Source organism: Geothrix terrae (assembly GCF_022808775.1).
Taxonomy (GTDB): domain Bacteria; phylum Acidobacteriota; class Holophagae; order Holophagales; family Holophagaceae; genus Geothrix; species Geothrix terrae.
In genome coordinates, this window is sequence record NZ_JAKZLA010000004.1 from 110,415 (window position 1) to 221,720 (window position 111,306).

A 111,306-nucleotide genomic window follows, 5' to 3' on the forward strand; every position below is an offset into this window, starting at 1 on the left:
CAGATTACGCCGAAGCAGACCTGAAGGTGGAGCATGAATGCGGCCGGCTCCGGATCCACCCGATGACCCAGCCTCCTCCGTCATGGCACAGTTCGGAGGGGGGCATCCCATGAAGACCGTCATCCAGCGCGTGAAGCGGGCCTCGGTCCGGTGCGGAGCGCTGGAGGCCACCATCGGCCCCGGCCTCCTCGTCCTCACGGGTCTCGAGGCCGGGGACACGGAGGAGACCTGCGCCTGGGCCGCGGCCAAGATCGCCTCCCTGCGCGTCTTCGGCGACGCCGACGGGAAGATGAACCTCGGCCTCCAGGAGGTGGGCGGCGAGATCCTGGCCATCAGCCAGTTCACGCTGGCGGGGAGCATCGCGCGGGGCCGGCGCCCCTCCTTCGATCAGGCCATGGCGCCGGAGGCGGCGCGGGTGCTCTTCCGCAGGTTCCTCGACCTGCTCAAGGCCCAGCATCCCCGCGTGAAGTCCGGCTTCTTCCAGGAGCACATGGAGGTGGAGCTGGTGAACGACGGGCCCGTGACCTTCATCCTTGAGCGGTGAAGGGACGCAGCTGGATTCGCCACAGTCAATGCAAGAGGAAGTGGCCTTCCAGCACCTTCACGGCCCGGCCTCCGATCCGGACGCGATCCCCGGCAAGTTCGCAGGCCAGTTCTCCACCGCGGAGCGACGCCTGGAAGGCGCGCAGACGTGTCTTCCCCAGGCGCTCGGCCCAGTAGGGAATCAACGTGCAGTGGGCGCTGCCGGTGACGGGGTCCTCCGGCACCCCATCCCCGGGAAAGAAACATCGGGAGACAAAATCGTAGGCCTGGCCGGGAGCTGTGATGAGCGTGCCCATGGCGGGAAGCGCCCTGAGGGCCTCGTAGTCAGGGCGCACCTCACGAACCGCGGCTTCGTCATCCAGGACCACCATCGCATCCCGGGCGAGGCGCACCTCGCGGGGACGGACACCCAGGGCCTTCGCAAACGCATCCGCCAACTCAGGTGCGGGCCGGCCGGGACGGGACGGAAAGTCCAGGACCAGTTCCTCTCCCTCGCAGTTCACCGTCAAGGAACCGCTGCGGCTATGGAACGACACGCTTCTCGCCTCGGGTTCGAGTTCGTGGAGGATGAGCCAGGCGCTCGCCAGGGTGGCATGACCGCAGAGATCCACCTCAGAGACAGTGGTGAACCAACGGATACGCCATCCTGTGGCTTCCTTCACCAGGAAGGCCGTCTCAGAAAGGTTGTTCTCCGCCGCGATGGACTGCATGAGGGCATCTGGCAACCAGCTATCCAGCGGCATCACGGCCGCAGGGTTCCCCTCGAAGGGACGGGAGGCGAAGGCGTCGATCTGGTGCAGGGGCAGGCGCATGGGGGCTCCTGCCCACATGTTGGGCAGTCAGACTCCGGATCGGAAGGGCCCCGCAGGCGGACCACAGACCGGGCGCTGAGGTTCATTCCGAATCGGTGAAAAGGCCGGTGGCGGCTCCCATCCAGCGCGACAGCGGAGCGGCCAAGGCCAGGGTGATTCCCGCCAGCAGGAGGCCCGCGGCCACATCCACCACGTAGTGGACGCCGATGTAGACCGTGGCGAAGACCACGGCCAGAGCCCAGACCCAAAGCAGCGGCGCCAACCTGGGGAAGGGACGCGTCGTCAGCAGGGCCGGCAGCACCGAAAGGGCCGTGTGGCCGCTGGGGAAGGCGTCCAGGGTGGTGGATTCGGCCCCGTGGAGGAAGGCCCGGACCGCTTGGGAGACGGCGCCGCCGCCCAGCTTCGCCGCCGCGAGCGCTTCAGGCACCCGCGGCCCCTCCGCAGGCCACAGGAAGTACCCCAGGAAGGACAGGTAGAAGCCCAGGAGGATCCGGAAGGCGGTCCGCTCGAAGGCCTCGGGCCCGAGGCGGAGCCGTGCGAGAACCGCCGCGGTGATGGGCAGGAAGTAGAAGCTGGCGTAGGCGAGGTAGATCAGGTCCGTGAAGGCCGCGGGCCGGCCGAAGGCGCCGTGCCAGGCCGCGGCGAGCTGGCCGAACCAGCGGGCGTCGGCGGCGGCGAGCGCCGTATCCCAGCGGTGGGTGTTGACCGCCACCACCAGCGGCTGGAGGAGCAGGAACACCAGGAGCACCACCAGGATCGGCAGGAAGTCGCGCAGCACTGCGCCCGCCCTCCCCTTCGCCCGGCCCACCAGCAGGACGGCCAGGAGCAGCCCCGCGAACGTGGCGCCACGGGAGATGCCCCCTTCGGGCCGCGCCAACACGATGAGCAGCAGCAGGCCCGCCAGGACCAGGGCCGTCAGCCGCTCGGAGGGCCGTAGGCTCGCGACAGTCGCGGCGATCATGGCTTGTGCGCGTCCGCTTCCAGGCCCTTCCACTGGGGCGTCCCCTCCGGCGGGCCCAGCCACCGCGCGGGGTCCTCGAGGATCTGCGACACCAGCGCCAGGGAGCGGGCGCAGGAGAAGGCGTCGTCGATGCGCTCGTCGAAGGTCCAGCGCACGGACAGCGCCTCTTCCGACGTCACCCCGTCCCGGGCGGCGAAGACCGCGCGCCGGGGCGCGGAGACGGCCCCGAAGATGGAGACGGTGCCGTACTCGTAGAGGTGGTGGAACACGTCGGAGACGCCCACGGAACCCAGATTGGCCAGGAAGATCGTCGCGTACATGGGGTCGTCGCGGATCATGAAGCCCGGGAAGAGGTTCCAGCGGTCCAGCCCCCGCGCGAGGGCCACCAGCCCGCGCACCAGCGGGCCGGGCAGCCGCATGATCAGCGCCACTTCCTTGTCCACGGCGCAGTCCTTGTCCCGGGCCTCGTCCACCCGGATCGAGATGCGCCGGGAGAAGTCCGGAAAGCTCTCGCCCTTGGGGCACGCCAGCTTCACCGTGACATCGGCCCCGTCGTCCGTGAACTCCCGCTTGGCCACGAAGGAGATGGACACGCCCCGGCGCTGGTAGGTCCGTCCGCCCGAGACGAACCGGTTCAGGCGCGGGCGGGTCTCGAGCGCCACCGCGGTGGCGTAGGCCACCAGGTGGAAGAGCGTGGCGCGGGGATGGTGGGTGCGGTTGTAGGCCTTGAGCCAGACGCGCGCGGCCGCGATGCGGTAGACGGATTCCTGGTAGACGCAGCTCTCGTTCCGGCCCCGCATGAGGTAGGGCATGATGCGCCGCACAGGATCCTCGCCGCGGATCAGATCACCATCGGGACGGGAGAAGAGGGGCATGGACCAGGGTTGTCGTCCATGCCCCTCCTGTCAAGACGACCAGCAAATCCTCTTTTCGCATTGACACCCGGGGGAGTCGGGATTATCCATGGGGCAACCTCTCCGGGGATCCCATGCCGACGCCTTCCGCACGGTTAAACCTGCCTGTTTCCGGTCTGCTTGCCGCAGCCCTCCTCCTGGCCTGGGCCCCGGGCAGGGCCCAGGAGGCCCGGCCCTGGACCATGACCGCCTACCTCCAGCAGAGCTGGCCCAAGCAGACGGAGACCAACCGCCAGATCAAGGACATCAACGCCGCCATGGGCACCTCGTTCAAGACCTGGGACGACGTGGCCAACCTCAACCTGGGCCTGCAGGCCTTCCGGGACCTGGACCCCCGCTGGAAGGTGGGCCTCGAGCTGGATTACTCCCGGGGGAAGATCGATGGCTCGGCCACCGTGGACACGCCCGCCGGCCCCGCCACCCTGGCCTTCGAGCAGAAGTACACGGTCTACGCGGACCTCCTGGCCCTGGTCCAGTTCCGGCCCCTGGGCACCGACCGGCGCTGGATCCCCTTCCTCCAGGGCGGGCTGGGCGTGGCCTACGAGAAGGACCGCACCCTCCTGACGCTGCGCAATCCCTACCTCGACGAGACCCTGCTCCACGTGGACAACGACGGCTGGTTCCCCATGTTCACGGTAGGTGTGGGCGTGGATGTGTACTTCTCGGAGAAGCGCACCTGGTACGCCGAGGCCGGCGTCAGCTACTCCTGGGCCCGCCTCAAGCACGATGTCGCCGCCAGCGGCTCCCTGGCCCCGCCCACGGTCACCGCCGACACCGATTCCACCGGCCCCAATGTGTGGCTGGGCATCGGGCGGAGGTTCTAGGGCCTGCTTCCCGAACGCAGCGGCGCCCCAGAAAACGATTCCCGGGGCGCCGGATGTCCTGCGGGTGGTTCAGAGCGTCATGCGCTGCAGGCTGGCCTTCAGACTCTCGTCGACGATGGCGAGGCAGTCGGCGAAGTGGGCCTTGGTCTCCTTGCTGAAGCCGGGCTTCAAGGGCGCGGACTTGAGGGCGGGCTGCAGGGTGCGCAGGGCCTCCCGGGCCAGGGCCCGGGCGTCCGCAGGCGTGAGGGGATTGGCCTTCAGCACCTGGGCGCTGAGCTGGCGCAGGTGCTCCCGCTGCAGGTTGCGCCGCATCACCGAGACCTCGCGACCACTCTTGAGCTCGGTCCAGATGGCGCCCTGGAGGGCATCGTAGAGCTCGGACAGGCGGAAGGCCCCCTTGGGATCCGCCAGCTTGTCCGGCGCGTCCAGGATGCGCTGGGCCACGGCGGGCTGGAAGAGCTGGGCCAGCACTTGGGTCTGGGTCCGCAGCACCCACTGGGCGGGCGAGGGATCGGCGTTCACGGGACCTCCGAAGCGGTCCGTGGTGAGCCGCGAGAGGAACTCGGGCTTGAAGCGGAAGGCGTCGACGGAGAAGATCCCCGTCTCCAGCAGCTTCAGGGCCTGGCGCTGGCGGGCGGCGGGGACGGGCGTGATGGGCGCCCGGCCGGTGCCAGCGTGGTCGCGCAGGTGCACCACGCCGCCGATGTACTTGGCGCTGAGGTTGGCCGAGAGGCCCACCTGCCCCAGGGCCCGGAGCAGGCCCCGGCGCAGGGGCTGGTATTCCTCGCCGTCCTGGAAGGTCTTGGCCTGCAGGCGGTCCCAGAGCTCCTTGGAGAGGCTCAGGCGCTTCTGGTAGAAGGCCAGCGGATCCGAACCCAGGTCCCGGCGGTTCACCTCCGGGTCCATGCCCTCGAGGCCCATGAAGCCCAGCGCCTCCTCATCCGTGCCGTAGGCCAGCTGGGGCTCGGAGCTGCGCGCGGCGATCTTGGCGAGGGCCGCCTTCTCCTCCGCGGGGGCCAGCGGCTTGTAGCCGTACTCGATGACCCAGTGGTCGTAGGGGCCCAGGGTGCTCATCACGTACTCGCCCTGGCGCTGGCCCTTGAGCGCCAGGTTCAGGGCGTTGTAGTCCATGACGGACCCGGTCAGGCCGTGGGACTTGGTGAACTCCGGATCCGAGACCTGGTCCAGGGAGTAGATGGTCGAGGCCCGGAAGTTGTGGCGCAGGCCCAGGGTGTGGCCCACCTCGTGCGTGATCACATCCTTGAGCACCGCGGCCACATAGGCGTCCTCCTCGGGGCTCCCCGGGGCGATCTCGCCGCGGGTCTCCAGGAGGTCCAGGGCGAAGCCCATTTCCTGCTGGGCCTCGGCCGCGTAGGTGCAGAGGTCCTGGTCGCGCCGGAAGAGGAAGGGCTCCTGGGCCCGGGGCGGCAGGGTCTCCCGGGCATCCGTGCGGGTGCCACGGGCCCAGACCTCGCCGATGCCGATGTCCGCGTCCAGGATCTCGCCGCTGCGGGGATCCACCTGGCTGGGCCCGATGGCGAAGCCGATGTCCGTGCCCGTAAGCCAGCGCAGGGAGGCGTGCCGGGCGTCGTGGGTGTCCCAGTCCGCGTCGGCGGGCTGCACCTTGACCTGGATGGCGTCCTTGAAGCCCTGCTCCTCGAAGGCCTTGTTCCAGGCCAGCACCCCCGCCGTGACGGCCGGGCGGTACTTCTCGGGGATGTTCCGGTCCAGCCAGAACACGATGGGCTGCTTCGGTTCGGAGAGCGGGGCGGCGGGGTCCTTCTTCTCGAGGCGCCAGCGGTGGATGTAGTGCACCTTGGGATCCACCCTGGTGTCGTCGCCGAAGTCCCAGCGGGTGGTGGCGAAGTAGCCCAGCCGGTCATCCGCCAGGCGCGGGGTCATGGGCTGGTCCGGCAGCTTGGCGAAGGAGACATGCCAGCCCAGGAACAGGCTGCGGATGTCCTCCAGGGTGGCCGGGGGCGGCGTGAAGGGCATGGGCGGGGCGCCCGGCATCTGCGGCGGCGGCAGGATCACGCGCGCCAGGGAGTAGTGGGCCTGGATCCGGAAGGCGGCCTGGTCTTCGGTGCCGCGGACCTTCTCGAAGAAGCTGTTGGCGGCATCGAAGCCGTAGGGCTGCCGGAAGGCCGCCTCCAGCCGGGTGGCGCCCATGGGGATGTCCTTCAGCAGGAGGGCGTTGGCCTCCACCAGGAAGGACTTCCGCTCGGGATGGGGCTGGCTGAGCACCGGCGCGCTGGAGAGCAGGCTGTCGGTGAAGCCCTCCGCCACGGCCCGCGCCGCCGCCGAGCCCTCGGGCGCGGTGAAGGTCGTGTTCTTCGCCAGCAGCTGGAGGGAATTCCCCACGCGGCGGAAGCTGGCGAGGTAGCTGGCATCCATCATGCCGCCGTAGAGGCCGCGCTCCCCCAGGCCGCGGGTGCTGCTGATCGCGAGGAAAAAGGGCGCGTCCAGCTGCTCGGGCTTCACCTCGATCCAGACCTTCTCGTCCTTGGTCCAGAGCGTGAAGAAACCCTTCTGCTCCTTGGCGTCCTTGATGACCTCGGCGAAGGGCTTCAGGGCCCCGGGCGCCGGGGCCGCCGCAGACGTGGCAGGCGTGGCGGCCGCCCCCACCGGAGCCTTGGCACCGTTCGAAGGGGCCTGAGCGGCGAGGCTCAGGCAGACCAGGGGCAGGAGCGCGGCGAGGCGCGGATGATGGCACATACGGACCCTCCTCCAAGGAGACATGTGCCATACCATACGCGGACATCCTCATCCCCGTTTAGGGATTTTCCGATGCCGGGGGGCCCTTCAAGCGGCTCCGGCCAGCCCGCCGATCCAGGCGAGGACATCGGCCCGCATCTCGGGGCTCAGGGTGTGGCCGGCGCGATACATCCGCGTGATGTGGGGGATGCCGAGGTCGGCCAGCCACTGGTCTGACCGCTGGGCCCAGGCCACGGGCAGCGTGGGGTCCTGCTCGCCGTGGCTGATGAAGGCGCGCAGGTGCGCCAGCCACTCCCGCTTGGCGATGCGGGGCTCGAGCTCCGGGAGGATGCGGCCCGAGAGGATGGCGAAGCCCCCCACGCGCTCGGGCGCGCTGAGGGCCACGCTGGCGCTCAGGATGCCGCCCTGGCTGAAGCCGGCGAGGACGGTCCGGCGAGCCTCCACGCCGTGGTCGGCCTGCAGGCGGTCGACGAGCCGGATGAGCGCGTGGCGGCTGTCCTCGGCTTCGCCCGCGGCGATCTTCGGGCCCTCCGCGGTGAACGCCACGCGGAACCAGCCGAACTGGTCGGGTCCAAGCTGGAGGCGGCTGCGGACCAGCACCACCAGGGTGTCCGGGCCCACGCCGGCCGCGAGGTCGGCGAGGTCCGTCTCCCGGCCCCCCACACCGTGCAGGAGCACCACGAGGGCCCGGGGATGGGCGGGCTGCGGCAACCTCACGCGGAAGGCCAGACCCGACGAGGCGTCCTGCCGCAACTCACTGAAGGATCGTATGGATGGAGCCATGGGTGCCTCCAGAAATGGGCCACTCCAGAATGTGGAAGCCTCCGGTCGCCCAGGGAACGGCCGGAGGCAGGTGCGAACCACAGGTCCGGCGGGATTACTTCTTGGCGGCCGGAGCGACCTTGCCGGCTTCGGCGTTCAGGCTGACGGCGACGGTCTCGCCGATGACGCCAGGGAAGGTCTTGATGCCGTACTCGTTCCGGTTGAGGCTGAGGGCGCCGTCGATGAAGCCTGCCACCACGCTGCCGGGCGTCATGCCGGGCTGGGTCCCCGCGTTGGTGATGGGGAAGGTGATCCGCTTGGTCACGCCGTGCAGGGTGAAGTCGCCGGTGATCTCCAGCTTGCCCTTGGCCACTTCCTTCACCGCCGTGCTCTTGAAGGTGATGGTGGGGTACTTCGCCACGTCGAAGAAGTCGGGGGACTTGAGGTGCTTGTCCCGGGCCTCGTTGTCCGTGGTCAGGCTGGCGGCGTCGATGGTGACATCCACGCTGGACTTGCTGATGTCGGCGGTGTCCACCTGGATGGTGCCTTCGAACTTCGTGAAGCGGCCGCTGACCTTGGCGAGCAGGTGGCTGACCTTGAAGCTCACCTCGCTGTGGACGGGGTCGATCTTGTAGGTGTCCTGACCGGCCAGGGCGGGCACGGCCGCCAGGGCGAAGGTGGCGAGCAGGGTGCGGAAGGGGTGTCGCATGGAACCTCCAGAGATTAGGTGTTTCACCATGCAATTCAGTCTAGGCGCTTCCAATGAAGTTGCAACACCTTTTTTAACGTTCTCCTCTTTTTGTTGCGTAAACTTATTTATTTACAACATATATAGTAATAGCACCCGACCCCCGCGGCCCCGGCTAGCGGGGTGACACGGGGGTTGGGCGCTCTGAGCCTTGCCGGGCCGGGAGCTCGAGTCCGGCCTCAGGCCGGTTCCTCCTGGATGGACTCGGGCAGGACGGTCCTGGGTCGCTCCGGCCGGGCGGCCCAGGAGCCTCCCGGGTCCTGCCCTTCGACGCGGAAGAAGGCGATGGTGGACTGGAGCTGCTCCGCCTGCGCGGAAAGTTCTTCGGCGGTGGAGGACATCTCCTCCGCCGCCCCGGCGTTCTGCTGGATCACCTGGCTGAGCTGCTGGATGGCGCCGTTGATCTGCCCCGCCCCGGTGGCCTGTTCGCGGGAGGCGGCGCTGATCTCCTGGACCAGTTCCGCCGTCTTCTGGATGTCGGGCACCAGCCGGGTCAGCATGCGGCCTGCCCGTTCCGCCACCTCGACGCTGGTGCCCGACAGCTCCCCGATCTCGCCCGCCGCGGTCTGGCTCCGCTCAGCCAGCTTCCGGACCTCGGAAGCCACCACGGCGAAGCCCTTCCCGTGCTCTCCCGCCCGCGCCGCCTCGATGGCCGCGTTGAGCGCCAGGAGGTTCGTCTGCCAGGCGATGTCGTCGATGATCTCGATCCGGGCGGCGATGTCCTTCATGGCGGCCACGGCCTCCGCCACGGCGCCGCCGCTCTTCCGGGCGTCCTCCGCGGACTTGATCGCCATGCGCTCCGTCTGGGTGGCGTTGTCCGCGTTCTGCCGGATGGTGGCGTTCATCTCCTCCACGGAGGAGGCGGCCTCCTCCGCCGAGGCGGCCTGCTGGGAGGTGCCGCTGGACAGGTGCTCCGAGCCGGTCGAGATCTGCTGGCTGCCCGCCGCGACGTTGTTCGCGGCGCCCTTGATCTGGACCACCACCCGGTTCATGTTCTCCACCATCTTCTTCATGGCGGCGAGCAGCTGGCCGGCCTCGTCGGTGCTCGTCGCCCCGATCTTCAGCCGCAGGTCGCCCTGGGCGAGCTGGTTGGCCACGGCCAGGCCCTCCCGCAGCGGCTTCGTGATGCTGTGGGCGATGACCATGGCGAGGAGGATGAACGCGAGGCCCGCCAGGCCCAGCGTGGCCACCAGGAAGCCCCGGTCCCTCGCCATTCCGGCGAGGCCCGCCTCCTTCTTCGCGGCGAAGGTCTTCTGGTGCTCCGCGATGAGGAGGAGCAGGAGCCCCTTGGCCTCCCGCCACTTCGGCTTCTCCTTCTGGACCAGCAGCGCGGTGGCGGCCTCCTTCCGGCCCTCCGTGGCCGCGGCCTGGACTTCGACCTGGAGGGCATGATCTTCGGCCCAGAGGGTCGTGACGGCCTTCAGCCGCCCCCGCAGCTCCTCCGGCGCCTCGCGCCCGGCGCGATCCAGGGCCTCCACCGAATTCCGGAAGGCCTCGTCGTAGTTCTGCTTCGCCTTGAGATCCGAGGGATCGATCAGGACGTTGCGCGTCGCCTGCCCCATCTGGAGCCCCTCGGCGTGGATCCGGTCGAGATCGATGAGCAGCGCCAGGTCCTTGTCGACCATGACCGTGATCATGTCCGCCAGCTTCCGGCTGTGGAGGAGCGACATGACCCCGACCACGCCGAGGCTGAGGATGATCAGCCCGATGAGCAGGTTCAGCTTCCATCTGATCGTCATGTTCTTGAACACCGGGGGCCCCTCCGGGATCGTCGCGGAATGATGTTGGAAAGCGCGTACCGGTACTACCTAGCAACAGGAGGGCCAATTAACTGCAGATGGATCAAATGATCGAAACACGAGGCATGGGTCATCTTAACTTTTGCGTGGAGGTGGCCGGCGCAAGATCAATATCTATCCACCCGGTCAGTCCTTGACCGGATACTCGCCCAGACCGGGGTCGCCTACAGTGGGGCCATGGATTCGGATGCTCTGGCACTCCGGCATGCCCTCCGGCCCCCTGGAATGGCAGCCGAGGAGGTGCTGCTTCGCGCCGAGTACTTCCAGGGCCAGATCGACTACCGCGCCTTCTGCGCCCGCTACCCCCACTACCGGGTGCTGTCCACCAACCCCCTGGTGCTGGAGCCGGAGACGGGAACCTGGGTCTACCTCGCGCGCTTCGGCGCCGCCGTGCTCTGGAACGCCTCTCCCGCGGTGGTGGCGTCCCTGCTCCACGACCTGACGGAGCTGCCGGGCACCGGGGCCCGGGTCGAGGCAGCCCGGGACGACCTGCGCGTCCGGCTGGGCGCCGAGGCCGACCGGGTGGACTTCGCCGAGGTCTGGCTGCGCGAGCTGACCCTGGACAAGCTCAAGATCATCTCCCTGGCCCTGGCCCAGAGCGTCGCCCTCGATTCGGTCGAGGCCGAGGTGAGCCAGGCCATGGCCCGGTTCGGCCCCGTGGTGACGGCCCTGCGCGAGGAAGGACGCCTGGTGCCCGGCCAGAAGGAGCTGCTGCGGACCGTCGGCTTCGCCATGGCGGTGCGCGCGGCGGTGCTGGACACCCTCACCCTCTTCGACGATCCGCCGGAGACCTGGGAGAGCGAGGCGCTGGCGCACCTGGACGGAGCCCTCTTCGACCAGTTCGACCTGGAGGAGCGTCTGTCCGCCGTGAACCAGAAGGTGGCCTACCTCCAGGACGCCGGCGCCACCGTGCTGGACGTGCTGGCCCACCGCAAGGACCAGCGGCTGGAGTGGATCATCATCGTGCTCATCCTGGTGGAGGTGGTCCTCTTCGTCTGGAAGGAGTTCCCCCTGAAGTGAAGGCCTACACCTTCGGCGCCGACATCCCGAACTGGGCCCAGCCATCCTTCGTCGGTCCGTAGATGCTGGGCACGTGGAGACCGGCCTGGCGCATGAGGACCGTCATCTGGCCCCGGTGGTGGGCCTGGTGGCTCACGAGCACGTAGAGCGCGAAGGCGCCGGTCCAGGTCTCCCCGTAGAGCGTGAAATTCCGCCCCAGCTCCGTGTTGCTCCAGCTGCCCATGTGATCGAGCAGGGAGTCGCTCACGGCGCGGTAGGTGTCGATGATCTCGGCCATGGTGGGCGGCGGCGGCGTGGCGATGAAGCCGTCGGGCCCCAGCCCCACGGGACCCTTCACCTTCAGGCCCAGGTTCTGGGGCAGCTCCAGGATGGTCTCCACCAGGTGCCAGGCCATGCGCCGCAGGTCCCGGTGCTGCTCATCCACGGCCTGGTGGGCCGCGGCATCCGGGATGGCCTCGAAGACCGCCAGGGTCTTCTCCGCCTCCTGCTGCCAGATGGTCTTGAAATCGTCCACGCGACGGAACATGCGGGCCTCCGGAAAGATCCCCGGAAGCATAGCGCAAACCGGCGCGAAAAGAGGGTCAGACGGGCGTCACGCCGCGACGCTTGGCGGGCCAGACCTCGCGCCTGCGGGCGCGGGCCAGGCGGGTGATGAGCTCGTGGCGCAGTTCGGCCGGGTCCACGATGGCGTCCACGTGGAGATCGGCGCCCAGCTTCTTCAGATTGATGTCCTCGTTGTACTCGTCGCGGAGCTGCTGGACATAGGCGGCGCGCTCTTCCTCCGGCTTCTCGGCGATCTTGTTGGCGAAGACGGCGTTCACCGCGGCCTCGGCACCCATGACGGCGATGCTGGCCGTGGGCAGGGCGAGGGTGGCGTCGGGATCGAAGCCCGGCCCGCTCATGGCGTAGAGGCCTGCTCCATAGGCCTTGCGCACCACCACGCAGATGCGCGGCGTGCTGCAGGAGGCCATGGCGCTGATCATCTTGGCGCCGTGGCGGATGATGCCCTGCTTCTCCACGGCGCTGCCGATCATGAAGCCCGGCACGTCGCTGAGGAACACGAGGGGGATGCCGAAGGCGTCGCACAGCGTCATGAACCGCGTGGCCTTGTCGGCGCTGTCCACGAAGAGCACCCCGCCCTTCACCCGGGGCTGGTTCGCCAGGATGCCCACGGGCTTGCCGTCGAGGCGGGCCAGGCCGGTGATGATCTCGCCCGCGAAGAGCTTCTTCACCTCCAGGAAACTGCCCTCGTCCACCAGGCCCTCGATGAAGTCCTTCATCTGGAAGGGCGAGTTGATGTCCTTGGGCACCAGCGTCTGCAGGTCCTTGGCCTTCACGGAGACACCCTTGGGCGTGGCCTGGGGCAGCGCGTCCTCGCAGTGCTGGGGGAAGTACGAGAGGTACTGGCGGCAGAGCGCGATGGCCTCCTGCTCCGTCTTGCAGAGGAAGTCGCCGCAGCCGCTCACGGCGCAGTGCATGCGGGCGCCGCCCAGGTCCTCCAGGCTGATCTTCTCGCCGATGACCATCTCCGCCATGCGGGGCGAGCCCAGGTACATGCTGGCGTTCCCTTCCACCATCATCACCACGTCGCAGAAGGCGGGGATGTAGGCGCCACCGGCGGCCGAGGGCCCGAAGAGCAGGCAGACCTGGGGCACCAGGCCCGAGAGCGCCACCTCCATGTGGAAGATGGTGCCGGCATGGCGGCGGCCAGGGAACATGTCGAGCTGGTCCGTGATGCGGGCCCCGGCGCTGTCCACCAGGTAGAGCATGGGGATCTTCATGCGCATCGCCACTTCCTGGATGCGGATGATCTTCTCCACCGTGCGGGCGCCCCATGATCCGGCCTTGATGGTGCTGTCGTTGGCCATGAGCGCCACCGGACGGCCGTCCACCGTGGCCGTGCCCGTGATCACGCCGTCGGCCGGCAGATCCTTGTGCAGCGCGTTGGCGAAGAGGCCGTCCTCCACGAAGCTGCCTTCGTCCACCAGCAGGCGGATGCGCTCGCGGGCGAAGAGCTTCCCGGCCTCGGTGTTCTTCTCATGGGCCTTGGGCGCACCGCCCTTCTTGATGCGGTCGACTTCCGTATGGAACTGATCCAGCTGCATGGGGGCCTCGGAATGGATCCTTCAGCATAGCGGGGCGGCATGCGATCCTGGAGGGATGCAAGACGCAGACGAGTCGCGGCAAACCGGGTTCCTGACGGTGCCTTTTTTCGTGGTCTGCACGTTCTACTTCCTGGTGTTCGCCGCCGGCTACCAGCTGTTTCCCGTGGTGCCCCTGCGCCTCCGGGAGTTCGGCGCCAGCCTGGCGGAGAGCGGACGATTCCAGACGGCCTTCATGCTGGGTTCGGGCTTCGGCGCGCTGGTGACGGGCCCCCTGGGCGACCGGCTGGGGCCGCGCCGCGTGCTGCGGGTGGCCACGCTGGCGGTGGTGGGCATCCTCCTCATCTACGCCCTGCTGCGGGTCCGCTGGGTGTTCTACCTGCTGGCGCCGCTGCACGGCCTGCTCTGGTCGGCCCTGCGCACCGCCTCCGTGGCGAAGGTCGGCGGCATCCTGCCCCTGGCGCACCGGGCCCAGGGCCTGTCGATCTTCGGCCTGACGGGCCCTGGCGGCGTGGCGGTGGGCCCACTGGTGGGGCTCTGGCTGATGCCCCACCTGGGCTTCTCCTGGATGCTGGTCCTGCTGGCGGGCGTCTTCGTGGCGCTGCACCTGCTGATCGGCTTCCTGCCCCGCGAGGAGTCCCGCGAGATCGAGTCCGTGGGCCTGTTCCAGTGGCCGGACCGCAGCGTGTGGGGGGCGGTGGCGGTCATGGGGCTGGTGGGCCTGAGCTTCGGCCCCATGCCGCCCTACAGCGCCCAGGAGGCGAAGGCCCTGGGAATGGCCTGGCCATCCGCCTTCCTGACCTGCTTCGCCCTCGGGATGATGGCCATGCGCGGCCTGCTGGCGCTGACGGGCATGGGCCGGCGGCCGGTGGCGCTGCTGCCCTGGATGGCCGCGCTCACCGCCCTGGGCTACGGGCTGCTCGCGCTGCTGCCAGGGGGCCTGGTCCGGCACCTGTCCTCGGGTCTTGTCTACGGCGCCGGGTACGGCATGGTGCACACCCTCATGCTCACCCACGTGATGGAGACCACGCCGCCCCACCGCCGGGGCGCGGCGACCGGTGCCTTCTTCTTCGCGTTCGACGCCACCACCGCCCTCGGCGCCCTGGGCCTGGGCTGGGTGATGCAGCGCGCCGGCTTCCGCTGGGGCTGGGCCATCGGCGCCGGGTTGATCGCCCTGTGCATCCCCGTGGCGCACCGCGTGGTCCGCAGACCGGCCGTGACATCCCTGTCCGCGCCCTCTGTCATCGTGGATGGATGACGGATCTTTCGAGCCCTCGGCCGCGTCTGATGACGCGGCAGTTCGCCCTCGTCTGGGCCATCACGTTCGTGACCTTCTTTGCGGCCTTCCAGCTCTTCCCCACGGTGCCGCTGCGCCTGCGCGCCCTCGGGGCCAGCCTGGCGGAAAGCGGCCGGTTCATGAGCCTCTTCACTGCGGGAAGCGCCCTGGGCGCGCTCTTCACGGGCCCCCTGGGCGACCGTGTGGGCCATCGCCGCCTGATCGTCCTCTCCGCCTCCCTCTACGCGCTCTTCCTGGGCGCCTACGCCGTGATGCCGGTGCGCGGCGGCTTCTACCTGCTGGCCTTCCCCCACGGCGTCGTGTGGTCGGGCCTGCTGACGGCCACCATGGCCTCGCTCTCCCACGTCCTGCCGGAAGACCGGCGGGCGGATGGCCTCAGCCTCTACGGCCTCGCCAGCCCGGGCGGGGTCATCGTGGGACCGCTGCTGGGCCTGTGGATCCACCAGCACTGGGGTTTCGCGCCCATCGGCTGGTACCTGGCCGTGATGTTCCTGGCCCTGGCCGCCCTGGGCACCACCCTGCCGAAGGATCAGCCCCACCGCCGGCCCGAGGGGTTCCAGTGGCCGGACGCATCGGCGCTCGGCCCCAGCCTCGTGCTCTTCTGCGTGGCCCTGGGCTACGGCGCGCTGGGGAGCTACACGGCCCAGGAGGCACTGGCCCTGGGCATGTCCCTGCCCTCCGCCTTCCTCTCCTTCATGGCCGTGGGCATGGTGCTCATGCGCATCGCCATGCTGCGGCGCGGCTTCGGGAGGCGCCCCATCCGCAAGCTGCCGGCCATGCTGGCGGGCGCCCTGGCCGGCATGATCCTGCTGGCCGCGCTGCCCGGCGGCACGGCCCGCCACATCGCCTCGGCCGTGCTGTACGGGGCGGGCTACAGCATGGTGCACACCCTCCTCAATGCAAAGCTGCTGGAGACGGCCGATCCCAAGCGCCGGGGCGCGGCCTTCGGCGCCCTGCTCTTCGCCTTCGACTCGGGCATCGGCCTCGGCAGCTTCAGCCTGGGCTGGATCATCGGCGGCTACGGCTACCGCATGGGCTGGGCCCTGGGCGCCGTCGCCGTGCTGGCCTCCCTGCCCATGGCGATGCGACTCAGCCGGCACTGAGCCCGCTCCATCGAAAGGGGCTCCACGAAGGGCACGAACGGAGATCCGTGGCTCTTCGGATCCGGATCAGGCGTGGCGATGCACCTTGTGGGCGGCGGCCTGGTCCACGCACTTGACGATCATCTGGTCGATGTTCACGTGGTCGGGCAGCATGAGGGTCCAGCGCACGCACTCGGCCACGTCCTGGGCCGAAAGGGGCTTGACCCCCTGGTAGACGGCCGCGGCCTTGTCATCGTCCTTGAGGCGCACGTTGGAGAACTCGGTCTCGGCCATGCCGGGATCCACGGAGGTCACGCGGATCTGCTCGCCGTTCACTTCCAGGCGGAGGCTCTGGGCCATGGCCTTCACGCCGAACTTGGTGGCGCAGTAGACGCTGCCGCCTTCATAAGCCTGGTGGCCCGCCACGGAACCGATGAAGAAGACGTGGCCCCAGCCGGCCTTCCGAACGTGCGGCAGGGCGGCGCGGACGGTCTTCACCACGCCCTCGATGTTGGTGCGGACCATGGCCTCCAGGTCCTCGTCCGGCGTCTCCCACATCTTGAAGGTCCCGCTGGCTAAGCCCGCGTTGGCCACGATCACATGGAGCGCTCCCAGGTCCTTCACGGCTTCCGTCACGAAGGTGTCCACGCTGGCGGTGTGCCGCGTATCCACCGCCCCGGCGAAGACCTTCACGCCGTGGGCCTTCCTGAGTTCATCCGCCAGGGCCTGGACACGCTCCACGCGGCGGGCGCCCAGGGCCAGGTGGCAGCCTTCCGCGGCCAGGGTCCGCGCCATGGCTTCCCCGAAGCCGCTGGACGCACCGGTGATGAGGACGATGGGGTGCTCGGGGCGCATGGGGTCTCCTGTGGAAGTCAGCGGTAGTTCCGGTGGAACTCGCCCAGGGCCTCGACGACCTTCTGGAGCTTGTCCGTGGGCGGGAGGATGGTGGTCCGGAAGTGGGCGGTGCCCTCGGCCTGTCCGAAGCCCGAACCGGGCACGACGCAGATGCCCGTCTGCTCGAGCAGGGCCATGGCGTAGTCGAAGTCCGTGCGGCCGGGCGGCAGCGTGATGCTGGGGAAGGCGTACATGGCGCCCGCGATCACGTTGCAGGTGATGCCCTCGACGCGGTTCAGCCCCTCGGCCAGCAGGACGGCCCGCTGCTTCAGCGCGCCGAGGATGGCGGCCTTCTCCTCCGCGTACCGGGCGTACGAAGGCATGCCCGGTTTCGGGGGGCGCACCATCGCGCAGGTGGCGGCCTGGCCCGCCAGGTTGGCGCAGAGGCTCACGCTCTGGAGCTTGAGGATCTGGGTGGCCACGTCCTCGGGCACGTTCCGGTACTCGAAGTAGCCGCCGCGCACGCCGCACTCGCCCAGGAAGCCCTTGGAGCAGGAGTGGAAGCTGAAGAGGGAGACTTCCTTCGCCTCCATCTGGTGGAGCACCTTGGCGAAGGACACGAACTCGTCGCCTGGCAGGTAGATGTTCTCCTGGTAGACCTCGTCGGCCAGGATCGAGAGCCCGTGGTCCCTCGCGAACCCGATGACCATCTCGATGTTGGCCTCGTCCAGCACCGCGCCCGTGGGATTGCCCGGGTTGATGACGCAGATGGCCTTCACATGGGTGCCTTCGGCCTTCGCCTGGGCCAGGGAGGCCTCCAACATGGCGCGGCTCAGCTTCCAGCCGTTGGCCTCGTCCAGGTAGTAGGGCACCATGCGTCCCTCGTACAGCGTGATGGTGGCCGAGTAGAGCGGGTACTGGGGGATGGGGATCATGATGCCGTCCTGCGGGCCGGCGAGGAGCAGCCGCAGGATGGTCTGCACGCCCTTGCTGGCGCCGTCCGTGAGGAAGATGGCATCGGGATCCACGCCGATGTGGTCGCGCTCCAGGATGAATTCGGCCACAGCCTCGCGGATGAACCGCACGCCGCGGCTCTCGCTGTAGGCGCCAAGGCCGTGCTTCGTGCCGGCGAGGATGGCCTTGGCGGTTTCGATCACGTCGGGCGGGAAGATTCCGGGGGCCAGGTCCATCAGCGCCGGATATTCGCAGAGGGCGAGGATCTGGCGGTTCCAGGTGAGGGCCTTCTGGCCCAGGGACTGGGGGTTCCCGATGTTGCAGTAGATGATCTCGCGGCCCTGCTTCTCCAGGTCCGCCGCCCGGGCCACAATGGGCCCCCGCACCGCGTATTCGGTCTCAAGGACGGCCTTCCCGAGGTCGGTCAGATGAATGGTCATGGGCACTCCAACCCTTGAGTTTAACCCGAGGCCGCACTGTGACCGCCGTCATCCTACTCCGTGACAAGGCCTCCGGCCTTGGGCGGCACGGGGTGGGCCGCTAGACTGGACCCTCCGGACCAATCCGCGCGCCATTCCACCTCCCCATCTGAAGAGGCATCCATGCTCGGTTTCTCGCTCACCCCCGAACAGCTGGCCGAAAAAGAACGGGCCCATACCTTCGCCGAGAAGATCATGCGCCCCGTGGCCCGCAAGTACGACGAGACCGGCGAGTGGGCCGTGGACGTCTACAAGGCCGCCTTCGACTACGGCTACCTGCAGGCCCTGGTGCCCGAGGACTGCGGCGGCCCCGGCGCCTCCCAGATGGATGAGGCCATCGTCTGCGAGGAGCTGTCCTGGGGCTGCGGCGGCCTCTACACCTCCATCATGGCCAACGGCCTGGCCATGACGCCCCTGCTCATCGCCGCCAGCCCCGAGCAGAAGAAGAAGTGGCTGGGCATGATCGCCGAGGAGCCGAAGTTCGCGGCCTTCTCGCTCTCCGAGCCCAATGCCGGCTCCGACGCTGGCGGCATGAGCTGCCGCGCCGAGAAGAAGGGCGACAAGTACATCATCAACGGCACCAAGTGCTATTGCACCAACGGTGGCTACGCCGACTGGTACGCCCTCTTCTGCAGCACCGATCCCAGCAAGGGGGCCCGCGGCACCAGCTGCATCGTGGTGCCCCGCGATACGCCGGGCCTGGTGGTGGGCAAGGCCCTGGACAAGATGGGCCAGCGCGCCTCCAACCAGGTGGAGCTCTACTTCAACGACGCCGAAGTGCCCGCCGAGAACCTCCTCGGCAAGGAGGGCATGGGCTTCGTCATCGCCATGAAGACCCTGGACCAGACCCGCGCCGCCGTGGCCGCCGGGGGCGTGGGCGTGGCCCGTGCCGCCTACGAGATCGCCCTGCAGTACGCCAAGACCCGCATCCAGTTCGGCCAGCCCATCTTCGCCAACCAGGCCATCAGCTTCATGCTGGCGGACATGGCCAAGAAGATCGAGGCCGCCCGCCTGCTCACCTGGCAGGCCGCCTGGATGACCGACAACGGCATCAAGAACTCCAAGCAGAGCGCCATCGCCAAGACCTTCGCCACGGACACCGCCATGGAAGTCACCACCGACGCCGTGCAGATCCTCGGTGGCAACGGCTACAGCCGCGACTACCTGGTGGAGAAGTGCATGCGCGACGCCAAGCTGCTCCAGATCTATGAAGGAACGAACCAGATCCAGCGGCTGGTGATCGCGAAAGAGATCCAGCAAGGTAACTGACCGAAAGAGCTCGGACCATCCGCGGGTCACGAGCGAACGCGCCTGAATGGCGCGTTCCGAGTGGGGCACCCGCTGGTTCGTTCAAACCACCAGGTTGGCCTCCCACCCTTTTCAAGAGATCCAGCAGGGCAACTAACGGTCAAAGAACGGACGACCACGCAGAAGGCGGCCAGGGGCCGCCTTCTGCGTTTTGGGTCTTGAAGACCGCAACCCCCGACCCTAGAATCCCTGTCAACCATCCATCTTTACCAGCTCAACAGCCGTGAAAAGTGGGGGAGGGACTCCCGCCGGGGATCCCGGTTTCACTCGGGCGCAAGCCTCCGCGATCCGCATGCCTGGTGCGTATCGCGCGACCAACCTCCAGGCTTATGGGGCTCCGTCCCCGGGAAGAAAGTCATGTCCGAAGGTACCGTCAAGTGGTTCAACGCCGAGAAGGGGTTCGGGTTCATCACCCCCGATGAGGGTGGAGCCGACATCTTCGTTCACTACTCGGCCGTCCAGGCCAAAGGGTTCCGCACCCTCGAGGAGAAGCAGCGGGTCAGCTTCGACGTGGTGCAGGGCCCCAAGGGGCCCCAGGCCGCGAACGTCAACAAGATCTGATTCCCCTTTTTCCCCCGGGCCCCGGTTCCGGCCGGGGCCCGTCGCGTACCCTGGAGCCATGAAGAAGGCCTCCGTCCGCCCGGTCCTGGGCATCCTGCTGATCGCCTTGATCGTCCTTCTGTCGCTGGAGGGATTCCGCCGCGACCCCCGGTTCGGGTGGATCCTCCCGCTCACGGTCCTGGCCGGGGCCTGGCTGGGCTGGGCGATCCGGCAGGCCTGGCTGTACCCCCCGCGGCTGACCCGCGCCGAAGCCATGTGGGCCGCCGGCGAGCCCGCCTCGGCCGTGGCGGAGTGTCTCTCCCGGGCGCCCCTGGCCACCGGCGAGCTGGGGTATCGGATCCGCCTCCTGCGGAGCGCGGCGCACCAGGCCCTCGGCTACCGGGACCGGGCCTGGCTGGATGCCCTGGAGGCCCAGCTCGCCCGCCTCCCCCTCTGGAAGCGGCTGGTGGTGTCCCTCGCCTTCCGGCGGGTTCCCGACACACCCTCCTCCCGCCGGATCGCCTGGGGGGACCGGTTCATCCGCCTGGCCCCGCGGATGGCCCGGCTCCGCCACCTGCAGGGCATCCTCCTCCTGCGCTCCGGCCGCGAGGATGCGCTGCATCGGGCCTGGACCCAATTCGAGGATGCCCTCCCCCTGGCCTGGGATGATCCGCTGGTGCTCGAGGACCTGATGCTGGCCGGTTTCCAGCATGGACGGGAGGACGTGGCCGAGCGCGCCCTGGCGACGCTGATCTCCCGCCACGGCGACCCGCGGCTCCCCTGGGACCGCGGGGCTGCGGGCATGTACCTGCTGCGGAACGGCAGGCCTGCCGAAGCCCTGGGCCTGGTCGGGGGCCTTCCCCGGGATCGCCGTGACCAGCCACTGCCCTGGCTCGTGGAATGCCTGTCCCGCCGGCGCATGGGAGACATCGACGGAGCCTGGAGGACGGTGGAGGACGCGGTCGGACAGTTGCCGGACGCCTTCCGCCTCTGGATGGAGCGGTACCAGATCGCACTCGACCTGGAACGCGACGCGGAGGCGCTCGGGAGCCTGGCGCGGGCCTGGCGGACCCTCCCGGAGGGAACGGAGGGGGATCTCCTCCGCGAAGAGTGGCAGCTCCGCCGAGCCGAGTTCGCCTTCTGGTGGGAGGGCGATCCAGCCTTCGCGAAACAGCTCCTCGAGAAGCTTCCGCCGGATCGCCAAGGCGACCATCGCCCCCCGCTCCTCCTGCAGGTCCGGGTGGCCCTGGGAGAATACGAAGCAGCCTACGGAGAGGTCGCGACCCTGCTCCAGCGGACCCCCGACGACACGAGCCTCCTGCTGCTCCAGGCCGACTGCCTCGCCGGCCTGGAAGCCTGGGAGGCCCTGCTCCCCTATCTGAACGGCCTGGGGGAGTCCTGCCGGGAGCGCGCCGATTTCTGGCACCTGCGGGGACTCGCCCGGGCCAACCTGGCGGATCACGTCCCCGCCCGCCTGGATCTGGAACATGCGGTGCGGATGGACCCCCGGAACCTGGGGTTCCTGATGGACGCAGGACATGCCTGCGCGGAGCTTGGCGATTGGGACCGGGCGGAGAGCCACTGGCGGCAGGCCCTCCAGGTGGACAGCCAGTCCGAGGAGGCCCTGATCCAGCTGGCAGAGGCGAGACGGGAGCTGGAAGACCTCGACGGGGCGCGCCGCTACCTGCGCGAGTGCCTGCTTCACCACCCCGACAGCGCCGATGCCCAAGCCCGCCTGGCGGAACTGGAGGCCAACTGAGCTCCCAGGATCAATCAGGCTTGATGTTCCGGAGCAGCGAGAGCTTGCTGTCGTAGCGGGCCTGCGCCTCGGGCTGGGCCCACTTGCGGGCCTTCTCCAGCGACTTGATGGCGTCCTTCGTCCGGCCCTGGGCCAGGGCCACCCGGGCCTGGATCCAGTAGAACTCCGGTTCGTAGTGAAGCAGCTTGATGGCCTGCTTGATGCGCCGCCCCGCCTCGTCCCACTGCTGTTCCCCGAGAGCCTCTTCGGCCAGGAAGGCGTTGAAGAAGGGATCCCGCTTCCGGATCTCCAGGCCGCGCTCCCGGTAGGCGGTCGCTTCCTCAATGCGGCCCTGGGCCCTCAGGAGGTTCTCCAGGTTCCCGCAGGGGGCGCCGTCCTTTGGATCTTCCGAGAGGGCCTTCCGGAACGAAGCCTCGGCGTCGGCGTCGTGCCCCTGGGCCCGCTGGACCACCCCCAGGATGTTCCAGCCCACTCCCAGGGCCGGATCCACCTCGATGGAGTGGCGGGCGACATGGAGGGCTTCCTCCGGCTTCTCCTCCGCCAGCAGCTCCACCGCCCGGTTGCTGAAGTAGAGTGCCTGCACCCGCTTCGGCTCGAGCGGCGCGATGAGCAGGCTGTCCCGGCGCACCTCGGGCAGGAAGTCGGCCACCAGCTCCTGTCCCAGCGTCCCGGACTGCACCACGGCCACCACGTGCCGCTCGAACCGCACCGTCGAGCCCACCCGGCGCCAGCGGCTGATCCGCAGGGGCTCACCGTACCGGACCTCGAGGCCGATGGACTTGCACGCGCCCACGAAAAGCGCGGTGAGGCCAAGGCAGTTGGCTTTGCGATCCCTCCAGACCTCCTTGGGGGTCCGGGTGTAGGCATTGTCATACACGATCCCCAGCCCACCCTCCTCGACCGGGGAGAAAAAGGCGCGGAGCAGGGTGGAGACCTTGGAGGGGACGCTCGGCCGGCCATTGGTCTGCTGACGCGCAAAAGCCTGAACCTCCGGCGGCGGCTCGAAGGGATCCTCGCCAGCCGTCAGCAGCACGGCACCAAGCAGCAACGGCAGGATACGCAGGCGCATGGAAGCTCCCGGCACAACATAGGGCTACGGACAGGAAGGTCAACGGGTTATGAGATGCTGGATGTGGAGGGATTATGACGCGCCCGACTGCTGTTGTGTGTGCCTATTCCAGCGTGGGGACCTCGGCCCTGCAGGGGCTGCTGGAGGCCGGGGTGGAGGTGAAGGCCCTGTACACCTACGCCCAGGGCGCCGACGAGCAATGGTTCACGCCTCCGGCGGCGGTGGCCGAGGCCCATGGGATCCCGGTCCGCATGGCCCCAGCCTTCAACGCGGATGGGGTATTCGAGGCCATCCGGGCGCACCGGCCCGACTTCCTCTTCAGCTTCTACTTCCGGGAGATGATCCAGGCGCGCTTCCTGGAGTTGCCGAGACTCGGGGCCTATAACCTGCACGGCAGCCTGCTACCGAAGTACCGGGGCCGGGCACCCATCAACTGGGTGCTGGTGAAGGGCGAGACCGAAACCGGCATCACCCTGCACGTCATGACGCCCAAGCCCGACGATGGCCACATCCTGGCCCAGGCCCGCCTCCCCATCGACTGGGACGAGACCGCCCTCAGCCTCACGCTGAAGGCGGCAGACGCCGGTCGGGGCCTTGTACGCGAGGCCATCCCGGGCCTGGTGGACGGGAGCCTTCCCCGCATCGACCAGAAGACCCTCGGACCCTCCACCTACTTTGGAGGCCGGAAGCCCGTCGACTCCCGCCTCGATTTCGCGATGACGGCTCAGGAGGCCTTCAACCAGATCCGGGCCGTGGCCGACCCCTGGCCCAACGCCTTCCTCGAGACCGCTTCGGGCACTGCCAAGGTGGGCTGGGCGCTGCCCACGGACCTGCCCTGCCCTCAGGGGCGCTTCCTCGCCCTGAGGGATGGTGTGCTGCTCGGCTTCGCGGACGGGGCCCTGCGCCTCCACACCCTCAAGGTGGAGGGGGCCCGGCTGGAGCGTCCCAGCGAGCAGACCCACGCCCTCAGGGCGCTCGGGATCAACGAAGGCTGAGCCAGTCTTCCCGGCCCTCGGGCCGCATTTGGCTCTGGCCTGGAATCCGGATATGCTGTCGCGCCCTCACGAGAAAAGGAAGTCCATGCGAAGCGTGATCACTGGAACCGGCGTCGGCCTGCCTCCGCACATCGTCACGAACGCGGCCCTGGCGGGGATCATGGACACCTCGGACGAGTGGATCCGAACCCGCAGCGGCATCCAGGAGCGGCGGTATGCGGAGCCGGGCCAGGGATCCACCGACCTGGGCGTGCTGGCCTCCCGGGCTGCCCTGGCCGATGCTGGGCTGGCGCCCGGCGACCTGGATGCCGTGGTCTTCGCCACCATGACGCCCGATCACGTCCTCCCCGGCGACGGCCCTCTGCTGCAGGCGGCACTGGGCCTCCGCACGGACCTCCCCACCTTCGACATCCGGCAGCAGTGCAGCGGCTTCCTCTACGGGCTGGAGCTGGCAGACCTGCTCATCCAGAGCGGCCGGTACCCGAAGGTCCTGCTGGTGGGAGCCGAGGTGCACACCGGATTCATGCCCTGGCACCTGGGATGGGATACGGTGATCGGCCGCTCGACGCGCGAGGTCACCGAAGCGGAAAAGGCCGAGAACACCGCCAGCCGGGACCGCACCGTCCTGTTCGGCGACGGGGCCGGCGCCGTGGTGATCGAGGCGCGGGACGGGGACCGCGGCCTCCTGAAGACGAAGCTCTTCACCGACGGCACCGGGGCCGGCGTGTTGACCATGCTGGGCGCCAGCTTCAAGCGCCGGCCCTTCGTGGATCGCGAGCAGATCGAAGCCGGCGAGACCCTCCCGGTGATGTCCGGCAAGGAGGTCTTCCGGTCCGCCGTGACCCTCATGCCCCAGGCGGTGCGGGAGGTCTGCGATGAAGGGGGCGTGACGGTGGCGGACCTGGACCTGGTGCTGGTCCACCAGGCGAACCTCCGCATCATCGAAGGTGTCCAGAAAGCCCTCGGCCTCCCGCCGGAGAAGGTGCCCCACAACATCGAGCGCTACGGCAACACCACCGCGGCCACCCTGCCCATCCTCTTCCACGAGTGCCGGCAGCAGGGCCTGGTTCGCCCCGGCGGCCTGGTGGCCTTCACGGCCCTGGGATCCGGCCTGCACTGGGGGGCGGCACTTTACCGGGCCTGATTGTCCGCCGCCCCGGCCGGGGCTAGAATCCTGGCAAACCCCGGAGTCCCCATGCGTGCCCTGACCTTCGGCGCCGCCCTGGCGCTGGTCCCCGCTCTCGTCCTGTCCGCAGGCACCCCCAGATCCCGCAAGCACTCGGGTGGCCCCGTGAAGACTGCCGGCGAGGCCAAGTCCATCGCCGAGCGCGAGACCGGCGGCCGGGCCGTCAGCGCCCGGCGCATCGCCCTGAATGGCGCCTCCGGGGGCTGGGAGGTGGACCTCCGCATGCCCGGCGAGGAGCGCGGCTGGCGCTGCATCATCGACAGCGACACCCACATGGTCCACAGCAAGGCCCGCATCGACCAGCCGGGCGCCAAGGGCAAGGCCGATGGCGCCGTCCGCATGGTCAAGGGAAGCCGCTGACGGGGGCTCCCCGACCTGCGGCGACCGTTCGCCGGTTTTTCCCATCGCGCGGTCTGTCCGGCTTGACAGCCCGGCCTAGAATCGTACGTGCGGCCGATGCCGCAAGGAGAACGACACATGGGTCTGATGGACTGGGGCAAAGCCCAATTCCTCGACATCCTCGAATGGCTGGATGATTCCAACGACACGCTGGCCTGGCGCTTCCCCATGCGCGGGCAGGAGATCCAGAACGGCGGCAAGCTGGTGGTGCGGGAAAGCCAGGAGGCCGTCTTCGTCAATGAGGGCCAACTGGCGGACGTGTTCAAGCCCGGCACGCACAACCTCACCACCCAGAACCTGCCCATCCTCGCCACGCTGAAGGGCTGGAAGTACGGCTTCGAGAGCCCCTTCAAGAGCGACGTCTACTTCATCTCCACCAAGCTCTATAACGACCTGAAGTGGGGCACATCGAACCCCATCATGATGCGCGATGCCGACTTCGGCATGCTGCGCATCCGGGCCTTCGGCATCTACTCCATCAAGGTGGTGGACAGCGGCACCTTCCTCAAGCAGCTGGTGGGCACCAACGGCGTCTACACCGTGCCCGACATCAGCGAGCAGCTCCGCAAGACCATCATGAGCCGCTTCACCGACACTTTGGGCGAAGCCAAGATCCCTGCCCTGGACCTGGCCGCCAAGTACGACGAGATCTCCGACCTGGTGAAGCAGAAGCTCCAGGACGAGTTCAAGACCATGGGCCTGGAGCTGTCGAAGTTCTTCGTGGAGAACATCAGCCTCCCCGAGGAAGTGGAAGCCATGATGGACAAGCGCACCGGCGTGGGCATGATGGCCCCCGTCATGGGCGCCTACACTCAGATGCAGGTGGCCGACAGCATTCCGCTGGCCGCCCAGAACCCCGGCGGCGTGGCCGGCATGGGCATGGGCGTGGGCCTGGGCTTCGGCATGGGCAACATGATGGGCCAGCAGATGACCGGGGCCGCCCAGCAGATGGGCCAGCAGGGCTTCCCCGCCGGCAGCGCCCCCGCCGCGCCTGCGGCTCCCGCCAAGTCGCTCAAGGACGAGCTGACCGAGCTCAAGGAGCTCTTCGACGGCCAACTCATCACCCAGGCGGAGTACGACACCCAGCGCGCCGCCATCATGAAGAAGCATGGAATGGGCAACTGAGTTCCGTTCTTCCCATCGGCAAAATCAAGGGCGGCCGGGGCCGCCCTTGATTTTGCAGCGGCTGAAAAGCGGCCTAATGGTGATGATCCGCCTCCACCTCATGCTGGTGGATGAACCGGTGGTGGTGGTGATCCGCCATCTCCCGGGTCTCAAAGTGGACGGTGAGGTGCCGGACGCCGTGGCGATCCCACAGCAGGCGCTCGATGCGCTCGAGGTGGGCCTCGGTATCCCCCAGCCGGTCCGCTTCCACGATGATGTGGGCCGTGGCGATGGTGAGGTGGCTGCACATCTTCCAGCTGCGGAAATCCTCCACGCCGAGGATGCCCGGCAGCGCCATCAGCTCCGCCTTCACGGACTCGTGCTCGAAGGCGGCACGGTGCATGAGGATGCCCACGGCGTCGCGGAGCAGCAGCACGGCCCCCCGGAGGATGACCACCAGGATCACCAGGGCGATGGCCGGGTCCACCCAGCGCCAGCCCGTGAGACGGATGAGGATCATGCTCCCCACCAGAGACACGCTGGTGAGGCTGTCGGCGAAGGCGTGCAGGTAGGCGGCGCGCAGGTTGGCGTCCCGCTCCAGCAGGCTGCGGTCCCGGGGCACCAGCACCACCGTGGCCGCGATGTTCAGCAGGAGGCCGATGCCCGAGAACACCAGCACCCAGCCGGTCTGGATGGGCACGGGATGACGGAATCGGGCCAGCGCCTCCCAGCCCACGGCTCCGGCGAGGAACAAGAGGAAACCCACGCCCACGAGGCTGTTGAACACCTCCAGGCGGTGCCAGCCGAAGGTCCAACGGTCGTCGGGATCCCGCCGGTTGGCCAGCCACAGGCTCAGGATGCCCAGGCTGTTCACCAGCACATCGTTCAGGTTCTCCAGGCTGTCGCTCACCAGACCGATGGACCCGGTCCACCACCCGCCGAGCCCCTGGAGAACGAAGCTGGCGAAGAAGATGCCGGCGCTCCAGGCCAGGCGCCCCGTGGTGCTGGGCCCGTGATGGTGGTGGTGATCCGACATCATTCGCCCCGGTACTGGGGTCTCCGCTTCTCCCGGAAGGCGGCCAGCCCTTCGAGCCGATCCTGGGTGGGGATGACCTGGGCGTAGCAGGCCTGCTCGAAGGCCAGGCCCGAGTCCCGGTCCATCTCGAGACCCCGGTTCACCGCCAGCTTGGCCATCCGAAGTGCCACGGGCCCGTTGGGGAGGATCTCCCGCGCCAAGGCCAGGGCCGCATCCAGGGCGCCGCCCGCGGGAACCACCCGGTCCACGATCCCCAGGCGCCCGGCCTCCTCCGCTCCGAGGCGGCGGGCCGTGAAGATCAGCTCCTTGGCGCGGGAAGCGCCGATGAGCCTCGGCAGGCGCTGGGTGCCTCCGGCGCCCGGGATGATCGCGAGGGAAGTCTCCACCAGGCCCAGCTTCGCCTCGGCCCCCGCCACGCGGAGGTCCGCCGCCAAGGCCAGCTCCAGCCCGCCGCCGAAGGCCACGCCCTCCAGCGCGGCGATGACTGGCATCGGCAGGTCCTCCAGCTCCGTGAAGGCGCTTCGCAGCCCCTGCACGAAGGCCGTGGCCTCGGCCTGGGACATGCCGGCCCGCTCCTTCAGGTCCGCCCCGGCGCAGAAGACGCCGGGCACCAGGCTGTGCACCACCACCACCCGGACCTCCGGGTCGAAGAGCAGATCCGCGAGAGCCTGGCGGAACTCCGCCATGAGCTGGCGGCCCAGCGCGTTCTTCGCCGCGGGGCGGTCCAGGCCCAGCAGGACCAGGCCCACATCGGCCCCCGCGAGGCGTTCGAGGCGGATCTCCATCAGCCCAGCTCGACGATGGAATCCCCCTCGTTCAGGAACTGGTCCGGGGTCACGAAGACCTTCTTGACCGTCCCCTCCTCGGGGCTCCCCACGGGAATCTGCATCTTCATCGACTCGATGATCACCAGATCCTGGTCCTCGCCCACGGAATCCCCTTCCGCGACGCAGACTTCCAGGACCTTCCCTGCCATCTCGGCCCGCACCAGCGCCATCCAACACCTCTCGAAAAGGACGATGGCCCCAGTGTAGCGGTCTGCCGTGTCATTCGTCCTTGTCGGAGTCGCCGATCACCACCAGGTCGTCATCCTCGTAGGCGAAGTCACCCTCCTCCATGAGGACCTCGCGGACCTTCCCGCACTCCGGAGCGTTGATGTAGAAGGCGGTGCGAGAGGCGTCCGTGCCCTCGAGGATCATCAGGGGCTCGTCCTCCTCCACCTCCTGGCCGGGGCGGACAAGGACGTCCACCACATAGCCCGGCCATTCCGCCCGCACGATCATGCTGCCTCCCCTTCGCCCATCCGCGACCTTGGCGGGGAGGTTATGGCGGACGGGCTTCCCGCGCAAGGGCCAGAAGCCGTTCTTTTCGTCACATGTCGGGTAGGCGATACTGGAGGGCTTGGAGGATGGAATGGCTGTCGCCTGTGGCATCGTGGGTCTCCCCAATGTGGGAAAGTCCACCCTTTTCAACGCCCTCACCCGTGCGGGCGCGGCTTCGGCCAACTACCCCTTCTGCACCATCGAGCCCAACACGGGCGTGGTGGATGTGCCGGATCCGCGCCTGGCGGCCCTGGCGGAGATCGTGAAGCCCCAGCGCATCCTGCCGGCGGCCCAGGAGTTCGTGGACATCGCGGGCCTGGTCCGCGGCGCCAGCAAGGGGGAGGGCCTGGGCAACGCCTTCCTGGGCCACATCCGTGAGACAGACGCCATCGTGCAGGTCGTCCGCTGCTTCGAGGACGGCAACGTCACTCACGTGGAGGGCGGTGTGAACCCCGAGCGGGACCTGAGCATCATCGAGACCGAGCTGGTGATCAAGGACCTGGACGCGGTCGAGAAGGGCCTGGAGCGCCACCGGAAGGTGGCCAAGACCGGCAACAAGGAATCCCAGGCCCTGGTGGCCGTGCTGGAGCGGGTCTTCGCTGCCCTGGACGGCGGCAAGTGGGCCCGGACGGCGGGCCTGTCCCCGGAGGACAAGGCCCTGATCAAGTCCTACGGCCTGCTCACCCTCAAGCCCACCCTCTTTGTGGGCAACATCGGGGAGGAGGACATCCGGAACCCCGAGGGCAACGCCCACTACCGGAAGCTGCAGGAGCTGGCCACCGAGCGCCAGGCGCCCTGCATTCCCATCTGCTCCAAGCTCGAGGCCGAGATCCAGGACCTGCCCGAGGAGGACCGCCCCCTGTTCCTGGAGGAGGCGGGTCTCTCCGAGCCGGGCCTGAACGTGCTCATCCACGCCAGCTACAACCTGCTGGGCCTTCAGACCTACTTCACCGCCGGGGTGAAGGAAGTTCGCGCCTGGACCATCCACAAGGGCGACACGGCCCCCCAGGCCGCCGGCGTCATCCACACGGACTTCGAGAAGGGCTTCATCCGCGCCCAGGTCATCGCCTACGAGGACTTCATCCAGTACCGCGGCGAGCAGGGCGCCAAGGATGCCGGCAAGATGCGCACGGAAGGCAAGGACTACGTCGTGAAGGACGGCGACCTGATGAACTTCCTCTTCAACGTCTGACCCGATCCCCGCCTCACTGAGCGGTGAGCGTTCCCACCGCCAGGACGAGTGGCCGTTTGACTCCCTGCCCATCCAGGTACTGGGAGGTTTTCTGGTCCGTGGGCACGAGGGATATCCGGCTTCCCGACAGGCAGCCTGTCTTCAGGTCCAGGGCCACGCTCAGGATCGGAGTGCTGCCGAGGGTGGCCGGCGGGGCGCCGGTCTGGAAGAGCCCTACCTGGAGGTCGTCCGTCCCCTGGGGTTGCCGGGAGGTGAACAGCGGTACGACGCCGAGGGTGAGGGCCGTCCCAGCCTTGGCGTGGGGATCCGTCCCCCCCGGAGCTCCCCAGGACGCCCGGGTGCCATCGCAGGTGAGGAACACGGCGACCCCCTGGGCCGGGGTACCCGCGGGCCCCATGAGGTTCAGCACCAGGTGGGACGTGTCGTTGGTGGTGGGATCCGCCTCCAGCCGGAAACCCGAGGAAACGGGGTTCGCATAGTGGAGCCGCGTCGCGGGGCCCGCAGGCTGGGGGGCCGAGCCGCCTCCTCCGCCGCCGCAGGAAACCACGGCCAGGGCGAGGAATGGAAACAGGAGTCCGAGAAGTCGGGAGCGGGTCCGGAGGCTCATGGCTGGATCCTCGGAAAGACGTCCATGAAGAGGGAGACGTCGGTGTCGTCGATGACCCCGTCACCGTTCAGATCCACTTTCGGATCGAAGGTGGCATCGCCAGTCCTGCTCCCGTAGGCCTTCGCCAGTTCCAGCATGTCCAGGACATCCACCGTGCCCGTGCCCAGGAAATCCAGAGTCTTCACGGGAATGGCCAGGGTGTCCGAGACCGTGCCTGAGTTACCCCAGTCCACCCGGAGGCTCAGGTCCCCGACCATGGCTGGCTCGATGGTGAAGGTGAGTGGGTTGCCGGAGAGCGACCACCGACCGCCACCATTCGAGACGAGCCAACCGACCCGCTGGTCGACGTCCCCCGTCACGGTCGCCGTGAAGGTCACGGTGGATCCCGCTACCACGGCCAGGGGCCTGGGGCTGATGGCCACGGATACCGCGCCATCAGGCTCGATGATCAGGAAGTAGTACGACGCGCTCCCGAAGGGCGTGGTCACCTGGATGCTTCCGGAGATGGCCATCGGGGGCACGGTAGCCGTGATCTGGGTGTCGCTGTCCACGGTGAAGGGGGCCGGCACCGCGGCGAAGCCCGCCATGCCCTGGAAGGCCACAGAAGTGCAGCCGGTGAGGCCGGAGCCAGTGAGCACCACGGAGGTGCCCCGCTTGCAGGACCTGGGACTGATGGACATGAGCAAAGGACGGAGCACCTGGAAGGAGGTCGAGCTGAGCCCTGATCCCCCGGGGGTGTTCACCAGGATCGGCCCGGTGGTCACCTGGTCGGATCCGAGCACGCTGGCCTTTGGGACCGTGGTGGCGATCTGGGTGTCGCTCTGAACGGAGAAGGGGGCATCGAGACCATTGAAGGCCACGTGAGTGGCCCCGGTGAACCCGGAGCCGGTGAGGATGACCGGATCTCCTGGATTTCCACTCGCGGGAGTGAAGGAGCTGATGACAGGCAGAGGCACGGGATCGGAGGGGTCCAGCACCACGGCGAAGTCGTCCAGACGCCAGAAAGAGGAGTTCACCATCCAATCGCAGTGGATCTTCACCTGCCGGCCCTTGAGGTCTCCAAGGCCGAAGCGGTCCTGCTTCCACAGCAAGTGCTTCGCCGAGAAACTGCTGGAGCCATAGGTCATCACGGGCCTCAGCAGCTGGCCGGTGGCGGCGTCGAGGATGGAGACGGACAGAGAGAAGAAGCCCGTCCCCCAGAGGCCGAGCCCGCTTCTGCCGTTAAGCCAGTAGCTCAGCAGCACGGAGCCCGGGCCCGAGGGGATGGTGAGGGTCTGATCGAGGGCCCCATTGAAGTCCCACTGCCCCGGACCACCCAGGAAGGCGTCCCACTGCCCCGTGCGGGCAGAGCTCTCCTGACGCCAGGGCGTGAAGTCGATGGGGGTACCCAGCTGAGTGGTGGCCGTCGTCCAGGCCGCCTGTCCGAGACCTCCCTCGAACCCCGGGTTGCCGAGCAGTTGTTGCTGGCCCGCCATGGACGGCACCACGACCGCGGGGCCGGAGGTCTGGACGGGGAGTCCTCCCACGGTGTTGGAGACCACCACGCGGTAGGCCCGACCCGACTCGACCCCGGTGAGATAGGGGAGCGTGTAGGCGGCCGAGCGCGCATCGGGGATGTCCTGCCCGTCCACCTGCCACTGGTAGGTGAATGGGGGGTAGCCCGTCGGAGTCGCCGAGAAGGTCAGAGGCTGCCCCAGCTTCGCCTGGGAGGATGACGCCATCGCCACGTCCGGCACGGTGGCCGCGGGATGGTCGGCGCTGAGATCCAGGACTTCGAACCCGTAGTTGGTGTAGGCCTTCCCGGCGTAGGTGAAGGTGGCGCCGTAGTTCATGGCCATGGGCATCCGGAACAGGCCGCCTGGGCGGCCTGGGGTGAGCCCCCAGCTGTTCAGCACGATCCAGAAGTGGTTGGCCGGGGTGGGATCGCTCTCGTCGTACCCGACGATGACCACCATGTGGGCCCCCCAGCGCTCATCCGGTGGCCCGGTCGGGCCCGTGACCGGCTCGGGCCACAGCACATCCTCGGCCTGGGTCTCCCACCACTCCTCGAACCCGCCGGCGCCCGAGAACTGCGTGATGAAGGAAAAGCCGACCACCTTGTGCTGGTCGAGCATGTTCTTGATGTTGGCGATGGCCGTGGCCTGGGATACTCCGGATGTCTGGACCGTCTTGCCCGAGACCGCCACGTGGGTGTAGGCCGGGGAGAGCTGGATGGCGGAGGTGGGGACGAGGCTCTGGGTGCACCGGGGATCGACGATCCCATCCACGTAGGCGGCATTGGCATTGCTCTCGGGGACCAGGAGTCCGGGCCCGTTCACGAGCTTGCAGTAGGTCGCGAGGTCACCGCCGTTCTGGAAGGTATAGGCGTCGGCCAGCGAATCGACGTACTGCACGGAGAGCCGGTCCGCGTACCCGTAGGCGACCTTGAGCGCCGTCTCCGACATGGCGGACGCGGCCCAGTTCCAGCAGTTTCCGTTGGCTCCCTGGTCCCGGGACGGCCCCCGGGTGGACACATCCTCCAGCCAGTCCACCCTGGTCGCGCTGCCTCCCGGCCCAGCCAGGGGAAGCGGGTGGATGTTCGCGAGGGGCTGTTCCCGGCGAGCCCGGTCCCAGGCTTCCACCTGGGCCGGATCCAGGGGCATGTAGCCGTGTCGCCGCGCCAGAGGGGGGAGGTCTTGCCGGGCCTGGGCCTCTGCTCCTGGGACTACACCCAGAAGCAGGCCCAGCAACAGCCTTCGGATGAGCCAATCCGCCCTGAGCCTGCCCATGATTCGACCCCACGATAAGGAGACATTCCCGACCTGGAAGGAGACAACAGGCTTTCAGCCTATCCGGTCGGACCCTTTTTTGCGCAGCGGGAGGCGAATTTTTTGCCCACTCCCTCACAAAGGGGAGTTCAGCGGGCCTCGATGGGCATGCGCCGCAGACGCTCCACCCGCACCTCCATGGGGGGATGGGTGGAGAAGAGGCTCATGAGGCCACCCCCGCTCAGGGGGTTCACGATCATCATGTGGGCCGTGGCGGGTTCGGCGGAGGCCATGGGCAGCTGCTGGTTGTAGGCCTGCAGGCGCTCCAGGGCCGAGGCCAGCATGTCCGGGCGGCCCGTGAGGTGGGCGCTGTAGTCGTCCGCCAGGTACTCCCGGGAGCGGCTCACGGCCATCTGGAGCAGGATGGCCGCCAGGGGCCCCAGGATCATGATGGCGATGCCCGCCAGGGGGTTGGAGCGGCCCTCCTCGTCGCGGGGCGAGATCCAGAAGGCCATGCGGGAGAGGAACATGATGGCCTGGGCCAGCACGGCCGCCAGGCTGCCGATGAGGATGTCCCGGTGCTTCACGTGGCCCAGCTCATGGCCGATGACCGCCTCCAGCTCCGGCCGGCTGAGGACGCGCATGATGCCCTCGGTCACGGCCACCACGGCGTGCTCGGGGTTCCGGCCGGTGGCGAAGGCGTTGGGGGTGTCCTCGGGGATGATGGCGATGCGGGGCGTGGGCAGGCCCGCCCGCTGGGCCAGGTTGGCCACGATGGCGTAGAGCTCCGGGGCCTCGGCCTGGTCCACCACCTTGGCGCCGTAGCTGGCCAGCACGATCTTGTCGGAGAAGAAGTAGCTCACCCCGTTCATCACGAGGCCGATGGCCAGGGCCAGCACCATGCCGGACTGTCCGCCGAAGTAATCGCCGATCCACACCAGCAGGCCCGTCATGGCCACGATGATGAGAAGGGTTTTCGCCTGGTTCATGAAGTTGCCTCCAGGTACCAGGATACGAAAGGGATCAAGAGCGCAGACGTGATGCCTGGGCCCTGCCCAGGCATCACGTGGGGGTCAAAGGGGGGACGTAGAGCGAGCCTTGGCGCGCGGACGGTCCCTCCTTTCATGACATGCGCTTCACGACCACCAGGGTCACGTCGTCCCGGAACCGGCCCTCCTCCAGGTGCTGGAAGGCCTCCACCAGCAGGGCCTCGAACAGCTCCTCCGCCCCCGCATGCGGGCGCCGCAGGACGACCTCGGCCAGGCGCCCGTCGCCCAGCTCCTCACCGGCGGCGTTTTCCGCCTCCACCAGGCCATCCGTGAAGATCACCAGCGCATCGCCCGGTTCCATGGAAGCCCGGCCCTCGGCGAAGGCGGCCCCGGGGAGCAGGCCCACCATGGGTCCTGTGGGGGCCAGCCGGACCACCTCGCCGCTGGCCCGCACCACCAGGGGCGGATTGTGCCCCCCGTTCACGAACCGGAGATCGCCGGTCAGGGGATTGAGGCTCGCGGCGAACAGGGTGGTGTAGCGGTTGCCGTCGCGCACGTCGTTCATGCGCCGGTTCAGGCGCTCCGCCAGCTTGCCCCAGTCCTGCACGCGCCGGCCCCCGAGGGCCCGGAGGAAGGCGGAGAGCTGGGTCATCATCAGGGAGGCGGGGAGGCCCTTGCCGGAGATGTCGCCCACGGCGATGTGGAGCCGCTCGCCCAGTTCCTCGTCGCGGGCCATCCACAGGTCGTAGAGGTCGCCGCCCACCGCCTGGTAGGGCAGGTTCGCGGCGGCGCACTGCCAGCCGCTGGGCTCGGGAAGCGCCTTGGGGAGGAGGCGGCGCTGGATGTCCCGGGCCAGGTCCAGGTCCTTCTCCAGGCGCTCGGCCTGGCGGCGGGCCTCCCGGAACTCCAGGTTCGACAGCTGGGAGGAGGTGAGGTTCAGCAGGGTGTGCAGGAAGACCTCATCGTCGTCCGACAGCTTCCCCACCGCTGGATCCGCCGCATAGGCGAAGCCGTGGCTGTGGTCCTGGTCCTGCAGCTCGACGGCGTGGACCAGACCCTTCGCCTCCACCAGCTCGTGGAGGGAATCGCCTTCCAGCACCCCCGGGACCGTGCCGAGCCCCTTCGCATGCAGCACGGTGCCCTGGGCGTCCACCACCAAGAGGCGCATGATCCGGAACTCGCCCATGAGCGTGTTGGCCATGAGCCGGACCAGATCCTGCCGGGTTTCCACCTGGCCCAGGTTGCGGGTGAGCTCGAACACCGTGTTCAGGCGGGAGAGCTGCAGGGCCAGGGCTTGGTTCTGGGAGCTGCGCACGGCCTCGGCCCGGCGCCAGGCCAGCAGGGGGGCGCTGATGGACAGCAGCAGCGGCACGGCTCCCGGCGGCTCCTCGGCGCGCAGGACCAGGTGGCCGTAGACCTCCTCGCCGTAGGCCCAGGGCAGGACCTGCCAACCCTCGCCCGGGTGGGTGGGGAAGGCCGGCGCCGCCCCCCGCAGGAACAGCCACTTGCCGCCGTCCCACAGGCCGCCCTGCCCCGCCTTGGCAATGCCCATCGCGGTGATGCCCACCAGGTGGACGAGGTCCTCCTCGGTGCCCTGGTCCGGAAAGGTCTCCAGGAAGTCGATGAGCGGGAGCAGCTCCTGGGCCCCTTCCGGGATCTTCAGCGCCAGCTGGCGGAGACGGTCGAAGGGGTTGGTCGGCATGGGGGCGGACCCGGCGTCAGTCCAGCTTCTTGATCAGGCAGCACTCGTTCCGGCCGGAGGCCTCGTCTGCCTTGAACCGCACCTCGTCCATGAACCGGCTCATGAGCAGCAGGCCGAGGCCGCCCTTCCGGGGGTGCTTGATGTACTCCTTGGGATCCGGCAAGACGATCTGGTCACCGCGGAGCCCCTGGCCTGAGTGGAGGATGTGGATCTCCAGAGCCTCCTCCGTGAACCGCAGTTCCAGCTCGACGCTGTGCTCCCCCTCCCCGTGGTAGGCGTGGAGGATCACGTTGGTCACGGCCTCGTCCACGGCGATGCTCACCTTGGCGGAGGTGGCGTCGTCGAGACCGGCCACCAGCGACGCCCGCTTGGCCAGGCCCGTCACCAGGTTCAGGTAGCGGGTCTGGCTCGGGATCACGAGTCGGAACTCGGCTGGCTCCATGCTGACCGCCACGCTCACCCCTTCCGCTCGGGCGCGACCGCGGCGAGTGCCTGGTCCTCATCGCCGAACACGCGGTAGAGCTGGGTGAAGCCGAGGGTGTCGAAGATGGTGAATACGTTCGGCTGGAGATCGGACAGGAGGATGTCCCCCTGGTGGTCCCGGACCGTCTCGATGAGGCCCATGATGGCCCCCAGGCCGGCCGAGCTGATGTAATGGAGATCCCTGCAGTTGAGGAGGATGGTGTACTGTCCGTCGCGGACCAGCCCCTCCAGGGCCGCCTCGAACTCGCGCACCGTGTGGGCGTTGATGAAACCGGCCGGAAGCAGGATCGCAACATCGCCGGCCTGTCTCATCGCAATGGAAAGATCCGCCATCCGCCATCTCCAAGGAACCTGGGCCATCCTATCGGTTCCCCAGGGCAAATACCAGCAGACGAGGTTCCCACCCGAACTTGGGATACCCTGGATCCGAACCTTTCACCCGAGTCCCCCATGAGCGCAGCCCGTCCTGAGGACCAGCCCATCCACGCCGCCCTCCGTGGTCTGGTGGAAAACTGGGTGAACCAGAAAAACCAGAGCCTGCTCGAGGAGGTCATCGCCACCTGGCAGCTGGCCATGGACCGGTTCCATCCCGACGATGCGCTGATCGAGAAGCTCCGCCAGGCCATCCCGGCCCAGGCCCCGACCGAAACGGAAGGGGGCGGGGCCCTGGGAGCCATGGCCGCCTTCTCCTCCGCCCTCGATCTGGTCGAGGGTGCCCCCTCCCAGAGTGACCTTCTGAAGCGCCTTCTGGACGGCCTGGAGCCCCTGGTGGAGCGCAGCGCCCTCTTCATCGTCAAGCAGGGGCTGGCCTCCCTGTACGCCCATCGCGGCTTCGAGGCGGGTGCCCCCCTGCAACCGGGCGCTGTGGTGCCGCCTCCGGACCTGGAGTCCGTGATCCAGGGCCTGGGCCGATCCCTGAGGAAGAAGGGCGCCGGCTATTCGGCTCTCCTCTCGGTGCTCAGCTCCTACGAAGCCTCGGACTTCGTGGTCCTGCCCCTGCGCCACAAGCGGAAGACCGTGGCCCTGCTGCTCGTGGATAGCGGCCTGCGCCAGAAGATCGACCACCCCGAGCTGGTCCGGGCCCTCGTGCTGGCGGCCTCGGCCGCCCTGGGAGGCCTGGCGGCCGGGAAGGATGAGCCCGCCCACGCCCTGCCTCCCCCTCCGCCATCGGCCCAGCCTCCCTCGGCCCTGCCGCCATCAGCCCTACCCCCGGCTTCGCCCCAACCGCTGCCGCCCCTCCCCAGCAGCCACTCGAGCGCCCCCACGCAGATGGTGCCCGAGCCCATCGAAGCCCCCGCATTGATGGACCTGGACCCCAAGACCCGGGCCGCCGCCGAGCGACTGGCGCGGGTCCTGGTGGGTGACGTGGAGCTCTATTTCCCGACGAAGGTCGCCCAGGCCCAGACCCACGGCAACCTGTACGGGTTGCTCCGGGAGGAGCTCGAGCGGAGCCGCGCCACCTTCGTGGAGCGCTTCGGAGAAGATGTCGAGGCCCATCACCGGATTTTCACCAGCACGGTCGTGAGCCAGTTATGCGAAGGCGATGCGTCCAAGCTGGGGCCGGCCCCCTGGGCCTGAGGTCGCCCGCCATAAGAAGTGACAACGGGATCAGAGTCTGGTAGAACCTTGTTCCTTTGGGCATGGGCGAGGAACAAGTCAATGGCGGATCTCGGCAAGAAGTTCACGTGTTTCCAGTGCGCGACGAAGTTCTACGACTTCGGCAAGCCGGAGGCGGTCTGTCCCAAGTGCGGTGCGAACCAGAAGGCCGCTCCGGCCAAGCCGCGCGCCGTGAAGAAGGAGAAGAGCGTCCACGTCATCGAGGACGACTTCACCGCCGAGCCTGAGGCCGAGAACCTCGAGGAGACCTTCAACGAGAGCGGCGTGCCCCTTGAGCGGGGCCGTGGCGAGGGCTTCGACCCCGGCGACCTGCGCATGGACGACTACGACGAGTAGGCGAACCCCGCCGGATCGCGAGACAGGCTGCTAAATGCAGCCTGGCGAGCGAGGATCCGGCGAGCGGTGAGCATAGCAATCAGGTTGGCCTCCGTCTCAATCGTGGGCAGGCTGCTCCTCGCAGCCTGACGAGCGATGCGGCGAGCGGTGAGCATAATGTCCAGGTGAGCACAACCGCCCCCTCTCCTCTCATCGATCGCCACACCCACCTGGAGGGCGCCCTGGATCCCGTCTGGGTCCGAGGCGAAGCGGCGCGCCGCGGGCTGGCGTTGCCGGGACCGCTGGAAACCCTGTGGTCCGGCGGCGCCGTGCCCTTCGATGGGTTCATCGAGGCCTTCCTCTTCGGCGCCGCGCTGCTGGACAGCCGGGAGGCCGTCCGTGAGGCGGTGCGGGCGGTGGTCCGGCGGACGCAGGCCTGCGGCGGGTCGGGGTTCGATCTCTGGGCCTCGCCCCACTTCCTCGTGGTCCACCGCGGCCAGATCACCCTCGACGCCTTCTGGCGGGGGGTGGAGGACGGCCTGGCCGAGGCCGCGGCCCAGGGTGTCTGCGGCTGCGTGGTGGTGGACGCCGTGAACCACTTCGGCCCCAAGCATGGCCAGGCGGTCCTCGACCTGGTGCTGCCGGAGCTGCCGCTCTTCGTGAAGGGCTTCTCCACGGGCGGCCTGGAGGGCAGCCCCTTCCGCGATTGGGCCGCTGTCTTCGACCGGGCCCGGGCCGCAGGCCTGCGCCTCGCCGCCCACGCGGGCGAGAACGGACCGGGCTCGAACGTGCGCGAGGCCGTGCTGGAGGGTGGCGTGGCCCGCATCGTCCACGGCATCCGCGCTGACGACGCCACCCTGGACCTCCTGGCGGAGCGGGGCATCCCCGTGGACATCTGCCCCACCTCCAACGCAGCCCTGGCCGCCGACGTGACGCCCCACCCCCTGCCCCGGATGCTGAGGGCCGGCGTGCGCTGCGCCCTGGGCACGGACGACCCCGGCGTGGCCCCCTGCGACCTCGGCACCGAGACCGCCGCAGCCCAGGCCATGGGCCTGGATGCCACCGCCCTGGAGACCCTCCGCCGGAACGGGGCCGAGGATGCCTGGTGCCTCCGTGGCTGACCGAACCCAGGGGTCGAAGCCAGGGGGGTCTTCCCGGTAGACCCGCATGCCCTCCTCGCCGGATCCTCGCTCCATGGCCTGCCCCGCAGGCCATTCCGCGATCCGGCGGTCGGCCCAGTGCGCGCCCGACCCCGGCCTCCGCGAGCGAGGCGAGCGGGAGGACGCGCCGGGGCGCGTCCGATAGGCCACGGGCGGAGCTGGATAGAGCCTTCAGCATCCGGCGCTCTATCCAGCCAACCCGGGGGTCGAAGCGCCCGGAGCTTCCAGGTAGACTAGGGGATTCGGTGCGCGCCCATAGCTCAGCTGGATAGAGCATCAGGCTTCGAACCTGAGGGTCGGGCGTTCGAGTCGCTCTGGGCGCACCACCGGCAATGACAATTCGGAAACCCTGCGAGCGTGGCGGAACTGGTAGACGCACTGGATTTAGGTTCCAGCGGTTCACACCGTGTCGGTTCGAGTCCGACCGTTCGCACCACTTCGCATGACCCCCGCATCACACGGAGCATCCATGTCCGCCACCCTGCATCACCAGTCCCCCACCCGCAAGGCCGTCGAAGTGACGGTGCCCGCCGCCGAGGTGAGCGCCACCTTCAACGAGGTGGTGGCCAAGATCGCCCCGAAGGTCCGCATCCCCGGGTTCCGCCCCGGCAAGGCCCCCCGGCCCGTCCTGATGCAGCGCTACGCCCGTGAGATCCAGTCCGACGTAGCCCAGCAGCTGGTGGAGAAGCACTTCTGGAAGGCCGCCCAGGAAGCCGGCGCCCTGCCCATCTCCCATCCCTCCCTGGAGAAGCTGGACCTGAAGGAGGGCGCCGACGCCGTCTTCCGCGCCCAGTTCGACGTGGCGCCCGAGGTGGCCCTGCCGGACTACAAGGCGATGGCCCTCACCAAGAAGAAGCGGGCCATCGACGAGGCCGCCGTGGCCGAGCACCTGGAGGGCCTCCGCCAGCGGGCCACCAAGCTCCTGCCCGTGGAGGACGCCGCCGTGGCCGAGGGCCTCGTCGTCACCTGCGATATCCGCGTGAAGCCCCAGGGCCTCAAGGCCCAGACCTACCAGGACCAGGTGCTGGAGATTGACGGCAAGCGCCCCTTCGACGCCCAGATCCTCGGCATGAAGGTCGACGAGAAGAAGGCCTTCAACCTCACCCACCCGGACGACGACGCCAACAAGGTCCTCGCCGGCAAGACCCTGGCCTACGAGGTGCAGGTCAAGGACATCCGCCGCAAGGAGGTGCCCGTCCTGGGCGATGACTTCGCCAAGGACATGGGCGCCTTCGAGAACCTGGAGGCCCTGAAGGCCGCGGTGAAGAAGGACCTGGAGGAGGCCTCCGAACGCGACGCCGTGGCCCGCCTCCACGCCAACATGCTCGACACCCTGCTGGAGGCCGCGCCCTTCGAGGTGCCCCGCTCCATGGTGGCCCTGCAGCTCGATGACTACTGCCAGGAGTTCGCCCAGCACGTAGCCCGCCAGGGCATGGACCCCAAGAAGGTGAACTGGCAGGGCTACCGCCAGTACCGCCTCAACGACGCCGAGCGCGCCGTCCGCAGCGGCTACCTGCTCCAGGCCATCGGCAACGCCGAGAGCATCGAAGTGCCTGAGGCGGACATCGACGCCGAGATCCGGACCTTCATGGCCGAGAACCAGGTGCAGCAGCCCTTCGAGGCCTTCAAGGCCGAGCTGGAGCGCCGCGGCAACACCACCGAGATCAAGGGCCGCCTCCGCACCGACCGCATCTTCACCCACCTGCTCGCCACCGCCAAGGTCACGGAGGAGCAGCTGGACAAGGCGGCCTTCGAGGCCCTGGTCGAGCTGGAGCGCAAGCGCGAGGCGGGCCTGCCCGTGAACCGCTTCGACGCCGGCGGCCTGGAGGGCGGCGACCTGGAAGGCCAGGAGGGCGGCGAGCCCGCCGCCGTGGCCCCCGCCGGCCACGTCCACGGCCCCGACTGCGACCACGACCATGATCACGGCCACGGCCACAGCCACGAGGAGGAGGCCGCTCCGGCCAAGAAGCCCGCGGCGAAGAAGGCCGCGGTGAAGGCCGAGCCCGAAGCCGAGGAGAAGCCCAAGAAGGCCGCGAAGAAGGACGAGCCCGTCGCGGAGAAGCCCAAGAAGGCCGCCGCCAAGAAGGATGAGCCCGCCGAGGACAAGCCCAAAGCCAAGAAGCCCGCGGCCAAGAAGTAGCGGTCTGCGCAGACCACCCAGAGAAGGCGCCCCATGGCGCCTTCTTGCTATCCTGATGAGCCAGCCGGAGGGCCCATGCCCAGCAGCTACTATCCCCCCATCGTCATCGAGCAGACGCCGCGCGGCGAACGCAGCTACGACATCTATTCGCGCCTGCTGAAGGACAACATCATCTTCCTGGGCACGGCCATCGATGACAACGTGGCCAACGCCATCGTGGCCCAGATGCTCTTCCTCGAGAGCGAGGACCCGGACAAGGACATCCAGATCTACATCAACAGCCCCGGCGGGAGCGTCACCGCGGGCCTGGCCATCTACGACACCATGCAGTTCGTGAAGAATGACATCGTCACCTACTGCATCGGCCAGTGCGCCTCCATGGGCGCCCACCTGCTGGCGGCCGGCACCCGGGGCAAGCGCTTCGCCCTGCCCAACGCCCGCATCATGATCCACCAGCCCTCGGGCGGCGCCCAGGGCCAGGCCACCGAGATCGAGATCACCTTCAAGGAGATCCAGCGCCTGAAGGAGAACCTGGCCGCCACCTTCGCCAAGCACACGAACCAGCCCCTGAAGAAGGTCATGAAGGACATGGACCGCGACTACTTCATGGGCGCCGAGGAGGCCCTGGAATACGGCATCGTCGACAAGGTCCTCTCCGAGCGGCCCGCCTGATGAACACCAGCCTGTCCGCCCTTCCCGCCTTCGAACACCTGGCGCGGATCCCGCTCTACGTCCCCGGCAAGCCCATCCAGGAGGTCCAGCGCGAGCTGGGCCTCACGTCCATCGTCAAGCTGGCCTCCAACGAGAATCCCTGGGGCCCCACCGACGCGGTGAAGGCCCGCGTGGCCGCGGTCATCTCGGGGTCCGAGTTCGAGGGCCTCGGTCTCTACCCCGTGAGCGACGGCTACTACCTCCGCCAGCGCATCGCGGCGCGCAAGGGCCTTTCCCTCGACCGCGTGGTGCTGGGCAACGGCAGCAGCGAGATCCTGGAGATGGTGGCCAAGGCCGCCTTCCTGGACGGCGGCAGCTCCGTCATCCCGAAGCACAGCTTCGCCATCTACGGCATCGCCACCCAGACCGCCGGCGGGCGCGTCATCGAATCCCGGGCCTCGGCCACGGAGCTCGACGCCGATGACATCCTGCGATCGGTGGCGGAGGACACCCGCCTCGTCTACCTCGGCAATCCCAACAACCCCACGGGCATCCGCCTGGAGCGGGCCGCCCTGGAGCGCCTGGTGCGCGACCTGCGCGAGGACATCGTGCTGGTGGTGGATCAGGCCTACGCCGAGTACGAGGACCCGGCCACGTACCCGGATGCCGCGGCCTACCTGGATCAGCGCCCGAACCTGCTGGTGCTGCATACCTTCTCCAAGATCCACGCCCTGGCCGGGCTGCGCATCGGCTACGGCCTCGGGTCCAAGGAGATGATGGGCTTCCTGGAGCGGGTGCGCAGCCCCTTCAACACCAACCACCTGGCCCAGGCCGCCGCGGAAGTGGCCGTGCAGGACCTGGCCTTCGAAGCCTTCTCCCGCCAGAAGAACACCGAGGCCCGCGCGACCTTCGTGGCGGAAGCCGCGAAGCACCGCTGCCAGACCTCGGGCACTTCAGGTAACTTCATCCTCCTGGAGACCGTCTTCCCGGCCGCCGAGCTGTTCAAGGAGCTGCTCCAGCGCGGCGTGATCGTGCGGCCCATGCAAGGCTATGGCCTGCCCAACCACATCCGCGTGACCTTCGGGAAGCCCGAGGAGATGGAAGCCTTCTGGAAGGCTGCCGGGCCGTTGCTCGACGGCGGCTGCTGATTGGGCTCAGTTCTGGACGAGATTGAGCGACTGCGCGCCTTGCTCACGCAAGGCGCGCATGTGGAATGCAGGGAGGGTCTGGCGCGGCTGCGGGACCGCTACCGCGCTGAGCCCGGGGCCTTCGATGCTGGAGCCATCGCGGCACTGAAAGGCTTGGCGGCTGGACTGGGGGCCCCGCCGGATCTGGAATCCGCCCTCAAGACCACCTTCGGCTACGCCTCCTTCCGGCCCGGGCAGCGGGCCATCATCGAGGCGGTCATGGCAGGCCGCGACGTGGTGGGCATCATGCCCACGGGCGCCGGCAAGTCCCTCACCTTCCAGCTGCCCGCGCGGCTGCTGGGCGGCGTGACGCTGGTGGTGTCGCCCCTCATCGCCCTCATGAAGGACCAGGTGGACGCGCTGACCGAGGCCGGGCTCCGCGCCACCTTCCTCAACTCCAGCCTCGATGCGGAGGCCCGCCGCGAGCGCATCCGCGCCCTCAAGAATGGCGAGCTGGAGCTGGTGTACGCGGCGCCCGAGGGCCTCGAGCTCTACCTCGCCGACCTGCTCCGCGAAGTGGACCTGCGCCTCATCGCCGTGGACGAGGCCCACTGCATCAGCCACTGGGGCCATGACTTCCGCCCCGCCTACCGCACCCTTGCCGGCCTCAAGCAGCGCTTCCCGGGCGTGCCCGTCCTGGCCCTCACGGCCACGGCCACGCCCGAGGTGCGCCGCGACATCGCGGAACAGCTGGAGATGCGGAAGCCGGTCGAGGTGCAGGGCTCCTTTTTCCGATCCAACCTGCGCATCAGCGCCTACCGCAAAGGCGCCGAGGGCCTGCCGCCGGTGCGCGAGGCCCTGCTGCGGCTCGTGCTGGCGCGGCGCGGCGAGAGCGGCATCATCTACTGCCTGTCGCGCAAGGCCGTGGAGTCCACGGCGGCCTTCCTGCGCGAGGAAGGCGTCCTCGCCGCCGCCTACCATGCGGGCATGGACGCCGCGGCGCGCTCCGCGGCCCAGGAAGCTTTCCAGCGGGATGACGTGGATGTCATCGTCGCCACCGTCGCCTTCGGCATGGGCATCGACAAGAGCAACATCCGCTACGTCATCCACCGCGACATGCCCAAGAGCGTGGAGGGCTGGTACCAGGAGATCGGCCGCGCGGGCCGTGACGGCGCAGATGCGGACTGCGTCATGTTCTACGGCTGGGGCGACGTGCTGAGCTACGACCGCTTCACGGACGGCCTGGAGGCGGGCCTGGCCCAGGCCCAGCAGCGGCAGACCCGGGACCTCTTCCGCCTGGCGGATGCCACCCGCTGCCGCCACCAGGCCTTGCTGGCCCATTTCGGGGAGCGCATGGAGCCCTGCGGGGCGTCCTGCGATGTCTGCTCCGGGGCGGACCCGCTGGAAGCCGCGCCGAAACCCGGCAAGGCCAAGCGCGGCTCGCCGCGCGGCACGCGCCCGGCGCTGCCCGAGGGACCGGTGGACGGCGAAGAGGCGCTCTACCGGGACTTGAAGATCCTCCGGAAACGGCTGGCCGATGCGAAGGGCGTGCCCGCCTACGTGATCTTCAGCGACGCCACCCTCCAGCAGATGGCCCGCTTCCAGCCCGCCACCGAGGCGGAATTCCTGGCCCTGAGCGGCGTCGGGCCGAAGAAGCTCCAGCAGTACGGCGAGGCCTTCCTCCATCTGCTGCGCGTAAAGATGATCTAATGGTAACCTTCCAGTAGCCTGGGCCTCTGTCACAACCTGGAACGCCCCCTGTTGATATCAAAGGAGATAAGGCCTCCTCGGCCCCGCTCTGTCTTGCGGCTGATCCCGGAGGAATTTAGGGTGGAACGAGGCATTGCCCACTCGGGTGTCATTTGTCTTTTCCCCCACGTCGCGGAGGTGGATCCATGAGCTTGAAAGAACGCATCAGAGACCTCGCCAGGCTCTGCTTCCAGCTGGGGAACAACTGGATCACCCTGCTGGGCGTGGCCCTGACGACCAGCTCGGCCTTCACGCTCGTCTGGTTCTGGTTCATGGAACTGACCAGCCCCCGGGCCGTCCACCCCTACGTCGGCATCCTGCTGTTCCTCGCCCTTCCCGCCATCTTCCTCGTGGGCCTGGTCCTCATCCCCGTGGGCATCCTCCGGATGCGCCGCCAGCGCCGCCTGTCGGGCGAGGCTCCCACGCCCCTGCAGAAGGTGGACTTCACCCAGCCTGGCATCCGCCGCCTGCTGCTGGTGGTGGGCGCCCTCACCTTCATCAACGTCGGCATTCTCGGCACCGCCGGCCTCAAGGGCGTGGAGTACATGGACTCCAACCGCTTCTGCGGCCTCACCTGCCACACGGTGATGAGCCCCGAGTACACCGCCTTCCTGAACTCGCCCCACTCCCGCGTGGGCTGCGCCCAGTGCCACATCGGCCACGGCGCCCCCGCCCTGGTGCGCGCCAAGATCTCCGGCACGCGGCAGCTCTTCGCGGTGGCTTTCGGCACCTACTCGCGTCCCATCCCGAGCCCGGTCGAGCACCTGCGCCCCGCCCGGGAGACCTGCGAACAGTGCCACTGGCCCCAGAAGTTCACGGACGACAAGCTGCTGATCCGCACCAAATACGCCGATGACGAGGCCAACACCCCCTCCACCAGCATCCTCCTGCTGAAGATCGGCGGGCACACGCCGAACGGCACCACGGGCATCCACGGCCGCCACCTCGACGCCATGGAGCGCATCAGCTACATCAGCACGGACCACCGCCGCCAGGAGATCCCCAAGGTCACCTACCGCGACGACAACGGCCAGCTTGTGGAGTACGTCACCGACGACTACAAGAAGCTCACGCCCGACCAGCTGGCCAAGGCCACCGAGCGCAAGATGGACTGCATCGACTGCCACAACCGGCCCACCCACACCTTCGAGCTGCCCGATCGCGCCGTGGACAAGTCCATGGCCAAGGGCCTCATCGCCACGGACCTGCCTTACATCAAGAAGAAGGCGGTGGAGCTGCTGAAGGTCGAGTACGCCAGCCAGCAGGAGGCGGGCTCGAAGATCGTCCTCGGCATCAACGAGTTCTACCGCACCACCTACCCCGACGTGTTCAAGCACAAGCGGGCCCAGGTGGACGCCGCGGCCGAGGCCGTGAAGGCCATCTACCTGCGGAACGTGTTCCCCGAGATGAAGCTCACCTGGGGCACGCACCCGAACAACATCGGCCACGAGGAGGCCGTGGGCTGCTTCCGCTGCCACGACGGCAGCCACACCGCCGCCGACGGCCGCACCATCAAGGGCGACTGCGACACCTGCCACACGCTCCTGGCCCAGGACGAGAAGGATCCCAAGGTCCTCAAGGACCTCGGCATGAAGTAATGGCAAGGGCGTGAGCGGTCCCGCAGAATGAAGGCATGACCGCTTCCGCCCTTCCCCTGATCGCGATCGACGGCCCGTCCGGCGTGGGAAAGTCCACCACAGCCCGACGGGCCGCCGCGCGTCTGGGCTGGCAGTACCTCGACACCGGCGCCATGTACCGCGCCGCCACGCTGGCCCTCCAGCGCGCGGGGCTGTCCCTGGAGGACCGCCCTGCGCTGGAGCGCCTCCTGGCGGGCCTGGACCTCGCCCAGGAGGGCACGCGCATCTTCCTCGCCGGTGAGGACGTCAGCGAGGCCATCCGCAGCCAGGAGGTCACGCGTGGGGTGACGCCTGTCAGCGCGGATGCCCGCGTGCGCGAGGTGCTCGTCGAGCAGCAGCGCCGCGTCGGCGCCTCCGGCCGCTGGGTGGTGGACGGCCGCGACATCGGCACGGTGGTCTTCCCCCACGCCTGCTGCAAGATCTTCCTCACCGCCAGCCCCGAGGCCCGCGCCCGGCGGCGCTTCCTCGAACTGGAGGCCAAGGGCCAGGCTCCCCTCTTCGAGGATGTGCTCGCGGACCAGCGCCGGCGCGACGAGGCCGACAGCACCCGCGCCGTGGCGCCCCTTCGCAAGGCCGCGGATGCCGTGGAGCTGGATTCCAGCGCCATGACCCTCGACCAGGTGGTGGACTGGATCGTGGCAAGGCACCTGGCGCACCCATGATGCCTCTCCTGGAACCGCTGGCCGAAGCCTGGGAGGCCGAGTGGCAGCCCGTGGGGACCGCCGCCCTGGCCGGCGTCTCCCTGGGCTTCTTCCTGCTCGCCGCTCTGGCGGTCCGCTCCGACCAGGGCTGGATCCCGCTGCTGGACGGCGTGAACCTGGTGTTCCACGAAGCCGGCCATCCCATCTTCGGCATCCTGGGCTGGGAGGTCCTGACCATCCTCGGCGGGACCTTCATGCAGCTGCTGGCGCCCCTGCTCGCGCTCGGGACCTTCTGGCTGCGCCGGGATGCGGTGGGAACCTCGGTCACGGGCATCTGGGCGTTCGAAAACCTCCTGAACATCGCGCGCTATGTGGCGGATGCCCGGGCGCAGGTCCTCCCGCTGGTAGGCGGGGGCGAGCATGACTGGGCCACGCTGCTGGGGCGCTGGGGCCTGCTGGCCCAGGACACCGCGCTGGCCCGCGGGCTCTTGGTCCTGGGCTGGCTGGGCATGGTGGCCTGCTGGGCCTGGCTGGCCTGGCAGTGGCGCCGGAGCCGGTCAGAGAAGGCCTAGGAACCCACGCGGTCATGTCGTTCTCACCTCAGAAAAACGGGCGCCTCCTGGCGCCCGTTTTTCTGAGGTGAGCACGAAAGCGTGTCAGTAACCCTCGCCCTCCGCCGCCGCCTTCACCTTCCCCCGATGGAAGCGGAAGAGGAAGGTCAGGTAGCCGATGGCGATGGGGAAGCCGATGAGCCACCAGACCAGGCCCGCGCGGAGGCCGTGGGAGCCCACGCTGGCATTGAGGGCCGTCAGATCGAACTGGGGGTCGAGGGTGGATTTCAGCATCACCGGATAGACGCAGGCCGCGCTGGCCGCGAGGAGGCCGAGGATGAAGGCCCCGGAGCCCAGGAAGGCCAGCAGGAAGCGCTCCCGCTTGAGGCCCACGAACACCAGGGCCAGGCCAGCAAGGAAGATCAGGGAGGCCACCCAGCCCAGCGGGGCCTGCGGGAGGCGGTGGAAGATGCCGGGGTTCACGGCCGAGGTGGCGTAGCTGGCCACGATCCACAGGACCAGCACGGCGCCCCACAGCTTCATGGCGAGGCCCTTGGCGCGGTCGTGCACGGCGCCCTCCGTCTTCCAGGCCAGGAACAGGGCGCCGTGGCCCGCCACGGTCACCAGGGCGAACACCCCGATGAGGACGGTGTACCAGTCCAGGATGCCGGGCTGGGGGCCCTGGCGGAAGTTGGTCCAGAGCGCCATCTCGAAGTAGCCGCTCCCGTCCACCGGCACGCCCCGCAGGACATTGCCCAGGGCCGCACCGAACAGGATGGGGAGCAGCACGCTGGAGAACGCGAAGGCGCCGTCCCAGAAGTGGCGCCAGAGGCCGTCCTCCAGGTGGGACCGGAACTCGATGGAGATCCCGCGGGCCATCAGGCACCAGACCACCAGCCAGATGGCGAGGTAGAACCCGGAGAAGCCCGAGGCAAGCACCTTGGGGAAGGCCAGGAACATGGAGCCGCCACCCGCCAGCAGCCAGACCTCGTTGCCGTCCCACAGGGGGCCGATGGCGCCCAGCACCTCGCGGCGCTCCTCATTGGTCTTGGCCACCACCAGGTGCAGGATGCCGGCGCCGAAGTCGAAGCCGTCCATCACCACGTAGATCGCGACCATCACGGAGACGAGCCAGAACCAGAGCATTTCCATGGCGGACTCCTAGGCCTTCTGCGTATGGGCGACGGGGCCGTGGGCGATCTCCCGGCCGATGAGGAAGAGCCACAGGACGCTCAGCACCACGAAGATGCCGGCGAATCCGAGCGTCGTGAACGCAGTGTGGCCGGCGTTCACCGTGGGGGATCCCCCCTGGATCGTGCGCAGCAGGCCATAGATGAGCCAGGGCTGACGGCCGAACTCGGCCACCGCCCAGCCCGCGGCCGTGGCGATGTACGGGAAGGGGAAGGCCAGCATCAGCACCCAGAGCATGGGACGCGCCGTATCGAGGCGGCTCTTCCAGAGCAGCAGGGCAGCCAGGCCCATGATGGCGATCATGATCGTGCCCAGGCCCGCCATGATGTGGAAGCTGTAGTAGAGGAGCTCGATGTTCTGCGGCCATTGGTCCTCGGGAAACTCGAGCAGGCCCTTCACGTTGCTGGAGAAGCTGCCGTAGGCGATGAAGCTCAGCACGGCGGGCAGCTGGATGGGATTCTCGATCCGCCGCTGGGCCACGTTGGGCTGGCCCACCAGGGTGAGGTTGGCGCGGGGCCCGCTCTCGAAGCGGCCCTCCATGGCCGCCAGCGTGATGGGCTGGTACTTGGCCACGAGCTTGCCGGAGATGTCCCCCGTGGGGAAGGCCACGAGCACGCTGAAGATCAGGCCCATGATCGTGCCGGCCCGCAGGTTCAGCCGGGCCTGCTCCGGGTGGATGCCCTTGAGGGTCCAGTAGGCGCCGATGGCCGCCACCACGAAGGAAGCCGTCACCACGGAGGCGATCATGTTGTGGGCGTACTGGCCCAGCGCCCAGGGGTTGAGCACGAAGGCCCAGAAGCTGGCCAGCTGGAGGCTGCCGTCGGCGGCATGGGTGTAGCCCACGGGATGCTGCATGAACGCGTTGGTGGCGATGATGAAGTAGCCCGAGAGCCAGCTGCCGATCCACAGCGCCAGCGCGGCCCCGAAGTGGCCCTTCGGTGAGAGTTTCTTCTCGCCCCAGATCAGCATCCCCAGGAAGCTGCTCTCCAGGAAGAAGGCGAACATGCCTTCCATGCCCAGGGTCTGGCCGATGATGCCGCCGGAGAATCGCGAGAAGGCCGCCCAGTTCGTGCCGAACTGGAACTCCAGCGGAATGCCCGTCACCACGCCCACGGCGAAGTTGATGCCGAAGATCTTGATCCAGAAGCGGGCCGCATCGTTGTAGCGGGCCTCGCCGGTGCGGAGGCCCATGGCCTTCAGCACGACGATCACCAGGGCGAGTCCCATCGTCAGCTGCGGGAAAAGGTAGTGGTAGGTCGCCGTGAAGCCGAACTGAAGCCTGTGCCAGAAAAGCGGATCACCCATGGTTTCTCCCGGAATGAATGGCCTGCGACGCCTCTGGATCCATGATGCGCGGCCAGTATCCCACGCCAACCGTGGAGGGGCTCCTCCAAAGAGCTGAAACCAAACGGGAAACCGTCGGTGATGGAAATCACATTGTTTTCAATAGTCTTAAATCATTATTTAGTCATATTCTATTCGCATCCCAGCACTGGACCGCTCGCGGTTCCGGAAAGCTCAGGGGTAGGGGAGGCGGGCCCGGGGTGGGCCCGCCGTTTTTATTGGGCCGTCCCCGCCCAGGCTCGACCGCCGGTCAGTCCTCGACCACGATCTCCGACGTGATGGGCACGGCCGGCCGCAGCATGGCGGACACCCCGCAGTAGGTCTCCTCGGACAGCTTCACGGCGCGCTCCAGCTTGTCCATGGGCAGGTCCCTGCCCCGGAACACATAGCGGACGTGGATGCCGGTGAAGATCCTCGGATGTTCCTCCCGGGCCTCGGCGCTCACCTGCACCTCGAGGCCCTCCAGCTTCACGCGCATCTTCTCGAGGATGCTCACCACATCGATGGCGGTGCATCCGCCGAGCCCGGCCAGGACGAGTCCCTTGGGCCGGGGTCCCTGGGTGGGCGCCCCGTCACCGGCCGGCACGTCGATGTGGTAGTGGTGGCCTTCCTGGTCCACCTGGAACGTCAGGCCCGATTCCCAGCGGACATGTGCTTCCATGGAGGTTCCTTTCAGGAGAGGAAGGTGGCGATGCGCCGCCAGGAGCCGAGGTTGTGGACCTCCTTGAAGCCCTTGCGCTTGAGGATGGAGGCGGCGAATCCGCTGCGGCTGCCGCTCTCGCAGCAGAGCAGCACGGGACGTCCGGGATCCAGCTCCTTCGCGCGCTGCTCCAGCTGGTCGGCAGGGATGTTGACGGCCTTCGGGTGCGAGGCGGTGCGGAACTCGCCCGCGGTGCGGACGTCCACGATCTGGGCCCCTCGCTCCAGCATGGCCTTCACGTCCGCGGCCGAGGCCGAGCGTCGGCTCCACAGAAGGTAGCCGATGGCGGCCACCGGGATGAGGTAGATCCAGTACTCGGCCATCAGGCACCCGCCTGCTGGAGGGCCGCCAGAAGCGCGTGCGCGGACTGGACGCCCACCATGCGGCTCTGGATGCGGCCATCCTTGAGGACCACGAGGGTGGGGATGCTCTGGACGCCGAATTGGCCGGCCAGCAGCGGCTCCTCATCCACGTTGACCTTCGTCACGAGGGCCTTGGCGCCCGCGGTCTTGGCGACCTCGTCGAGGATGGGACCCTGCATGCGGCAGGGACCGCACCAGGGGGCCCAGAAGTCGATGAGCACGGGATTCGCGTGGGAGGAGACCTTGTGGAAGGCCTCGGTGGTGAGATGGATGACTTCGGACATGGCGACTCCGGAAATGGACAGGAGGAGAGGCGGAGCTGAGGCCGCCCGCGGGGCCTACTTGGCCGCGGCCCAGAGCAGGCCCATCACGGCGCCATACGTGATGGCGCGGAGGGGCGTGGCAGTGAGCGGACAGGTCCCCGTGCTGCAGCCCACCAGCCGCTGGTAGGCGTAGCCCAGGACCCCACCCACCGCGAGGCCCAGGAGGATGCGGAGGGCCACGGGCTTCACCGGGAACATCCCACACCCGCACCTTCGGGCACCCCGAGCTTGCGCAGGATGGTGGACATGAGGCACCAGTTGGTGAGGCCGCTCTGGAGCAGGTTGGCACCCACGAAGACCGTGAACCAGATCCAGTTCGGGTTGTGGAACCTCGCCAGGGCGAGGCTCAGCAGGATGAATGTGCCGGCGACGGTGTGGACGATGCGATCGACGTTCATGAATCACTCCTTAGGGGGCCTTGCGAACCAACCAGCGCTTTCCTGGTTGGTTCGTTAGGGCCTCTTATGTCGCCTGCTCGTTCGAGGGGGCGATCGGGTTATGCGAAGGCGACGCGACGGCGAGAGCCGCCTGGCGTTGCAGGTTGGCCGCATGGCCCCGGCGGGCCACGACGTAGTAGAGCACCGGCACAGCGATGCGGGACAGCAGGGTGGCGGCCACTTCGCCCGCCATGAGGCTGATGGCCAGGCCCTGGAAGATGGGGTCCGCCAGCATGACGGCGCTCCCCACCAGCACGGCGGCGGCCGTCAGCAGCATGGGGCGGAACCGCACCACGCCGGCCTCCTCCACCGCGGATTCCAGCGACATCCCCTCCTTCAGCTTCAGCTCGATGAAATCCACCAGGATGATGCTGTTGCGGACGATGATGCCGGCCCCGGCGATGAAGCCGATCATGCTCGTGGCCGTGAAGAAGGCGCCCATGAGGCCGTGGGCGGGGATGATCCCGATGAGGGAGAGCGGGATGGGAACCAGGATCACCCAGGGGATCTCGAAGCTCTCGAACCAGCCCACCACCAGCACGAAGATCAGCACCAGCACGGCGGCGAAGGCCATGCCGAGGTCGCGGAAGACCTCGAGGGTGATGTGCCACTCGCCGTCCCACTTCATGATGAGGTTCTCGGTGTTCTCGGGGTGGGCCAGGCCGAGACGCTCCACCTTCGCGCCGCCGGTGCCCTTGAGGGCGTCGATCTTCTTGTTCAGCGCGGCCAGGGCGTAAACGGGGCTCTCGATGGTCCCCGCCAGGTCGGAGAAGACGTAGGCGACGGGCATCAGGTTCTTGTGGTGGATGACAGGCTCCTCGGTCCCGTCCTTCACCGTCACCAGCTCCCGCACGGGCACCATGCCCCGGGCCCCCGGGACATAGAGCTGGAGGATCTGATCCAGCCGCTGGCGCTTCTCGGAGGGGAGCTGCACCACCACCGGCACCTGGCTGGAGCCGCGCAGGACGTGGAAGGCTCCGACGGTATGGCCGTAGCCCGCCATGTAGAGCGTCTGGACGACGCTGGCGGGGGCCACCCCGTGGAGGGCCGCCTTCTCGCGGTCGAGGACAAGGCTGATCTTGGGCGAGGTCGGATTCAGGGTGGAGTCCACGTCCACGATGCCGTCCACGCTCTTGAAGGCGCCGAGGACCTCCCCGGCCAGGCGGGCGCGCTCGGCCTCGGAGGGCCCATAGACCTCGGCCACGATGGTGTCCATGACCGGGGGCCCGGGCGGGATCTCCACGAGTTTCATGCGGGCCCCCGCCGGCTTCGAGATCTTCTCGAGCTCGGGGCGCAGGCGCACGACGATGTCATGGCTCTGCTCCTTGCGGTCGCCCTTGGGCACCAGGTTGACCTGGATGTCGACCATCTCGGCCGCCTGGCGGAGGAAGCTGTGGCGCACCATGCCCACGAAGGTGAAGGGCGCGGCTTCGCCCGCATAGACCTGCACGTCCTTGACCGTGGCGTCCTTGAGTAGACGGCGGGCGATGTCCTGACCGGCGGCCAGGGCATCCTCCTTCGGCGTCCCGGCCGGGAGGTCCAGCTGGACCATGAACTCCGACTTGTTGTCGAAGGGCAGCATCTTGACCTTGACCACGCCGAAGCCCACCAGGGACATGGCACCCGCCAGCAGGACCACCACACCGGCGAAGAAGGCCCACCGGACCCGGGGCCGGGTCAGCAGGGCGTGCATGGAGGTCCGGTAGATCCGGGTGAACCGGGTTTCGGGCACCTCGTCAGGGCCCCGGTGATGCTGGGCGGGTTCGGGGGCCGCCTGGTCGGGGCTGGCGGGATGGAGGCCGGAGGGATCGGTCTCGGGGAGGTGCGCCTCCTTCCGGAACACGATGAGGCTGGCCCAGGGACTGATGACGAAGGCGATGACCAGGCTGAAGATCATAGCCAGGCTCGCCCCCACGGGGATGGGCCGCATGTAGGGGCCCATGAGCCCGCGCACGAAGGCCATGGGCAGGATGGCCGCGATCACCGCGAACGTGGCGAGGATCGTGGGATTGCCCACCTCGTCCACCGCCTCCACCACCATGCGGGCGAAGGTCTTCTTCTGGCCGGGAAGATGCAGGTGCCGGTGGATGTTCTCCACCACCACGATGGCGTCGTCCACCAGGATGCCGATGGAGAAGATGAGCGCGAACAGCGTGACCCGGTTCAACGTGTAGCCGAACAGGTAGGTGATGAGCAGCGTGAGGGCCAGGGTGACCGGCACGGCCACGCCCACCACCACCGCGCTACGCCAGCCCATGGCCAGCAGGATGAGCGCGATGACGCTGAGGGTGGCGATGAGCAGGTGCTCGATCAGCTCATTGGACTTGTCTCCGGCCGTCTCGCCGTAGTTCCGGGTGACGGTCACCTTCAGATCGCGGGGGATGAGGGTTCCCCGCAGGGCTTCCACCTTGGTGAGCACCTGCTCCGCCAGGGCCGTGGCGTTCGCCCCGGCCCGCTTGGACAGGGAGATGCTGACCGCGGGCTCGAAGCCGGGCCGCGCCGCGTCGGCGAAGAGGACCATGGGCGGCTCGGACTCGGGGGCATCCACCACCCGGGCGACATCCGCGAGGTAGACGGGCTTCATGTTCCGCACGCCCACCACGAGGCGGCGCAGCTCGGAGGCCTGGAGCACGAAACCGGTGGCCTCGAGCTCCGTGCGCTTGCCGTGGTCCACGAGCGCGCCCGCCGGCAGCTGGGCTTCGGCGGCCTGGAGGGCCGGCTGGAGCTCGCCGATGGACATGTTGAGGGACCGGAGGCGGTCGGGATCCGGCTCAATCCGGACCATGCGCCGGGCGCCGCCGACCACCTTCACCTGGGCGGTGTTCGGCACATCGGACAGCTCCCGCGCCAAGACTTCGCCGACCTGGCGGAGCTGCCCCGGCGTCTGCCCGGAGCCGGCCTCGCCGTGAAGCGTGAGCACCAGGAAGGGCACGTCGTCGATGGTCTGGAGCTTGATGATGGGCTTCATGGCCCCAGGCGGCAGGATCTGGGGATTGGCCGCCAGTTCCTGGTAGATCTTCACCAGGCTGGGCTCCTGGGGCTCGTTCACCTTGAAGCGCACGGTGATGAGCGCCATGCCCGGCATGCTCGTACTGTAGAGGTACTCGACGCCGGGAATGCCCCAGAGGCGGCGCTCCAGGGGCGTGGCGACCTGGCTCTCGATCTCCTTGGGGCTCGCGCCCGGGTAGGGCACGTAGAGGTCCACCATCGGGACGATGATCTGGGGTTCCTCTTCTCGAGGCGTGAGGACCACGGCGAGGACGCCCAGCAGCAGCGAGGCCAGGACGATGAGCGGCGTCAGCTTGCTGCGGAGGAAGCCCTTGGCCAGCCGCCCGGCCAGGCCCAGTCTGGGCTCACTTGCCCCATGTTCACTTGCCACGGCTCACCCCGCTGGAGATCTCGACAGGTTGGCCATCCTGGAGCGCACCGGGATGGTCGATGACCTTCTCGCCCTCCTTCAGGCCCGAGCGCACGGGCAGGAAGCTGCCCTCCCCTTCGCCCAGGGAGAGCCAGCGGAGCTCGGCATGGCCATCCTTGGCGACGAAGACGCCCGTGAGCTCACCCCGCTGCACGAGGGCGCTGCGGGGCACGGAGAGGCCCTCAGCGGCCGCCTTCGCGCCCGGCACCAGGATGCGGGCGAAGGAACCCTGCCGGAGTCCCTTGGGCTTGAGCACCTTGGCGCGCAGGGTGCCCTTGTGGCTGGTGGGGTCACCGCCGGGAGCCAGGCCCGTGATCTGGGCCTCGCCCTGGACGCCCTCCGATTCGAACGCCACTTTGGCGCCGGCCTTGAGCCCCTTGGCCTCGCCCTCGGACACAGTGGCAAGCAGCTCCTGCTCGCCGTCGCCCACCAGCTCCAGCAGGGGCGTGCCGGGCCCGACGAAGTCGCCTTCGTTGACCTTCCGGGACTGCACCACGCCGGCGAAGGGGGCGCGGATCTGCGTGTAGGCGATGTTGGCCTTCAGGGAGGAGACGCCGGCCTGGGCCTGGGCCACCTGGGCTTCCACCTGCTCCAGTTCCACGGCCGTGCTGGCTTTCTGGGCCTGGAGGGCCTGGATGCGGCGGTGGTACGCCTGGACGGTGGCGAGTCCCGTCTCTGCGGCCCTCAGCTGGCCCTGGAGGTCCTCGTCGCCCAGGGCGATGAGCAGGGTGCCGGCGGACACGCGCTGGCCCTCCTGGACGAGGACGCGCTTGACCTGGGCGGCCATGCGGGTGGACATCATGGCCGTGCGGCTGGACTGGAGCGTGGCGGCCACCCAGGCACCGCCCTCCGGCGCGCCATCGGCCACCAGGGAGACCGCGACCCGAGGCAGTTCTTTCTCTACCCGGGAATCCCGCTTGCTCCCGCATGCGAGATTCCCGAGCAACGCCACACTCAGGCTGGCGAGCACGAATGCTGACTTCATGGCTTCACTCCTTCGATGGGGGTGCCGGTCGCAAGATCAAGGCTGGCGCGGCTCACGCGAAGATCGAACAGGCTCTGGAGGATGAGGGTGCGGGCGCCCTGCACGGCGGCTTCCGCGTCGAGCACTTCGATGAGGGGCGCAAGGCCTTCCTTGTGGCGGGCCTCCCGCAGACGCTTGGATTCCTCGGCGGCGGCCAGGGATTCCTTCGCCGCGGCGTAGCGGGCCTGGGCGGCGAGGACGCCTTCCCTGGCCACGCGGATCTCGTGCTCGGCCTGCTGCTGCTTGAAGTCCCGCATCTCGCGGGCGGCGCGCTCCTGGGCGCGGGCGGCCCGGGCCTTGGCCTGGTCGGGCGCGGAGAACACCTTCCACTTCACGCCCACGCCGGCCCAGGTCCAGTTCCCCTTGTCGGACCAGGAATGGTGGAGGGTGCCTGCCCCCAGCTCCAGGCCCACTTCGGGAAGCAGGCTGCCCTTGGCGGCCTTGGCGCCTTCCGTCGCGGCCTTGGCCTGGAGGTCGGCGGCCAGCAGGTCGCCCCGGCGGCCAGAGGGCAGCCCAGCCTCTGGATCCGTGGGTTCCTTCAAGGGGCGCATGCGCCCCTCGAAATCTAGGGTCAGCGGCGTGGCCAGCGGGCCCTCCACGGGGCCCGTGCCGGTGAGGAGGCCCAGTCCCGAACGGGCGGAACGCACCTGCTTGGTGACGTCGGCCTTCTGGGCGTCGATCTGGGCGTGGAAGGCCTTCAGGCGCTGGAGCTCCGACTCCAGCATCAGGCCCTGCTTGACGCGGGCCCCCACGAAGTCCTCCATGCCCTGGATCCAGGTCCGGGAATCCTCCACCCACTTGAGGGCCTGCTCGGCCACCTGGGTGCCGAAGTAGGCCTCCACCACCGCCTGGGCCGTCTCCTGCTTCCGGCGCTCCTGGCTGGCCACCTCGGCCTGGGCCATGAAGTCGCCCGCCCGGCGGGCGGCGGTGATCCGCCCGCCGGTGTAGAGCGGCTGCTGGAGCACGGCCGAGCCACCATAGGCGCCGATGGCATCCGGGTGGTTCAGGCTGTCGGGGTTGAAGTCCGCCGCGGCGATGCGGGCCTGGTTCAGCTTGATGCCGAAGGCCATCATGGGCTCGTTGGTGCGGATCCCCTGGGCCTGGAGCGTGAGGCTCGGCAACCGGAGGTCGCGGGTGCCTTCAGCTTCCGCTTGGCGGGATTCCACCATGGCCTGGCCCGCGCGGAGGCCGGCCTGGTCGCGCCATGCCTTCCGGATGCTGTCGGCCACGGTCAAGCCATCCTGCCCCAGGAGGCTTCCCCCCGACAGCAGCGCCAAGCTCAATCCCGTGATGGCTTTAATGTTCATAAAGGAATACTCCTAAACAAAAAAAAGCAACTACATATAAAAGCATTCGTTCATTTAAGAGCCTTATAGGTCATCTTTGCACGATCGGTCACATGACCGCACACCAGATCGCAGAGCTCGCCCACCAGGGGCATCACGGGGGTGAAGTACACCGCATTGCCCTCGGGCTCGCGGGTCACGAGGCCCACGCGCACCAGGCAGGCCAGGTGCTTCGACGCGTTGGCCTGGGACAAGCCCGAGGCCTCGGCCACGGCCCCCTGGCTGAGGGGGCCCTTGTTGTCGAGGAGGGAGCGGAGGATCTTCAGGCGGGAGGCGTCGCCCAGGGCGCTGAACAGGCCGCTCACTTCTTCGATCATGGGATTGCTGAGCTGATGGTTCACGATTTCAACTCCATGCGACTATATTCATCCGGTTTCATGTCTTGTCAACCCGGAAATCTGGTCTCCACTGGAAAACTGTATATCCATCGGAGCATCCAGCAACCGACATTCCATCCATCTGCGGGGATTTGCGGGGATTCGTGATGGACATCATCTCTTTACCGGGAAAATCCACCCGGAGGTCCGTGGGACTTCCCCCCCAGTCCGCCAGGCCCGGCCCGCAATGCTAGGCTGAGGCAGGAGGCCCCCGTGGAGGACCTGGACGCCCGCGCCGCTAAGATCCGCCTGCTCTGCACCGACATCGACGGGGTCCTCACCGACGGCGCCCTGCACTACGGCCCGGAGCCCGGCCACACGAAGGCCTTCCACGTGCGGGACGGGGCCGCCATCAAGCACTTGCAGCGGGCGGGCATCCCCGTGGCCTTCATCTCAGGCCTGGATGCCGGGGCCACCGTGAACCGGGCCCGGGACCTGGGTGTGGAGGACTGCTTCGCCGGCCACCTGGACAAGCTGCCCATCCTTGACCAGCTCTGCGCCAAGTACGGCCTGGCCTACGATCAGGTCGGCCACCTGGGCGACGACCTGCCGGACCTGCCCCTGCTGCGCCGCGTGGGCCTGGCCTGCTGCCCTTCGGATGCGGCGGACGAGGTGAAGGCCATCTGCCACTGGACCGTGCCCGTCCCCGGCGGCCGGGGCGTGCTGCGCCGGGCGGCTGAGCGGATCCTGAAGGCCCAGGGGCGGTGGGACGAGATCGTGGGCCGGTACTAGCCTTCGACCCAGCAACGAAAGGATCTCCACGAAGGGCGTTTTCGCGGTCTTCGCGTTCCGCTTTCCTTCGTGTCCTTCGGGGAGATCCGTTGAAGCCCGGGGGAGCCCCTACTTCAGCCCGCGCTTCTCCAGCAGGGGCTCCACCTTGGGATCACGGCCGCGGAAGTTCCGGTAGAGCTGCCCCGGATCGATCGTGCCCCCCTTGGACAGCACCTCGGCGCGGAACTTGGCGGCGGTGGCGGAGTCGAAGAGGTTGCCCTTCTCCTTGAACGCCTGGAACGCGTCGCTGTCCAGCACGGCGCTCCAGATGTAGCTGTAGTAGCCCGCCGCGTAGCCGCCCATGATGTGGTTGAAGTAGGGGCTGCGGTAGCGGGGCGGGATCTCGGCGAGGAGGCCCCACTTGGCCAGGGAGGCCTTCTCGAAGGCGGCGGTGTCCTGGGGCTTGGTGGTGGTCAGCGTGTGCCAGTCCATGTCCAGCAGGGAGGCCGCCATGTACTCCACGGTGGCGAAGCCCTGGCCGAAGGTGGCGGCCTTCTTCATCTTGGCCACCAGGGCGTCCGGGATGACCTCGCCGGTCTTGTAGTGCTTGGCGTAGAGCTTCAGCATCGCCGGCTCCATGGCCCAGTTCTCCATGACCTGGCTGGGCAGCTCCACGAAATCCCGGGGCGTGCCGGCGGTGCCGCGGTAGCGGCCCTTGTAGAAGAGGCCATGGAGGCCGTGGCCGAACTCGTGGAAGAGGGTTCGCACCTCGTCCGAGGTCAGCAGCGCGGGCCGGTCGCCCGCCGGGGCCGTGAAGTTGCAGACGTTCACCACCACCGGGTCCACCTGCTTCCCGTCCTTCACCCAGGCGGGCCGGTAGCTGCTCATCCAGGCGCCGCCGCGCTTGCCGGGACGCGGATGGTAGTCCACGTAGATGAGGCCCAGGTGGCGGCCGTCCTTCTCCTTCACTTCGAAACAGCGCACGTCCTTCTGGTAGACGGGCATGTCCTTCAGCTCCGTGAAGGTGATGCCGTAGAGTCGGCCCGCCAGCGTGAACGCCCCCTGCCGCACAGCATCGATGGCGAAGTAGGGCTTCACCGATTCCTCGTCGAAGTCGTACTTGGCCTGCTTCACCTTCTCGGCGTAGTAGCGCCAGTCCCAGGCTTCCAGCTTCTGTCCGGGAAGGTCCTTGGCCATCATGGCCTGCAGCTCGGCCCGCTCCTTCTTGGCCACGTCCAGCGCGGGCTTCCAGATCTGGTCCAGCAGGCCATAGACGCCCTTGGGATCCTTGGCCATGTTCTCTTCGAGCACGAATTCCGCCCAGGTGCGGTAGCCCAGCAGCTGGGCCTTCTCCACGCGCAGGGCCGCCACCTGGGCGACGATGGCGTTGGTGTCGGTGTCGCCGCCCTGGTTGCAGCGCTCCAGGTAGCCCGTGAGGATCCGCTTCCGCAGGTCGCGGTTCTGGGCGTACTCCAGGAAGGGCCAGATGCTGGGGCCATCCAGGGTGAACAGCCACTTCCCGTCCTGCCCCGCCTTCTTCGCCGCGGCGGCAGCCGCCAGGCGCGTGCCCTCGGGCAGGCCCGCCAGGTCCTCGGGCTTGTCGATCACCAGCCGGAAGGCCTTGGTGGCCTTGAGCAGGCGATCGCCGAAGTCCACGCCCAGCTTGGACAGCTCCGCATTGATGGCTCGCATGCGGGTCTGCTGGGCGGGCGTGAGCGCGGCGCCCGCGCGCACGAAGCCCTTGTAGGTGCGCTCCAGGAGGCGGGCCTGGTCGGGCTCCAGCTTCAGCGCAGCCCGGCCATCCCACACGGCCTTCACGCGCCCGAAGAGCTTGGCGTCCAGGTTGATGTCGTCGCGGTGGGCCGCCAGAAGGGGCATCACCTCGCGATTCACGGCCTGGAGCTTCGGATTCGTCTCGGCGCCGGTGAGGTTGAAGAAGACGGAGCCGATGCGGTCCATGAACTGGCCGGACAGGTCCAGGGCCACGATGGTGTTGGCGAAGGTGGGGGCCTCCTTGGCGTCGGCGATGGCGGCCACCTCGGCCCTCTGGCGGACCATGCCCTCCTTGAAGGCCGGAAGGAAGTGCGCTTCCTGGATCTCCGCGAAGGGCGGCACGCCGAAGGGGGTCTTCCATTCGCCGAAGAAGGGGTTGGCGGCAATGGCCGGATCAGCGGCCAGGGCGGGCAGGGTCATGAGGGCGGCCAAGGCGGAGGCGGGACGCATGGAAGGCTCCTGGGGGGTCATACTCCACTCTAGCATCATCTTACGAGGGGTTGCTCCCCGGAAAGCCCCGGAAGGATCGGATATCCTCAGGGCATGACCAGCCTCATCTCCTCGCGCATCGCTCGGGCCGGGGCCCTGCTGGGTCTCTCCCTGTTCCTGGCCTGCCAGCCCCAGGCTCCCGTGGTGGTGCCCCAGGCGCCGCCACCCCAGGTCCAGCCCCCGGCCCCACCCAAGCCGCAGGGCCCCCCGCCCAAGCCGAAGATCGCCCTGGTGCTGGGTGGCGGTGCCGCGCGCGGGTTCGCGCATATCGGCGTCATCCGCGCCCTGGAGCAGGAGAAGATCCCGGTGGACCTGGTGGTCGGCACCAGCGTGGGCAGCCTCATCGGCGCCATCTACGCCGCGGACCGCAACAGCTTCGAGCTGGAGTGGACCGCCTTCCAGCTGCAGAAGGAGGACCTCTTCGACTTTGGTGTGATCTCCACCGTGGCGGGCATGGGCTTCGCCAAGGGCGACAAGCTCGAGACCTGGGTCAAGGGCCACATCAGGCCGGCCAACATCGAGCAGCTGAAGATCCCCTTCGCGGCCGTGGCCACGGACCTCAACTGGGGCCAGAAGGTGGTGCTGGACCGGGGCTCCGTGGCCCGCGCCGTGCGCGCCAGCTCGGCCATTCCCGGCGTGTTCCAGCCCGTGCAGCACATGGGCAAGATCCTGGTGGACGGTGGCGTGGTGGACAACATCCCCATCTCCGTGGCCCGCGCCAAGGGCGCCGACCTCGTCATCGCCGTGGACATCAGCGCCAACGTGGGGAACACGGACATCACCAACCTGCTGGGCGTGAGCCTCCAGGCCGCCAACATCATGTTCGCCCTCAATGTGGAGCACTCGAAGAAGGACGCGGACGTGCTCATCTCGCCGGCCATCGGCGACGTGGGCACCCTGGACTTCACCCAGAAGAAGCGCTGCATGGAGGCGGGCATCGTGGCCGCCCAGCAGGCCATGCCCGCCATCCGCCAGGCCATCGACAAGTGGGTGGCCGCCCGGATGGCGGCGGCCACCCCGCAGCCTTGATCTACTTCACGAACACCATGTCGCCCATGGGGTTGAGGTAGAAGCGCTCACCCCGGGCATTCTCCTGGATGACGCGGCCCTGGGCGTCCACGCCCGCCACGGACACCCGCTGCTCGCCCTTGATGCCGTCGAACTTGAGGTAGCCGGCCCGACCCGGCGCCATGGCTTGGCCCGGCGCCATGGCCCGGCCCGGGGCGGGCGCGAGCTTGATGTAGCCCAGGGACTCGGCGCTGTGGAACTGCAGGTCGCCGGTGTTCGGCTCCACCTGGAAGTACTCGCCCTGGGGCGTCTTGAAGACCGGGCGGCCGTTCAGCATGCCCGCCACGGACAGGCTGCCCCGCCACTTCATGAAGGTGCCGGCGAACTTGATGGTGGTGGCCGCGGCCTCCCGGCGGCTGGCGGCAGGGCTCTGGACCGCGGGCAGCGCCTGGGGCTTGCCCGGAGCGGCCTGGCCCATGAACTGGGGTGAGGGGGACTGGGGTTTGGGAGGCTGGGGTCGGGTGGCCTGGGCCGAGGCGCCGGAGGTCAGGAACACGCTGGCGGAGAGCATCGCGACCGCCGGAGACTGCGACTTGCTGCTGGGTTTCCGCTTCATGGGTCCTCCTCGTGGGTGGTGCCGCATCAACCCTGCGGCGGGGCAGCCTGTGCGGGGGTGGCGCGCCCGGCCTTCGCGCGCCGCTTCGGGAGGGCCACCAGGGTGCCCCGGCAGGTCGGGGCCCCGCAGTGGCAGGGGAAGAGCTCGCGGCTCAGGCCGCGGGAGAGGCGCGACGAGCCGACGGACTGCAGCTTGTAGTCGAAGGTCAGCTCGGCCCCGGCCGGAATCTCCTGCATGGCGTAGACGTAGGGCGTCCCGTCGAAGATGTAGACCTCGCAGTTGGGCTCGCAGCTGTGGTTGACGAAGCGGGCGTCGTTGCCCTGATCCGCGCCGTCGATGGCCGTGTCCAGGTCCAGGTTCAGGACGTACGTCAGCGTCCGCTCCCCCCGTCCCGCCGCGGCCAGCAGCTCCGTCTTGGCGATGCGCCGGCCGGCATATTCGAGGACCCGCGTCCCCCTCGGGATCGGTCGCTTGGCGAAGACCCCGGTGCCGTGGATGCCCGAAGCCTGGACCCGGATGAAGTCCCTGTCCTGCCCTGGGCCTTTGGTGCTCGGCATGCCACCTCCCGGAAGGTCCATGGCGGAACGGTTGTGGAATGAAGCGGCGGATCGGCGAGGGGGACTGATGGCGGCGGCCCCCATCATGCCCCCGCCTCGGGTGTGTGAACAGGAAATTCGGGCGGCCCGCTCGGAGGAAGGGCCCCGTGAACCCGGAACACGGAGAAGCCCCCCTCAGCGGTTTCCGGGAGCCCCTCCCAGAAGGTGGGAAGGGTGCACCTCGCGCGTGACCCGGGGAAAGACCTCGGGCATGTAGATGGTCTGGATCGCGGGAAGCTCGCCATGGGCCTCCCACAGCTCCTGGGTCTGCCAGTGCTCCACGAGCACGAACCGCCCCGGCTCGGCGTCCGACTGGTAGGCCTCCCAGCGGACACAACCCGGTTCCGCGAGGCAGAGCGGGCGCATGCGGACCAGAGCCTCGGCGATGGGCTCCACGTCGGCGGGCGCCTTCGCGGAAAGGATGACGATCAGATGGAACATGAGGACCTCGCAGCGGCGACCGCAGCGGCCGCAACCCCCGGCAGCCAGTCCGAGGCGGGGGTGAACCGGTAGCCCAGCCCGGCGGCTCGGGCCGTCGACATGCATAGGGTCTGGGGGAAGGAAAAGGGTGAACAGGCCTCGTCCGCGCCGGGATCGGCCGCTTCCTCGATGCGGGCCACCCGTCCACTGGCCACCCCGATGGCGGCGCAGAGGTCACGCACGTCGAGCCCTTCAGGGGAGCAGGCGTTGACGGCGCCGGTGAACGTGGCCGTGGTGGCCCAGGCCAGGAAGGCGGCGATGTCCTCGGCATGGATGAAGGAGCTCTTCCCCGACCCGGGCCAGGTCAGGATGGGTCTCCCCGTCAGCATGCGGTCCACGTGGAAGCTGAAGCGGCCGGTGAATTCATCCTTGTCCGAGAGCACGTGCCCGACTCGGACGAAGGCGACCGGGAAGGAGGCCGTCTGGGCCAGCGCGGCCTCGGCCTGGCGCTTGCCTTCGCCGTAATGGCCTTCCGCGAAGACCGGGTCGAGCCAGGGGAGGCTCTCATCGTAGGCGTAGGTCTCCGGATTCAGTCCGCTCTCGAGCGCCCACGGACTCAGGGTCGGGACCTCTCGGTCCTCGAACGTGCGGGGATTGTAGGTTTCGATGGTGGAGGTCATGACCAGGCGCCGGGTGCGCCCCTTGAACGCGAGGCTGGCCGCCAGCGCGGCGATGGGCGAATAGCACATCTGGTGGAGGACGGCGTCGAAGGTGCGCTCCCCGAGGGCGGCCGCCAGCGCGGCCGCGTCGTTCGCATCGGCCTTCAGCCGCTGGACCGAATCTCCGAAATCATCCTGCGAGCGCCCTCGCGTCAGGATCGTCACCCGGTGCCCCTGGGCCAGGAGCCTGCGGACGATCAGCTTGCCGAAATACCGGGTCCCTCCGATGACGCAGATCTCCGCCATGCACGCTCCCTGAGTGAAGACAGCTCGTGGAGAAGGGACGATAACAATCTCGACCAATCAGGTCAACATATCGACTTCCGCCCGCCGCGGCCTGGAGCTGCGCACGGCAGGCGGGGGGAGCTACTGGAAGCTGAAGGCCGCGAAGCCCTGAGGGGCCGCCCAGCCCACCATCAATGGGATTTGAGGGCCGTCGCGCGGTCGAACATGAACAGCTTGCGATCAAAGTCCCGGTTGGTGCTGTTCATGTCCCGCAGGGGCTCCTCCTCGTAGTCGGTCAGGGCTTTCGTGCGGTCGTCGGGATCGTAGGCAAACCGCGTGGTGAAGTAGGCCCGCGTCAGCTTGGCCTTCGCCTTCGCCAGGAGCTTGGCCTTCCACGTGGCGTAGGGCACGGGCCGGTCGAAGAGCGAGGGATCGAGGACCTGGACCGTCGGGGTCTTGCCCTCCCTGACGAACACGACAGGTGCGACGTGGTAGGTCAGGCCCACCTCGCCGAAGCGCTGGCTGTCCACGAAGAGCTCACCCTCCACCCAGGCCTTGGCCGCCATCACGCCCCGGTCGTCGAGGATGCGCACCATCTTGTGGGCCCGGGCGTAGTTGCCGTCCAGCAGGAACCCGTGTGGGATGTCGGAACGCCTCGCCAGCTCGGTGAAGAGGTCCCCCGCCTCCTGGGGTTCGATCACGGATACGGCGATGTGCTGGCCGTTGTCCGGGGAATCCAGGATCTGCGTGAGCCCCGGATTGGCGTGTGCCCCTTGGGCCACGGCGACAAGCCCGATCTGGAGGGCCAGGACGAGGGGAAGGCGCAGGGTCACGGCGGAACTCCGATCGGTGGCGGACAAGGAATTGGGGACCCCGCCCCTGAACCCCGGGGCGGGATCGAAGGTGGCTCCCATCGGGTCAGCCCTTGTGGGCGTGGACCCGGGCGAAGAGCGCCGCATCGGCCTTGGCGCCGTGGCACTTCCGGCAGAAATCGAGGGTGGGCAGGGCTAGGCCCGCGGCCTTGGCCGCCGCCAGGTTCTTCATGACGCCCATGGCCTTGTAGTCGGCGCCGTTGCCGTGGCAGGCCTCGCAGTCGAGGCCCTTCTTCGCGTGGGCCGAGGCGGACCAGGAGTCGTGCTGAAGGCGGTGGCACATCTTGCAGGCTCCGGCTCCCACCGCGGCATGGCCGTTGTTGGCCATGGAAGGCATGGGGCTCGCGGCGGCGGGCGCCGGCTTGGGCGCAGGCGTCGGGGCCGCGGCGGGCGCCGGAGCAGGCGCGGCCACGGGCGCCGGAGTGGGCGCAGGGCTGGGCGTGGCCGCGGGCGTGACCGCGGGCGTGACCGCGGGAGCGGGCGTGGCCGGGGCCGGTTTGGGAGCCGTCTCGGCGGCCTTGGGAGCCGGGGCCGCTGGCTCGGCCTTCGTCCCGGCGGTGGTCGGCTGGGCCGAGGGCTGAGGTGAGGGCTGGGCGGCGGGCGCGCCAGCGGCCGGCGTTGCGGCCGGGGTCGTGGCCGGAGCTGCGGCGGGAGCCGGCGCCTCCTTCTCGGCGCAGGCCAAGAGGAAGGCGAGCATCAGGGCAGGCACGACCGTTCGACGCATGGGATCTCCGGGGACTGACCCGATGCTACTTCCCGGCGTTCCCGAACACCAGGTTCCGCACCAGGTCCTCGGTCTTCCAGGGGGCGGCGCCGCCGCCCAGGTACGTCTGGAACCACTCGAGGTGGGCGTTGTAGTAGACGGGCATGGACTTCAGGTTGTCCGGCCAGTGGCCGTCGTTCTTGAAGACGATGAGGCGGCTGGGCACGCCCATCTCCTGGAGGCCCGTGAAGAACTGCAGGCTCTGGGTGTAGGGCACGCGGTAGTCTCGCTCGCCGGTGATGACGAGGCAGGGCGTCTTGAAGGTCTTCGCGTGGCTGCTGGGGTTCATGCGCTCGTAGGCGGCGGCCTGGTCCCAGGGCGTGCCGGTGAGGTCGTGCTCGGGGAACCACAGCTCCTCGGTGGCGCCGTGCATGGAGCGAAGGTCATAGACGCCCATCATGGCGGCGAGGGCCTTGAAGCGCGTGGTGTGCCCCTCCAGCCACATCATGGCGTAGCCGCCCCAGCTCCAGCCCATGGCGCCCATGCGGTCCTTGTCCACGTAGGGCAGCGCCGCGAGATGATCGGCCACCTTCGCGATGTCGGTCTGCACTTTGCCGTCCCAGTCGCCGCTGATGGCGTCCGTGAAGGCTTGGCCGTAGCCGGTGGAGCCATGCGGGTTCGGGAAGGCCACGATGTAGCCCGCGCCGGGATACACCTGCCAGTCGCCGCGCAGCGTGTCCGACCACATCATCTGCGGGCCACCGTGGACGTTGAGGATGAGCGGGTACTTCTTCGCGGGGTCGAAGTCATGGGGCTTCACCAGGAACACCTGGATGTCCTTGCCGTCCGCGCCCTTCACCCACTGCTCTTCGGCGGGCCGGATGTCCACCTCCTCGGCCACGGCCTGGTTGAAGGCCGTGAGGCGCTTCAGCTCCTTCGCCTCGAAGGTGTAGCGCCAGACCTCCACGGGCTCGCCCACGCGGGTCTTGCTGAGGTAGACGGCCTTCTGGTCCGGGCTCACCTGGAACTCGCGGATGCTCTGGCCCTCCAGCATGCGGGCCGTCTTCCCGGTGGCCACCTCCACGCGGAACAGCGGCCAGCGGCCCTTCTCCTGCACGGTGAACCAGATCGCCTTGCCGTCGGCGGACCACTGGAAGGTATCAACCCAGTTGTCGATGGCCTCGGTCAGGACCTTCCGCGCCTTCGTCTGCCGGTCGTAGACGGCCAGGCGGAAGCGGTCGGATTCATGGCCGGGCTTGGTCTGGAACCGGTAGGCGATGTAGCGGCCATCCGGCGAATACTTGGGGTCCTGGTCCGCGGCGGGGTTGTCCCCCGTGATGCGCCGCGGGGTGCGGTCGCCATCCAGGGAGATCAGGAACAGATCCTGGTTGGTGCTGCGGGCCGGCACGGGATCGGTGTTGGTGGTGACGCAGACCTCCTTGCCGTCAGGGCTCAGATCCCAGGTCTGCCAGAAGGCCGGGTGATCCTGTGTGCCGCTGGTGAGGGCCTCGACCTTGCCTTCGAAGGTGGCCTTGAAGAGGTGGCTCACCTGGAAGTCCCGCCACTCGGTCCAGTGCCGGTAGAGCAGCGAGTCCGCCAGATGGGCCTGCACGGGGCCCTTCTCCAGCTTGTCGGCCAGCTCCTTCTGCTTCGCGCCATCCGCCATGGCCTCGGGGAAGACCGAAGCCTCGAACACCACCTGGTTCCCGCCGGGCATCAGCTTGGGCGCGCCCACGCCGGCCTCGAAACCGGTCACCTTGCGGGCCTCGCCACCCGCCAGGTCCAGGGCCCAGAGCTGGCTGCCCCCGGCGCGGCTGGAGAGGAAGTAGAGCGTCTTCCCGTCCTTGGACCACTGGGGCGCCGTGTCGGACTTGCCGGAGAAGGTGAGCTGCCGCGAGGCGCCCGTGGCTGTGTCGAGCACCCAGATCTGCGTGTTCCGCGCGGAGGCCTTCAGATCCTGCGTGGACACTTCGAAGGCCAGCTTCGACCCGTCCGGGCTCAGGGCCAGGTGCTGCACGCCCTTGAGGCGGTAGAGGTCCTCGATGGTGAAGGCGCGCTTCGCCGCGGCGGCCGCGGGAAGGGCCAGGATCAGGGACGCGATCGGGACGAGGCAGAAACAGCGCATGGACCCTCCGGGACAGCCTCCCAGCATCGCATGACCGCCATCCCCTTGCGTGCTCAGCCCTCCAGGGCCCGGTGGTTCAGCCCTCCAGGGCCCGGTGGATATCCGCGAAATCGGCGCGGGAGGTGGCGTCCAGGCTCAGGGGCGTGACGGCCACCACCCGCTCGCGGACGAGGGCGTGGACATCCGAGTCCGGCTCCAGGGCGTTGTGGTCCACCTGCACGGTGACGCGCCCGTCCTTCAGGCGGCTGTGGAGCCCCGGGTCCTCGAAGGCGAGCTCGAAGTATCGCTGCCGCGAGAGCCGGCTCAGCCGCCAGGGTGTCTCCGGCGTGGCGTCCTCCGGCACGTCCAGCTTCAGCAGATCCACGTCCTGCGGCAGCCGGGCGCGCACGAGCTTCCGGGCGAACAGGCGCAGGAAGTGCTCCGCGGCGCCCCAGTCGCGGGACTCGTGGCGCATGAAGTGGTCCGGGTGCATCTGCTGGGAGGCCGCCAGGGCCGGAATGCCGCGGGCGGCGGCCTCCATGGCGGCCCCCACGGTGCCCGAGGCGCCGATGCTGATGCCCACGTTCTCGCCGTAGTTGATGCCGGAGACCAGCAGATCCGGACGGCGGTCCCGGCACAGGAGGTGGAGGCCGTGGCGCACCACTGAAGCCGGCGAGCCCTCGCAGGCGTAGGCCCGGACCGCCGCACCGTCCACCTCAAAGGGAACCGCCTCCAGCCCCGCCTCGGGCCGGCCCGTGAAGCTGCGGCCCATGGCCGTCTGCTGCGTCGCCGGAGCCACCACCAGCACCTCGCCCAGGTCGCGCACGGCCCGGACCGCCGCCCGGAGGCCCGGGGACTGGATGCCGTCGTCGTTGGTGAGGAAGAACAGGGGGCGGTGGGTCATGCGCGGGCTCCACTTCCAGACTGGCCTCCGGGAGGGCCTGCGTCCACCACCCGCCCTTGGTATCCTGCCCCATGGCCGAACCTGCTTCCTCCGCGCCCCTCGTCCCACCCCGCGGCCGTGGCATCTTCTGCAACCGGACGCTGAACCTGCGCTCCGTGCGGGCCATCGGCTACGACATGGACTACACCCTGGTGGACTACCGGGTGGCCGCCTTCGAGCAGATGGTCTACGACCAGGCCCGGGAGCGGCTCGGCTCCGAAGGCTGGCCCGTGGACGCCCTCGCCTTCGACCCACGCATGGTGACCCGCGGCCTCATCGTGGACACGGAGCTGGGCAACCTGGTGAAGGCCAACCGCTTCGGCTTTGTGAAGCGGGCCATGCACGGCACGCGCATGCTGGAGTTCGCCGAGCAGCGGGACGCCTACACGGGCACGCTGGTGGACCTCTCGGATCCCCGCTGGGTCTTCCTCAACACGCTGTTCTCCCTCTCGGAGGGATGCCTCTACGCCCAGGCCGTGGACCTGCTGGACCAGGGCGCCCTGCCCCGCCCCTTCGAATACGCCAGCCTCTACCGGCATGTGCGCTCCCGGGTGGACGCACAGCACCTTGAAGGCCACCTGAAGGCCGAGATCGCTGCGGCGCCCGAGCGCTACGTGGTGCAGGACCCCGAGGCGGCCCTGGCCCTGCTGGACCAGAAAGCCGCGGGCAAGAAGCTGATGCTCATCACGAACTCCGAGTGGAGCTTCACCGCGAAGATGATGGCCCACGCCTACGACCGGCACCTGCCGGAAGGCATGACCTGGCGGCAGCTCTTCGACCTGGTGATCGTGGCCGCCCGGAAGCCCGCCTTCTTCACCGAGCGAGGCCCGTTCTTCGAGGTGGTGGACGAGTCCGGCCTGCTGCGCCCCCTGATGGGCCCTCTCCGGCCCGGCGGCCTCTACCTGGGCGGGAGCGCGTCCCAGGTGGAGCGGGACCTGGGCATCTCCGGCGACGAGATCCTCTACGTGGGTGACCACATGTTCGGCGACGTCCACGTGAGCAAGCGCTCCCTCAGCTGGCGCACGGCCCTGGTGCTGCGGGAGCTGGAACGCGAGGTGGAGGCCCTGGAGGCGTTCGGAGAGACAGAACGGAAGCTCATGGCCCTGATGCGCGAGAAGGAGATCCTGGAGACCCGGCTCTCCCAGACGCGCTTGGCCCTCCAGCGCCTCCACACGGGCTACGGCCCCGCACCCGCCGCCGACGCCGCCGCCCTGGAGGCGAGGGTGCATGACCTCCGCGGCCAGCTGGTGGCCCTGGACGCCGAGATCGCGCCCCTGGCCAAGGCCGGCACCGAGCTGGTGAACGCCCGCTGGGGCCTGCTCACCCGGGCCGGCAACGACAAGAGCCACCTCACCCGCCAGATCGAGCGCTACGCGGACATCTACACCAGCCGCGTGTCGAACTTCCTGCACGCCACGCCTTTCGCCTACTTCCGCTCACCCCGGGGAAGCCTGCCCCACGATCCCTTGGATCACCTGCCCGCGTAGACCGTGATGCCGTAGTGCTCCGGGTCCCAGGGCGGGTCGCTGTTCCAGTGGCCGTAGGCATGGCTGTCGTCCGTGCGGAACCGCAGGGTGAAGGTCCCCTTGGCCAGGCTGACCACCTCGTCGGCCAGGCGGTTCTTCGTGGCTCCGCCGGCGTGCCGCGTGTGGTCGTACGCCATGGTCCAGACGCGGTTCCCCGCAGCGTCCTCGATCCAGGCCTCATCGGCCATCCCGTCGCCGGTGCCTTCGGCGACGGCATAGATCCGCACGTCGCGGGCCGCCCCGAGGGTGAAGGCCGCGCTGCGGTCCTGGCCGTTCCCCACCCGCACCAGCTCCGCCAGCGCGGTCCAGGCCAGGGGCTTCGTCAGGGAGATGGCCGCCAGGTCCGCGTCCGAGGGCGCCGACAGCGTCAGGCCGTACATCCCGGGGTCGCAGGGCGGCGCGGCGTTCCAGTCCGCGGGGGAGTGGGAGTCGTCCGTGACGAAGGCCGCTTCGTAGTCGCCGGGCGGCAGCGTGACCGTTTCCACCTGGCGACGGTTCTTCCGCGCCCCGCCGGCGAACTGGGCCTTGTCCATGCTCATCTCCCACACTCGGGCGCGGGTGCGGGCGTCGAGGATCCAGCCGTAATCGTGCATGCGCCGGCCGCTTCCCTCGCCCTCGGCGTAGACGTGCAGCGTCACGGGCTTCCGGACATGGAAGGCCTGGGACCACTGGCCCTCATCCGTGGTGGCAGCCAGGGACACGAGGATGTTCTTCCAGCGCAGTGGGGCCTCGAAGACGGCCACCTCGGCGGGGTTGCCGCCGGGCAGGTAGAGCTCCAGCCCGTAGTTCCCCACCTGCTCCTTCCAGTGGTGGAGGAGGCTGGTGCGGTCCGCTCCGAAGGCCGCCAGGAAGCCCCGGGGACGCTCGGCCAGCTCCGACGGGAGGGTGCGCCGGTCGATGTTGCGGGTCCACTGGGCGAGGAGCAGGCTCTGGCCGAAGCCGTGGTTGGCGAAGTAGGTCTCGTAGCTTCCGGCGGGCAGGTCCAGATACTGGTCCGCCACGCGGTAATCCCAGTCCCGCTTCGTGTTCGCGCCGTCCATCTGCCACACCACTTCGCGGGTGGTGGCGTTGAGGATCCAGCCGTAGGCGAAGAGGGGCTCGTCAGGCCGGGCATGGACCAGGCGCCGGAGGCCTCCGCCCTTGGCGTAGACGTGGATCTTCATGGGCCGCGGCAGGGTGAAGCCCTGGCTTTTCACCTCGACGGCCTCGAAGCCCTTCAGAGAGACGATTCGAGGTTCCGGCTCGGCGGCGCGCAGGGTGACCACCCCGAACACCAGGGCCAGGATGAACGCCGTGATGGCCTGCACCGTTCGGACCAGGGCGGCGGCTTCGGACATGAGGAAGGACGACATGGAACCCCCGACGGGACGCCTCCAAAGTAGGCCCGATCGTCCTGGCCATGGCCGTGGATCGGCGAACGGTGGATCCGGACCGGCCACCGATCCGGGGCCGGGGGCTCACGGGCCTGCGGGCGCTCCGGTCCCCCCGCCGGCCACGGCACTCAGATCGAAGTCCAGCATCGTGGCGAGGGAGGCCGGATCCCGCCGAAGGCGGCCGCGCAGGGCCGTGCCCTCCCAGCCATTCACCAGGGGATCCGCCAGCTGCCACCTCTGGACAAGCGGGGAAGTCCCCAAAAACAACCCGACATCAATGCCGATTAAATTCAATGGCATGACTTGTTCCACGGACCCCTTGGACCGGGGTCCCCGAAAGGGCTGATCGCATTCTTTCAAAAAATGCAACCAATGGGTTGCGTCATTCTCCGGCTCGCCTAACCTGCAACCAGGAGGTTACACATGACGGCATCGAGCACCGACTGCATCAGGAAGGAGATCCATCTCCGCGCGCCCCGCACACGGGTCTGGAAGGCGCTGTCGGACGCCGAGGAGTTCGGAACCTGGTTCGGGATGAAGCTGGAGGGGCGCTTCGTGCCCGGCCAGCCGGTCTTCGGACGGATCACCCATCCTGACTACTCGCACATCCACCTGGAGATGAGGATCGAGCGCATGGAACCGGAGCGCCTCTTCTCCTACCGCTGGCACCCCTACCCCATGGACGTGAAACGGGACTACTCGGTCGAACCCATGACCCTCGTGGAGTTTCACCTCGAGGCGGCCGAGGGTGGCACCCTGCTCAAGGTGATGGAGTCCGGCTTCGACCAGTTGCCGCCCGATCGGCGCGACGAGGCCTTTCGCATGAACGATGCCGGGTGGGCGGGCCAGCTGCCCCGGATCGAACGCCATGTCACGAGCTGAGGCCCTCTCCCCCGCGCGGCTGAAGGACGCCGCGCCCCTCTTCGCCGCCCTGGGGGATGCGACGCGCCTGGGCCTGCTTGTCAGCCTCTGCTCCGGCGGACCGCTCACGGTCACGCGCCTCAGCGGCCAGTTCGACGTCTCCCGGCAGGCCATCACCAAGCATCTTGAAGTGCTCTCCGAAGCGGGACTCGTCAAGAGCGCCCGCCACGGACGAGAGCGCATCTGGACCTTCGAGCCCAAGCGCCTCGAGGATGCCCACCAGTATCTGGAGCGCCTGTCCAGGGAGTGGGACGTCGCCCTGGACAGGCTCAAGGCCTTCGTCGAAACCTGAAATCAACCCGGTCACCGGGGGCGGACCGCTCGTCCCCGATATTCCCAGAACCCGCGCGAAGCGGGCGGATCCCCGTCTGCCTTCCGTCGGCCACCCGCGCTCCGGCGCTTTCCCCTAGGAGGACCCATGTCCCAGCCCTGGACCACGCTCTTCTCCCTCAACCGTCAGGTCCTGATGGCCAGGAACCTGGCCGATGTCACCCAGGGCCAGGCGGACCAGCCGCCGGCGCCCCACGTGAACAGCATCACGTGGATCCTCACCCACCTCGTGGAGAACCGCCGCTGGCTCCTGGGAACCCTGCTGGAGTCCGACGACCGGCCGGCGGCCACCGGGCCCCGGTCCCTGGCACAGCTCGAGGCCGCGATGGACGAGACGCAGGCGGCCCTGGCCGAGGCCTTCGACGCCGTCGTCGACTGGCGCGAGCCGCGGATTCATCCCGCCATGCAGGTTGCCCTCCCTCTGGAGCAGATCGTGGGCACCTTCCTCATGGAGGAGGCCTACCACCTGGGCCAGATCGGCACCGCCCGGAAGCTCATGGGGATGCCCGGCGCGATGAAGGCGCCCGAGACGGGGAGGGTCTAGACCGCCATCCGGACCTTCAGCAGGTCCCTCCGCACGATCTCCTCCGCCCTGGCGAGGAACTCGCCCATGTCCCAGTTCACGCTGACGTAGCGTCCCGACAGCCAGTCGCGTCGCTCGGAGGCGAGGAAGGCGAGGGTGTCCCCCGCCAGCTCGGGCGTATCGACGAGGATCGCGTGCGTGTGGGCGGGCATGCGGCTCCCCAACTCCGTCAGGACGCCACCAGGATGGATCGCATAGGCCAGAAGCCCCTGGTCGGCGTACTCGGCGGCGAGGAACTCGGTCAGCCGGAGCAGCGCCAGCTTCGACGTCTGGTACCCGCTCGCACCAGGCCGCACGTGGTGCGCGCCGATGCTGGAGGTGTTGACGACCGTCCGGTCCCCGCCCTGCAACAGCAGCGGGAGCAGCGCCCGTGTCACGAGGTACGGCCCCCGCAGGTTGATGGTCATGGCCTTCCACCACTCGTCCGGATCCGACTCGGCCAGCGGCGCGGAGGCTTCCAGGTAGCCGGCGTTGTTGATCAGGAGGTCGAGGCGGTCCTCCAGGGCCTCCTCGAGCCTGGCCGCGGCCTCCTGCACACTGGCTGGATCCGCGACGTCGAGCGGGACACGGACAACCCTGGGCGGGGGAAGGTCAGGATGAGCCACCCTGGCCACCTCCCGGAGCTCCTGTTCCAGGGCGTGGAGGTCGGAGCGGGCGCCGAGGGCGATGGCGGCGGCGCCCGCTTTCGCGAAGGCGCGCGCAGTGGCGCGGCCGATGCCTCTGGAGGCACCGGTGATGAAGACATGCCGGCCCCGGAAGGAGGCGTGCTGGCTGGGGTCGATGGCCGGATAGGTATCGTGATGGACGGTGGGCGTGAAATCGGTTCCATTGGGCGCGGGCATCTGGGTCAGGTCCTCTCGAGTGGTGTCCGGAAAGGCCGGTGGCAAAGGGGGAGACGCCGGGGGCCTCCATCTTCCGTGTTCCAACCCCGAAGTCAAACGAGGGGACAGACCCGCAGCTCGACGGATCGAACCCCCAGGGCCCTCATTCCCCCACGAACCCCGCCCACTCCGCCAGCACGCGCTGGGCCTGAATCACGGGGCCGCCCTCGCTGGGTGGCATGGGCAGGAGCACGGCGCCGTCGGGATTGAGCTGGGCGTCCTTCCGGGCGCGGACCCAGGCCAGGAGCTTCGCGGCGTCCACGGGTGTCTGGGGGCTGAGGCGGAGCTTGAGGCGGCCGGATTGGACCGTGACTTCGCTGACCGCCAGGGCCTGGGCCCGCAGCTTCACCTTCAGCACTTCGAAGAAGCGCTGGGTGTCCGTGTCGTCCTCGGGCACATGCCCGAAGCGGTCCTCCAGATCCAGGCGGTAGAGGTCCAGGTCCTTCTCCTCCCGCAACCGCGAGATGCGCTTGTAGGCCACCAGGCGCTCGGCGGCCTGGTCGATCCAGCGGCGGCTGAGCTGGGCGCCCGGCGCCAGGCCGTCCACCTTCACTTCGAACGCGGTGCTGGGCTGGCCCTGCAGTTCCTGGAGCGTCTCCTCCAGCAGCTTCACGTAGAGCTCGAAGCCGATGTCGTGGATGTGGCCGGACTGCTCGCCGCCCAGCAGGTTGCCGGCGCCGCGCAGCTCCAGGTCCATGGCCGCCACGCGGAAGCCCGAGCCCAGCTCGGAGAAGTCTTCGAGCGCCTGGAGGCGCTTGCGGGCGTCCTCGCTGATCTCGTGCTTGGGCGGGATCATCAGGTAGGCGTAGGCCGGCACGTCGCTGCGGCCCACGCGGCCCCGCAACTGGTAGAGCTGACTCAGCCCGAAAGCATCCGCACGGTGGACGATGAGCGTGTTGGCGTTGGGCACGTCCAGGCCGTTCTCCACGATGGTGGTGGCCACCAGCACGTCGATGCGGCCCTCCATGAAGCCCAGCATCACCTGCTCCAGCCCCTCGTCGCTCATCTGGCCGTGGCCCACGGCCACGCGGGCGTCGGGCACCAGCTCGCGCACGCGCGCGGCGATGCTGACGATGGACTCCACGCGGTTGTGCACCAGATAGACCTGACCACCGCGGCGCAGCTCGAACTGGACGGCCGTCTGCACCAGCTCGTCGCTCCAGGGCGCCACCACGGTCTCGATGGCCAGCCTGTCCTTCGGCGGCGTCTCGATGAGGCTGATCTCGCGGAGGCCCGTGAGGCTCATGTGGAGGGTGCGGGGGATGGGCGTGGCGCTGAGCGCGAGCTGGTCCACGTTGAGGCGCAGCTTCTTCAGCTTCTCCTTGTGGCCCACGCCGAAGCGCTGCTCCTCGTCCACCACCACGAGGCCCAGGTCGGCGAACTTCACACGGGCGCCCAGCAGCTGGTGAGTGCCGATGACGATCTCCACCTTGCCGTCGGCCACCTCCTGGAGGATGCGCTTCTGCTCCGCGGGATCGACGAAGCGGTTCAGCATCTCGATGCGGATGGGGAAGCCCGCAAAGCGCTCCTTGAAGGTGCGGAAGTGCTGGAAGCAGAGCACGGTGGTGGGGCACAGCACGGCCACCTGGCGGCCTTCGAGGGCCACCTTGGCGGCGGCGCGCATGGCGACTTCCGTCTTACCGAAGCCCACGTCGCCCACCAGCAGTCGGTCCATGGGGCGCGGTGACTCCAGGTCGGCCTTCACGGCCTCGATGGCTTCGATCTGGTCCGGCGTGGGCGTGAAGGGGAAGCTGGCGTCGAAGGCCGCCATGTCGGGCCCGTCCGGAGGGTAGGCGTGGCCCTTCTCCAGCTTGCGCTGGGCGTAGAGCTTCAGCAGCTCGTCGGCCATGTCGCGGATGGCCCTCTTGGCTTTGCGCTTGACCTTGGCCCAGGAGGCGCCGCCCAGCTTGTCCAGGGGCGGCAGGTGGCCCTCGGCGCCGGTGTAGCGCTGGACGAGATCGGCCCGCTCCAGGCTGACGTTGAGCTGGCCGCCGTCGGCGTAGCGCAGCTGGAGCACCTCCAGTTCCTCGCCGCCCACGGTGAGGGTGGCGAAGCCCACGAACTCGCCGATGCCGTGGTCGAGATGCACCACGCGGTCGCCGGGCTTGAGGTCCCGCAGGTCCGACAGGAAGGCCGCGCTGCGGGACTTCTTGGGTGCCGCCTGGATGGCCTTGCGGCCGAAGACCTCGCGCTCGGTGAAGAGGGCGAGGCGGCACTCCTTGATGAGCACGCCGGCGCTGAGGTTCAGGCGGAGGGCCCGGCAGCCCGCCTCGGTGCCATAGGCCTGGGGCAGGTCGTAGTCCCGCAGGAATTCCGCGAAGCGGTCCCGCATGCCGGGCGTCGAGCCCGCCAGCACCACCCGGAAGCCCGTGAGGGCCAGCTCCTGCACCTGCTCCGCCAGGTCCGGCAGGCGCCCCTGGAACTCCCGCAGGGGCTGGACGGTGACGGGCACCGTGGCCTCGCTCTGCCACTCGGTGAGGAGGAGCGAGGTCCGGCTGGGGTCCGAGGGGAGGAAGCGGTCCTCGAAATCGGGACACACCACGCCGCCGCGGCGAAGGGTGGCCAGGCCCTCCTCGATGCGGGCCCGCTCGGCTTCGCGCAGGGCGTCCTCCCAGGCTGGGTCGAGACGCACCCGCAGGCAGGGCGGCACCCAGTGGGTCAACTGACCCTTGGGCTGGGCCAGCAGGGGGTGGAAGAGCTCTTCGCCGGGGAAGTGGCCGTGGGTGGCCAGCCGCGCCTTGCGGAAGGCCAGGTCGTCTTCGGGCTCGGCCGTGCGATCCGCCCGGGAGGCCACGGCCGCCAGCAGGGCCTGGCCGTCGCCGCGCTCGCCCTCGAAGCGGGGGTAGAGCGTCAGCGCGTCCAGGGATTCGCCCGTGCGGCGCTGGGTATCCGGATCGAAGGGACTGAGGCGCTCCAGCTCATCGCCGAAGGTCTCCAGGCGCAGGGGCTGGTCCAGGTGGTCGGGCCAGAGGTCCACCACCATGCCGCGGGAACTGAACTCGCCGGGCGCGGCGGCCATCTCCGTGCGGCGGTAGCCCAGGGCCACCAGGGTCTCCAGCAGCAGCTCCCGGGGCACCTCGGCGCCGATGCGCAGCTCCAGCTTCTGTTTCTGGAACCAGGTGGGATGGGGCAGCCGCTCGCAGGCCGTGAGGGGCCCCGTGACCAGCACCTGCACCCGACGCTCCAGTAGGCCCACCAAGGTGGAGAGGCGGTCCCGCAGCACCATGCCCGGCGGGCTGCTCTCGCCTCCGGCGTAGGCCGCGAAACCCGGGAAGTGGGCCACGCCGGCCCCGGGCAGCAGGGCCTGGAGGTCCTGGGCCAGGGTGCGGGCCTCGGCTTCGCTGGGGGCGTCCACCCACAGGGATTCGATCCGCCCCTCGCGGGTGATCCACCGCGCCAGCACCAGGGCCAGGGCCGGCGGTGAGGCCCAGCGCAGGCGCGCCCCGGACGCCGCGAGAACCTCCGCGGGAGCCTCGGCCAAGCGCAACAGATCCTTCAGGTCAGGGCCGACAGCATTCATAGCGCCCTTCAGAGTGCCTCAATCCGGGCCCGGAGACGAGGCTTCATCCTCGGGCGCGCTTCGCTTCAAGGGAAGATCCACCACCGAGGTGCCAGGAAGCCAAGAGAGAAAACCCTGGACGGTTCTCCTTCTTGGCGCCCTGGACACCTTGACGGGGTGGTTCAGCTTGGGAGGGTGGACGCCCTCAGGCGTCCGGGGCCTCCACGATGGGGCGTACGGCCTGGGGTTCGGAGCCCAGGGCCCCCACCCGCCGCCGGATCCAGGCCCAGACCTTGGCCAGGCTGAAGTCTTCGATGATCTCGAAGAACACGGGCACCACGATGAGCGTGAGCAGGGTGGAAGTGATGAGCCCACCCACCACGGCCCGGGCCATGGGGGCCCGCATCTCGGCCCCAGCGCCCAGCGCCAGGAAGAGCGGCAGCATGCCGCCGATCATGGCGAAGCTGGTCATCAGGATGGGCCGCAGCCGCACGGTGCCCGCGCGGATGATGGCCTGGCGGCGGGAGATGCCTTCCTCCCGTTCCAGATGCAGGGCGTGATCCACCAGCAGGATGGCGTTCTTGGTCACCAGGCCCATCAGCAGGATCATGCCGATGCTCGTCATCATGGACATCGAGTCGCCCGTCACCAGCAGCATCAGCACCATGCCCACCATGGAGAGCGGCAGGCTGGCCATGATGGCGATGGGCAGCTTGAAGCTCTCGAACTGGCTGGCCAGCACGAAGTAGATGAAGAAGACCGCCAGCAGGAGCGAGGTGCCCATGTAGCCGGCCGTCTCCTTGCTGTCCCGGGTCTGCCCCAGGAACTCCACGCGGACGCCTTCGGGCAGCTTGCCGCCAGCCTTCAGCTCGGCCACCTTCTTCGCCGCTCCGGCACTGACTTCGCCCAAGGTGGAGCCATCGAAGTTGGCGTCCACCTCCACTTCCTCCATCAGGTCGTGGCGCTGGAGCTTGGCTGGGGCGATGCCCTCCTCGAAGCGCACCACCTGATTGAGGCGGACCAGCGGATGCTTGCCCCCGCCGAGATCCTTGGTGCTCTGCACGGTCATGTTGGCCAGCTGCGCCGTGAAGCGGCGCTCCTGGTCGGCGAGCCGGACGCGCACATCGCGCTGCTCGCCCTTCTCGTCCTCGTACTTCGCGACTTTCTCGCCGTCCACCAGGGGGCGGACCATCTGGGAGACCAGGGCCGGGCTCACACCCAGGTCCGAGGCGGCCTTGCGATCCACCACGAGCCGCAGCTCGGGCTTGCCGCTGTCCAGGCTGGTGGTGACATCCACGGCGCCGGGCACGCTGCGCAGAGCTTCCTTCACGAGGGGCACGGCCTGGATGACCGCATCCCGGTCCGGGGCCTGCACGGCCACCATGATGGGGAAGGTGGTGCCCCAGTCGTTGGCGGTGCCGATGGCCGCGTCCACGCCGGGCACCGAGCGGAACGCCTCCCGGATCTGCCGGCGGATCACCACATGGTTCGGCCGGTGGCCATTCTTCAGCTTCACGTAGATCCCGCCGGAATCCACGGTGCCGTTCAGGCCCGTGCCGATGGTGGTGTAGGCGAAGTCCACGCCGGGCACGGCCTGGATGGCCTTCTCCAGGGCCAGGGCCTTCTCGCGGGTGGCCGCGAGGCTGGAGCCGGGTTCCGCCTTGAAGGTGGCCTGGAGGTCGCCGCGGTCGTAGTCGGGCATAAAGTTATTGCCCAGAAGGCCCGAGAGCATCATGGCCAGCACGAAGCTGCCGCCCCCCGCGAGCATCACCGTCCAGCGATGGCCCATGGCCCATTCGATGGCCGACTTGTAGAGGAGCTCCCACCGGTCCAGCATGCGGCCGAAGGCTTCCACCGCCCGCATGACGGGGTTCCGGCCCTGGTAGTGCACATGCCCGTCGGCGCTCTTCTCGTGCTCGGGATCCGGCCAGACCGCGCTGAGCATGGGATCCAGCGTGAAGCTCACGAACAGCGACACGGCCACGGCGAAGGCCACGACGATGCCGAAGGGGAAGAAGAACTTGCCCACGATGCCGCCCATGAAGGCCACGGGCACGAACACCGCCAGGATGGACATGGTGGTGGCGATGACGGCGGGGCCGATCTCCGCCGTGCCCTCCCGGGCGGCGGTGACGTGATCCTTGCCCATCTCCGCGTGCCGCGTGATGTTCTCGCGGACCACGATGGCATCGTCGATGAGGATGCCGATGGCCAGGCTGAGGCCCATGAGCGTCATGGTGTTCAGCGTGAAGTCCAGCGCCCGCATGATGATGAACGTGGAGATCACGGACACGGGCAGGGTGAGGCTGGTGATGAGCGTGGACCGCCAGCTCTTGAGGAAGAAGAACACGATGATCACCGTGAGCAGGCCGCCCACGTAGATGGAGGTGTTCACGTCGTCCACGTTGTCGATGATGAAGCGGGCGTTGTCCTTGGCGGTGGCCACCTCGACACCCTGCTGGGCCAGCTCGGGCTTCAGCTCTTCCAGGGCCTTCTCCACGGCGGTGACCATGGCCACGGTGTTGCCGCCGGTCTGCCGCTGGATCTCCAGGGCCACCACGTCCTTGCCACCCAGGCGGGCCAGGCTGCGCTTCTCCTTGATGCCGTCCACCACCGTGGCCACTTCCCGCAGCTCGATGGGGCGGCCTTCCTTGTTGCCCACGACGACATGGTCGAAGTCAGCCACGGACTTGGCCTTGGCGTCCACCTTCACGGACATCTCGCGGCTGCCCTGGAGCAGGTTGCCGCTGGGGATGGCCATGGTGTCTCCGCCCAGGGCGTTCTTCACAGCCTGGAGGGAAAGCCCCTGGGACTCCAGCTTCTGGGGATCCACCTGGATGAGGATCTCGCGGGTGCTGCCGCCCACAGGATCCACCTTGCCCACGCCGGGGATGTTCTCGATGCGCCGCTTGAGGAAGTCCTCGGCGATGCGGGTCAGCTCCCGGTCGTTCATGTCCGGATGCTTCGCGTCCGGCTTCACCACCAGGGAGAGCACGGGCAGCTGTGCCGGGTCGAACTTGGAGATCACGGGCTCCTCAATGTTGCTGGGGAGGTCGCGCCGGATCTGGCCGATCTTGGTGCGCACGTCGTTGAGGGCGTTGTCCACGTTGCGGCCCAGGTGGAACTGGATCACGAGCGTGCCCAGGCCCTCCTGGCTGGTGGAGCTGATCTCCTTGATCTTCTCGATGGGGTTGACGGCCTCCTCGATCTTCCGGACCACGTCCTGCTTGACGGACTCGGGGCTGGCGCCGGGATAGACGACGGAGACGGTGACCGTGGGGATGTCGGTGTTGGGGTACTGGTCGATGCCCAGGGTCTTCACGGAGAAGAGGCCGAGCACCACCAGCGCCAGCATGATGCAGACCGTGAAGACCGGCCGGCGGATGGAGAAATCGGACAGGAACATGGGTCACTTCCCTCCTGCGGCGGAGCCGCCATTCGCGCTGGTTGGGACGGCGCCGCTGATCACCCGCAGGCGGCTGCCTTCGCCCACCAGGTCCTTGCCGTTGTCCACCACCTGGGCACCGAGGCCCAGGCCGTTCACGGGCCGGTAGCCATCCTGCTCGGGCCCCAGCACCACCTTGTGGCGGCGGGCCACGTCCTGCTCGGCCACGTAGACCTCGGCATCGCGGTCCTGCGCCTTCACCAGGGTGGCCGGCAGCGCCGGCGCCTTGGTCTCGCCCTCGCCGAGGATGACACCCTCCACGAAGAGACCGCTCTTCAGCGTCCCGTCCGGATTGGGGACCTCCACGCGGACGCGCAGGGTGCGGCCATCCTGGGAAAGGCTGGGGCTCACCTGGGCCACGCGGCCCTCCACGAGGCGGTCCACGCCGATGCTGCGGAAGGTGGCCCGCTGGCCCACCTTCACCTGGGCCATGGCCTCGGCGGGCAGGTCCGCGCGGATCTCCAGCTTGCGGTTGTCCACGATCTCGAAGGCCGTCTGGCCGGGGTTCAGCATCTCACCGGGCTGCACCGCGCGGCGCGCCACCTGGCCGGCGAAGGGCGCCACGAGGCGGGCCTTCTTGAGGCGCAGGCGGGCCAGGCCCAGGTTGCTGTCGGCGGCCTGGGCGGCGGCCTGGGTGGCGTGGAAGGCGGTCTCCGCCTGCTGCGCCGCCTGGCGGGTGATGCTGCGCTTCTCCAGCAGGGCCACAGAGCGGTCGTTGTCGCGCTGGGCCTGGAGAGCCTGGGCCTTGGCCTGCGCGGCCTGGGCCTCGGCGGCCTGGACACCCAGCTGGTAGTCGTCCTCGTCCTGGGCGCCCAGGAGGGCGCCGGCGGCGACGCTGTCGCCCTCCTGCACCAGCACGCGGGTTACGCGGCCGGTCACTTCAGCCTTCAGCTCGGCGCGGTTCACGGCCAGCAGCGTGCCCGTGAAGGCCACGGCGGGCCGGAAGCTCCGCTCCTGGACCGGCACCAGGGTGACGGCCACGGAACCTTCGGCCTTCACGGCGGCCTGGTGGTCCAGCTCGGCGTTGCGCTTGCCGCGGTGGAAGGTGGCGGCCCCGGCGATGATGGCGGCCGCGAGTCCGGTGGTGATGATGAGGGTTTTGCGGTTCATGGTCGACTCCAGGAATCGTCGGGTTCGTTACAAAGGAGGGAGGCCCAGGGCGCGGCGCTGGTCGAAGCGGGCGGACCAGAGGCCCAGTTCCGCGCGGCGGCGCTGGCTCTCGGCCTGGCGCTCGGATCGCTCCGCCTGGAGGAGATCGAGCGACGTGATGAGGCCCTGGTCGAAGGACTCGCGGCTCATGCGCAGTGCTTCCACGGTGGCGTCGTGGGCCTTGCGGGCGGCCTCATCCAGGGCCGTGGCCTTCTCCAGCTCGCGGTCCGCCGTGCTCTGCTCGATGGCGATGGATCGCTCGCGGTCGATGCGCGCCTGCTTCACCTGCTCGAGCTGGGCGGTGTTCTGGGCGCGCTTGCCGGAGCTGCGCAGCCCGTCGAAGATGGGGAACTTCATGGTGACGCTCACCTTCCAGGTGTCGTACGGCTCCTTGAAGAGGTTGTCGCTCTTGCCCGCCTGGTAGCCGTAGCTGGCGCTGAGGTCGAACTTGGGGCGCAGGTCCGAGGTGATGATCTTCTCGTTGGCCCGGTACATGGCCTCCTGCTGCTTCAGCTGGGCCAGCTCGCTGCGCTCGGCGCCCGCGGGCCGGGCCGAGAGCTCCGGTTGGCCCAGGTCCACCAGCGTCAGCGGCGTCTTGGGGTCCAGGCCCAGCTGCCCGTTCAGCACCTCCAGGGCCCGCTTCACGTTGGCGTCGGCCTGGAGCGCCTCGGGGATCACGGCCAGCAGCTCGCTCTCAGCCCGCAGGCGGTCCAGCTCGGTGGCGGTCTGGGCCTCCAGTTTGGCCTTCACGTCCGAGACGAACTGCTCGGCGGTCTTGCGGCGGGTTTCCACGACCTCCTGCTCCGCCTGGGCCTCCAGCACCGCCAGGTAGGCCTTGGCCACGCCGTGGAGGGTGTCCAGCTCGGCGGTGGTGAAGCCGTAGCCGGCCTCCTTCTCGCCCATCTTGGCGATGTCGATGGCCGTGCCCAGCTTGCCCCAGTAGAAGAGGGGCTGGGTGAGGTTGGCCTGGCTGGTGTAGATGCTGCGGGCGCCCACCAGGGAGCTGGGGGACAGTCCGAACTGGGCGGCGCTGTCCGCGAAGCCGCTGTTGAGGATGGAGACGTCCCGCGCCCGGGTGAAGTCCCCGATGAGGGTGAGCTGCGGCAGGGCATCGGCGCGGGTGCTGGTGATGAGGCCGCGGCGCTCATCCACGCGGGCCTTGGCCGCGCGGAGCATGGGGTTCTCATTCCGGGCCCGGGCCAAGGCGCCGGCCAGGTCCAGGCTCAGCGGGGCCTGGGGGGCGAGTGCCGTGGTCTGAGCCGGAGCCGGCGCCGGAGCCGGCGCCTGGAGGGCGGGAGGGGCGAACAAAAGCATGGTCAGTTCCTCGGCTGGGGGAAGGCTTCGGGGATGCCGAGCCCACGCAGGCTGAAGTCGGTGAAGTGCCGGATGACCTCCTCGAGATCCTCCGGGTAGTTCGGGTTCCCGCGGATGAGCCGGGCGATGCCCAGGGAGTTGCGGAAATAGAGGAGCTGGCCCTGGATGCTCATGCCCATGTTCAGGAGGTCGCCCCAGGAGAGGTCCGGGCGCAGCACCCGGAGGCACTGCATCAGGTGGTCCACGTGGGGCCGGATCTGCTCCATGAGCAGGGCCGAGGAGGCCGCCCGCGGCGCCTGCATCTCGCGGGCCATGAGCGCCATGGCGGCCTCGCCCAGGGGATCCAGGGGATCCTGGGGGTCGCAGGCCATCAGGTCCTGCATGAAGGCCCGGATGTGGTCCTTGAGCTGTTGGAGCGCGGCCTCGCGCGCTCCCGGCCCTTCGAGGGCGGGGGCCATGGCCAGCTCGGCCACGCGGCAGGCCTTCCGGGCGAAGATGTACCGGAGGGCCTCCAGGTACAGCCCCTCCTTGCCGCTGAAGTGGTAGGTCACGAGGGCCGAGTTGGCCTTGGCCCGCAGCGCGATCTCGCGGATGCCGGCCCCGTCGAAGCCCTTTTCAGCGAAGGTCAGGATCGCGGCCTCGATCAGGCGCTGCCGCGTATCAAGAGATGCGTCGGTCGGCTGTGCGTTCATGACCCCTCGTTTCCAATCAACCAATCAAACGGTTGAACAACAGGCTCCAAGAATTAATCAATCGTTTGAACCAGTCAAGGGGAAAATCGCCCTCTGGGTGTCTTAATTGATGACTTGACGGTCGTAATTAAAATTCTAGATTCGGAATCTGGAATGCGGATTCGGAGGCTCCGGTGCTGGATCGGAAGGGCCTTGAACGGCAGCAGAGACGGGATCTCCTCCTCGAGGCCGCGGGCCGGGTGTTCGGCCGGAAGCCCTTCGACGAGGCCACGATGCAGGAGATCGCTGCAGAGGCCCAGATCGGCATGCAGGGGCTCTACGAGCACTTCGCGTCCAAGCAGGACCTCTACGAGCAGGTGATGATCCACCGGGCCGAGGCCTTCTCCGCCCGGGCCGAGGAGGTCCTCCGGACCCCGCGGCCACCCCTGGAGCAGCTACGGTGCATGTTCCAGGCCTACGCGGACCACTTCCGGGGCCGGCTCATCTGGCTTCCGATGTTCATCCTCGAGCGGGTGCACTACGACTGGGGCTTCGAGTCCCGGTTCCTGCCCCGCCTCCGGGAGATCTACGAGGCCGAGCGGACGCGGCTGAAGGACATCCTCCACCGGGCCGTGGAGGCCGGGGACCTCCAGGACCTGGATCCCGACTTCCTCATCCAGCTCTGCTTCGGCGTACTGGAGGCCTCCCTGCACCGGAGCCACCGGACGGGAAAGGAGGAGGACCCCGGTGCCTGCGTGGCGCGCGCCATGGCCTGCCTGCTGCGCGGCGCGGGAGCCCGGCCATGAGACCGGCGGCCGTTCTCCTGGCCTGCGCGGCCCTGGCCGGCATCCTGCGAGGCGGCGAACCGCTCAGTCTCGCCCGGGCCCTGCGCCTGGTCGGCGAGCAGTCCCAATCGGCGGAGGCGGCCCGTTCGGACCTGGCCGGAGCCCGGGAGGAGACCGCCCAGGTGCAGGGCCTCTACTGGCCCGAGGTCCAGATCCAGGGCGGCTACTGGACCACGGACCACCGTCCGGAGCTGCTGAGCCAGCCCATGCGGATCGGCCCCTTCACGGTGCCGCCCCAGGTCTTCCCCACCTCGGACAGCCAGGCCTGGCGCTACAAGGCCTCGGTCCAGTACCTGCTGTGGGATTTCGGCCGGCGGAGCGAGGCCTTCTCGGCCTCCCGCGCCCGCGAGTCGGCCGTGGAAAGCTCAGGGCAAGCCGGTCTTCTGAAGGCCCAGAGCGAGGTGGCCGCCCGCTACTTCACGCTCCTGAACCTGAAGGCCCAGAAGCACGTCCTGGTCCAGCGCCGGGAGGCCCTGGAGACCCACCTGGGCCACGCCCGGGCCCTCTTCGAGCAGGGGGTCGTGGCGCGCAATGACCTCCTGCGCACGGAGGTGGCGCTGCGGGCGGTGGGGGACGCGGAGCACGCCCTGGACCAGGCCTACGCCTCGGTCCTGGAGGGCCTGAACGTGGCCATGGGCCTGCCCCCCGGCACCGCCCAGGAGCTGCCGGAGACCCTCGCCGGCCCGCCCGCCCTGCCCTGGGACGAGGCGGGCTGCCGGACCCGGGCGCGGGAGGCGAACCCGGCCGTACGCGCGGCCCGCGCCAAGACCCAGGCCCTGTCGGGCCAGGCCACCTTCCGGCGGAGGGACTTCCTGCCCACGCTGGCCGCCGAAGCCAGCCACACCTACGCGCAGAACCCCTTCCTGACCCACGAGCACGAGACCAGCCTGTCCATCGGCCTCTCCTGGAAGCTCTTCGACGGGGGCGTCCGCGCCTCGCGGGTGCGCCAGGCGGAGGCGGAGACGGGTCGGGCCCGCCGGGACCAGCAGGAAGCGGAGCGCCAGGCGGAGACCGCCGCCGCGGCAGCTCTGCGGGCCTTCCGCCAGTCCCTGCGCGAGGTGGACACCGCCCGGCTGAACGTGGCCTCCGCGGAAGAGAACCTCCGCATGGTGGGCGATCAGTACCAGGAAGGCCTGGTGCGCAACACGGATGTGCTGGACGCGGAATCGGTGCTGGCGGAGAGCCGCAGCGCCCTGGAGGACCGGCGCTACCGGGCCTATGCCCAGCAGGCCGTCCTGCTCGCGGCGCTGGGCGAGGACCTGCCGGCCTTCTTCGAGGCGCCTGCGCCCCGGGAGTGATGAGATGGATGCGAAGACGAAGAAGTGGGCCTCCCTGGCGATCATCCTCGCCCTGGCCGTCGCGGGCACCGTCTGGGCCCTGGTGCGCTGGCGCCACGGCCAGGTGTTCGTGGCCACGGACAATGCCTATGTGAAGGGTCATGTGGTGGCGGTGTCGAGCCACATCCCCGGGCCGCTGCTCCAGGTGGCGGTCCAGGAAAACCAGGCGGTCCGGATGGGACAGACCCTGGCCATTCTGGATCCCCGCGACTACGACGCCGCCATTGCGCGGGCCGAGGCTTCCCTGGCGGAGGCCCGGAGCGCCCTGGCCCTCAACGGGGCCCAGATCGCCCAGGCCCGGGCCCAGGTCCAGGCCGCCGAGAGCCAGCGGACCCTGGCGGGCCTCGAGAAGCGGCGCATGGACGCCCTTCTCGCGCGGCAGTCCATCCCCCGCCAGAGGCACGACCAGGCCGCCACCACCGAAGAGGTGGCCACGGCCCAGGTGGCGGCGGCCCAGAAGCAAGTGGCCGCTGCCCAGGGGCTGCTGGGCGTGAGCCGGAGCAAGGTCCAGGTGGCCCAGGCGGCCCTGGACCAGGCCCGGCTCCAGCGCTCCTACTGCGCGATCGCCGCCCCCTGCGACGGCACCGTGAGCCGGAAGCTGGCGGAGCCGGGCATGGTGGTGGCGGCGGGCCAGCCCCTGCTGGCGGTGGTGCCCCTGGGCCAGGAGGACCTCTGGGTGGAGGCGAACTTCAAGGAGACCCAGCTCCGGCGCGTGCGCCCCGGCCAGCGCGTGCGGATGACGACGGATCTCGACGGCCGGACGTTCACCGGCACCGTGGAGAGTCTCTCCGCGGGCACCGGCGCCGCCTTCAGCCTGCTGCCGGCGGAGAACGCCACGGGCAACTGGGTGAAGGTCGTCCAGCGGCTCCCCGTGAAGATCAGCCTCGATCCCGGTGCCGATCCCGAACGCAGGCTGCGCCTGGGGCTGAGCGTGGCGGCCGAGATCGACACCCGGAGCCGCTGAGGCCGCCATGGACGCGCCGCGGGGAACCGCCCACAAGTGGATCGTCGCCCTGACGACCATGCTGGGCACCTTCATGGAGGTGCTGGACACCTCCGTGGCCAACGTGGCCCTGCCGCACATGAAGGGCACCTTCGCCGCGGGCACGGACGAGATCACCTGGGTCATCACCAGCTACCTCGTGGCCAACGCCATCATCCTGCCCATCACCGGCTGGCTGGGCGCAGCGTTCGGCCGCAAGCGCCTCTACCTGCTCTGCCTGGCGATCTTCACGCTGGCGAGCTTCGGCGCCGGCGCGGCACCCAGCCTGGCGTGGCTGATCCTCATGCGGGTGATCCAGGGGCTGGCCGGGGGCGCCATGGTGCCCATGTCCCAGGCCATCACGCTGGAGGCCTTCCCGCAGGAAGAGCACGGCATGGCCTCGGCCATCTTCGGCATCGGCGTCATCTTCGGGCCCATCCTCGGCCCGCTGGTGGGCGGCTGGATCACGGACAACTGGACCTGGCCCTGGATCTTCTGGATCAACATCCCCGTGGGCGTGGTGGCCTACTACCTGGCCTTCACGTTCGTGGAGGACCCGGAGTACCTCCGGCGGCCCGAAGGCGCGGTGGACTACTGGAGCCTGATCTTCGTGGCCGTGGGCCTGGGCTGCCTGGAGCTCTTCCTCAGCCGCGGCGAGCGCCTGGACTGGTTCGCCTCCAACGCCATGAAGGCCTGCGCGGGCCTCGCCGCCCTGGGGATCGCCCTCTTCATCTGGCGCTCCCTCACCGCCGAGAACCCCTTGGTGGACCTGCGCATGTTCCGGCTGCCGGAGTTCGCGGGCGGCATGGCCATCATCTTCATCATCAGCGTCGGCCTCTACGCGGCGTTCATCCTGGTGCCGCTGTTCGTCCAGAACCTGCTGGGGTTCACCCCCACCTGGGCGGGGCTCATCCTGAGTCCCGGCGGCGTCGCCTCCGTGGTGGCCATGATCGCGGTGGGCCTGGCCATGGGGAAGGTGGACGTGCGCCTCATCGTGGCCGCCGGGGCCGCCTCCATGGCCTACTCGGCCTGGCTCCTCACGCACGTGAACCTCCAGACGGGCATGGCCTACCTGGTGACCGCCTGGATCTTCCACGGCCTGGGGCTTGGCTTCGTGTTCGTCCCCATCGCCACGGCCGCAGTCCAGCGCATCCCGCCGGCGCTCGTGGGCACGGCCTCGGGCATGTTCAACCTCATGCGGAACGAGGGCGGCAGCGTCGGGATCGCCCTGGCCAGCACCCTCCTGGCCCAGCGCGCCCAGTTCCACCATGCGCGGCTCGCCGAGCACATCACCCCGTTCAACGGGGCGCTCCAGACCAGCTACGTGAGCCTCAACCAGGGGCTCTTCCCCCGGGCGGGCCTGGATCCCGTGTCTGTGCGGGGCCTCAGCCAGGGCCTCATCGGCGCCGAGGTGACGCGCCAGTCCTTCCTCATGAGCTTCGTGGACGTCTTCGGCTTCCTCGTCGTGGTCTTCCTCCTGGCCCTTCCCTTCGTCCTGACCCTCCGCAATCCCCAAGGAGGCGGCCTCTCCCTGCACTGAGGCCGACCCTCCGCTTCTGACCGAAAGGAGCCCCACCATGACCATCCGGAGCCGGACCGCGCGGCTGGACGACGCCTCGGGAGAACTCGCCCTCTCGCTGGCCAAACTCGAGCTGGAGGCGGCCCACGGAGCCCCCAACCCCGACGAGCAGATCGATTTCGTGCGGGATCTCTCCCGGGTCGCCGTCGAGAAGCGGATCCGCCCCTGGCGCATGCGCGCCATCCAGGCCACCCTCCTCGGCCTGGCCTGCCTGGCCGGAACCACCGGACTTCCCACCCTCTGGCCCGGAGCACCGAAGGAGGCCGCCCCCATCCTGCTGGGTCTGGCGGTCCTCTCCCTGCTTCTGGCCGGGATGGGCCTGACCGTCTACCTGCGGCTCAACCAGCGCGAACACCAGTGGCTGAGCCAGAAGGAGGCGGCCATCCGGGCCGGCCGGACCATCCTGGACGAAGGCTGAACGCCATCAGAGCGCCCCCGCAGGTTGTGACCCATGCACCGAATTCCGCCCGGGGGCCGGGAAATCGTGATAGGAAGAAAGACGAGGTACGCTCATGCTCTTCCTGGTCTTCTATTTCATCCTGTTCGCCATCCTCCTCTTCCAGGGCACCCATGTGGCCGGCGAGGTGAAGAACCCCCTTGGGACCGTTCCCGAAGAAGTGGGCCAAACCCCCGTCGCCTCCGCCCGGTGGGGCATCCTGCTCATCGGCCTAGGCCTCCTGGGCACGCTGGTCGGCCTGGCGAGCTTCAGCTGGACCGGCCTGGCGGCCCTCCGCCAGCCCCTGTTCTACCTGGGCCTCGGCGTCCTGGCCCTGTTCGCCTTCTGGGTGGTCTTCCTGGGCCGCAAGGCCGAGTTCATCGGCAAGCCCACGGTCGACGAGCACGGGCACCACTGACCCGCAGCGCCGCACGGGAATCTGAATGAAGAAAGGCGGCCCGATGGGCCGCCTTTCCTGTTGAACGGTAAAAGGACTAGAGCTTCTGGACGTTGGTCGCCTGGGGGCCCTTCTGGCCCTGGGCGACTTCGAAGCTCACGCGCTGATTTTCGTCCAGCGTGCGGAAGCCGCCACCCTGGATGGCGGTGTGGTGGACGAAGAGATCAGCGCCGCCCTCATCGGGGGTGATGAAGCCGAAGCCCTTCTCGGCGTTGAACCACTTGACGGTGCCTTGAGCCATAACTGTTTCCTGCAGAACGTCTGGTGATGATGTAGCGATGACTTTCCCCAGACAAGGCCGTCATTGCGTTGATGTGAATTCCGCCCCTGGCGGGTCACGCAAAACAGCATGACAGGATTGCCGCCGTCCACCGCTTTTTTCTGCGGCCGGTCGTTTTCGGGCGCCACCCGGGGGGTGCCCCTCGATGCTCAGAAGCGGATCACCAGGCCCAGGCCCGTGATCCGCCGGTCGGCCCGCAGGTCCAGGTCCCCCTCCACGGACCCGCGGGGAACATGCGCGTGGCCGTCCTCGAAGAACACCCGCAGCCCGAACTTCGGATAGAGGTAGGCCCGGGCGTCCACGCCGTACCGGAAGGAGGTGGCCCCCCGGTAGGTGACGTACCGGGCGTAGACCCGGGATTCCAGAAGGCCGTCGGCGCCCGACGACCAGCCCGTGAGACCCACCTGGGGGACGATCCAGCCGGAGCGTTTCGACTGGCTTCGGGGGGGCGAGGTGAGGGTGAGGGCCCTGAGGTCCGCCCGGAAGACCTGGGCGCCGAGGTCGAACCCCAGCCAGGCATCCGGTCGCCGCACGAACTTGTAAGTCCAGAGACCCTCCAGGACCTCGACCTTCGCCTGCGTCTGGAGCAGGGTTCCCGCCGAGTAGGCGGTCCCGTCGAGGAAGATGGACCGCGGCAAGGTCCGCTCCCCCCGGTAGCGGGCAGAATCGTAGGTGAGCTGGAAACCCTGGGCCTCGCCCTGGTGTTCCAGGAGCGCGCCGAAGGGGGTGCCGTCCCTCCCCAGCCCGAGATCCGAATCCGTATCCACCAGGGACATCTTCCCGTCGCGGACCCCGTCCAGGCTCGCGGACAGCGAGGGCTGCACCCGCTGGAGCCCCAGGGTCCAGCCCGTCAGTGCTGCGCCGGTCCCGCCATCGGCGCGGCCCAGCTGGGCGAAGACCGGAACGCCCAGCAGAAAGAGCAGGATTGGAGTCAGGCGCATGGACCCTCCGGTCATGGCCCATCCTATCGGTCTATCGCGGAGAATCCCCTCCCCGGTTTAGACGGAGGCGAGCTTTCGGAAGGCTTCGAGGAAATCCTTGGGCTGGGGCAGGATCTCGTCCTCCAGGGACGGGTGGTAGGCCACCCAGGTGTCCTTGGCGGCCAGGCGGCGAACCGGAGCGTCCAGGTGGAAGAAGAGCTCGTCGGCGATACGGGCGGCGATCTCGGCCCCATATCCCCAACTGAGGGTGTCTTCGTGGGCCACGAGGACCCGGTGGGTCTTCTTCACCGTCCGCTCGATGGCTTCCCAGTCATAGGGGTTGAGGGTGCGGAGGTCGATGATCTCGACGGAGAGGCCCTCCTTCTCCGCCTCCCGGGCCGCCTGGACGGCGCGGTGCACGGTGTTGCCGAAGGTGATGACGGACAGGCTCGTGCCTTCGCGCACAGTCCGGGCCTTGCCGAAGGGGATCATGAAGTCGGGGCCGGGATCGTTGCCCTTGTTGTGGGTCTGCCGGTAGAGGTGCTTGGGCTCGAGGAAGAGCACGGGATCGTCGCAGCGGATGGCCGTGCGCAGGAGGCCCGCGGCATCCAGGGCCCGGCTGGGGCACACCACGCGCAGGCCGGGGATGTGCGTGAAGGTACTCTCACCGCACTGGCTGTGGTACGTGGCGCCGCCCATGAGGTATCCGGCGATGGGCACGCGCACCACCAGGGGCGCCTTGAAGGCCCCGTTGGAGCGCCAGCGGATGGTGGCCAGCTCGTCCCGGAGCTGCTGCATGGCGGGCCAGATGTAGTCGAAGAACTGGATCTCCACCACCGGCTTGAAGCCGCGGACGGCCAAGCCGATGGCGCGGCCGATGATGGTGGCTTCCGCCAGCGGTGAATTGTAGACGCGGTGGCCGCCGAACTGCTTCTGCAAGCCGTGGGTGGCCTTGAACACACCGCCCTTGCCCTTCACCTCGCCGAGGATCTCCGCCCGGCTGGCGTCCGCCACGTCCTCGCCGAAGACGAGGATGCGCGGATCGCGGGCCATCTCGTGCTTCAGGGTGGCGTTGAGGAGGTCGATCATGGTCTTGGCGCCCGTCGCCTGGTCGCCCGCCGCCTGCTCCGTGTCGAAGGCCGCCGAGGTGGGGTCCACCTCCTCGCTGTAGAGGTGCCGGTAGAAGCTTCCAGGCTCGGGTTTCGGGGCGGCGTCCGCCTCCTCCCAGGCCGCGTCGATCTCCGCCTGGACCTCCTCCTTCAGCATCTGGAGCTGCTCGGGGCTGAGGTCCCCCCAGGCCACCAGCTGATGGGCGTAGATGGCCACGGGGTCCCGCAGCGCCTCCGCCTCCCGCTGGCTCTTCGACTTGTAGAGCTGCTCGTCGTCGGACAGGGAGTGGCTGTAGGGCCGGATGACCCGGGCGCGCACCAAGGCGGGGCCCTTGCGGGCGCGCACATGGTCCGCCGCGGCCTTCATGGCCTGGTAGCTGGCGAGGGGGTCGCAGCCGTCCACGTCGTCCAGGATCAGCAGGCCATGGGGCTCGTAGCCCTTGAGGAGGGCCGCCACGTTGCCGCCGGGGTACTGCACCTCGCTGGGCACGCTGATGGCGTAGCCGTTGTCCTCCACCAGGAAGACCACGGGCGCCTTCAGGTTCACGGCGTTGCTGATGCCCTCCCAGAACTCGCCCTCGCTGCAGGTGCCATCCCCGGTGGTGACCAGGACCAGCTGATCCGGGGACGTGCCCAGCACATCCTGGAGCCCTCCCTGCTCGGCGCGCAGCACCGCCTCCGCGGCACCCACGGCCTGCAGGAACTGGCTGCCCGTGGGGCTGGAGGTGGTGAAGATGTTGAGCCGCTGGTTCCCCCAGTGGCTGGGCATCTGCCGGCCCCCGCTGGCGGGGTCCTCCACGGAGCCCACCGAGCCCAGGAACATCTCCTTGGCGGAGTAGCCCAGGCCGTAGGCCAGCGCGCGGTCCCGGTAGTAGAAGAAGAACCAGTCGTGGCCGGGCCTGAACACCATGGCGGCGGCGGCCTGGATGGCCTCGTGGCCCACGCCGTTGATCTGGAAGAAGACCTTGTTCTGGCGCTTGCCGGTGATTTCCTTGTCGTCGATGCGGCGCGCCGCATAGATCGTGCGGAAGAGCCGGACACGCTGCTCGCGGGTCAGGGTCGTGGCGGGCGCGGACAGGTCGGAACGGGCGGCCAAAGGCACTCCTCACAAGGGGTTCTGAGCCATCTGGGGCCCCTCAATCTAGCACGGAGGCCAGCCGTCTACAGATGACCCGTCTACGAGGGGGATCAGCGGGCCAATCTGGTGTCATTTGAGGCATCGACACAGACCAGTGCAGATCAATAAGTGATGCATGGGTCGATAAATCGCATCCACGAACCTTATGGATAGAATGGGCCCTTTGCGAGTGGCCCATGCCCCTGTCCCCATCCGAGATCCGCGCCATCCACGACCTGCCGGTGCCCGAGCTGCTCTACCGGGCGGCCACGGCTCACCGGGCCCACTGGAACGCGGAAGAGATCCAGTTCTGCACCCTGGATTCCATCAAGACCGGGGCCTGCCCGGAGGACTGCGCCTACTGCCCCCAGAGCGCCCGCTACCAGACGGACCTGAAGGTGGAGCCCCTCAAGGATGTGCAGAAGGTGCTGGCCGGCGCCGCCGAGGCGAAGGCGAACGGCTCGACGCGCTACTGCATGGGCGCCGCCTGGCGCGAGGTGAAGGATGACGCCAATTTCGACGCCGTGCTGGACATGGTGCAGGGCGTCTCCGGCATGGGCATGGAGGTCTGCGTCACCCTCGGCATGCTCAACACCGACCAGGCGAAGCGCCTCAAGGCCGCCGGCTGCCAGGTCTACAACCACAACATCGACAGCTCTAGAGACTTCTACGAGACCATCATCCACACCCGCAAGTTCGATGAGCGCCTGGAGACCATCGCCGCCGTGCGCGCCGCGGGCCTGGAAGTCTGCTCCGGCGGCATCGTGGGCATGGGCGAGACCATCGACCAGCGCATCCACTTCCTCCAGGAGCTGACGGAGCTGGAGCCGGCGCCCGAGAGCATCCCCATCAACCAGTTCGTGGCCGTGGACGGCACGCCCCTGGCGAACGTGGACCCTCTGCCCCCGCTGGAGCTGGTGCGCATGATCGCCACGGCCCGCATCCTCTTCCCGAAGAGCCGCATCCGCCTCAGCGCCGGCCGCACGCAGATGAGCGACGAGCTGCAGGCCCTCTGCTTCTTCGCGGGCGCCAACAGCATCTTCACGGGCGAGAAGCTCCTCACCACGCCCAACCCCGGCGGCAACCACGACCACTGGCTGTTGAACGCCCTGGGCATGCGGGTGGAGGGCGCCGCCGTTAAGCTGTAGGCATCATGAAGCTCATCGACGACCTCCGCGCGGAACACGACCTCATCGACCAGATGCTGGGCTCCCTGCGGACCTTCGTGAAGGCCCGCCTCGAGGGCCGGGGCGATCCGGCCGACGGCGCGCGCTTCATGGCCTTCTTCCGGCGCTACGCCGGCGACTTCCACCATCACAAGGAGGAGGAGATCCTCTTCCGGGCCCTGGCGGAACGGGCCGAGCTGCCCGCCCACCGCGGTCCCATCGCGGCGCTCACCGGGGAGCACCGGCGCATGGCCGGCCTGCTGGACGGGCTCGAAGGCCTGCTGGGTTCCGCCCTGGCCACCGACGAGGATCGCGCCCGGGTGGATTCGCTGGTCGTGGACTACAGCCGCTCCCTGTGGCGGCACATCGACGCCGAGAACTCGGTCCTCTACCCCCAGGGCGAGGAGCGCCTGCGCCGCTTCCATGTGCGGGACCTGCCCTCCCGTCCCATGACGGAGGCCGAAGCCGCGGCGCGGGAGGGAGCCCTGGCCTTGCTCACGGCCTACCCGCCCCTGCACGATGCCGAGGTCCACCGTGGCGACGGCTGCGTCGCCTGCCCATCCTTCGGCGTCACCTGCGAGGGCCTCGAGTACGAGTGGTGGACCGAACTGGAGTGGGAGGAGGCGGAGGAGCGCCGGGACGATTGAGGGTTTCCTGGACGACGGGACTATAGTGGTCTTCCATCCACAGGCACCCCGACAGGAGGCACGCCATGACGGATCCCACGCCCCACATCGCCCAGAAGGGCCCGTACCAGGTGGAGGTCGAAGCGGGCAAGACCTACCACTGGTGCGCCTGCGGCAACAGCAAGAAGCAGCCGTTCTGCGACGGCTCCCACAAGGGCGGTCCGTTCGTGCCCCTGGCCTACACCGCCGACATCACCGGCACGAAGTGGTTCTGCGGCTGCAAGCACAGCGGCACCAAGCCCATGTGCGACGGCACCCACAAGAAGCTCTGATCCAATCGGAAACCAGACGGCAGCCTCCCGGGGATCTCAGGATCCCTCGGGGATGATCACCTGCGCCTTGAGGCCGGCGCGGAACCGGCCTTCGGGGTTCGGCACCACCACCTTCACGCGGACCTTGCCCTCCGCATCCGCGCAGGGGTCCACCAGGATCACCTCCCCCTCGGCGCTCGCCGCGCCGCCGGGCTCGGGGAGGACCACCCGCACCTTCCGCCCCGGCGCGAACGCCGCGAGGGCCGCCGGCCCCACGGCGCACTGGACCACCACGCGGCTCAGGTCCATGAGCCGGAACATGGGCTGGGCTCCGGAGACCGCCTCGCCCTCGTCGCGGTACCGCTCGACCACGATGCCATCCATGGGGGCCACGATGGTGCGGAGCCGCACCTGCTCGGCCGCGGTCTCGTACTGGAGCCGCGCCAGCTCCAGGTCGATGCGTGACTCCAGGGCGCGGGCCTCGGGGATGATCTTGCTGTCGTAGAGGCGCTTGGCGCCCTTGGCCTCGAATTCCCGCCGCTCCAGCAGCGCCTTGGCCCGCTGCATCTCGAGCTCCTCCAGCTTCCCGTAGAGCTGGGCCAGGGGCTGGCCGGCCTTCACGGCCTCTCCCTCCTTCACGCGCATGCCCACGATCCGGCTCGAGACCGGGGCGCTGACCTCGACCTGGCGGTAGGGGAGCACCCGGCCCTCCAGGGCCAGTCCTCCGGCAGAAAGCGCCACCTGGCCGGACAGGAGCAGAGACAGGAAGCGAAGGCTCGGACCCATGTCCCTAGGGTACCGGCAACCGCGGGCCCGGGGAGCTCACTTGATGTTGAAGGTGAACTTCCCTTCGTGGCACTCCAGGCACTTCACCACGGGCGGCCTGTGCTGACGGTGGCAGTCCGTGCAGGGATAGGGTTCGTGGGGCGAGGCCTGGGGAGGGGCATGGGGGTTGGGCTTGGCGTCCTTCGTCAGGGCCTTCATGGCCGGGTAGTCCCCGTGGCAGACCATGCAGGCCTCGTCCGGCACCGCCGCGGTGGTGGGTTTCTCCTTCTGGTGGCAGTCGTGGCAGATGAGCTTGGCCTTCACGTGGGGCGCCGGCAGGGGCCGCTCCTGGGCCAGGCCGATCCCGGCCGCCAGCAGTCCCGACAGCCCCAGGATCCCCATCCGAAGAAGACGCATGTAGCCCCCTCATCCATGCCGCGATGCAAATGATGACCATGATATCGCATTACATTCAAGGGCCTTCCCCCTCGGTCCCCCGCCTGGAAGGCCAGTGTCCCCATGGGTAAACTGATCCATTGGGCTGGCCGCTCCGAATGCAGTCGTTCATATCGATCCACATCGGCAAGGCCGATTTGGATCCGGGAAAGGCAAGGCAAAGATGGCAATGCGAGAGATGGACAAGGCATTCGATTTCAGGACGGCGCAGACACGCTGGTACGAGGTGTGGGAGGAGTCCCGCGCCTTCGAGGCGGCGCCGGAGAGCGGCAAGGAACCCTGGTCCATCGTCATCCCGCCGCCCAACATCACGGGCAACCTGCACATGGGCCATGCCCTGGTGAACACGCTCCACGACGTGCTCACCCGCTTCAAGCGGGCCCAGGGCTACGACGCGCTGTGGGTTCCCGGCACCGATCACGCGGGCATCGCCACCCAGATGATGGTGGAGCGGCAGCTCAAGGCCGAGGGCACGGACCGCCACAAGCTGGGCCGCGATGCCTTCGAGCAGCGCATCTGGGAGTGGAAGGAGAAGAACCAGGGCGCCATCGAGCACCAGCTCAAGCGCCTGGGCTGCTCCGTGGACTGGACCCGCAACCGCTTCACGCTGGATCCGGCCCTCAACAAGGCCGTGCGCAAGGTCTTCGTGGAGAGCTACAAGGCTGGCCGCATCTACCGCGGTCCCCGCATGATCCAGTGGGATCCCGCCCTCCAGACGGCGCTGAGCGACCTGGAAGTGAAGTACGAGGAGCGCAAGGGCAAGCTCTGGTACCTGCGTTACCCCCTGGCGGACGGCAACGGCGAGGTGGTGGTCGCCACCACGCGCCCCGAGACCATGCTGGGCGACACGGCCGTGGCGGTCCATCCAGACGACGAGCGCTACCAGGGCATGATCGGCAAGCTCATGAACCACCCGCTCACAGGCCGCCAGATCCCCGTGGTGGCCGACAGCTTCGTGGATCCCGCCTTCGGCACCGGCTGCGTGAAGGTGACCCCCGCCCACGACCCCAACGACTTCGCCGCCGGCCAGCGCCTGAAGCTGGACTCCATCACCATCATCGGCTTCGACGCGAAGATGACCGCCGCCGCCGGGATCTACGCGGGGCTGGACCGGTTCGAGGCCCGCAAGCGCGTGGTGGCGGACCTCGAGGAGCAGGGCTTCCTCGTGAAGGTGGAGGACTACGTCCACAAGATCAGCCTCAGCGATCGCAGCGGCGCCGTGCTGGAACCGCTGGTGAGCGAGCAGTGGTTCATGGATGTGAAGGAGGCCGCCGCCCAGGCCCTGGAGGCCGTCCGCGACGGCCGCATCCAGTTCACGCCCTCGCACCACGCCGCCGTCTGGGAGCACTGGCTCACCAACATCCAGGACTGGTGCATCAGCCGCCAGCTCGTCTGGGGCCACCGCATCCCGGCCTGGACCTGCGCCAAGTGCGGGGAGCTCCATGTGGAGATGGAGCAGCCCTCCGCATGTGGGGCGTGCGGATCGGAGGACCTGGTCCAGGATCCGGATACGCTGGATACGTGGTTCTCTTCGGCGCTCTGGCCCTTCAGCGTCTTTGGGTGGCCGGAGCAGACCGCGGAGTTGAAGCGCTACTACCCCACCAGCGTGCTCATCACGGGCTACGACATCCTGTTCTTCTGGGTGGCGCGCATGGCCATGGCAGGGCTCACCTGGATGGGCGACGTGCCCTTCCGGAAGGTCTACTTCAACAGCCTGGTCCGCGACGCCAGCGGCCAGAAGATGTCGAAAACCAAGGGCAACGTCATCGATCCGTTGGAAGTCATGGAGGAATACGGCACCGACGCCCTCCGCTTCGCGCTCGCCATCATGGCGGCGCCGGGCACGGACATCGCCATGAGCCCCGCGCGGCTGGAGGCCTCCAGGAACTTCTGCAACAAGCTCTGGAACGCCTCCCGCTTCGTCCAGATGAATCTCGACGAATCCATTTCGCTGTCCACGAAGCCAGCATTCGGCGAAGCCGAATTCTGGCTCATCGGAAGGCTGCGGGAAGAGATCGCCGCCATCACCGACGCCATCGAGGCCTTCCGCTTCCATGACGCGGCGGAGCGGCTCTACCACCTGGTCTACGACGAATTCTGCGCCACCTACATCGAGCTGGCCAAGGTGCAGCTCCAGAGCGGCACGACGGCCCAGAAGGCGGCCATCCTCCACTTCCTCGACATCCTCCTGCGGGCCCTGCACCCCTTCGTGCCCTTCCTGACCGAAGAGATCCACGAAGCGGTCATCGCCCCCCGATTGCCGGGCTCAGAGCCGGCTCTGCTGGCCCTGAGAAGCTGGCCTCTCGACGAAGCGATTCTCCAGACGAAGGGCGGCGATGGCACGCTCATCCCCCGGTTCCAGGAGGTGCTCACGGCCTTCCTGCGCCTCAAGGCCGAGCAGGGCGTGGATCCCGCCAAGCGTGTGGCGGCGTTCTGTTCGATCGTCGAGCTGGCGCCCTTCACCGAGGCCTTGAAATCCATCGCCCGGCTGGAGTCCGTCACCTTCACCCAGGGCGACCTCGCCTCATCCACCCGGGCCGTGGCCGTGGTGGCCGGCGGCGCCGTGGCCCTGGAGCTGGTGGGCCTCAAGGATCCCGCGGCCGAGAGGGTCAAGCTGGAGAAGGAGCTGGCCAAGCTGGAGAAGGAGCTGGAGCCCCTGCGGGCGCGCCTCGCCGACGAGAGTTTCGTCACCAAGGCCCCCGAAGTCGCCGTGGCCAAGCTGCGGGGCCAGGCCGAAGAGAGGGAGCAGCGCCTCGCCCAGGTGAAGGCGCTGCTGGCCTGACATGATCCGGAAGACCCTGCCCCTGCTCCTCCTGGCCCTGGCGGTCGGAGGGGTATGGGTCATCCAGCGGCAGCAGGCCCGGCCCGCGGCCCCGCCGCCCCTGCTCGCCGCGGCCGCCCTGGCGGAGGCCGCCACGCATCCGGAGCCCCCAGGGACCGCGCCCCTGCTGGAGGCCCTGCGGGCCGACCTGCAGGTGCACCGCCAGCTCATCGTGATCTTCGCCGACGAAGCCCGTCTCAAGGGGCCCGACCTCGAGCGGGCCCTGGCCGTGGGCCACCGCCTGCACCACGAGCGCCGGGATCTGGTGCACCAACTGAACGGGGCCCTGACTCGGCTTGCGGCGCAGCCTCCAGCTCTGCGGGACCCCGTGGCTTCGGCGCTGCTGGACTGGATGGAGGCCGATCCCGAAGTGCTCGAGCTCGACCGCCTCGCCTTCCGGGATTCCCTGCGGGTGCTCCAGAAACCGCTTCGTCGCGACACCACGCCCGAGGGTGTGCTGCTCAACCGGCGTCTTTCCCGGGACCTCGCCGAAGCGGATCGCGTAGAGGCCCTGGTCGAGACCGAGTACCAGCGGGTCTTCGGAGGCCCGGGGCATCCGGCCCAGGGCGGGCAGCGGGATCGCTGGAACACCTATGTGGCCGAACTCCAGCGGCGCATCCCCCTGGACCCGCTGCTCAAGGGCGCCACCATTCCCAGCCCGGCCTCGGGGCTTCAGGGCAGCGGCGAGATCAATGGCACTGAGCTGCCCGAGAAGGTACTCATCCTCAGCTTCGATGATGGCCCTCATCGCATCTACACCGAAGAAATCAAGGCGATCCTCGAGAAGGAGCATGTGCCCGCGCTGTTCTTCGAGGTGGGCCGGAACCTGGGCTCCCAGGACGCCGCGGGTCAGGTCAAGCTGGGCCCCCTGGCGGCCTACACGGAGGATCTGGTGAAGGGCGGCTTCGTGGTGGGCAACCACAGCTACACCCACGCCCAGCTCAGCAAGGAGACCGGGGTGCCGCTGGACCTGGAGATCCGCGAGACCGACCAGCTCCTGCGGGCCATCCCCGGAGCGCACAGCCAGCTCTTCCGCTTCCCCTACGGCGCGCGGACGCCGCTCCAGTTGCAAGCCCTGGCGGCCTACCACCTGCGCTCGGTGCTCTGGAACATCGACAGCCTGGACTGGGCCGACCCCGTGCCCAGCTCCGTGGCCGACCGCGTCCTGAAGGCCATCGCCCACGAGCAGCGGGGCATCCTCCTCTTCCACGACATCCATGACCGGGCCGGGAAGGTGCTGCCCGTGCTCATCCCGAAGCTCAGGGCCGATGGCTACACCTTCGCCGGACTGGACGGGGAGGGGAGGCTCCGGCTGGTGGACAGGCCCTGAATCCGGCACGTCACCCCTCACCCTGGGAAATGCGGATGCTAACCTGAAGGCATGACGAAGACCTACTACGCTGGCCAGGATGTGGATGCGCCCTGCGGGCGCTGTGGCGGCGAGACGCGCCACCAGGTCCTGACCGTGACCAACGGCGTGCCCGACAAGCTCATCTGCGGGAACTGCCGGTCCGTGCACAAGTTCCGCGCGGCCAAGCCGGAGCCCCTGCCCCGCGCCCCCCGGATCCCCACGGCCGCCAAGGCCGGTGGGCCCCGGCCCGGCTCGCTGGTGGCCCAGTTCCAGGAGGCCGTGGCCCGCGAACAGGGCGGCGCCCAGGCCCGGCCCTACTCGGTGGCCGAACGCTGGGAGGAGGGCGCCTGGATGGACCATCCCGCCTTCGGCCTGGGGCGCGTCCAGCGGCGCATGGGCCGCAAGGTGGACGTGCTCTTCAAGGACGGCCTGAAGACCCTGGTCAGCGCATGACCCAGGACGCCCTCCTCGAGACCAGCTCGCCCGCGCTGCGGGAGCTGCGCTTCGCGGTGCTGGACCTGGAGACCACGGGCGGAAGCCCCAAGGCCCGCTGGGGCAAGGACGGGCGGTTCATCCAGCCCTCGGAGATCACCGAGGTGGGCATGGTGCGCCTCTCGGGCCCGGTGGTGGAGGACCGCTTCTCCAGCCTGGCCGCCATCCAGGGCTTCCTGCCGGAGGAGATCCAGCGCCTCACGGGCATCAGCCTGCCCATGCTGGCGGGCGCCCCCCCCTGGGAGCAGGTGGCCCTGAAGCTGGCGCCAAGGCTGGAAGGCCGCGTCTGGGTGGCCCACCACGCCCCCTACGACGGCAGCTTCCTCAAGGCCTGGCTGCCCGAGGGCATCTGGCGGCGCCACCGCCTCGTCTGCACACGCCTGCTGGCCAAGAAGCTCATCCCCGAGCTGCCCCGGCGGAGCCTGGCGGAGCTCTGCGCCTTCCTCGGCATCACGAACACCCGGGCCCACCGGGCCTTGCAGGACGCCGAGGCCACCGCCGAAGTCCTCCAGCACCTGCTGCAGCGCGCGGAAGACCGGGACATGGACGGGGAGGCCTTCCTCGCCGCCGGCGAGGTGGCCTGGAACAAGGTCTGACGCGCTACGGGATCATCTTCTTCGCCTTCTCGGCGGAAGCCTTGGCGTAGTAGGCGCAAACCCTCTTCCTGGCGTCGGGCTCGATGCCGGCGGCCTTGAAGGCCTCCTTGAGCTTCTTCTCGGGCACGCCCAGGTCCTTGGCCCAGGCCGATGCCGTCTTCATGCCTTCAGCCGCCATGGCGCCCTCCATTGGGACTAGCCTACACCCCGATTCGACGACGCGCGCTTCGGCAGACTCTGCTGCGAGCCAAGGGCAAGCTCGCGCACCATGGTCCGGTGCAACCGCAACCTACCAAGCGGCTCGTCGTCAGATCGCCGGGCCGGTATCGAAGGTGCGGTTGCGGTGGAGCCAGCGCTTCCGGAAGCGGATTCAGGATCGCACAGACTTAATGTCAGCGCGCATCTAGATAGCCCTGAGCGCCTACCATCCGATCGGATGGCGACCATCGGCCGCGGGGACAAATGACAACGCACGGACGACATGCGGTGTTGTTTGATCCTCTATGCCCCTATCTAAGCCCTGCTGGTTGAATTAGTTCGAATGTTAACCTGTTTATCGATGTCAAGACATCAATGCCGAGATATCAATGAGGTCATTGCATGCAGCCCTATTCGAATGCCTCGACGGCGGCCTCGATCAACGCAACCCAACGCAAATTGATGCTTGGCGTCGCCATTGCGACGCTGCTGGCATTTGCCATCGTGATCGCCGACCTGGCGAGCGGCGGCCGCCTTGATCCGCCGGAGCTGCGCGCCGCGGCGACCCTGCTCGACGGCTCCTGGCGATTCCATACCGGCGATGACCCCCGCTGGGCGGAGGCCACCACGGACGATAGCGGTTGGGAGGCGGTCGACATGACCGCCGCGCCGGGGAGCCACGATGGCGACGTCGGTCTGCCCGATTACGTCGGCGGATGGATGGCGCACGGTCATCCCGGCTATCACGGCTACGCCTGGTACCGGCGCGCGGTGACGGTGCCGGCCGGACCCGCGTCGTGGGACATCCTCGGACCGACCCTCGTCGAGAATGGCTACGAGCTCTATTGGAACGGTCTACTGTTAGGCGGGTCGGGCAGGCTCGGTGCGGCCCCGCGGGTCGTCGGCACGCGGCCGCTGCAGTTCGCCCTGCCTGCCGGTGTGGCGGGCACCCGTGGCGTGCTCGCCGTCCGCGCGTACATGCCTCCCGTTTCCGGTGTCAGCGCAGACGGCGGCGGCATGCACAGCGTTCCCATACTGGCTCCGCGGCCGACGAGCGATGCGCTCCACCGCGTGCAATGGCAGCGAACGATCGCCGGTTACATCGTCGACGTGATCGAGCCGTTAACGATGCTTGCACTCATTGGCCTGGCACTCTGGTGCCGGCCTCGAAGCAGCCACGGGCGTTTCTTGATCTTCGCCTGCATCGCGCTCGCGCTCATGGCGGCCAGGCGCCTCAACAACGCGATCGTCGCGTGGACCGATCTGATGGACCTGGCTACCTATGCCTGGCTGGCGTCAGTGATGTGGGTGCCCACGGTGGCCGCCTGGACGTTTGCCTGGAATCGCTGGTGCCTTCCTCCGTGGCGGAGCTTCGATGTGTCCGCCGCGCTGCTGGCGGTCGCCGCGATTGTCGGCGCCGTGATCCATTCGGCAAGTGTGACGAGGGGCAGCCGGCTCGCGTCCATCGCGCTGTTTGTTGTGATAGGCGCGCGCATCGTCCGCAGCGGGTCCATGCGGATCCTGGCGCTCGTCACGTTGGCCTCCGTCATGGCCGCGCTATTCGGCGGCGAACTGCTCGATGCGATCGGCGTACCGGGCATCTGGTTTCCGTTCGGCATCGGCGTGTCGCGGACGCAGTACGTTTACGCGTTCGCGATTCCGCTCCTCGCATTCTTGAGCGTGCGGACCTTGTTTCCAAAGAGAGCGGATCGATAGGCGATACGGCGAGGTGGTACCGCGGCCTTCAGATCCTCTGCCAAGACAGCCTCCCTCTGACCCCTTGCCGGACCTTGGAGGGATAGCGGTACACTCCCCGCATGGATCTCACCCGCTTTCTCGATCTCGTCCGCACCCAGGGCTGGCAGGGCTGGTCCCTGTGGGCCGTGCTGCTGGCCCAGGCCCTGCTCTGGGTCGGGCTGGTGCGCCTGCACCTGTCCCTCCATCGGGAGGAGGCGCCCTGGGATGAGTGCATCGGGAAGATCCGCAGCGCCTTTCTCCGCAAGCTGAACGGCGAGGAGGAGATCCAGGAGCTGAAGGTCCACCGCTACGCGCCCCTGGTGGACCAGCTCCTGGCCCTGCATTTCGCCGAGGAGAAGAGCGACCGCTTCGACCGCTGGCTGCTCCTGCGCTGGAAGGTGAAGGAGGGGCTGCGTCCCTTCTGGATCCGCTGGGGGCACCTCATCATCGCCTTCGGGGCCGTCACCTGGTTCCTCCAGGGCCTGCGCCTGGACCTGGGCACGGAGGTGCTCAAGCGCACGCCCGTGGACCCCCGCATCCTCTGGGTCTGGCTGGGCTACGCCATGATCCTCGCCTGGAAGATCGTGCGCCTCCACGGCAACCTCGAGCGCGTCCAGCGCAGCCTCCTGCTGCCCCGGCGGGACGAGTAGCACCATGTCCTTCCTGATCCAGCCCTTCCAGCTGGGCCTCGAGGACCAGGTGCTCGACCTGATCCTCCCCATCCAGCAGATCGAGTTCGGCGTGCCCATCACCGCCCGGGACCAGCCGGATCTGGCACGGATCTCCGAGGTCTACCAAGCGGGTCGGGGCGGATTCTGGGTGGGCCTCGCAGAGGGTCGCGTGGTGGGGGCGCTCGGCCTCATCGATTTCGGAAGCGGAGGCGCCCTGCGGAAGATGTTCCTCCGCAGGGACCATCGCGGCAGCGGGTTGGCCCAGGCCCTCCTCGGCACCCTGCTCGACCACGCCAGGAATCACACCCTCCCGGGCCTCTGGCTGGGCACCCTCCCCCACATGGGCGCCGCCCACCGTTTCTACGAGCGCAACGGATTCCGGCGCGTGGAACCGGAGGAACTGCCCCTGGACTTTCCTCGCATGGCCGTGGATACCGTGTTCTACACGTTGGACCTCCCCCGTGCGTCGCGGTGAGGCGGCCCGCCGCCTGGGCCTGCGAGCCGAACGGCTGACGCTCTGGCTGCTCTGGGCCCGGGGCTGGGACCTGGTGGCCTGGCGGCAGAAGCTGGGCCGCTACGAGCTGGACCTGCTCCTGAGCCGCGGGCCGGAGCTGCGCCTGCTGGAGGTGAAGGCCCGGCGACCCGGCGCCTGGGTGGGCGCCGACACGGCCCTGGAGCCCGAGCAGCGCCTCCGTCTCCAGCGGGCCTTCCGCGCCTGGCTCGACCGGGTGCCCTGGCCCGGGCAGGTCACCTTCCAGCGGGTGAGCTGGGCCGGGCTGAGGTGCCGCTTCCATCCGCCGGAGCGCTGGGACGCCCTCAAGCTCCGCCCCTGAGACCACCCGGAACCATCGCTCCCGGCCGGTCCGTCCCGGAGCCGGCTCCGCGTGGCACAACCCTCGCCCCACACCCACCGGGTGTCGGTATGTTGACCTTCCAGAACTGTCTGCTTCCATCACGGGCCCACCGGGCCCGTCGGCCGGGTTTGGCTGCCTTCGGCCTCCGGCCGGGGCGGACCGGGGCATCCGCATGAGCGACCACCCGGTTCCCCGCCTCCGCAGCCTTCCCCTGGGCCAGGGGAATGAGGCGCCCATGTTCGCGGCCCGGGTCGTGGCCATCACCTCTGGCAAGGGCGGGGTGGGAAAAAGCAATGTCACCGCCGGCTTGGCCATGACCTTGGCCCGGCAGGGCCAGCGGGTGGTGGTCATGGATGCCAATTTCGGCCTCTCCAACCTCGATATCCTCCTGGGTCTTTCGCCTAAATACACGCTGGAGCACGTATTGCGCGGCGAGAAGGTGCTGGAGGAGATCCTCGTCGAGGGACCGATGGGTGTACAGATCCTGCCCACAGGCAGCGGACTCCAGGAGCTGACCCGCCTCGACACCCTGAGCGAGCTGCGCCTGGTCCAGGGCCTCCAGCGGGTGGCGGAGACGGTGGATTGGCTGTTGATCGACACGGCCGCGGGCATCCACGAATCGGTCCTCAAGCTGCTCCTGGCGGCGCAAGAGGTCATCCTCGTGGCCACACCCGAACCCACCAGCCTGGTGGACGCCTACGCCATGGTGAAGGTGCTGCACCTGCGCGAGCCTTCGAAACCACTGTGGCTGCTGGTGAACAACGGCCACAGCGCGGACGAGGCCCGGGAGACCATCGATCAGCTCCAGGAGGCCACGGAGCGGTTCCTGGGCAAGCGGCTCCAAGTGCTGGGCATGGTCCCCCACGATCCCCACATCCTCCAGGCGGTGCGCCAGCAGCGAGGCGTGGTGGAGCTCTTCCCGGACTGTCCCGCCGCCCGGGCCTTCGGCCTCATCGTCCGGCAACTGCTGAGTCAAACGTCCTTGCAGGTCGATGACTTTGCGGCATTCTGGAAGCTGCCCGCGCCCGGTGACGCGCCCTAGGAACCTGGATGGTCGTGAGTCCTGACCATGAGCCCTTCGATTCCGGTCCATCGACTGGGGATGAGCTGGCGCGTGCCGTGGCGGCGGCTCCGGCCGCCCTCCGTCCCTGGGCGGCCCTGCTGGCGGCCAGCGAGCGGGCGAAGGAATCCGAAGCCGCCCCCGCCGAGGACGACGACGAGCCCGAACCCTTCGACCGGAACAACCGCGAGCAGATCATCAAGGACTACGTGCCCCTGGTGAAGTTCGTGGCCCACCGCATCGCCTCGCGGCTGCCCTCCCACGTGGAGCTGGACGACCTCATCAACAGCGGCATCCTGGGCCTGATGGACGCCATCGAGAAGTTCGAGCCCACCCGCAACATCAAGTTCAAGACCTACGCCGAGCTGCGGATCAAGGGCGCCATCCTAGACGGCCTGCGGGACCTGGACTGGGTGCCCCGCAGCCTCCGGCGGAAGAAGAAGGACATCGAGACCGCCTACCGGCTCATCGAGCAGCAGAAGGGCCGGGCGGCCTCGGACGAGGAGGTGGCGCGCCATCTGGGCATCGCCCTCGACGAGCTGCATAAGAACCTGGATGAGCTCAAGGGCGTCACCCTCGGCACTTTCGTGGACGCGGGGGAGGACGGCGAAGGCGAGAGCCTCATCAGCTTCGTGCCGGATCCAGACGCGGAGGACCCCCATCAGGTCTTCCAGACCGCGGAGATCAAGGACATCCTCCAGTCGGCCATCGAGGGACGTCCCAAGAAGGAGAAGTTCGTGGTCCAGCTCTACTACTTCGACGAGCTGACCATGAAGGAGATCGGGATCCTACTGAACATCACGGAATCCCGGGTCTCCCAGCTGCACACCAAGGCCATGCTGCAGCTCCGCAGCAAGCTGCTGGAGAAGCAGATCCGGGGCTGATCGGATCGCCGCCCCGGCCCAGGACCCTTCGAGGACGCCTTCACTTATCCTGGGAGCATGTCGCTTCGCCTGCTCCTGATCGGTCTTCTCGTCGGCTTCATGGGTGGGCTCTTCGGCAAGGGGGGGAGCGCCGTCGCCACCCCGCTGCTGCAGCTGGCCGGGGTGCCGGCCTTCTTCGCCGTGGCCTCCCCCCTTCCCGCCACCATCCCCGGGACCCTGGTGGCCAGCCTGGCCTACCTCAAGGAGGGGCTCTACGACCGGAAAGTGGTGTTCTGGAGCATCCTGGCGGGCGTGCCGGCCACGGTGGCCGGCGCCTGGGCCAGCCACTGGGTGGGCGGCACCGGCCTCCTCCTCCTCAGCAACCTGGTGATCTCCGGCCTGGGCCTGTCCTTCCTGATGCACCCCACCACGGCGCATGCCGCGCCCGACCTGGCCCCTGCCGCCAAGACCTGGCTGGCGGCCGCCGTGGGATTGGTGGTGGGCTTCCTGTCGGGCCTGCTCGCCAACGCCGGCGGCTTCCTGCTGGCGCCGCTCTATGCCAGGGTGCTCCGCCTCCCCCTGAAAACGGCCTTCGCCTGCTCCCTGGTGGCCTCCGCCGCCCTCGCCATCCCGGGCACCGTTGTCCATGTGGCCTTGGGCCATGTGTCCTGGCCCATCGTGCTGATCTTCGGCCTGGGCTCCATTCCCCTGTCCTACCTGGGCGCCCGCACCGCGGTCCGCATGAACACCCGAACGCTGGAGCCCATCTTCGGCTGCGTGCTGCTGATCATCGGGGCCCTGGGCGTGGCCGACAGCCTCGGATGGCGGCTGCACCTCTGACCGGGGCCCCGCAGCCACCGCGCGGCCGCCTCGTGGCGGGGACGCCACATCTGTGGTCCTGGTCCCACCGCAAGCCGTGGCCCTCCCACCACATTGGTCCCGCTGGCCGTGCGCGCTAAGGTGAACGCGGACAGGAACGGAGGTCGACATGTGCGGCATCGTCGGATACATCGGCCAGCAGGGTGCGGCGGGCATCCTGGTGAACGGCCTGAGGAGCCTGGAATACCGGGGCTATGACAGCGCGGGCGTGGCCCTGTCGGACCCCAAGGATGGCTTCCGCGTCATCCGGGCCTCGGGCAAGCTGGCCAACCTCGCGCAGAAGGTGGACCTGTCGGACCCCACGCCCCTGGGCATCGGCCACACCCGCTGGGCCACCCACGGCCGGCCCACGGAGGAGAACGCCCATCCCCACCGCAGCGGCGACGGGCAGGTGGTGGCCGTGCACAACGGCATCTTCGAGAACTTCCTGGAGCTGCGGGCCGAGCTGAGGGCCGCCGGCGAGACCTTCCGCTCCGAGACGGACACCGAGTGCTTCCCCGTCATGGTGTCCCACCTGATGAAGCACGGCATGAGCTTTCCCGAGGCCTTCCGCGAGGCCGTGGGCCGCATGCGAGGCATCTACGCCCTGGCCTGCCTCCAGGCCTCGGACCAGGACCGCATCCTCGCCGCCCGCAGCGGCCCCCCGCTGGTGCTGGGCCTGGGCGAAGGCGAGACGTTCCTGGCTTCCGACGTGGTGCCCCTCCTGCCCCACACCCGTCGGGTGGTTTTCCTGGAAGACGGTGACCTGGTGGAGCTGACCCGCGAGGGCGCCCGCATCTTCCGCCTGGACGGCAGCGAGGCGCACCGCCAGGTCCACACCATCCCCTACGATCCCATCGCCGCGGAGAAGGGCGGCTACAAGCACTTCATGCAGAAGGAGATCTTCGAGCAGCCCCAGGCCCTCTCGAACACCCTGCTGAACCGCCTGCCCCTGGATGGGGAGACGATCCCCCTGGACCTGCCCTTCAGCGCCCAGGAGCTGGCGGACCTCAACCGGATCCACATCGTGGCCTGCGGCACCAGCTGGCACTCGGGCCTGGTGGGCAAGTTCCTCATCGAGCAGCTGAGCCGCGTGGCCGTGGAAGTCGATTACGCCAGCGAGTACCGCTACCGCGAACCCGTGATCCAGCCGGGCACGCTCCTCATCGGCATCACCCAGAGTGGCGAGACCGCCGACACCCTGGCCGCCATGAAGGAGGCCGCCGCCCGCGGGGCGCGCACGCTGGCCGTCTGCAACGTGATGGGCTCCACCGCCACCCGCCAGGCCGAGGCCACGATCCTGACCCACGCGGGCCCGGAGATCGGCGTGGCCTCCACCAAGGCCTTCACCACCCAGCTGGCCGTGCTCACCCTGCTGGCCCTGAAGCTGGGAGAAGCCAAGGGCACCGTGGATGCGGTGCTCAAGGCCGAGCTGCTCCAGGGCCTGCGGGAGCTGCCCGCCCACCTGGAGCGCCTCAACAGCCTGGAGCCCCAGATCATCCAGTGGGCCCAGCGCTGGAAGGACGCCACGGACTTCCTCTACCTGGGTCGCGGCCCCTGCTATCCGATCGCTCTGGAAGGAGCACTGAAGCTGAAGGAGATCTCCTACATCCACGCCGAGGGCTACCCGGCCGGCGAGATGAAGCACGGTCCCATCGCCCTCATCGACAAGACCCTGCCTGTGGTGGCGCTCATGCCCCACGACGCCCACCGCGAGAAGACCCTCAGCAACCTCCAAGAGGCCGCCGCCCGCGACGGCCGCATCCTGGCCCTGGTCACCGAGGGCGACACGGGACTCACGGGCATCGCCGAGGACGTGTTGGAACTGCCCGCCGTCCATCCCTGGCTGGCGCCCATCGTCTACGCCGTGCCCCTCCAGCTGCTGGCCTACCACATCGCGGTATTGAGAGGCTGCGACGTAGACCAGCCACGCAACCTGGCCAAGTCGGTGACGGTGGAATAGCCCGGTCACCAGAATTTCCAGGAAAGTCACGGCCGCCCCGCCGGTTCGGCCCCACCTTCAAGGTGGACGGGTGTCCCCCGGATGGAGGCTGCCATGGCCGCCCACTTCCTCCGCCGCCACGACTTCGCGCACGACCCCTCGATCGATTGGCTGCTGATCCTGATCGGGGCCCTGTTCGCCTGGCTCTTCTG

The 111,306-nt window shown here is 68.7% G+C and carries 107 protein-coding genes and 2 tRNA genes (1 of these 109 cut by a window edge); 53 read left to right on the forward strand and 56 right to left on the reverse strand.

From position 1 onward, the window contains the following. The first annotated feature begins 109 nt into the window (after positions 1-109). A complete protein-coding gene (dtd, locus tag MLE42_RS09245) occupies positions 110-544 on the forward strand; it encodes a D-aminoacyl-tRNA deacylase (protein ID WP_243287595.1) in 435 nt (144 codons plus the stop codon). 25 nt (positions 545-569) lie between these two features. On the opposite strand, the gene MLE42_RS09250 is transcribed toward dtd, so the two are convergent. From MLE42_RS09250 to MLE42_RS09260, 3 genes are all read right to left on the reverse strand, one after another. After that, on the reverse strand, positions 570-1,355 hold the full coding sequence (locus tag MLE42_RS09250) for a PhzF family phenazine biosynthesis protein (protein ID WP_243287596.1): 786 nt from the start codon (positions 1,353-1,355) through the stop codon (positions 570-572). Between the two features lie 82 nt (positions 1,356-1,437). Further along, on the reverse strand, positions 1,438-2,316 hold the full coding sequence (locus MLE42_RS09255) for a phosphatase PAP2 family protein (protein WP_243287597.1): 879 nt from the start codon (positions 2,314-2,316) through the stop codon (positions 1,438-1,440). Further along, on the reverse strand, positions 2,313-3,191 hold the full coding sequence (locus MLE42_RS09260; RefSeq protein ID WP_243287598.1) for a 2-oxo acid dehydrogenase subunit E2: 879 nt from the start codon (positions 3,189-3,191) through the stop codon (positions 2,313-2,315). Before MLE42_RS09260 ends, MLE42_RS09255 begins: the two co-directional genes overlap by 4 nt. Before the next feature lie 113 nt (positions 3,192-3,304). Here MLE42_RS09260 and MLE42_RS09265 point away from each other — a divergent pair, with 113 nt between their 5' ends. Further along, complete coding sequence (locus MLE42_RS09265) at positions 3,305-4,054, forward strand: outer membrane protein (RefSeq protein ID WP_243287599.1); 750 nt, start codon at positions 3,305-3,307, stop codon at positions 4,052-4,054. A gap of 69 nt (positions 4,055-4,123) precedes the next feature. On the opposite strand, the gene MLE42_RS09270 is transcribed toward MLE42_RS09265, so the two are convergent. From MLE42_RS09270 to MLE42_RS09285, 4 genes are all read right to left on the reverse strand, one after another. Next, positions 4,124-6,769, reverse strand: a complete 2,646-nt coding sequence (locus tag MLE42_RS09270) for a zinc-dependent metalloprotease (RefSeq protein ID WP_243287600.1) — start codon at positions 6,767-6,769, stop codon at positions 4,124-4,126. Positions 6,770-6,856: 87 nt separating this feature from the next. Next, positions 6,857-7,552 (reverse strand): alpha/beta hydrolase, encoded by a 696-nt coding sequence (locus MLE42_RS09275; RefSeq protein ID WP_243287601.1) that lies wholly within the window; start codon positions 7,550-7,552, stop codon positions 6,857-6,859. 94 nt (positions 7,553-7,646) lie between these two features. Next, complete coding sequence (locus tag MLE42_RS09280) at positions 7,647-8,240, reverse strand: YceI family protein (protein ID WP_243287602.1); 594 nt, start codon at positions 8,238-8,240, stop codon at positions 7,647-7,649. A 218-nt stretch (positions 8,241-8,458) separates the two neighbouring features. Continuing rightward, positions 8,459-10,018: a methyl-accepting chemotaxis protein gene (locus tag MLE42_RS09285; protein WP_243287603.1), complete on the reverse strand. Its 1,560-nt coding sequence runs from the start codon at positions 10,016-10,018 to the stop codon at positions 8,459-8,461. Positions 10,019-10,255: 237 nt separating this feature from the next. Between MLE42_RS09285 and MLE42_RS09290 the strand changes: the two genes are divergently transcribed. Beyond that, entirely contained in the window at positions 10,256-11,098 is an 843-nt protein-coding gene (locus MLE42_RS09290; RefSeq protein ID WP_243287604.1) for an RMD1 family protein, read from the forward strand. Between the two features lie 4 nt (positions 11,099-11,102). Here MLE42_RS09290 and MLE42_RS09295 read toward each other — a convergent pair whose 3' ends face one another. Continuing rightward, positions 11,103-11,624, reverse strand: a complete 522-nt coding sequence (locus MLE42_RS09295) for a DinB family protein (protein ID WP_243287605.1) — start codon at positions 11,622-11,624, stop codon at positions 11,103-11,105. 55 nt (positions 11,625-11,679) lie between these two features. Next, complete coding sequence (locus MLE42_RS09300) at positions 11,680-13,203, reverse strand: acyl-CoA carboxylase subunit beta (RefSeq protein ID WP_243287606.1); 1,524 nt, start codon at positions 13,201-13,203, stop codon at positions 11,680-11,682. A gap of 55 nt (positions 13,204-13,258) precedes the next feature. On the opposite strand from MLE42_RS09300, the gene MLE42_RS09305 reads away from it, so the two are divergent. After that, positions 13,259-14,458 (forward strand): MFS transporter, encoded by a 1,200-nt coding sequence (locus MLE42_RS09305; protein WP_243287607.1) that lies wholly within the window; start codon positions 13,259-13,261, stop codon positions 14,456-14,458. Positions 14,459-14,487: 29 nt separating this feature from the next. Then, positions 14,488-15,600, forward strand: coding sequence for an MFS transporter (locus tag MLE42_RS09310; protein WP_243287608.1), 1,113 nt, complete (start codon positions 14,488-14,490; stop codon positions 15,598-15,600). A 66-nt stretch (positions 15,601-15,666) separates the two neighbouring features. On the opposite strand, the gene MLE42_RS09315 is transcribed toward MLE42_RS09310, so the two are convergent. Both MLE42_RS09315 and MLE42_RS09320 read right to left on the reverse strand, forming a co-directional pair. Beyond that, the gene (locus MLE42_RS09315; protein WP_243287609.1) at positions 15,667-16,434 is read right to left on the reverse strand and encodes an SDR family NAD(P)-dependent oxidoreductase; all 768 of its coding nucleotides are present in this window, start codon (positions 16,432-16,434) and stop codon (positions 15,667-15,669) included. 17 nt (positions 16,435-16,451) lie between these two features. Then, positions 16,452-17,807 (reverse strand): aminotransferase class I/II-fold pyridoxal phosphate-dependent enzyme, encoded by a 1,356-nt coding sequence (locus MLE42_RS09320; RefSeq protein ID WP_243287610.1) that lies wholly within the window; start codon positions 17,805-17,807, stop codon positions 16,452-16,454. 162 nt (positions 17,808-17,969) lie between these two features. Here MLE42_RS09320 and MLE42_RS09325 point away from each other — a divergent pair, with 162 nt between their 5' ends. The 3 genes from MLE42_RS09325 (at position 17,970) to MLE42_RS09335 (ending at position 21,453) form a co-directional block, all read left to right on the forward strand. Beyond that, positions 17,970-19,115, forward strand: a complete 1,146-nt coding sequence (locus tag MLE42_RS09325; RefSeq protein ID WP_243287611.1) for an acyl-CoA dehydrogenase family protein — start codon at positions 17,970-17,972, stop codon at positions 19,113-19,115. Positions 19,116-19,511: 396 nt separating this feature from the next. After that, positions 19,512-19,715, forward strand: coding sequence for a cold-shock protein (locus tag MLE42_RS09330; RefSeq protein WP_243287612.1), 204 nt, complete (start codon positions 19,512-19,514; stop codon positions 19,713-19,715). 58 nt (positions 19,716-19,773) lie between these two features. Continuing rightward, positions 19,774-21,453 (forward strand): tetratricopeptide repeat protein, encoded by a 1,680-nt coding sequence (locus tag MLE42_RS09335; RefSeq protein WP_243287613.1) that lies wholly within the window; start codon positions 19,774-19,776, stop codon positions 21,451-21,453. Between the two features lie 10 nt (positions 21,454-21,463). Here MLE42_RS09335 and MLE42_RS09340 read toward each other — a convergent pair whose 3' ends face one another. Beyond that, the gene (locus MLE42_RS09340) at positions 21,464-22,522 is read right to left on the reverse strand and encodes a tetratricopeptide repeat protein (protein ID WP_243287614.1); all 1,059 of its coding nucleotides are present in this window, start codon (positions 22,520-22,522) and stop codon (positions 21,464-21,466) included. Between the two features lie 74 nt (positions 22,523-22,596). Between MLE42_RS09340 and MLE42_RS09345 the strand changes: the two genes are divergently transcribed. The 4 genes from MLE42_RS09345 to MLE42_RS09360 all read left to right on the forward strand — a co-directional run bounded on the left by MLE42_RS09345 (position 22,597) and on the right by MLE42_RS09360 (position 26,227). Next, positions 22,597-23,517 carry a formyltransferase family protein gene (locus MLE42_RS09345; RefSeq protein ID WP_243287615.1) on the forward strand — a complete coding sequence of 307 codons (921 nt, stop codon included), beginning with the start codon at positions 22,597-22,599 and terminating at the stop codon, positions 23,515-23,517. Positions 23,518-23,602: 85 nt separating this feature from the next. Continuing rightward, the gene (locus MLE42_RS09350; protein ID WP_243287616.1) at positions 23,603-24,661 is read left to right on the forward strand and encodes a 3-oxoacyl-ACP synthase III family protein; all 1,059 of its coding nucleotides are present in this window, start codon (positions 23,603-23,605) and stop codon (positions 24,659-24,661) included. Positions 24,662-24,712: 51 nt separating this feature from the next. Then, positions 24,713-25,063 carry a hypothetical protein gene (locus MLE42_RS09355; RefSeq protein WP_243287617.1) on the forward strand — a complete coding sequence of 117 codons (351 nt, stop codon included), beginning with the start codon at positions 24,713-24,715 and terminating at the stop codon, positions 25,061-25,063. Positions 25,064-25,180: 117 nt separating this feature from the next. Beyond that, complete coding sequence (locus MLE42_RS09360) at positions 25,181-26,227, forward strand: SPFH domain-containing protein (RefSeq protein ID WP_243287618.1); 1,047 nt, start codon at positions 25,181-25,183, stop codon at positions 26,225-26,227. Positions 26,228-26,300: 73 nt separating this feature from the next. Here MLE42_RS09360 and MLE42_RS09365 read toward each other — a convergent pair whose 3' ends face one another. The 4 genes from MLE42_RS09365 to MLE42_RS09380 are packed head-to-tail and all read right to left on the reverse strand — an operon-like array spanning position 26,301 to position 28,525. Next, positions 26,301-27,242: a cation diffusion facilitator family transporter gene (locus MLE42_RS09365; protein WP_243287619.1), complete on the reverse strand. Its 942-nt coding sequence runs from the start codon at positions 27,240-27,242 to the stop codon at positions 26,301-26,303. Beyond that, positions 27,242-28,027 carry an enoyl-CoA hydratase-related protein gene (locus MLE42_RS09370; RefSeq protein ID WP_243287620.1) on the reverse strand — a complete coding sequence of 262 codons (786 nt, stop codon included), beginning with the start codon at positions 28,025-28,027 and terminating at the stop codon, positions 27,242-27,244. Before MLE42_RS09370 ends, MLE42_RS09365 begins: the two co-directional genes overlap by 1 nt. Further along, complete coding sequence (locus MLE42_RS09375) at positions 28,027-28,239, reverse strand: acyl-CoA carboxylase biotin carboxyl carrier protein subunit (RefSeq protein ID WP_243287621.1); 213 nt, start codon at positions 28,237-28,239, stop codon at positions 28,027-28,029. Before MLE42_RS09375 ends, MLE42_RS09370 begins: the two co-directional genes overlap by 1 nt. 49 nt (positions 28,240-28,288) lie before the next feature. Beyond that, the gene (locus MLE42_RS09380; RefSeq protein WP_243287622.1) at positions 28,289-28,525 is read right to left on the reverse strand and encodes an acyl-CoA carboxylase biotin carboxyl carrier protein subunit; all 237 of its coding nucleotides are present in this window, start codon (positions 28,523-28,525) and stop codon (positions 28,289-28,291) included. A gap of 130 nt (positions 28,526-28,655) precedes the next feature. On the opposite strand from MLE42_RS09380, the gene ychF reads away from it, so the two are divergent. Beyond that, positions 28,656-29,756 carry a redox-regulated ATPase YchF gene (gene ychF / locus MLE42_RS09385; RefSeq protein ID WP_243287623.1) on the forward strand — a complete coding sequence of 367 codons (1,101 nt, stop codon included), beginning with the start codon at positions 28,656-28,658 and terminating at the stop codon, positions 29,754-29,756. Positions 29,757-29,769: 13 nt separating this feature from the next. On the opposite strand, the gene MLE42_RS09390 is transcribed toward ychF, so the two are convergent. The 6 genes from MLE42_RS09390 to MLE42_RS09415 form a co-directional block, all read right to left on the reverse strand. Then, positions 29,770-30,363: a hypothetical protein gene (locus tag MLE42_RS09390; protein ID WP_243287624.1), complete on the reverse strand. Its 594-nt coding sequence runs from the start codon at positions 30,361-30,363 to the stop codon at positions 29,770-29,772. Continuing rightward, positions 30,360-33,005, reverse strand: a complete 2,646-nt coding sequence (locus MLE42_RS09395; protein WP_243287625.1) for an IPT/TIG domain-containing protein — start codon at positions 33,003-33,005, stop codon at positions 30,360-30,362. The genes MLE42_RS09390 and MLE42_RS09395 overlap by 4 nt, the downstream gene beginning before the upstream one ends. 254 nt (positions 33,006-33,259) lie before the next feature. Next, a complete protein-coding gene (gene htpX, locus MLE42_RS09400) occupies positions 33,260-34,099 on the reverse strand; it encodes a zinc metalloprotease HtpX (RefSeq protein ID WP_243287626.1) in 840 nt (279 codons plus the stop codon). A gap of 133 nt (positions 34,100-34,232) precedes the next feature. After that, positions 34,233-35,801 (reverse strand): PP2C family protein-serine/threonine phosphatase, encoded by a 1,569-nt coding sequence (locus MLE42_RS09405; RefSeq protein ID WP_243287627.1) that lies wholly within the window; start codon positions 35,799-35,801, stop codon positions 34,233-34,235. 16 nt (positions 35,802-35,817) lie between these two features. Then, on the reverse strand, positions 35,818-36,243 hold the full coding sequence (locus tag MLE42_RS09410; protein ID WP_243287628.1) for an ATP-binding protein: 426 nt from the start codon (positions 36,241-36,243) through the stop codon (positions 35,818-35,820). Positions 36,244-36,257: 14 nt separating this feature from the next. After that, on the reverse strand, positions 36,258-36,617 hold the full coding sequence (locus MLE42_RS09415) for an STAS domain-containing protein (RefSeq protein ID WP_243287629.1): 360 nt from the start codon (positions 36,615-36,617) through the stop codon (positions 36,258-36,260). A gap of 117 nt (positions 36,618-36,734) precedes the next feature. Here MLE42_RS09415 and MLE42_RS09420 point away from each other — a divergent pair, with 117 nt between their 5' ends. The 12 genes from MLE42_RS09420 to MLE42_RS09475 all read left to right on the forward strand — a co-directional run bounded on the left by MLE42_RS09420 (position 36,735) and on the right by MLE42_RS09475 (position 47,893). Then, a complete protein-coding gene (locus MLE42_RS09420) occupies positions 36,735-37,862 on the forward strand; it encodes a hypothetical protein (RefSeq protein ID WP_243287630.1) in 1,128 nt (375 codons plus the stop codon). Positions 37,863-37,943: 81 nt separating this feature from the next. Then, entirely contained in the window at positions 37,944-38,237 is a 294-nt protein-coding gene (locus tag MLE42_RS09425) for an FYDLN acid domain-containing protein (protein WP_243287631.1), read from the forward strand. A 164-nt stretch (positions 38,238-38,401) separates the two neighbouring features. Further along, a complete protein-coding gene (locus MLE42_RS09430; protein ID WP_243287632.1) occupies positions 38,402-39,337 on the forward strand; it encodes an adenosine deaminase family protein in 936 nt (311 codons plus the stop codon). A 288-nt stretch (positions 39,338-39,625) separates the two neighbouring features. Next, positions 39,626-39,702 (forward strand) — tRNA-Arg (locus MLE42_RS09435). Between the two features lie 25 nt (positions 39,703-39,727). Then, a tRNA-Leu gene (locus MLE42_RS09440) sits at positions 39,728-39,812 on the forward strand. 33 nt (positions 39,813-39,845) lie between these two features. Next, on the forward strand, positions 39,846-41,516 hold the full coding sequence (gene tig / locus MLE42_RS09445; RefSeq protein WP_243287633.1) for a trigger factor: 1,671 nt from the start codon (positions 39,846-39,848) through the stop codon (positions 41,514-41,516). A 75-nt stretch (positions 41,517-41,591) separates the two neighbouring features. Next, complete coding sequence (gene clpP, locus MLE42_RS09450) at positions 41,592-42,188, forward strand: ATP-dependent Clp endopeptidase proteolytic subunit ClpP (RefSeq protein ID WP_243287634.1); 597 nt, start codon at positions 41,592-41,594, stop codon at positions 42,186-42,188. Continuing rightward, positions 42,188-43,315: a histidinol-phosphate transaminase gene (gene hisC / locus MLE42_RS09455; RefSeq protein ID WP_243287635.1), complete on the forward strand. Its 1,128-nt coding sequence runs from the start codon at positions 42,188-42,190 to the stop codon at positions 43,313-43,315. Before clpP ends, hisC begins: the two co-directional genes overlap by 1 nt. Positions 43,316-43,375: 60 nt before the next feature. Next, complete coding sequence (locus MLE42_RS09460; protein WP_243287636.1) at positions 43,376-45,004, forward strand: RecQ family ATP-dependent DNA helicase; 1,629 nt, start codon at positions 43,376-43,378, stop codon at positions 45,002-45,004. A gap of 185 nt (positions 45,005-45,189) precedes the next feature. Continuing rightward, a complete protein-coding gene (locus MLE42_RS09465) occupies positions 45,190-46,641 on the forward strand; it encodes a NapC/NirT family cytochrome c (RefSeq protein WP_243287637.1) in 1,452 nt (483 codons plus the stop codon). Between the two features lie 35 nt (positions 46,642-46,676). Then, positions 46,677-47,342, forward strand: coding sequence for a (d)CMP kinase (gene cmk / locus MLE42_RS09470; protein ID WP_243287638.1), 666 nt, complete (start codon positions 46,677-46,679; stop codon positions 47,340-47,342). Further along, positions 47,339-47,893, forward strand: a complete 555-nt coding sequence (locus MLE42_RS09475; protein ID WP_243287639.1) for a hypothetical protein — start codon at positions 47,339-47,341, stop codon at positions 47,891-47,893. The genes cmk and MLE42_RS09475 overlap by 4 nt, the downstream gene beginning before the upstream one ends. An 84-nt stretch (positions 47,894-47,977) precedes the next feature. Here the strand turns inward: MLE42_RS09475 and cydB are convergent, their stop codons facing one another. From cydB to MLE42_RS09530, 11 genes are all read right to left on the reverse strand, one after another. Beyond that, the gene (gene cydB / locus MLE42_RS09480; RefSeq protein ID WP_243287640.1) at positions 47,978-49,024 is read right to left on the reverse strand and encodes a cytochrome d ubiquinol oxidase subunit II; all 1,047 of its coding nucleotides are present in this window, start codon (positions 49,022-49,024) and stop codon (positions 47,978-47,980) included. Positions 49,025-49,033: 9 nt separating this feature from the next. After that, positions 49,034-50,368 (reverse strand): cytochrome ubiquinol oxidase subunit I, encoded by a 1,335-nt coding sequence (locus MLE42_RS09485; RefSeq protein ID WP_243287641.1) that lies wholly within the window; start codon positions 50,366-50,368, stop codon positions 49,034-49,036. Positions 50,369-50,657: 289 nt separating this feature from the next. Continuing rightward, positions 50,658-51,068: an OsmC family protein gene (locus MLE42_RS09490; protein ID WP_243287642.1), complete on the reverse strand. Its 411-nt coding sequence runs from the start codon at positions 51,066-51,068 to the stop codon at positions 50,658-50,660. A gap of 11 nt (positions 51,069-51,079) precedes the next feature. After that, entirely contained in the window at positions 51,080-51,430 is a 351-nt protein-coding gene (locus MLE42_RS09495) for a rhodanese-like domain-containing protein (RefSeq protein WP_243287643.1), read from the reverse strand. Continuing rightward, the gene (trxA, locus tag MLE42_RS09500; protein WP_243287644.1) at positions 51,430-51,753 is read right to left on the reverse strand and encodes a thioredoxin; all 324 of its coding nucleotides are present in this window, start codon (positions 51,751-51,753) and stop codon (positions 51,430-51,432) included. Before trxA ends, MLE42_RS09495 begins: the two co-directional genes overlap by 1 nt. Before the next feature lie 54 nt (positions 51,754-51,807). Further along, on the reverse strand, positions 51,808-51,990 hold the full coding sequence (locus tag MLE42_RS09505; protein ID WP_243287645.1) for a DUF6132 family protein: 183 nt from the start codon (positions 51,988-51,990) through the stop codon (positions 51,808-51,810). Then, positions 51,978-52,190, reverse strand: coding sequence for a YgaP family membrane protein (locus MLE42_RS09510; protein WP_243287646.1), 213 nt, complete (start codon positions 52,188-52,190; stop codon positions 51,978-51,980). Before MLE42_RS09510 ends, MLE42_RS09505 begins: the two co-directional genes overlap by 13 nt. A gap of 64 nt (positions 52,191-52,254) precedes the next feature. Continuing rightward, complete coding sequence (locus MLE42_RS09515; RefSeq protein WP_243287647.1) at positions 52,255-55,608, reverse strand: efflux RND transporter permease subunit; 3,354 nt, start codon at positions 55,606-55,608, stop codon at positions 52,255-52,257. After that, a complete protein-coding gene (locus tag MLE42_RS09520) occupies positions 55,598-56,632 on the reverse strand; it encodes an efflux RND transporter periplasmic adaptor subunit (protein ID WP_243287648.1) in 1,035 nt (344 codons plus the stop codon). The genes MLE42_RS09515 and MLE42_RS09520 overlap by 11 nt, the downstream gene beginning before the upstream one ends. Further along, the gene (locus MLE42_RS09525) at positions 56,629-57,978 is read right to left on the reverse strand and encodes a TolC family protein (protein ID WP_243287649.1); all 1,350 of its coding nucleotides are present in this window, start codon (positions 57,976-57,978) and stop codon (positions 56,629-56,631) included. Before MLE42_RS09525 ends, MLE42_RS09520 begins: the two co-directional genes overlap by 4 nt. 50 nt (positions 57,979-58,028) lie before the next feature. Beyond that, a complete protein-coding gene (locus MLE42_RS09530; protein ID WP_243287650.1) occupies positions 58,029-58,358 on the reverse strand; it encodes an ArsR/SmtB family transcription factor in 330 nt (109 codons plus the stop codon). A 249-nt stretch (positions 58,359-58,607) separates the two neighbouring features. Here MLE42_RS09530 and MLE42_RS09535 point away from each other — a divergent pair, with 249 nt between their 5' ends. Beyond that, the gene (locus MLE42_RS09535) at positions 58,608-59,126 is read left to right on the forward strand and encodes a KdsC family phosphatase (protein ID WP_243287651.1); all 519 of its coding nucleotides are present in this window, start codon (positions 58,608-58,610) and stop codon (positions 59,124-59,126) included. Positions 59,127-59,234: 108 nt separating this feature from the next. Here the strand turns inward: MLE42_RS09535 and MLE42_RS09540 are convergent, their stop codons facing one another. After that, a complete protein-coding gene (locus tag MLE42_RS09540; RefSeq protein ID WP_243287652.1) occupies positions 59,235-61,328 on the reverse strand; it encodes a M3 family metallopeptidase in 2,094 nt (697 codons plus the stop codon). Positions 61,329-61,421: 93 nt separating this feature from the next. Between MLE42_RS09540 and MLE42_RS09545 the strand changes: the two genes are divergently transcribed. Then, positions 61,422-62,396, forward strand: a complete 975-nt coding sequence (locus tag MLE42_RS09545; RefSeq protein WP_243287653.1) for a patatin-like phospholipase family protein — start codon at positions 61,422-61,424, stop codon at positions 62,394-62,396. A gap of 1 nt (position 62,397) precedes the next feature. Here MLE42_RS09545 and MLE42_RS09550 read toward each other — a convergent pair whose 3' ends face one another. From MLE42_RS09550 to surE, 8 genes are all read right to left on the reverse strand, one after another. After that, complete coding sequence (locus MLE42_RS09550; protein WP_243287654.1) at positions 62,398-62,991, reverse strand: hypothetical protein; 594 nt, start codon at positions 62,989-62,991, stop codon at positions 62,398-62,400. A gap of 26 nt (positions 62,992-63,017) precedes the next feature. After that, positions 63,018-63,548 (reverse strand): SET domain-containing protein, encoded by a 531-nt coding sequence (locus MLE42_RS09555; RefSeq protein ID WP_243287655.1) that lies wholly within the window; start codon positions 63,546-63,548, stop codon positions 63,018-63,020. A 174-nt stretch (positions 63,549-63,722) separates the two neighbouring features. Continuing rightward, positions 63,723-64,028 carry a putative quinol monooxygenase gene (locus MLE42_RS09560; protein WP_243287656.1) on the reverse strand — a complete coding sequence of 102 codons (306 nt, stop codon included), beginning with the start codon at positions 64,026-64,028 and terminating at the stop codon, positions 63,723-63,725. Beyond that, positions 64,016-64,972: an NAD-dependent epimerase/dehydratase family protein gene (locus tag MLE42_RS09565; protein WP_243287657.1), complete on the reverse strand. Its 957-nt coding sequence runs from the start codon at positions 64,970-64,972 to the stop codon at positions 64,016-64,018. The genes MLE42_RS09560 and MLE42_RS09565 overlap by 13 nt, the downstream gene beginning before the upstream one ends. A 170-nt stretch (positions 64,973-65,142) precedes the next feature. After that, on the reverse strand, positions 65,143-65,784 hold the full coding sequence (locus MLE42_RS09570) for a protein-glutamine glutaminase family protein (RefSeq protein WP_243287658.1): 642 nt from the start codon (positions 65,782-65,784) through the stop codon (positions 65,143-65,145). Between the two features lie 85 nt (positions 65,785-65,869). Next, on the reverse strand, positions 65,870-66,547 hold the full coding sequence (locus MLE42_RS09575; protein WP_243287835.1) for a hypothetical protein: 678 nt from the start codon (positions 66,545-66,547) through the stop codon (positions 65,870-65,872). Positions 66,548-66,572: 25 nt separating this feature from the next. Beyond that, entirely contained in the window at positions 66,573-68,651 is a 2,079-nt protein-coding gene (locus tag MLE42_RS09580; protein WP_243287659.1) for a S9 family peptidase, read from the reverse strand. 76 nt (positions 68,652-68,727) lie between these two features. Then, complete coding sequence (gene surE / locus MLE42_RS09585) at positions 68,728-69,534, reverse strand: 5'/3'-nucleotidase SurE (RefSeq protein WP_243287660.1); 807 nt, start codon at positions 69,532-69,534, stop codon at positions 68,728-68,730. Between the two features lie 71 nt (positions 69,535-69,605). Here surE and MLE42_RS09590 point away from each other — a divergent pair, with 71 nt between their 5' ends. Beyond that, on the forward strand, positions 69,606-71,060 hold the full coding sequence (locus MLE42_RS09590) for an HAD-IG family 5'-nucleotidase (protein ID WP_243287661.1): 1,455 nt from the start codon (positions 69,606-69,608) through the stop codon (positions 71,058-71,060). Here MLE42_RS09590 and MLE42_RS09595 read toward each other — a convergent pair. Both MLE42_RS09595 and MLE42_RS16135 read right to left on the reverse strand, forming a co-directional pair. Continuing rightward, positions 71,045-72,451, reverse strand: coding sequence for a hypothetical protein (locus tag MLE42_RS09595; RefSeq protein ID WP_243287662.1), 1,407 nt, complete (start codon positions 72,449-72,451; stop codon positions 71,045-71,047). The two genes, MLE42_RS09590 and MLE42_RS09595, sit on opposite strands and share 16 nt — an antisense overlap. 105 nt (positions 72,452-72,556) lie before the next feature. Then, positions 72,557-72,685, reverse strand: coding sequence for a hypothetical protein (locus MLE42_RS16135; RefSeq protein WP_275975835.1), 129 nt, complete (start codon positions 72,683-72,685; stop codon positions 72,557-72,559). Between the two features lie 210 nt (positions 72,686-72,895). On the opposite strand from MLE42_RS16135, the gene MLE42_RS09600 reads away from it, so the two are divergent. From MLE42_RS09600 to MLE42_RS09610, 3 genes are all read left to right on the forward strand, one after another. Continuing rightward, positions 72,896-73,354 (forward strand): SRPBCC family protein, encoded by a 459-nt coding sequence (locus tag MLE42_RS09600; protein ID WP_243287663.1) that lies wholly within the window; start codon positions 72,896-72,898, stop codon positions 73,352-73,354. After that, a complete protein-coding gene (locus MLE42_RS09605; RefSeq protein WP_243287664.1) occupies positions 73,341-73,685 on the forward strand; it encodes an ArsR/SmtB family transcription factor in 345 nt (114 codons plus the stop codon). Before MLE42_RS09600 ends, MLE42_RS09605 begins: the two co-directional genes overlap by 14 nt. A gap of 126 nt (positions 73,686-73,811) precedes the next feature. Next, positions 73,812-74,267, forward strand: coding sequence for a DinB family protein (locus tag MLE42_RS09610; RefSeq protein WP_243287665.1), 456 nt, complete (start codon positions 73,812-73,814; stop codon positions 74,265-74,267). Here MLE42_RS09610 and MLE42_RS09615 read toward each other — a convergent pair. The 6 genes from MLE42_RS09615 to MLE42_RS09640 all read right to left on the reverse strand — a co-directional run bounded on the left by MLE42_RS09615 (position 74,264) and on the right by MLE42_RS09640 (position 85,286). After that, the gene (locus MLE42_RS09615) at positions 74,264-75,148 is read right to left on the reverse strand and encodes an SDR family NAD(P)-dependent oxidoreductase (protein ID WP_243287666.1); all 885 of its coding nucleotides are present in this window, start codon (positions 75,146-75,148) and stop codon (positions 74,264-74,266) included. The two genes, MLE42_RS09610 and MLE42_RS09615, sit on opposite strands and share 4 nt — an antisense overlap. A gap of 142 nt (positions 75,149-75,290) precedes the next feature. Then, positions 75,291-78,707: a transcription-repair coupling factor gene (gene mfd, locus MLE42_RS09620; protein ID WP_243287667.1), complete on the reverse strand. Its 3,417-nt coding sequence runs from the start codon at positions 78,705-78,707 to the stop codon at positions 75,291-75,293. Between the two features lie 184 nt (positions 78,708-78,891). After that, entirely contained in the window at positions 78,892-82,092 is a 3,201-nt protein-coding gene (locus tag MLE42_RS09625) for an efflux RND transporter permease subunit (protein WP_243287668.1), read from the reverse strand. 3 nt (positions 82,093-82,095) lie between these two features. Next, positions 82,096-83,241, reverse strand: coding sequence for an efflux RND transporter periplasmic adaptor subunit (locus tag MLE42_RS09630; protein WP_243287669.1), 1,146 nt, complete (start codon positions 83,239-83,241; stop codon positions 82,096-82,098). 27 nt (positions 83,242-83,268) lie between these two features. After that, positions 83,269-84,594 carry a TolC family protein gene (locus tag MLE42_RS09635; protein ID WP_243287670.1) on the reverse strand — a complete coding sequence of 442 codons (1,326 nt, stop codon included), beginning with the start codon at positions 84,592-84,594 and terminating at the stop codon, positions 83,269-83,271. A gap of 2 nt (positions 84,595-84,596) precedes the next feature. Then, positions 84,597-85,286 (reverse strand): CerR family C-terminal domain-containing protein, encoded by a 690-nt coding sequence (locus tag MLE42_RS09640; protein WP_243287671.1) that lies wholly within the window; start codon positions 85,284-85,286, stop codon positions 84,597-84,599. A gap of 173 nt (positions 85,287-85,459) precedes the next feature. Between MLE42_RS09640 and MLE42_RS09645 the strand changes: the two genes are divergently transcribed. The 6 genes from MLE42_RS09645 (at position 85,460) to MLE42_RS09670 (ending at position 90,862) form a co-directional block, all read left to right on the forward strand. Continuing rightward, positions 85,460-86,071, forward strand: coding sequence for a TetR/AcrR family transcriptional regulator (locus tag MLE42_RS09645; protein WP_243287672.1), 612 nt, complete (start codon positions 85,460-85,462; stop codon positions 86,069-86,071). Next, positions 86,068-87,408, forward strand: coding sequence for a TolC family protein (locus tag MLE42_RS09650; protein ID WP_243287673.1), 1,341 nt, complete (start codon positions 86,068-86,070; stop codon positions 87,406-87,408). The genes MLE42_RS09645 and MLE42_RS09650 overlap by 4 nt, the downstream gene beginning before the upstream one ends. Positions 87,409-87,412: 4 nt before the next feature. Further along, positions 87,413-88,411 (forward strand): HlyD family secretion protein, encoded by a 999-nt coding sequence (locus MLE42_RS09655; RefSeq protein WP_243287674.1) that lies wholly within the window; start codon positions 87,413-87,415, stop codon positions 88,409-88,411. 7 nt (positions 88,412-88,418) lie between these two features. Next, the gene (locus MLE42_RS09660; protein WP_243287675.1) at positions 88,419-89,969 is read left to right on the forward strand and encodes a DHA2 family efflux MFS transporter permease subunit; all 1,551 of its coding nucleotides are present in this window, start codon (positions 88,419-88,421) and stop codon (positions 89,967-89,969) included. Positions 89,970-90,006: 37 nt separating this feature from the next. Further along, positions 90,007-90,426: a hypothetical protein gene (locus tag MLE42_RS09665; RefSeq protein ID WP_243287676.1), complete on the forward strand. Its 420-nt coding sequence runs from the start codon at positions 90,007-90,009 to the stop codon at positions 90,424-90,426. A gap of 94 nt (positions 90,427-90,520) precedes the next feature. Then, positions 90,521-90,862: a hypothetical protein gene (locus MLE42_RS09670; protein WP_243287677.1), complete on the forward strand. Its 342-nt coding sequence runs from the start codon at positions 90,521-90,523 to the stop codon at positions 90,860-90,862. A gap of 76 nt (positions 90,863-90,938) precedes the next feature. Here MLE42_RS09670 and MLE42_RS09675 read toward each other — a convergent pair whose 3' ends face one another. The 3 genes from MLE42_RS09675 to MLE42_RS09685 form a co-directional block, all read right to left on the reverse strand. Further along, positions 90,939-91,142, reverse strand: a complete 204-nt coding sequence (locus MLE42_RS09675) for a cold-shock protein (RefSeq protein WP_243287678.1) — start codon at positions 91,140-91,142, stop codon at positions 90,939-90,941. A 188-nt stretch (positions 91,143-91,330) separates the two neighbouring features. Further along, entirely contained in the window at positions 91,331-92,122 is a 792-nt protein-coding gene (locus MLE42_RS09680) for a hypothetical protein (RefSeq protein ID WP_243287679.1), read from the reverse strand. A gap of 57 nt (positions 92,123-92,179) precedes the next feature. Next, positions 92,180-94,306 carry an alpha-ketoacid dehydrogenase subunit alpha/beta gene (locus tag MLE42_RS09685; protein ID WP_243287680.1) on the reverse strand — a complete coding sequence of 709 codons (2,127 nt, stop codon included), beginning with the start codon at positions 94,304-94,306 and terminating at the stop codon, positions 92,180-92,182. 218 nt (positions 94,307-94,524) lie between these two features. Here MLE42_RS09685 and bioB point away from each other — a divergent pair, with 218 nt between their 5' ends. The 3 genes from bioB (at position 94,525) to MLE42_RS09700 (ending at position 96,451) form a co-directional block, all read left to right on the forward strand. Beyond that, positions 94,525-95,475, forward strand: coding sequence for a biotin synthase BioB (bioB, locus tag MLE42_RS09690; RefSeq protein WP_243287681.1), 951 nt, complete (start codon positions 94,525-94,527; stop codon positions 95,473-95,475). Positions 95,476-95,480: 5 nt separating this feature from the next. Then, a complete protein-coding gene (locus tag MLE42_RS09695) occupies positions 95,481-96,140 on the forward strand; it encodes a hemerythrin domain-containing protein (protein ID WP_243287682.1) in 660 nt (219 codons plus the stop codon). Positions 96,141-96,205: 65 nt separating this feature from the next. Next, complete coding sequence (locus MLE42_RS09700; RefSeq protein ID WP_243287683.1) at positions 96,206-96,451, forward strand: CDGSH iron-sulfur domain-containing protein; 246 nt, start codon at positions 96,206-96,208, stop codon at positions 96,449-96,451. A 36-nt stretch (positions 96,452-96,487) separates the two neighbouring features. On the opposite strand, the gene MLE42_RS09705 is transcribed toward MLE42_RS09700, so the two are convergent. Together MLE42_RS09705 and MLE42_RS09710 are read right to left on the reverse strand one after the other, a co-directional pair. Then, positions 96,488-97,216 (reverse strand): efflux RND transporter periplasmic adaptor subunit, encoded by a 729-nt coding sequence (locus MLE42_RS09705; RefSeq protein ID WP_243287684.1) that lies wholly within the window; start codon positions 97,214-97,216, stop codon positions 96,488-96,490. Between the two features lie 36 nt (positions 97,217-97,252). Further along, on the reverse strand, positions 97,253-97,612 hold the full coding sequence (locus MLE42_RS09710) for a cytochrome c3 family protein (protein ID WP_243287685.1): 360 nt from the start codon (positions 97,610-97,612) through the stop codon (positions 97,253-97,255). Between the two features lie 217 nt (positions 97,613-97,829). On the opposite strand from MLE42_RS09710, the gene MLE42_RS09715 reads away from it, so the two are divergent. The 4 genes from MLE42_RS09715 to MLE42_RS09730 are packed head-to-tail and all read left to right on the forward strand — an operon-like array spanning position 97,830 to position 102,911. Beyond that, entirely contained in the window at positions 97,830-100,433 is a 2,604-nt protein-coding gene (locus MLE42_RS09715; RefSeq protein ID WP_243287686.1) for a valine--tRNA ligase, read from the forward strand. A 1-nt stretch (position 100,434) separates the two neighbouring features. Then, positions 100,435-101,802 (forward strand): polysaccharide deacetylase family protein, encoded by a 1,368-nt coding sequence (locus MLE42_RS09720; RefSeq protein ID WP_243287687.1) that lies wholly within the window; start codon positions 100,435-100,437, stop codon positions 101,800-101,802. 51 nt (positions 101,803-101,853) lie between these two features. Continuing rightward, on the forward strand, positions 101,854-102,276 hold the full coding sequence (locus tag MLE42_RS09725; RefSeq protein WP_243287688.1) for a hypothetical protein: 423 nt from the start codon (positions 101,854-101,856) through the stop codon (positions 102,274-102,276). Then, a complete protein-coding gene (locus tag MLE42_RS09730; RefSeq protein WP_243287689.1) occupies positions 102,273-102,911 on the forward strand; it encodes a 3'-5' exonuclease in 639 nt (212 codons plus the stop codon). The genes MLE42_RS09725 and MLE42_RS09730 overlap by 4 nt, the downstream gene beginning before the upstream one ends. Positions 102,912-102,915: 4 nt before the next feature. Here the strand turns inward: MLE42_RS09730 and MLE42_RS09735 are convergent, their stop codons facing one another. Continuing rightward, positions 102,916-103,089: a DUF3606 domain-containing protein gene (locus MLE42_RS09735; protein WP_243287690.1), complete on the reverse strand. Its 174-nt coding sequence runs from the start codon at positions 103,087-103,089 to the stop codon at positions 102,916-102,918. A 422-nt stretch (positions 103,090-103,511) separates the two neighbouring features. On the opposite strand from MLE42_RS09735, the gene MLE42_RS09740 reads away from it, so the two are divergent. The 9 genes from MLE42_RS09740 to MLE42_RS16140 form a co-directional block, all read left to right on the forward strand. Further along, positions 103,512-104,825 (forward strand): hypothetical protein, encoded by a 1,314-nt coding sequence (locus MLE42_RS09740; RefSeq protein WP_243287691.1) that lies wholly within the window; start codon positions 103,512-103,514, stop codon positions 104,823-104,825. A gap of 101 nt (positions 104,826-104,926) precedes the next feature. Beyond that, positions 104,927-105,496, forward strand: coding sequence for a hypothetical protein (locus tag MLE42_RS09745; protein ID WP_243287692.1), 570 nt, complete (start codon positions 104,927-104,929; stop codon positions 105,494-105,496). 4 nt (positions 105,497-105,500) lie between these two features. Further along, positions 105,501-105,992, forward strand: coding sequence for a GNAT family N-acetyltransferase (locus MLE42_RS09750; RefSeq protein ID WP_243287693.1), 492 nt, complete (start codon positions 105,501-105,503; stop codon positions 105,990-105,992). Continuing rightward, positions 105,979-106,350, forward strand: a complete 372-nt coding sequence (locus MLE42_RS09755) for a YraN family protein (RefSeq protein ID WP_243287694.1) — start codon at positions 105,979-105,981, stop codon at positions 106,348-106,350. Before MLE42_RS09750 ends, MLE42_RS09755 begins: the two co-directional genes overlap by 14 nt. A gap of 193 nt (positions 106,351-106,543) precedes the next feature. Continuing rightward, positions 106,544-107,413: a MinD/ParA family protein gene (locus tag MLE42_RS09760; protein ID WP_243287695.1), complete on the forward strand. Its 870-nt coding sequence runs from the start codon at positions 106,544-106,546 to the stop codon at positions 107,411-107,413. Between the two features lie 14 nt (positions 107,414-107,427). After that, positions 107,428-108,315 (forward strand): FliA/WhiG family RNA polymerase sigma factor, encoded by an 888-nt coding sequence (locus tag MLE42_RS09765; RefSeq protein WP_243287696.1) that lies wholly within the window; start codon positions 107,428-107,430, stop codon positions 108,313-108,315. A gap of 57 nt (positions 108,316-108,372) precedes the next feature. After that, positions 108,373-109,134 (forward strand): sulfite exporter TauE/SafE family protein, encoded by a 762-nt coding sequence (locus MLE42_RS09770; protein WP_243287697.1) that lies wholly within the window; start codon positions 108,373-108,375, stop codon positions 109,132-109,134. Between the two features lie 148 nt (positions 109,135-109,282). Continuing rightward, entirely contained in the window at positions 109,283-111,115 is a 1,833-nt protein-coding gene (gene glmS, locus MLE42_RS09775) for a glutamine--fructose-6-phosphate transaminase (isomerizing) (RefSeq protein WP_243287698.1), read from the forward strand. A 93-nt stretch (positions 111,116-111,208) separates the two neighbouring features. Beyond that, positions 111,209-111,306 carry the 5' portion of a hypothetical protein gene (locus MLE42_RS16140; protein WP_275975836.1) on the forward strand. The gene runs 25 nt beyond the window's last position, so 98 of the gene's 123 nt are visible here — the first part of the coding sequence; its start codon is at positions 111,209-111,211; the stop codon falls past the right edge of the window.

Excerpts from the sequence above, each read along its gene's own strand:
- dtd (WP_243287595.1), top strand. The coding sequence starts at position 110 with ATGAAGACCGTCATCCAGCGCGTGAAGCGGGCCTCGGTCCGGTGCGGA.
- MLE42_RS09250 (WP_243287596.1), bottom strand. The coding sequence starts at position 1,355 with ATGCGCCTGCCCCTGCACCAGATCGACGCCTTCGCCTCCCGTCCCTTC.
- MLE42_RS09255 (WP_243287597.1), bottom strand. The coding sequence starts at position 2,316 with ATGATCGCCGCGACTGTCGCGAGCCTACGGCCCTCCGAGCGGCTGACG.
- MLE42_RS09260 (WP_243287598.1), bottom strand. The coding sequence starts at position 3,191 with ATGCCCCTCTTCTCCCGTCCCGATGGTGATCTGATCCGCGGCGAGGAT.
- MLE42_RS09265 (WP_243287599.1), top strand. The coding sequence starts at position 3,305 with ATGCCGACGCCTTCCGCACGGTTAAACCTGCCTGTTTCCGGTCTGCTT.
- MLE42_RS09270 (WP_243287600.1), bottom strand. The coding sequence starts at position 6,769 with ATGTGCCATCATCCGCGCCTCGCCGCGCTCCTGCCCCTGGTCTGCCTG.
- MLE42_RS09275 (WP_243287601.1), bottom strand. The coding sequence starts at position 7,552 with ATGGCTCCATCCATACGATCCTTCAGTGAGTTGCGGCAGGACGCCTCG.
- MLE42_RS09280 (WP_243287602.1), bottom strand. The coding sequence starts at position 8,240 with ATGCGACACCCCTTCCGCACCCTGCTCGCCACCTTCGCCCTGGCGGCC.
- MLE42_RS09285 (WP_243287603.1), bottom strand. The coding sequence starts at position 10,018 with ATGACGATCAGATGGAAGCTGAACCTGCTCATCGGGCTGATCATCCTC.
- MLE42_RS09290 (WP_243287604.1), top strand. The coding sequence starts at position 10,256 with ATGGATTCGGATGCTCTGGCACTCCGGCATGCCCTCCGGCCCCCTGGA.
- MLE42_RS09295 (WP_243287605.1), bottom strand. The coding sequence starts at position 11,624 with ATGTTCCGTCGCGTGGACGATTTCAAGACCATCTGGCAGCAGGAGGCG.
- MLE42_RS09300 (WP_243287606.1), bottom strand. The coding sequence starts at position 13,203 with ATGCAGCTGGATCAGTTCCATACGGAAGTCGACCGCATCAAGAAGGGC.
- MLE42_RS09305 (WP_243287607.1), top strand. The coding sequence starts at position 13,259 with ATGCAAGACGCAGACGAGTCGCGGCAAACCGGGTTCCTGACGGTGCCT.
- MLE42_RS09310 (WP_243287608.1), top strand. The coding sequence starts at position 14,488 with ATGACGCGGCAGTTCGCCCTCGTCTGGGCCATCACGTTCGTGACCTTC.
- MLE42_RS09315 (WP_243287609.1), bottom strand. The coding sequence starts at position 16,434 with ATGCGCCCCGAGCACCCCATCGTCCTCATCACCGGTGCGTCCAGCGGC.
- MLE42_RS09320 (WP_243287610.1), bottom strand. The coding sequence starts at position 17,807 with ATGACCATTCATCTGACCGACCTCGGGAAGGCCGTCCTTGAGACCGAA.
- MLE42_RS09325 (WP_243287611.1), top strand. The coding sequence starts at position 17,970 with ATGCTCGGTTTCTCGCTCACCCCCGAACAGCTGGCCGAAAAAGAACGG.
- MLE42_RS09330 (WP_243287612.1), top strand. The coding sequence starts at position 19,512 with ATGTCCGAAGGTACCGTCAAGTGGTTCAACGCCGAGAAGGGGTTCGGG.
- MLE42_RS09335 (WP_243287613.1), top strand. The coding sequence starts at position 19,774 with ATGAAGAAGGCCTCCGTCCGCCCGGTCCTGGGCATCCTGCTGATCGCC.
- MLE42_RS09340 (WP_243287614.1), bottom strand. The coding sequence starts at position 22,522 with ATGCGCCTGCGTATCCTGCCGTTGCTGCTTGGTGCCGTGCTGCTGACG.
- MLE42_RS09345 (WP_243287615.1), top strand. The coding sequence starts at position 22,597 with ATGACGCGCCCGACTGCTGTTGTGTGTGCCTATTCCAGCGTGGGGACC.
- MLE42_RS09350 (WP_243287616.1), top strand. The coding sequence starts at position 23,603 with ATGCGAAGCGTGATCACTGGAACCGGCGTCGGCCTGCCTCCGCACATC.
- MLE42_RS09355 (WP_243287617.1), top strand. The coding sequence starts at position 24,713 with ATGCGTGCCCTGACCTTCGGCGCCGCCCTGGCGCTGGTCCCCGCTCTC.
- MLE42_RS09360 (WP_243287618.1), top strand. The coding sequence starts at position 25,181 with ATGGGTCTGATGGACTGGGGCAAAGCCCAATTCCTCGACATCCTCGAA.
- MLE42_RS09365 (WP_243287619.1), bottom strand. The coding sequence starts at position 27,242 with ATGTCGGATCACCACCACCATCACGGGCCCAGCACCACGGGGCGCCTG.
- MLE42_RS09370 (WP_243287620.1), bottom strand. The coding sequence starts at position 28,027 with ATGGAGATCCGCCTCGAACGCCTCGCGGGGGCCGATGTGGGCCTGGTC.
- MLE42_RS09375 (WP_243287621.1), bottom strand. The coding sequence starts at position 28,239 with ATGGCGCTGGTGCGGGCCGAGATGGCAGGGAAGGTCCTGGAAGTCTGC.
- MLE42_RS09380 (WP_243287622.1), bottom strand. The coding sequence starts at position 28,525 with ATGATCGTGCGGGCGGAATGGCCGGGCTATGTGGTGGACGTCCTTGTC.
- ychF (WP_243287623.1), top strand. The coding sequence starts at position 28,656 with ATGGCTGTCGCCTGTGGCATCGTGGGTCTCCCCAATGTGGGAAAGTCC.
- MLE42_RS09390 (WP_243287624.1), bottom strand. The coding sequence starts at position 30,363 with ATGAGCCTCCGGACCCGCTCCCGACTTCTCGGACTCCTGTTTCCATTC.
- MLE42_RS09395 (WP_243287625.1), bottom strand. The coding sequence starts at position 33,005 with ATGCCCCTGGATCCGGCCCAGGTGGAAGCCTGGGACCGGGCTCGCCGG.
- htpX (WP_243287626.1), bottom strand. The coding sequence starts at position 34,099 with ATGAACCAGGCGAAAACCCTTCTCATCATCGTGGCCATGACGGGCCTG.
- MLE42_RS09405 (WP_243287627.1), bottom strand. The coding sequence starts at position 35,801 with ATGCCGACCAACCCCTTCGACCGTCTCCGCCAGCTGGCGCTGAAGATC.
- MLE42_RS09410 (WP_243287628.1), bottom strand. The coding sequence starts at position 36,243 with ATGGAGCCAGCCGAGTTCCGACTCGTGATCCCGAGCCAGACCCGCTAC.
- MLE42_RS09415 (WP_243287629.1), bottom strand. The coding sequence starts at position 36,617 with ATGGCGGATCTTTCCATTGCGATGAGACAGGCCGGCGATGTTGCGATC.
- MLE42_RS09420 (WP_243287630.1), top strand. The coding sequence starts at position 36,735 with ATGAGCGCAGCCCGTCCTGAGGACCAGCCCATCCACGCCGCCCTCCGT.
- MLE42_RS09425 (WP_243287631.1), top strand. The coding sequence starts at position 37,944 with ATGGCGGATCTCGGCAAGAAGTTCACGTGTTTCCAGTGCGCGACGAAG.
- tig (WP_243287633.1), top strand. The coding sequence starts at position 39,846 with ATGTCCGCCACCCTGCATCACCAGTCCCCCACCCGCAAGGCCGTCGAA.
- clpP (WP_243287634.1), top strand. The coding sequence starts at position 41,592 with ATGCCCAGCAGCTACTATCCCCCCATCGTCATCGAGCAGACGCCGCGC.
- hisC (WP_243287635.1), top strand. The coding sequence starts at position 42,188 with ATGAACACCAGCCTGTCCGCCCTTCCCGCCTTCGAACACCTGGCGCGG.
- MLE42_RS09465 (WP_243287637.1), top strand. The coding sequence starts at position 45,190 with ATGAGCTTGAAAGAACGCATCAGAGACCTCGCCAGGCTCTGCTTCCAG.
- cmk (WP_243287638.1), top strand. The coding sequence starts at position 46,677 with ATGACCGCTTCCGCCCTTCCCCTGATCGCGATCGACGGCCCGTCCGGC.
- MLE42_RS09475 (WP_243287639.1), top strand. The coding sequence starts at position 47,339 with ATGATGCCTCTCCTGGAACCGCTGGCCGAAGCCTGGGAGGCCGAGTGG.
- cydB (WP_243287640.1), bottom strand. The coding sequence starts at position 49,024 with ATGGAAATGCTCTGGTTCTGGCTCGTCTCCGTGATGGTCGCGATCTAC.
- MLE42_RS09485 (WP_243287641.1), bottom strand. The coding sequence starts at position 50,368 with ATGGGTGATCCGCTTTTCTGGCACAGGCTTCAGTTCGGCTTCACGGCG.
- MLE42_RS09490 (WP_243287642.1), bottom strand. The coding sequence starts at position 51,068 with ATGGAAGCACATGTCCGCTGGGAATCGGGCCTGACGTTCCAGGTGGAC.
- MLE42_RS09495 (WP_243287643.1), bottom strand. The coding sequence starts at position 51,430 with ATGGCCGAGTACTGGATCTACCTCATCCCGGTGGCCGCCATCGGCTAC.
- trxA (WP_243287644.1), bottom strand. The coding sequence starts at position 51,753 with ATGTCCGAAGTCATCCATCTCACCACCGAGGCCTTCCACAAGGTCTCC.
- MLE42_RS09505 (WP_243287645.1), bottom strand. The coding sequence starts at position 51,990 with ATGTTCCCGGTGAAGCCCGTGGCCCTCCGCATCCTCCTGGGCCTCGCG.
- MLE42_RS09510 (WP_243287646.1), bottom strand. The coding sequence starts at position 52,190 with ATGAACGTCGATCGCATCGTCCACACCGTCGCCGGCACATTCATCCTG.
- MLE42_RS09520 (WP_243287648.1), bottom strand. The coding sequence starts at position 56,632 with ATGAAGTCAGCATTCGTGCTCGCCAGCCTGAGTGTGGCGTTGCTCGGG.
- MLE42_RS09525 (WP_243287649.1), bottom strand. The coding sequence starts at position 57,978 with ATGAACATTAAAGCCATCACGGGATTGAGCTTGGCGCTGCTGTCGGGG.
- MLE42_RS09540 (WP_243287652.1), bottom strand. The coding sequence starts at position 61,328 with ATGCGTCCCGCCTCCGCCTTGGCCGCCCTCATGACCCTGCCCGCCCTG.
- MLE42_RS09545 (WP_243287653.1), top strand. The coding sequence starts at position 61,422 with ATGACCAGCCTCATCTCCTCGCGCATCGCTCGGGCCGGGGCCCTGCTG.
- MLE42_RS09550 (WP_243287654.1), bottom strand. The coding sequence starts at position 62,991 with ATGAAGCGGAAACCCAGCAGCAAGTCGCAGTCTCCGGCGGTCGCGATG.
- MLE42_RS09555 (WP_243287655.1), bottom strand. The coding sequence starts at position 63,548 with ATGCCGAGCACCAAAGGCCCAGGGCAGGACAGGGACTTCATCCGGGTC.
- MLE42_RS09560 (WP_243287656.1), bottom strand. The coding sequence starts at position 64,028 with ATGTTCCATCTGATCGTCATCCTTTCCGCGAAGGCGCCCGCCGACGTG.
- MLE42_RS09565 (WP_243287657.1), bottom strand. The coding sequence starts at position 64,972 with ATGGCGGAGATCTGCGTCATCGGAGGGACCCGGTATTTCGGCAAGCTG.
- MLE42_RS09575 (WP_243287835.1), bottom strand. The coding sequence starts at position 66,547 with ATGCGTCGAACGGTCGTGCCTGCCCTGATGCTCGCCTTCCTCTTGGCC.
- MLE42_RS09580 (WP_243287659.1), bottom strand. The coding sequence starts at position 68,651 with ATGCGCTGTTTCTGCCTCGTCCCGATCGCGTCCCTGATCCTGGCCCTT.
- surE (WP_243287660.1), bottom strand. The coding sequence starts at position 69,534 with ATGACCCACCGCCCCCTGTTCTTCCTCACCAACGACGACGGCATCCAG.
- MLE42_RS09590 (WP_243287661.1), top strand. The coding sequence starts at position 69,606 with ATGGCCGAACCTGCTTCCTCCGCGCCCCTCGTCCCACCCCGCGGCCGT.
- MLE42_RS09595 (WP_243287662.1), bottom strand. The coding sequence starts at position 72,451 with ATGTCGTCCTTCCTCATGTCCGAAGCCGCCGCCCTGGTCCGAACGGTG.
- MLE42_RS09600 (WP_243287663.1), top strand. The coding sequence starts at position 72,896 with ATGACGGCATCGAGCACCGACTGCATCAGGAAGGAGATCCATCTCCGC.
- MLE42_RS09605 (WP_243287664.1), top strand. The coding sequence starts at position 73,341 with ATGTCACGAGCTGAGGCCCTCTCCCCCGCGCGGCTGAAGGACGCCGCG.
- MLE42_RS09610 (WP_243287665.1), top strand. The coding sequence starts at position 73,812 with ATGTCCCAGCCCTGGACCACGCTCTTCTCCCTCAACCGTCAGGTCCTG.
- MLE42_RS09615 (WP_243287666.1), bottom strand. The coding sequence starts at position 75,148 with ATGCCCGCGCCCAATGGAACCGATTTCACGCCCACCGTCCATCACGAT.
- mfd (WP_243287667.1), bottom strand. The coding sequence starts at position 78,707 with ATGAATGCTGTCGGCCCTGACCTGAAGGATCTGTTGCGCTTGGCCGAG.
- MLE42_RS09625 (WP_243287668.1), bottom strand. The coding sequence starts at position 82,092 with ATGTTCCTGTCCGATTTCTCCATCCGCCGGCCGGTCTTCACGGTCTGC.
- MLE42_RS09630 (WP_243287669.1), bottom strand. The coding sequence starts at position 83,241 with ATGAACCGCAAAACCCTCATCATCACCACCGGACTCGCGGCCGCCATC.
- MLE42_RS09635 (WP_243287670.1), bottom strand. The coding sequence starts at position 84,594 with ATGCTTTTGTTCGCCCCTCCCGCCCTCCAGGCGCCGGCTCCGGCGCCG.
- MLE42_RS09640 (WP_243287671.1), bottom strand. The coding sequence starts at position 85,286 with ATGAACGCACAGCCGACCGACGCATCTCTTGATACGCGGCAGCGCCTG.
- MLE42_RS09650 (WP_243287673.1), top strand. The coding sequence starts at position 86,068 with ATGAGACCGGCGGCCGTTCTCCTGGCCTGCGCGGCCCTGGCCGGCATC.
- MLE42_RS09655 (WP_243287674.1), top strand. The coding sequence starts at position 87,413 with ATGGATGCGAAGACGAAGAAGTGGGCCTCCCTGGCGATCATCCTCGCC.
- MLE42_RS09660 (WP_243287675.1), top strand. The coding sequence starts at position 88,419 with ATGGACGCGCCGCGGGGAACCGCCCACAAGTGGATCGTCGCCCTGACG.
- MLE42_RS09665 (WP_243287676.1), top strand. The coding sequence starts at position 90,007 with ATGACCATCCGGAGCCGGACCGCGCGGCTGGACGACGCCTCGGGAGAA.
- MLE42_RS09670 (WP_243287677.1), top strand. The coding sequence starts at position 90,521 with ATGCTCTTCCTGGTCTTCTATTTCATCCTGTTCGCCATCCTCCTCTTC.
- MLE42_RS09675 (WP_243287678.1), bottom strand. The coding sequence starts at position 91,142 with ATGGCTCAAGGCACCGTCAAGTGGTTCAACGCCGAGAAGGGCTTCGGC.
- MLE42_RS09680 (WP_243287679.1), bottom strand. The coding sequence starts at position 92,122 with ATGCGCCTGACTCCAATCCTGCTCTTTCTGCTGGGCGTTCCGGTCTTC.
- bioB (WP_243287681.1), top strand. The coding sequence starts at position 94,525 with ATGCCCCTGTCCCCATCCGAGATCCGCGCCATCCACGACCTGCCGGTG.
- MLE42_RS09695 (WP_243287682.1), top strand. The coding sequence starts at position 95,481 with ATGAAGCTCATCGACGACCTCCGCGCGGAACACGACCTCATCGACCAG.
- MLE42_RS09700 (WP_243287683.1), top strand. The coding sequence starts at position 96,206 with ATGACGGATCCCACGCCCCACATCGCCCAGAAGGGCCCGTACCAGGTG.
- MLE42_RS09705 (WP_243287684.1), bottom strand. The coding sequence starts at position 97,216 with ATGGGTCCGAGCCTTCGCTTCCTGTCTCTGCTCCTGTCCGGCCAGGTG.
- MLE42_RS09710 (WP_243287685.1), bottom strand. The coding sequence starts at position 97,612 with ATGCGTCTTCTTCGGATGGGGATCCTGGGGCTGTCGGGACTGCTGGCG.
- MLE42_RS09715 (WP_243287686.1), top strand. The coding sequence starts at position 97,830 with ATGGACAAGGCATTCGATTTCAGGACGGCGCAGACACGCTGGTACGAG.
- MLE42_RS09720 (WP_243287687.1), top strand. The coding sequence starts at position 100,435 with ATGATCCGGAAGACCCTGCCCCTGCTCCTCCTGGCCCTGGCGGTCGGA.
- MLE42_RS09725 (WP_243287688.1), top strand. The coding sequence starts at position 101,854 with ATGACGAAGACCTACTACGCTGGCCAGGATGTGGATGCGCCCTGCGGG.
- MLE42_RS09730 (WP_243287689.1), top strand. The coding sequence starts at position 102,273 with ATGACCCAGGACGCCCTCCTCGAGACCAGCTCGCCCGCGCTGCGGGAG.
- MLE42_RS09735 (WP_243287690.1), bottom strand. The coding sequence starts at position 103,089 with ATGGCGGCTGAAGGCATGAAGACGGCATCGGCCTGGGCCAAGGACCTG.
- MLE42_RS09740 (WP_243287691.1), top strand. The coding sequence starts at position 103,512 with ATGCAGCCCTATTCGAATGCCTCGACGGCGGCCTCGATCAACGCAACC.
- MLE42_RS09745 (WP_243287692.1), top strand. The coding sequence starts at position 104,927 with ATGGATCTCACCCGCTTTCTCGATCTCGTCCGCACCCAGGGCTGGCAG.
- MLE42_RS09750 (WP_243287693.1), top strand. The coding sequence starts at position 105,501 with ATGTCCTTCCTGATCCAGCCCTTCCAGCTGGGCCTCGAGGACCAGGTG.
- MLE42_RS09760 (WP_243287695.1), top strand. The coding sequence starts at position 106,544 with ATGAGCGACCACCCGGTTCCCCGCCTCCGCAGCCTTCCCCTGGGCCAG.
- MLE42_RS09770 (WP_243287697.1), top strand. The coding sequence starts at position 108,373 with ATGTCGCTTCGCCTGCTCCTGATCGGTCTTCTCGTCGGCTTCATGGGT.
- glmS (WP_243287698.1), top strand. The coding sequence starts at position 109,283 with ATGTGCGGCATCGTCGGATACATCGGCCAGCAGGGTGCGGCGGGCATC.